General features: G+C 30.1%; 114 protein-coding genes. 109 read left to right on the top strand and 5 right to left on the bottom strand.

Translation table 11 applies throughout. The annotated features are described in order from the left end of the window. Window positions 1–12: 12 nt before the first annotated feature. From NNC19_RS04785 to spoIVA, 28 genes are all read left to right on the top strand, one after another. A complete protein-coding gene (locus tag NNC19_RS04785) occupies window positions 13–468 on the top strand; it encodes a Fur family transcriptional regulator (protein WP_310937477.1) in 456 nt (151 codons plus the stop codon). A gap of 64 nt (window positions 469–532) precedes the next feature. After that, window positions 533–2,200: a ribonuclease J gene (locus NNC19_RS04780; protein WP_310937476.1), complete on the top strand. Its 1,668-nt coding sequence runs from the start codon at window positions 533–535 to the stop codon at window positions 2,198–2,200. Between the two features lie 137 nt (window positions 2,201–2,337). Next, complete coding sequence (gene typA / locus NNC19_RS04775) at window positions 2,338–4,164, top strand: translational GTPase TypA (RefSeq protein ID WP_310937475.1); 1,827 nt, start codon at window positions 2,338–2,340, stop codon at window positions 4,162–4,164. Window positions 4,165–4,289: 125 nt separating this feature from the next. Continuing rightward, window positions 4,290–5,324, top strand: a complete 1,035-nt coding sequence (mltG, locus tag NNC19_RS04770; RefSeq protein WP_310937474.1) for an endolytic transglycosylase MltG — start codon at window positions 4,290–4,292, stop codon at window positions 5,322–5,324. A gap of 15 nt (window positions 5,325–5,339) precedes the next feature. Then, on the top strand, window positions 5,340–5,984 hold the full coding sequence (locus NNC19_RS04765; protein WP_310937473.1) for an O-methyltransferase: 645 nt from the start codon (window positions 5,340–5,342) through the stop codon (window positions 5,982–5,984). 4 nt (window positions 5,985–5,988) lie between these two features. Beyond that, the gene (locus tag NNC19_RS04760; RefSeq protein WP_310937472.1) at window positions 5,989–7,233 is read left to right on the top strand and encodes a U32 family peptidase; all 1,245 of its coding nucleotides are present in this window, start codon (window positions 5,989–5,991) and stop codon (window positions 7,231–7,233) included. Window positions 7,234–7,255: 22 nt separating this feature from the next. After that, on the top strand, window positions 7,256–7,873 hold the full coding sequence (gene udk / locus NNC19_RS04755) for a uridine kinase (RefSeq protein ID WP_310937471.1): 618 nt from the start codon (window positions 7,256–7,258) through the stop codon (window positions 7,871–7,873). 191 nt (window positions 7,874–8,064) lie between these two features. After that, window positions 8,065–9,537, top strand: coding sequence for a penicillin-binding transpeptidase domain-containing protein (locus tag NNC19_RS04750; RefSeq protein ID WP_310937521.1), 1,473 nt, complete (start codon window positions 8,065–8,067; stop codon window positions 9,535–9,537). Between the two features lie 115 nt (window positions 9,538–9,652). Next, on the top strand, window positions 9,653–10,351 hold the full coding sequence (gene sigK, locus NNC19_RS04745) for an RNA polymerase sporulation sigma factor SigK (RefSeq protein ID WP_310937470.1): 699 nt from the start codon (window positions 9,653–9,655) through the stop codon (window positions 10,349–10,351). Window positions 10,352–10,436: 85 nt separating this feature from the next. Continuing rightward, window positions 10,437–11,492, top strand: coding sequence for a type IV pilus twitching motility protein PilT (locus NNC19_RS04740; RefSeq protein ID WP_310937469.1), 1,056 nt, complete (start codon window positions 10,437–10,439; stop codon window positions 11,490–11,492). Window positions 11,493–11,652: 160 nt separating this feature from the next. Continuing rightward, window positions 11,653–12,909 (top strand): cell division FtsA domain-containing protein, encoded by a 1,257-nt coding sequence (locus NNC19_RS04735; RefSeq protein ID WP_310937468.1) that lies wholly within the window; start codon window positions 11,653–11,655, stop codon window positions 12,907–12,909. 13 nt (window positions 12,910–12,922) lie between these two features. After that, complete coding sequence (ftsZ, locus tag NNC19_RS04730) at window positions 12,923–14,038, top strand: cell division protein FtsZ (protein ID WP_310937467.1); 1,116 nt, start codon at window positions 12,923–12,925, stop codon at window positions 14,036–14,038. Window positions 14,039–14,319: 281 nt separating this feature from the next. Beyond that, window positions 14,320–15,123, top strand: a complete 804-nt coding sequence (locus NNC19_RS04725; RefSeq protein WP_310937466.1) for a sigma-E processing peptidase SpoIIGA — start codon at window positions 14,320–14,322, stop codon at window positions 15,121–15,123. 10 nt (window positions 15,124–15,133) lie between these two features. Continuing rightward, window positions 15,134–15,841, top strand: coding sequence for an RNA polymerase sporulation sigma factor SigE (sigE, locus tag NNC19_RS04720; RefSeq protein ID WP_310937465.1), 708 nt, complete (start codon window positions 15,134–15,136; stop codon window positions 15,839–15,841). A gap of 81 nt (window positions 15,842–15,922) precedes the next feature. After that, on the top strand, window positions 15,923–16,696 hold the full coding sequence (gene sigG, locus NNC19_RS04715; RefSeq protein ID WP_310937464.1) for an RNA polymerase sporulation sigma factor SigG: 774 nt from the start codon (window positions 15,923–15,925) through the stop codon (window positions 16,694–16,696). 105 nt (window positions 16,697–16,801) lie between these two features. After that, complete coding sequence (locus tag NNC19_RS04710) at window positions 16,802–17,068, top strand: YlmC/YmxH family sporulation protein (RefSeq protein ID WP_310937463.1); 267 nt, start codon at window positions 16,802–16,804, stop codon at window positions 17,066–17,068. A gap of 76 nt (window positions 17,069–17,144) precedes the next feature. Further along, complete coding sequence (gene nrdR / locus NNC19_RS04705; RefSeq protein ID WP_310937462.1) at window positions 17,145–17,600, top strand: transcriptional regulator NrdR; 456 nt, start codon at window positions 17,145–17,147, stop codon at window positions 17,598–17,600. Window positions 17,601–17,917: 317 nt separating this feature from the next. Next, window positions 17,918–18,658, top strand: a complete 741-nt coding sequence (gene pgeF, locus NNC19_RS04700) for a peptidoglycan editing factor PgeF (protein ID WP_310937461.1) — start codon at window positions 17,918–17,920, stop codon at window positions 18,656–18,658. An 11-nt stretch (window positions 18,659–18,669) separates the two neighbouring features. Beyond that, window positions 18,670–19,383 carry a response regulator transcription factor gene (locus NNC19_RS04695; RefSeq protein WP_310937460.1) on the top strand — a complete coding sequence of 238 codons (714 nt, stop codon included), beginning with the start codon at window positions 18,670–18,672 and terminating at the stop codon, window positions 19,381–19,383. Continuing rightward, window positions 19,373–21,049 (top strand): ATP-binding protein, encoded by a 1,677-nt coding sequence (locus NNC19_RS04690; RefSeq protein WP_310937459.1) that lies wholly within the window; start codon window positions 19,373–19,375, stop codon window positions 21,047–21,049. The genes NNC19_RS04695 and NNC19_RS04690 overlap by 11 nt, the downstream gene beginning before the upstream one ends. A gap of 151 nt (window positions 21,050–21,200) precedes the next feature. Further along, a complete protein-coding gene (locus NNC19_RS04685; RefSeq protein WP_310937458.1) occupies window positions 21,201–22,088 on the top strand; it encodes a phosphate ABC transporter substrate-binding protein in 888 nt (295 codons plus the stop codon). Between the two features lie 23 nt (window positions 22,089–22,111). Continuing rightward, entirely contained in the window at window positions 22,112–23,005 is an 894-nt protein-coding gene (gene pstC, locus NNC19_RS04680; RefSeq protein WP_310937457.1) for a phosphate ABC transporter permease subunit PstC, read from the top strand. Next, a complete protein-coding gene (gene pstA, locus NNC19_RS04675; protein ID WP_310937456.1) occupies window positions 23,002–23,886 on the top strand; it encodes a phosphate ABC transporter permease PstA in 885 nt (294 codons plus the stop codon). Before pstC ends, pstA begins: the two co-directional genes overlap by 4 nt. A 9-nt stretch (window positions 23,887–23,895) precedes the next feature. Then, on the top strand, window positions 23,896–24,645 hold the full coding sequence (gene pstB / locus NNC19_RS04670; RefSeq protein ID WP_310937455.1) for a phosphate ABC transporter ATP-binding protein PstB: 750 nt from the start codon (window positions 23,896–23,898) through the stop codon (window positions 24,643–24,645). A gap of 18 nt (window positions 24,646–24,663) precedes the next feature. Further along, the gene (gene phoU, locus NNC19_RS04665; RefSeq protein ID WP_310937454.1) at window positions 24,664–25,326 is read left to right on the top strand and encodes a phosphate signaling complex protein PhoU; all 663 of its coding nucleotides are present in this window, start codon (window positions 24,664–24,666) and stop codon (window positions 25,324–25,326) included. 370 nt (window positions 25,327–25,696) lie between these two features. After that, on the top strand, window positions 25,697–27,016 hold the full coding sequence (gene der / locus NNC19_RS04660; protein WP_310937453.1) for a ribosome biogenesis GTPase Der: 1,320 nt from the start codon (window positions 25,697–25,699) through the stop codon (window positions 27,014–27,016). Then, the gene (locus NNC19_RS04655) at window positions 27,016–28,008 is read left to right on the top strand and encodes an NAD(P)H-dependent glycerol-3-phosphate dehydrogenase (protein ID WP_310937452.1); all 993 of its coding nucleotides are present in this window, start codon (window positions 27,016–27,018) and stop codon (window positions 28,006–28,008) included. Before der ends, NNC19_RS04655 begins: the two co-directional genes overlap by 1 nt. 204 nt (window positions 28,009–28,212) lie before the next feature. Continuing rightward, window positions 28,213–29,691 (top strand): stage IV sporulation protein A, encoded by a 1,479-nt coding sequence (gene spoIVA / locus NNC19_RS04650; protein WP_310937451.1) that lies wholly within the window; start codon window positions 28,213–28,215, stop codon window positions 29,689–29,691. 45 nt (window positions 29,692–29,736) lie between these two features. Here the strand turns inward: spoIVA and NNC19_RS04645 are convergent, their stop codons facing one another. Beyond that, entirely contained in the window at window positions 29,737–30,762 is a 1,026-nt protein-coding gene (locus tag NNC19_RS04645; RefSeq protein WP_310937450.1) for a branched-chain amino acid aminotransferase, read from the bottom strand. Between the two features lie 235 nt (window positions 30,763–30,997). Here NNC19_RS04645 and NNC19_RS04640 point away from each other — a divergent pair, with 235 nt between their 5' ends. The 20 genes from NNC19_RS04640 to NNC19_RS04545 all read left to right on the top strand — a co-directional run bounded on the left by NNC19_RS04640 (window position 30,998) and on the right by NNC19_RS04545 (window position 50,852). Further along, on the top strand, window positions 30,998–31,402 hold the full coding sequence (locus NNC19_RS04640) for a PBECR2 nuclease fold domain-containing protein (protein WP_310937449.1): 405 nt from the start codon (window positions 30,998–31,000) through the stop codon (window positions 31,400–31,402). A gap of 240 nt (window positions 31,403–31,642) precedes the next feature. Further along, window positions 31,643–32,626 (top strand): asparaginase, encoded by a 984-nt coding sequence (locus NNC19_RS04635; RefSeq protein WP_310937448.1) that lies wholly within the window; start codon window positions 31,643–31,645, stop codon window positions 32,624–32,626. 136 nt (window positions 32,627–32,762) lie between these two features. Beyond that, complete coding sequence (locus tag NNC19_RS04630; RefSeq protein ID WP_310937447.1) at window positions 32,763–33,644, top strand: YicC/YloC family endoribonuclease; 882 nt, start codon at window positions 32,763–32,765, stop codon at window positions 33,642–33,644. A gap of 14 nt (window positions 33,645–33,658) precedes the next feature. Next, window positions 33,659–33,928 carry an extracellular matrix/biofilm regulator RemA gene (gene remA / locus NNC19_RS04625; protein WP_310937446.1) on the top strand — a complete coding sequence of 90 codons (270 nt, stop codon included), beginning with the start codon at window positions 33,659–33,661 and terminating at the stop codon, window positions 33,926–33,928. Then, window positions 33,928–34,539 carry a guanylate kinase gene (gmk, locus tag NNC19_RS04620; RefSeq protein ID WP_310937445.1) on the top strand — a complete coding sequence of 204 codons (612 nt, stop codon included), beginning with the start codon at window positions 33,928–33,930 and terminating at the stop codon, window positions 34,537–34,539. The genes remA and gmk overlap by 1 nt, the downstream gene beginning before the upstream one ends. A 2-nt stretch (window positions 34,540–34,541) precedes the next feature. Next, the gene (gene rpoZ, locus NNC19_RS04615; protein WP_310937444.1) at window positions 34,542–34,760 is read left to right on the top strand and encodes a DNA-directed RNA polymerase subunit omega; all 219 of its coding nucleotides are present in this window, start codon (window positions 34,542–34,544) and stop codon (window positions 34,758–34,760) included. Window positions 34,761–34,762: 2 nt separating this feature from the next. Then, complete coding sequence (gene coaBC, locus NNC19_RS04610) at window positions 34,763–35,953, top strand: bifunctional phosphopantothenoylcysteine decarboxylase/phosphopantothenate--cysteine ligase CoaBC (protein WP_310937443.1); 1,191 nt, start codon at window positions 34,763–34,765, stop codon at window positions 35,951–35,953. Between the two features lie 50 nt (window positions 35,954–36,003). Then, window positions 36,004–38,211, top strand: coding sequence for a primosomal protein N' (priA, locus tag NNC19_RS04605; RefSeq protein ID WP_310937442.1), 2,208 nt, complete (start codon window positions 36,004–36,006; stop codon window positions 38,209–38,211). Between the two features lie 12 nt (window positions 38,212–38,223). Further along, the gene (gene def / locus NNC19_RS04600; RefSeq protein WP_310937441.1) at window positions 38,224–38,667 is read left to right on the top strand and encodes a peptide deformylase; all 444 of its coding nucleotides are present in this window, start codon (window positions 38,224–38,226) and stop codon (window positions 38,665–38,667) included. Window positions 38,668–38,688: 21 nt separating this feature from the next. After that, on the top strand, window positions 38,689–39,615 hold the full coding sequence (gene fmt, locus NNC19_RS04595) for a methionyl-tRNA formyltransferase (RefSeq protein WP_310937440.1): 927 nt from the start codon (window positions 38,689–38,691) through the stop codon (window positions 39,613–39,615). Window positions 39,616–39,629: 14 nt separating this feature from the next. Then, complete coding sequence (locus NNC19_RS04590) at window positions 39,630–40,325, top strand: zinc metallopeptidase (RefSeq protein WP_310937439.1); 696 nt, start codon at window positions 39,630–39,632, stop codon at window positions 40,323–40,325. A gap of 13 nt (window positions 40,326–40,338) precedes the next feature. Then, a complete protein-coding gene (gene rsmB / locus NNC19_RS04585; protein WP_310937438.1) occupies window positions 40,339–41,658 on the top strand; it encodes a 16S rRNA (cytosine(967)-C(5))-methyltransferase RsmB in 1,320 nt (439 codons plus the stop codon). Window positions 41,659–41,666: 8 nt separating this feature from the next. Continuing rightward, entirely contained in the window at window positions 41,667–42,704 is a 1,038-nt protein-coding gene (gene rlmN, locus NNC19_RS04580; protein WP_310937437.1) for a 23S rRNA (adenine(2503)-C(2))-methyltransferase RlmN, read from the top strand. A 20-nt stretch (window positions 42,705–42,724) separates the two neighbouring features. Continuing rightward, a complete protein-coding gene (locus NNC19_RS04575) occupies window positions 42,725–43,444 on the top strand; it encodes a Stp1/IreP family PP2C-type Ser/Thr phosphatase (protein ID WP_310937436.1) in 720 nt (239 codons plus the stop codon). 1 nt (window position 43,445) lies between these two features. Then, window positions 43,446–45,386, top strand: coding sequence for a Stk1 family PASTA domain-containing Ser/Thr kinase (pknB, locus tag NNC19_RS04570; protein ID WP_310937435.1), 1,941 nt, complete (start codon window positions 43,446–43,448; stop codon window positions 45,384–45,386). A gap of 355 nt (window positions 45,387–45,741) precedes the next feature. Continuing rightward, window positions 45,742–46,461 carry a Stp1/IreP family PP2C-type Ser/Thr phosphatase gene (locus NNC19_RS04565; RefSeq protein WP_310937434.1) on the top strand — a complete coding sequence of 240 codons (720 nt, stop codon included), beginning with the start codon at window positions 45,742–45,744 and terminating at the stop codon, window positions 46,459–46,461. A gap of 1 nt (window position 46,462) precedes the next feature. Continuing rightward, entirely contained in the window at window positions 46,463–48,490 is a 2,028-nt protein-coding gene (gene pknB, locus NNC19_RS04560; RefSeq protein ID WP_310937433.1) for a Stk1 family PASTA domain-containing Ser/Thr kinase, read from the top strand. Between the two features lie 213 nt (window positions 48,491–48,703). Next, window positions 48,704–49,573, top strand: a complete 870-nt coding sequence (gene rsgA / locus NNC19_RS04555) for a ribosome small subunit-dependent GTPase A (protein ID WP_310937432.1) — start codon at window positions 48,704–48,706, stop codon at window positions 49,571–49,573. Beyond that, window positions 49,567–50,220: a ribulose-phosphate 3-epimerase gene (gene rpe / locus NNC19_RS04550; protein ID WP_310937431.1), complete on the top strand. Its 654-nt coding sequence runs from the start codon at window positions 49,567–49,569 to the stop codon at window positions 50,218–50,220. The genes rsgA and rpe overlap by 7 nt, the downstream gene beginning before the upstream one ends. Then, window positions 50,217–50,852 carry a thiamine diphosphokinase gene (locus tag NNC19_RS04545; RefSeq protein WP_310937430.1) on the top strand — a complete coding sequence of 212 codons (636 nt, stop codon included), beginning with the start codon at window positions 50,217–50,219 and terminating at the stop codon, window positions 50,850–50,852. Before rpe ends, NNC19_RS04545 begins: the two co-directional genes overlap by 4 nt. A gap of 244 nt (window positions 50,853–51,096) precedes the next feature. On the opposite strand, the gene rpmB is transcribed toward NNC19_RS04545, so the two are convergent. Beyond that, window positions 51,097–51,288, bottom strand: a complete 192-nt coding sequence (rpmB, locus tag NNC19_RS04540; protein ID WP_143314862.1) for a 50S ribosomal protein L28 — start codon at window positions 51,286–51,288, stop codon at window positions 51,097–51,099. A gap of 195 nt (window positions 51,289–51,483) precedes the next feature. On the opposite strand from rpmB, the gene NNC19_RS04535 reads away from it, so the two are divergent. From NNC19_RS04535 to NNC19_RS04510, 6 genes are all read left to right on the top strand, one after another. Next, the gene (locus tag NNC19_RS04535) at window positions 51,484–51,834 is read left to right on the top strand and encodes an Asp23/Gls24 family envelope stress response protein (RefSeq protein ID WP_310937429.1); all 351 of its coding nucleotides are present in this window, start codon (window positions 51,484–51,486) and stop codon (window positions 51,832–51,834) included. 9 nt (window positions 51,835–51,843) lie between these two features. Beyond that, complete coding sequence (locus NNC19_RS04530) at window positions 51,844–53,484, top strand: DAK2 domain-containing protein (RefSeq protein ID WP_310937428.1); 1,641 nt, start codon at window positions 51,844–51,846, stop codon at window positions 53,482–53,484. 61 nt (window positions 53,485–53,545) lie between these two features. After that, a complete protein-coding gene (gene recG / locus NNC19_RS04525) occupies window positions 53,546–55,579 on the top strand; it encodes an ATP-dependent DNA helicase RecG (RefSeq protein ID WP_310937427.1) in 2,034 nt (677 codons plus the stop codon). Window positions 55,580–55,670: 91 nt separating this feature from the next. Then, window positions 55,671–56,219, top strand: coding sequence for a 16S rRNA (guanine(966)-N(2))-methyltransferase RsmD (rsmD, locus tag NNC19_RS04520; protein ID WP_310937426.1), 549 nt, complete (start codon window positions 55,671–55,673; stop codon window positions 56,217–56,219). An 11-nt stretch (window positions 56,220–56,230) separates the two neighbouring features. Continuing rightward, entirely contained in the window at window positions 56,231–56,713 is a 483-nt protein-coding gene (gene coaD, locus NNC19_RS04515) for a pantetheine-phosphate adenylyltransferase (RefSeq protein WP_310937425.1), read from the top strand. Window positions 56,714–56,732: 19 nt separating this feature from the next. Then, window positions 56,733–57,278, top strand: coding sequence for an ATPase (locus tag NNC19_RS04510; RefSeq protein WP_310937424.1), 546 nt, complete (start codon window positions 56,733–56,735; stop codon window positions 57,276–57,278). On the opposite strand, the gene ylbJ is transcribed toward NNC19_RS04510, so the two are convergent. Both ylbJ and NNC19_RS04500 read right to left on the bottom strand, forming a co-directional pair. Beyond that, window positions 57,258–58,436, bottom strand: a complete 1,179-nt coding sequence (ylbJ, locus tag NNC19_RS04505; protein ID WP_310937423.1) for a sporulation integral membrane protein YlbJ — start codon at window positions 58,434–58,436, stop codon at window positions 57,258–57,260. The two genes, NNC19_RS04510 and ylbJ, sit on opposite strands and share 21 nt — an antisense overlap. A 54-nt stretch (window positions 58,437–58,490) precedes the next feature. Further along, entirely contained in the window at window positions 58,491–59,696 is a 1,206-nt protein-coding gene (locus NNC19_RS04500) for a nucleotidyltransferase (protein WP_310937422.1), read from the bottom strand. A 219-nt stretch (window positions 59,697–59,915) separates the two neighbouring features. Between NNC19_RS04500 and pta the strand changes: the two genes are divergently transcribed. From pta to NNC19_RS04405, 19 genes are all read left to right on the top strand, one after another. Then, the gene (gene pta / locus NNC19_RS04495; RefSeq protein WP_310937421.1) at window positions 59,916–60,917 is read left to right on the top strand and encodes a phosphate acetyltransferase; all 1,002 of its coding nucleotides are present in this window, start codon (window positions 59,916–59,918) and stop codon (window positions 60,915–60,917) included. Between the two features lie 32 nt (window positions 60,918–60,949). Next, window positions 60,950–62,146: an acetate kinase gene (locus NNC19_RS04490; RefSeq protein ID WP_310937420.1), complete on the top strand. Its 1,197-nt coding sequence runs from the start codon at window positions 60,950–60,952 to the stop codon at window positions 62,144–62,146. Window positions 62,147–62,244: 98 nt separating this feature from the next. Continuing rightward, entirely contained in the window at window positions 62,245–62,754 is a 510-nt protein-coding gene (locus NNC19_RS04485) for a DUF177 domain-containing protein (RefSeq protein WP_310937419.1), read from the top strand. Between the two features lie 2 nt (window positions 62,755–62,756). Further along, the gene (gene rpmF, locus NNC19_RS04480; protein ID WP_143314873.1) at window positions 62,757–62,939 is read left to right on the top strand and encodes a 50S ribosomal protein L32; all 183 of its coding nucleotides are present in this window, start codon (window positions 62,757–62,759) and stop codon (window positions 62,937–62,939) included. Between the two features lie 53 nt (window positions 62,940–62,992). Then, window positions 62,993–63,991, top strand: a complete 999-nt coding sequence (plsX, locus tag NNC19_RS04475) for a phosphate acyltransferase PlsX (protein ID WP_310937418.1) — start codon at window positions 62,993–62,995, stop codon at window positions 63,989–63,991. Window positions 63,992–64,073: 82 nt separating this feature from the next. After that, window positions 64,074–64,304: an acyl carrier protein gene (gene acpP / locus NNC19_RS04470; RefSeq protein WP_310937520.1), complete on the top strand. Its 231-nt coding sequence runs from the start codon at window positions 64,074–64,076 to the stop codon at window positions 64,302–64,304. Between the two features lie 106 nt (window positions 64,305–64,410). Next, window positions 64,411–65,109, top strand: a complete 699-nt coding sequence (gene rnc, locus NNC19_RS04465) for a ribonuclease III (protein WP_310937417.1) — start codon at window positions 64,411–64,413, stop codon at window positions 65,107–65,109. Next, window positions 65,102–66,109, top strand: a complete 1,008-nt coding sequence (locus NNC19_RS04460; protein WP_310937416.1) for a radical SAM protein — start codon at window positions 65,102–65,104, stop codon at window positions 66,107–66,109. The genes rnc and NNC19_RS04460 overlap by 8 nt, the downstream gene beginning before the upstream one ends. Window positions 66,110–66,353: 244 nt before the next feature. Further along, complete coding sequence (gene smc / locus NNC19_RS04455) at window positions 66,354–69,911, top strand: chromosome segregation protein SMC (RefSeq protein WP_310937415.1); 3,558 nt, start codon at window positions 66,354–66,356, stop codon at window positions 69,909–69,911. Between the two features lie 11 nt (window positions 69,912–69,922). Then, the gene (ftsY, locus tag NNC19_RS04450; protein WP_310937414.1) at window positions 69,923–70,834 is read left to right on the top strand and encodes a signal recognition particle-docking protein FtsY; all 912 of its coding nucleotides are present in this window, start codon (window positions 69,923–69,925) and stop codon (window positions 70,832–70,834) included. Between the two features lie 82 nt (window positions 70,835–70,916). Further along, the gene (locus NNC19_RS04445) at window positions 70,917–71,246 is read left to right on the top strand and encodes a putative DNA-binding protein (RefSeq protein ID WP_310937413.1); all 330 of its coding nucleotides are present in this window, start codon (window positions 70,917–70,919) and stop codon (window positions 71,244–71,246) included. Window positions 71,247–71,264: 18 nt separating this feature from the next. Further along, window positions 71,265–72,629: a signal recognition particle protein gene (gene ffh, locus NNC19_RS04440; protein ID WP_310937412.1), complete on the top strand. Its 1,365-nt coding sequence runs from the start codon at window positions 71,265–71,267 to the stop codon at window positions 72,627–72,629. A 34-nt stretch (window positions 72,630–72,663) separates the two neighbouring features. Next, complete coding sequence (rpsP, locus tag NNC19_RS04435) at window positions 72,664–72,909, top strand: 30S ribosomal protein S16 (protein WP_310937411.1); 246 nt, start codon at window positions 72,664–72,666, stop codon at window positions 72,907–72,909. 46 nt (window positions 72,910–72,955) lie between these two features. Continuing rightward, window positions 72,956–73,183, top strand: a complete 228-nt coding sequence (locus tag NNC19_RS04430; protein WP_310937410.1) for a KH domain-containing protein — start codon at window positions 72,956–72,958, stop codon at window positions 73,181–73,183. A 63-nt stretch (window positions 73,184–73,246) separates the two neighbouring features. Further along, complete coding sequence (gene rimM, locus NNC19_RS04425) at window positions 73,247–73,747, top strand: ribosome maturation factor RimM (RefSeq protein ID WP_310937409.1); 501 nt, start codon at window positions 73,247–73,249, stop codon at window positions 73,745–73,747. Then, a complete protein-coding gene (gene trmD / locus NNC19_RS04420; RefSeq protein ID WP_310937408.1) occupies window positions 73,737–74,453 on the top strand; it encodes a tRNA (guanosine(37)-N1)-methyltransferase TrmD in 717 nt (238 codons plus the stop codon). Before rimM ends, trmD begins: the two co-directional genes overlap by 11 nt. A 118-nt stretch (window positions 74,454–74,571) precedes the next feature. After that, window positions 74,572–74,919 carry a 50S ribosomal protein L19 gene (gene rplS, locus NNC19_RS04415; RefSeq protein ID WP_310937407.1) on the top strand — a complete coding sequence of 116 codons (348 nt, stop codon included), beginning with the start codon at window positions 74,572–74,574 and terminating at the stop codon, window positions 74,917–74,919. 66 nt (window positions 74,920–74,985) lie between these two features. Beyond that, window positions 74,986–75,828, top strand: a complete 843-nt coding sequence (ylqF, locus tag NNC19_RS04410; RefSeq protein WP_310937406.1) for a ribosome biogenesis GTPase YlqF — start codon at window positions 74,986–74,988, stop codon at window positions 75,826–75,828. 16 nt (window positions 75,829–75,844) lie between these two features. Further along, window positions 75,845–76,657: a ribonuclease HII gene (locus NNC19_RS04405; protein ID WP_310937405.1), complete on the top strand. Its 813-nt coding sequence runs from the start codon at window positions 75,845–75,847 to the stop codon at window positions 76,655–76,657. 139 nt (window positions 76,658–76,796) lie between these two features. Here NNC19_RS04405 and NNC19_RS04400 read toward each other — a convergent pair whose 3' ends face one another. Next, window positions 76,797–77,159: a YraN family protein gene (locus NNC19_RS04400; protein WP_310937404.1), complete on the bottom strand. Its 363-nt coding sequence runs from the start codon at window positions 77,157–77,159 to the stop codon at window positions 76,797–76,799. A gap of 115 nt (window positions 77,160–77,274) precedes the next feature. Between NNC19_RS04400 and NNC19_RS04395 the strand changes: the two genes are divergently transcribed. From NNC19_RS04395 to NNC19_RS04220, 36 genes are all read left to right on the top strand, one after another. After that, on the top strand, window positions 77,275–78,801 hold the full coding sequence (locus NNC19_RS04395; RefSeq protein ID WP_310937403.1) for a YifB family Mg chelatase-like AAA ATPase: 1,527 nt from the start codon (window positions 77,275–77,277) through the stop codon (window positions 78,799–78,801). A 16-nt stretch (window positions 78,802–78,817) separates the two neighbouring features. After that, on the top strand, window positions 78,818–79,870 hold the full coding sequence (gene dprA, locus NNC19_RS04390; RefSeq protein WP_310937402.1) for a DNA-processing protein DprA: 1,053 nt from the start codon (window positions 78,818–78,820) through the stop codon (window positions 79,868–79,870). Window positions 79,871–79,915: 45 nt separating this feature from the next. Continuing rightward, window positions 79,916–82,009, top strand: a complete 2,094-nt coding sequence (gene topA / locus NNC19_RS04385; protein WP_310937401.1) for a type I DNA topoisomerase — start codon at window positions 79,916–79,918, stop codon at window positions 82,007–82,009. Window positions 82,010–82,316: 307 nt separating this feature from the next. Next, entirely contained in the window at window positions 82,317–83,093 is a 777-nt protein-coding gene (gene codY, locus NNC19_RS04380; RefSeq protein ID WP_310937400.1) for a GTP-sensing pleiotropic transcriptional regulator CodY, read from the top strand. Between the two features lie 361 nt (window positions 83,094–83,454). Next, window positions 83,455–84,156 carry a 30S ribosomal protein S2 gene (gene rpsB, locus NNC19_RS04375; protein WP_310937399.1) on the top strand — a complete coding sequence of 234 codons (702 nt, stop codon included), beginning with the start codon at window positions 83,455–83,457 and terminating at the stop codon, window positions 84,154–84,156. 89 nt (window positions 84,157–84,245) lie between these two features. Beyond that, the gene (tsf, locus tag NNC19_RS04370) at window positions 84,246–85,157 is read left to right on the top strand and encodes a translation elongation factor Ts (protein WP_310937398.1); all 912 of its coding nucleotides are present in this window, start codon (window positions 84,246–84,248) and stop codon (window positions 85,155–85,157) included. A gap of 71 nt (window positions 85,158–85,228) precedes the next feature. Beyond that, window positions 85,229–85,939 (top strand): UMP kinase, encoded by a 711-nt coding sequence (gene pyrH / locus NNC19_RS04365; RefSeq protein WP_310937397.1) that lies wholly within the window; start codon window positions 85,229–85,231, stop codon window positions 85,937–85,939. A gap of 13 nt (window positions 85,940–85,952) precedes the next feature. Beyond that, entirely contained in the window at window positions 85,953–86,510 is a 558-nt protein-coding gene (gene frr, locus NNC19_RS04360) for a ribosome recycling factor (protein WP_310937396.1), read from the top strand. A gap of 64 nt (window positions 86,511–86,574) precedes the next feature. Further along, the gene (locus NNC19_RS04355) at window positions 86,575–87,345 is read left to right on the top strand and encodes an isoprenyl transferase (protein WP_310937395.1); all 771 of its coding nucleotides are present in this window, start codon (window positions 86,575–86,577) and stop codon (window positions 87,343–87,345) included. Window positions 87,346–87,360: 15 nt separating this feature from the next. Further along, the gene (locus NNC19_RS04350) at window positions 87,361–88,158 is read left to right on the top strand and encodes a phosphatidate cytidylyltransferase (RefSeq protein WP_310937519.1); all 798 of its coding nucleotides are present in this window, start codon (window positions 87,361–87,363) and stop codon (window positions 88,156–88,158) included. A gap of 128 nt (window positions 88,159–88,286) precedes the next feature. Continuing rightward, window positions 88,287–89,243, top strand: a complete 957-nt coding sequence (locus NNC19_RS04345) for an AI-2E family transporter (RefSeq protein ID WP_310937394.1) — start codon at window positions 88,287–88,289, stop codon at window positions 89,241–89,243. 22 nt (window positions 89,244–89,265) lie between these two features. Beyond that, window positions 89,266–90,426 (top strand): 1-deoxy-D-xylulose-5-phosphate reductoisomerase, encoded by a 1,161-nt coding sequence (locus tag NNC19_RS04340; RefSeq protein ID WP_310937393.1) that lies wholly within the window; start codon window positions 89,266–89,268, stop codon window positions 90,424–90,426. A gap of 11 nt (window positions 90,427–90,437) precedes the next feature. Beyond that, window positions 90,438–91,577, top strand: coding sequence for a M50 family metallopeptidase (locus NNC19_RS04335; RefSeq protein WP_310937392.1), 1,140 nt, complete (start codon window positions 90,438–90,440; stop codon window positions 91,575–91,577). Between the two features lie 11 nt (window positions 91,578–91,588). Next, window positions 91,589–92,638 (top strand): flavodoxin-dependent (E)-4-hydroxy-3-methylbut-2-enyl-diphosphate synthase, encoded by a 1,050-nt coding sequence (gene ispG, locus NNC19_RS04330; protein WP_310937391.1) that lies wholly within the window; start codon window positions 91,589–91,591, stop codon window positions 92,636–92,638. Between the two features lie 297 nt (window positions 92,639–92,935). Beyond that, window positions 92,936–93,394: a ribosome maturation factor RimP gene (gene rimP, locus NNC19_RS04325; protein WP_310937390.1), complete on the top strand. Its 459-nt coding sequence runs from the start codon at window positions 92,936–92,938 to the stop codon at window positions 93,392–93,394. Window positions 93,395–93,410: 16 nt separating this feature from the next. Further along, window positions 93,411–94,502 (top strand): transcription termination factor NusA, encoded by a 1,092-nt coding sequence (gene nusA, locus NNC19_RS04320; RefSeq protein ID WP_310937389.1) that lies wholly within the window; start codon window positions 93,411–93,413, stop codon window positions 94,500–94,502. Window positions 94,503–94,513: 11 nt separating this feature from the next. Further along, window positions 94,514–94,780 carry an RNase P modulator RnpM gene (gene rnpM / locus NNC19_RS04315; protein WP_310937388.1) on the top strand — a complete coding sequence of 89 codons (267 nt, stop codon included), beginning with the start codon at window positions 94,514–94,516 and terminating at the stop codon, window positions 94,778–94,780. Beyond that, window positions 94,773–95,087, top strand: a complete 315-nt coding sequence (locus NNC19_RS04310) for a ribosomal L7Ae/L30e/S12e/Gadd45 family protein (RefSeq protein WP_310937387.1) — start codon at window positions 94,773–94,775, stop codon at window positions 95,085–95,087. The genes rnpM and NNC19_RS04310 overlap by 8 nt, the downstream gene beginning before the upstream one ends. Before the next feature lie 15 nt (window positions 95,088–95,102). Further along, window positions 95,103–97,175, top strand: a complete 2,073-nt coding sequence (infB, locus tag NNC19_RS04305; protein WP_310937386.1) for a translation initiation factor IF-2 — start codon at window positions 95,103–95,105, stop codon at window positions 97,173–97,175. 13 nt (window positions 97,176–97,188) lie between these two features. Further along, window positions 97,189–97,539 (top strand): 30S ribosome-binding factor RbfA, encoded by a 351-nt coding sequence (rbfA, locus tag NNC19_RS04300; protein WP_310937385.1) that lies wholly within the window; start codon window positions 97,189–97,191, stop codon window positions 97,537–97,539. Window positions 97,540–97,544: 5 nt separating this feature from the next. Next, window positions 97,545–98,522 (top strand): bifunctional oligoribonuclease/PAP phosphatase NrnA, encoded by a 978-nt coding sequence (locus NNC19_RS04295; protein WP_310937384.1) that lies wholly within the window; start codon window positions 97,545–97,547, stop codon window positions 98,520–98,522. Continuing rightward, window positions 98,519–99,394, top strand: a complete 876-nt coding sequence (truB, locus tag NNC19_RS04290) for a tRNA pseudouridine(55) synthase TruB (protein ID WP_310937383.1) — start codon at window positions 98,519–98,521, stop codon at window positions 99,392–99,394. The genes NNC19_RS04295 and truB overlap by 4 nt, the downstream gene beginning before the upstream one ends. Before the next feature lie 15 nt (window positions 99,395–99,409). Beyond that, window positions 99,410–100,330, top strand: coding sequence for a bifunctional riboflavin kinase/FAD synthetase (locus NNC19_RS04285; protein ID WP_310937382.1), 921 nt, complete (start codon window positions 99,410–99,412; stop codon window positions 100,328–100,330). Between the two features lie 126 nt (window positions 100,331–100,456). Beyond that, entirely contained in the window at window positions 100,457–100,720 is a 264-nt protein-coding gene (gene rpsO, locus NNC19_RS04280) for a 30S ribosomal protein S15 (protein WP_143314913.1), read from the top strand. Window positions 100,721–100,803: 83 nt separating this feature from the next. Beyond that, window positions 100,804–102,912, top strand: a complete 2,109-nt coding sequence (locus tag NNC19_RS04275; RefSeq protein WP_310937381.1) for a polyribonucleotide nucleotidyltransferase — start codon at window positions 100,804–100,806, stop codon at window positions 102,910–102,912. 113 nt (window positions 102,913–103,025) lie between these two features. Then, the gene (locus tag NNC19_RS04270) at window positions 103,026–104,327 is read left to right on the top strand and encodes a pitrilysin family protein (RefSeq protein ID WP_310937380.1); all 1,302 of its coding nucleotides are present in this window, start codon (window positions 103,026–103,028) and stop codon (window positions 104,325–104,327) included. A 66-nt stretch (window positions 104,328–104,393) separates the two neighbouring features. Next, window positions 104,394–104,678, top strand: a complete 285-nt coding sequence (locus NNC19_RS04265) for a YlmC/YmxH family sporulation protein (protein ID WP_310937379.1) — start codon at window positions 104,394–104,396, stop codon at window positions 104,676–104,678. Between the two features lie 18 nt (window positions 104,679–104,696). Next, complete coding sequence (gene dapG / locus NNC19_RS04260; RefSeq protein ID WP_310937378.1) at window positions 104,697–105,896, top strand: aspartate kinase; 1,200 nt, start codon at window positions 104,697–104,699, stop codon at window positions 105,894–105,896. 100 nt (window positions 105,897–105,996) lie between these two features. Further along, a complete protein-coding gene (locus NNC19_RS04255; RefSeq protein WP_310937377.1) occupies window positions 105,997–106,791 on the top strand; it encodes an ATP-dependent Clp protease proteolytic subunit in 795 nt (264 codons plus the stop codon). A 108-nt stretch (window positions 106,792–106,899) separates the two neighbouring features. Beyond that, a complete protein-coding gene (locus NNC19_RS04250; protein WP_310937376.1) occupies window positions 106,900–109,290 on the top strand; it encodes a DNA translocase FtsK in 2,391 nt (796 codons plus the stop codon). Window positions 109,291–109,360: 70 nt separating this feature from the next. Then, window positions 109,361–110,698 carry a 30S ribosomal protein S12 methylthiotransferase RimO gene (gene rimO / locus NNC19_RS04245; RefSeq protein ID WP_310937375.1) on the top strand — a complete coding sequence of 446 codons (1,338 nt, stop codon included), beginning with the start codon at window positions 109,361–109,363 and terminating at the stop codon, window positions 110,696–110,698. Next, window positions 110,682–111,272, top strand: a complete 591-nt coding sequence (gene pgsA / locus NNC19_RS04240; RefSeq protein ID WP_310937374.1) for a CDP-diacylglycerol--glycerol-3-phosphate 3-phosphatidyltransferase — start codon at window positions 110,682–110,684, stop codon at window positions 111,270–111,272. The genes rimO and pgsA overlap by 17 nt, the downstream gene beginning before the upstream one ends. A gap of 176 nt (window positions 111,273–111,448) precedes the next feature. Continuing rightward, on the top strand, window positions 111,449–112,501 hold the full coding sequence (recA, locus tag NNC19_RS04235) for a recombinase RecA (protein WP_310937373.1): 1,053 nt from the start codon (window positions 111,449–111,451) through the stop codon (window positions 112,499–112,501). A gap of 363 nt (window positions 112,502–112,864) precedes the next feature. Beyond that, window positions 112,865–114,403, top strand: a complete 1,539-nt coding sequence (rny, locus tag NNC19_RS04230; protein WP_310937372.1) for a ribonuclease Y — start codon at window positions 112,865–112,867, stop codon at window positions 114,401–114,403. Window positions 114,404–114,584: 181 nt separating this feature from the next. Next, the gene (locus tag NNC19_RS04225; protein ID WP_072894170.1) at window positions 114,585–114,845 is read left to right on the top strand and encodes a stage V sporulation protein S; all 261 of its coding nucleotides are present in this window, start codon (window positions 114,585–114,587) and stop codon (window positions 114,843–114,845) included. 127 nt (window positions 114,846–114,972) lie between these two features. After that, window positions 114,973–115,233 (top strand): HPr family phosphocarrier protein, encoded by a 261-nt coding sequence (locus NNC19_RS04220; RefSeq protein WP_143314924.1) that lies wholly within the window; start codon window positions 114,973–114,975, stop codon window positions 115,231–115,233. Window positions 115,234–115,343 lie beyond the last annotated feature (110 nt).

Here is a 115,343-nt window from a genome sequence, read left to right as displayed (position 1 = left end):
GAGGTGTTGTTGATGGGGAAGATTATCAGTATAGATTATGATATGCTTAAAGAAGAGTTAAAGAAAAAAGGATATAAACTAACTCCACAAAGAAGGTCAATTGTAGATACTATAGTAGATAGTGAAGGCAAACATTTAACAGCAGAAGAGATATATGATGAAGTTAAAAAAAAGTGTCCAGAAATAGGATTAGCAACAGTATATAGAACAATATTGTTACTAGAAGAAATAGGTGTAGTTAGTAGATTGCATTTAAATGATGGTTGTAGTAGATATGAGTTAGTTCACAGTGATGAGACTCATAGACATCATCATCTCGTATGTAGTGTTTGTAATAATGTTATAGAAGTTGAAGATGATCTTTTAGAAGAACTTGAAGCTAGAATTGAAAAAAACTATAATTTTAAGATTGTAGATCATTCTGTTAAGTTCTATGGGATTTGTAGTGAATGTAAAAAGGATGAATAAAGGGAAATCTTAATTAAAGTAAGAAATCCTTTGTTTATATAAAAATTAAATAAGGAGGGGAAATATGAGAACAGAAAGAGCGAAGGTTAAGATAATACCTCTTGGAGGATTGAGTGAAATCGGTAAAAACCTTACAGCTATTGAATTTAAGGATGATATAGTAGTAATAGACTGTGGCCTTAGATTCCCAGACGAAGATATGTTTGGAATAGATGTAGTAATTCCCGACGTCTCATATCTAATAAAAAATAAGGAAAAGATTAGAGGTATTTTTTTAACTCACGGACATGAGGACCATATAGGTGCGTTGCCTTATGTATTGAAACAATTAAATGTTCCTGTATATGGTACTAAGCTTACTCTAGGAATTGTTGAAACAAAGCTTAAGGAACACGGACTATTGGGATCAACTGAACTTATTGTAGTTAAGCCTAGAGATATTATAAAATTAAATATTGTTTCTGTTGAATTTATTAAAACAAGCCATTCAATTGCTGATTCGGTTGCAATAGCTATCCATACACCTTTGGGGGTAATATTGCACACAGGAGATTTTAAAATTGATTATACACCAATAGATGGTGTCTTGACTGATTTTGCAAGATTTGCAGAGTTGGGTAAAAAAGGTGTATTGGTTATGCTTGCAGATTCAACAAATGTTGAAAGACCAGGGTATACTATGTCAGAAAGAGTTGTTGGAGAAAGCTTTATGAAGTTATTCAATAAAGCTGAAGGAAGAATAATTGTTGCAACTTTTGCATCAAATGTTCATAGAATTCAACAAATTGTTGATGCGGCAGAAAATCATGGTAGAAAAGTTGCTGTATCAGGAAGAAGTATGGAAAATATAGTTCAAGTAGCTATGGAACTTGGTTATTTAGTAATGCAAGAAGGAACATTAATTGGCATTGATCAGGTGTCAAAGTATCCTAATAATAAGGTTGTACTAATTACTACAGGTAGTCAAGGAGAGCCAATGTCAGCTCTTGCTAGAATGGCAGCTTCTGAACATAAAAAAATTAACGTGCTTGAAGGAGATACCGTTATAATTTCAGCATCACCAATACCAGGAAATGAAAAGTTTGTTTCTAGAGTAATTAATCAATTGTTTAAAAAAGGGGCAGAAGTAATTTATGAATCTTTAGCAGAAGTTCATGTATCAGGGCATGCTTGTCAAGAAGAGCTGAAATTGATGCAAACTTTAGTAAAACCAAGATTTTTTATTCCTGTTCACGGGGAGTATAGACACTTAAAACAACATGCAGAACTTGCTTGTAAAGTAGGATTGCCTAATAAAAATTTTGTGTTAGCTGAAAATGGAGATGTAATTGAAGTTACTAGAAACTATATTAAAAAGAGTGGAACAGTAACTTCTGGTCAAGTTTTTGTTGATGGATTAGGGGTAGGAGATGTTGGACATATTGTATTAAGAGATAGAAAACATCTATCTCAAGATGGTATTCTAACTGTTGTTGTAACAATAGAAAGAGATACAGGTTCTGTAATAGCTGGCCCAGATATTATTTCTAGAGGATTTGTATATGTAAGAGAATCAGAAGGACTTATGGATGAATCAAGGGAAATAGTAAAAAATGTTCTTAGAGATTGTGAAGAAAGAAATATAACAGATTGGGCAACTTTAAAGGCAAACATGAGAGATGGGTTAAGAGAATTTTTATATGAGAAGACTAAGAGAAAACCAATGATATTACCAATTATAATGGAAATATAATTATGTTGACTTTTTTTGTATAAAAGTTTAGAATGAAAATGTTGTTGAAAATTGGATGAGAAAGTCATCCAATTTTATTTTGGAAAGAATTATTTATAGGTTTACATAAAAAGAAACCAAAATTTTGGAGGTAAGTAATGGAATTAGTTAAAAGAGAAGACATAAGAAATATAGCTATCATAGCTCACGTTGACCATGGTAAGACAACATTAGTGGATGCACTTTTAAGACAAAGTAATGTATTTAGATTAAACGAAAAAGTTGAAGAGAGGGTAATGGACTCTAATGATTTAGAAAAAGAAAGAGGAATTACAATTTTATCAAAAAACACTGCAGTAATGCATGATGGAGTAAAGATAAATATTATAGATACTCCAGGACATGCAGATTTTGGTGGGGAAGTTGAACGTGTGCTTAAGATGGTTGACTCTGTTTTACTTGTAGTTGACTCTTATGAAGGACCAATGCCTCAAACTAAGTTTGTTTTAAAGAAAGCATTAGAATTAGGATTAGAGCCAATTGTTGTAATAAACAAAATAGATAAACCAGATGCAAGACCAGAAGAAGTTATTGATGAAGTATTTGAGTTATTTATAGAACTTGGAGCTAATGATGAACAATTAGATTTTCCAATAATATATGCTTCAGCAAGAAATGGATTTGCAAGATATAATGTTGAAGATACAAATGAAGACATGCAACCATTGTTTGAAACAATATTGAAAAATGTCAATTGTCCAGAAGGTTATATAGATGCTCCATTACAAATGCTTGTTTCAACATTAGATTCAAATGCGTTTGTGGGTAAAATTGCAATAGGAAAAATTCATAGAGGTAAAGTTAAGAAAAATCAAACAGTTACATTAATTAGTAATGATGGAACAACAAAAAATTATAAGGTTACAAATTTGTTTACATATAATGGACTTAAAAGAGAAGAAACAGAAGAAGCGGCTTTTGGTGATATAGTGGCTTTAAGTGGTGCAACGGAAGCGAATATTGGAGATACAATTGCAGATTCAAGTGAACCAGAAGCGCTTCCATTTGTCCATATAGATGAACCTACATTAAGCATGAACTTTATGGTAAATGATTCGCCACTTGCTGGGCAAGAAGGAGAATTTATAACTTCAAGACATTTAAGAGATAGACTTATGCAAGAACTAGAAACAAATGTAAGTTTGAGAGTTAAAGAAATAACTCCAGATTGCTATGAAGTTTCAGGTAGGGGAGAATTACACTTATCTATACTTATTGAGACAATGAGAAGAGAGGGATATGAATTCCAAGTATCAAAAGCAAATGTTATATTTAAAGAGGAAAATGGTAAGAAGTTAGAACCTATTGAATATTTAACAATAGATGTTCCAGAAGAATTCATGGGACCTGTAATGGAAAAACTTGGGCCTAGAAAAGCAGAAATGGTAAATATGACATCAGCAGTAAATGGATATTCAAGACTTGAATTTAAAGTGCCTGCAAGAGGTCTTATAGGATTTAGAAATGAGTTTATGACAGATACAAAGGGTAACGGAATCATGAATCATGTGTTTGATAGCTATGGTCCATATAAAGGTGAAATTCCTACAAGAAGTAGAGGGTCAATAGTATCTTTTGAAGCTGGAGATGCTATAGCATATGGATTATTTAATGCTCAAGAAAGAGGATCATTATTTATAGGAGCAGGTGTTGCTGTATATGAAGGTATGATTGTAGGAGTATGTGGTAGAGCAGATGATTTAGACATAAATGTATGTAAAGGTAAGAAACTTACAAACACAAGATCATCAGGTGCAGACGATGCAGTAAAACTTGTTCCGCCAATAGTTATGTCTTTAGAAAATTCGCTTGAATTCATTAATAATGATGAGTTGGTAGAAGTTACTCCTTTAAATATAAGAATGAGGAAAAAAGTTTTAAATAGTGGAGATAGAAGAAGACTTATAAGTAGAAATAAAAAATAATTTGTTGTTTTTTGTAGCATAAAGTTATATTAAAATAAATTTTAGCTTTATAAACTCTTTAAATCGTATTATAATGAAGTAAATAGCCTTGGATGGCTATTTACTTTTATATTTAGGGGGTTTTTATGAAAAAAAGTAGTATAAAGGGAAAATTGTTTAAATTCATCATTGTTGTAATTGCAATTGTATTGGGACTAACTTATTATTATAAAAGTATAATAAGTCAACCATTAAAAATGAATAGCAATACAATAGAGATAGAGGTTGATGAAGGTGAATCTTTTAATTCTGTTTTAGAGAAGTTGGATAAGGCAGGAAACTTACGTAATAAATATATTGTAAAATTAAACTTAAAGTTAACAAATGAATCTGTTAATTTGTTTTCAGGGAAATATGAAGTAAGTAAGAATATTACATTAGAGGAGTTAGTTAAGACACTTCAAACTAAAGATTTAAGCAAAGATAAGGTAGCAGTATCCATTCCAGAAGGATATTCTATAGACAATATTGCTAAAAGGTTGGAAGAGAATGGACTATTTTCTAAGGATGAATTTATAAATGCTGTTAAGGCCTATAAAGCACCTAATTTTGTAAAAGTAGATTCTCGTAAAAAGTATAATTTAGAAGGATATTTATATCCAGATACATACTTTTTCCTTAAAGGAGTAACTCCTAATGAAGTAATTAATACAATGGTAACCAATTTTCAAGAGAAAATAAAGGAAATTGCAACAGAAAGTCAGAAACAAATAAATGATGCAGATATGGAAACTTTAATAACAAAAGCATCTCTTGTAGAGAAAGAAACTGTGTTAGATGATGAAAGACCTTTAGTTGCATCTGTAATAGAAAACAGATTAAAGACAGGAATGAAATTAGAATTTTGTTCTACAGTAAATTATGTTATTGGATATGAAGGAAAAGAATTATTAAAAGAGAGTGATACAAAAGTTAATTCTCCTTATAATACATATCAAAATAAAGGATTACCAATAGGACCTATAACAAATCCGGGTAAAAAATCTATTGTTGCAGCTTTGAATCCTGCTAAAACAGATTATTTATTTTTTGTATTGCTTAAAGGGCAAGATGGAAAACAACATTTTTCAAAAACTTTAGCAGAACATCAAAGTGTATCAAAGCAGCAAGGGTATAAATAAAATTAGGAGGAATGTATGAGCGGAATCAATTATGATTATATGGAAGAATATATTAGGGGGCTTATACCAGAAAGGAAAGGTACACTAAAAGAGATAGAAGATTTTGCAAGAGAAAATGGAGTGCCTATAGTACAAAGAGAATCTGGTAAATTTCTGGAGTTTATGGTTGGTATGAAAAAACCTTTAAAGATTCTTGAGCTTGGAACAGCTATAGGGTTTTCTTCTATTCTAATGTATGAAGCTGCAGGTACGAGTCCTAATATAGTTACTATTGAAAGAGATGAAAAAATGATAGAGTTAGCCAAATTAAATTTAAAAAGGTTTGATTTAGAAGATAAGATACAAATAGAAGAAGGAGATTGCTTAGATATCTTAGAGAAATTAGATGAACCTTTCGATTTGATTTTTATGGATGCAGGAAAAGGACATTATAATCATTTTCTTCCTCATTGTTTGAGGTTGCTGAAAAAGGATGGTATTATAGTTGCAGATAATGTTCTTTTTAGGGGGATGGTTGCATCTGATGAACTTGTAAAGAGGCGTAAGATAACAATAGTTAAAAGAATGAGAACATATTTAGAAATGGTATCAAGTGATACAGAATTAATTACATCTGTAATACCAATAGGAGATGGTATTGCAATAACTAAGAGGAGGTAAAAACGTGAAAAAAAGAGTTAAGCCTGAAGTTTTAGCACCAGCAGGAAGTTTAGAAAAACTAAAGATAGCAATAGATTTTGGTGCCGATGCTGTATATTTAGGAGGAGGCAAGCTAAATTTAAGGGCTTTTTCTGATAACTTTACTAATGAGGAAATTGCTGAAGGAGTAAAGTATTGTCATGATAGAGGAAGAAAAGTATATGTAGTTGTTAATGTTTTTGCAAGAAACTATGATTTAAATGGAGTTGAAGATTACATAAAGGGGCTTGAAAAATTAGGAGTAGATGCAATTTTAGCAGGTGACCCAGCATTAATTGTTGCAGCTAAGAAAGCAGCACCTAATTTAGAAATACATTTAAGTACACAAGCTAATACTGTAAACTGGATGAGTGCAAAGTTTTGGTATGAACAAGGTGTTAAAAGGATTGTTCTGGCAAGAGAACTTACATTTAATGAAATAAAAGGATTTAAAGAAAACTTACCAGAAGATTGTGAAATAGAGGCATTTGTTCATGGGTCAATGTGCATAGCGTATTCAGGTAGATGTCTAATTTCCAATTATATGTTAGGTAGAGATGCAAATAAAGGGATATGTTCAAATGCATGTAGATACAAATATGCTTTAGTAGAAGAGACTAGACCAGGAGAATATTATCCTATTGTAGAGGATGAAGATGGAACATATATAATGAATTCAAAGGATTTATGTATGATAAAACATATTCCTGAACTTGTTGAAAGTGGAATTGATTCATTAAAAATTGAAGGAAGAATGAAAAGTGAATTTTATGTAGCATCAGTTGTTAAGGCTTATAGAGAAGCTGTAGATGCATATTTTGAAGATCCAGATGGATATGATTTTAAAGAAGAATGGATGCATACTGTAAATAGAGTTAGCCATAGACAATACCATACAGGATTTTTCTTTGGAAGAAATGGTGAACAAAATTATGATGTATCTTCATATATAAGAAATTATGATATAGTTGGAATAGTTAAATCATATGATTCAGAAACAAAGATTGCAACTATACTTCAAAAAAATAGAGTGTTTAAAGATGATTGTGTTGAAGTTTTAAGAGCTAATACACCTGATTTTGATGTAACTTTAATGGATATGTTTGATGTAGAAAAAAAAGTGGTAACAGATGTAGCTAATAGAGCACATATGTTATTTACTGCAAAAGTGGATAAACCATTAAAGGAAAATGATATGTTAATTAAGGGAAAGAAAGTATTGAACCTTTAAAGAAAGGTGAGGAGGATAATTGATGAACAAACCTATCTTGATAGGCATTACTGGAGGATCAGGCTCAGGTAAAAGTACTATTGCAAATGAAATTTTTGAAAGTTTTGGTGGAAAAAAAATTGTAATGATGCAGCAAGATGCATATTATAAAGATCAAAGTCATCTTACAATGGAAGAAAGAGTTAAAACAAACTATGATCATCCTAGGGCATTTGATAATACTCTTTTTGTAGAACATTTAGAGGCATTATCAGGTGGAGAAACTATAGAAAAACCTATATATGATTTTACAGTACATAATAGAGCTAAGGAAACTGTAACAGTTCATTCAAGAGAAATCATCATAGTAGAAGGTATTCTTATTTTAGAAGATGAGAGAATTAGAAATCTTCTTGACATTAAGGTGTATGTAGATACTGATGCAGATGTACGAATAATAAGAAGACTTCTCAGAGATATGGAGGAAAGAGGACGAACTGTTGATTCAGTAGTAAATCAATATCTTACAGTTGTAAGACCTATGCATTTCCAATTTACTGAACCTACTAAGAGGTTTGCAGATATAATTATACCAGAAGGTGGACATAATAAAGTAGCTATAGATATTCTTGTAACAAAGATGAAAGATATACTTAATTAGTTGTATAAAACACCTTCTCTCTGTCTAAAATTTAAGATAGAGGGAAGGTGTTTTTTATTTTTATTCCGAGACATGATTCAAGAATAAGATGTATATTATATACTTTTGTTGTGATATTTATATTTTTGATAAGTAGACTTTTTTATCTTCAAGTTTTTCCATCCAGTGAAGTTTTAAGTGGATATGAATCTATGCAATCAGAAAATATTAGTGATTCAAAATACAGACTTTTAGATACTAATGGGAAAGACTTGATAAAATACAATAAAAAATATGTTTTAGTTATTGATAAGAAACCATTTAGTTTAAATAATTACGAAGAGACTCTAGAAGACTTAATGGCATTGAATTTTATTATGAAAAATGAATATGAAAATTTTAATTATACAGATGTCATGAAATCTAGTGGAAAGTTATATTATACCATTTCAGAGGATGCATATAATAAAATAAACGAGTTAAAAAATGTTAAAGGAATATATACTTATGTTCATGATGAAGCTGATAAAAAGGAAGCATGGACAATAAGTAATATTTTAGATCAAATGCCAGATAAAGAAAAGGTAGTAGAGGATTCGTTGGAAGAAAAGATATACAATCTAACCATTAATAATGAAGAACCTAAAAAGAATTTTTCATTAAATGATAAATATGTATATTCAAAAGATAAACAGATATTGGTGGATGATAATACAAACATTAAGTTAACTGTTGATGAAGATATAGTTGAAAAAATAAAAGAAGTTCTTCAAAAAGATGAATTTAAAAATCTAGGTAATGTAGGAGTAAGTTTAATGGAATCAGATACAGGGAAAATAAGAGCTCTTGTTCAAAAAGATGAAACACAAGCAAATATAAATTTAGCTATAGAAGGAGCTGGTTATGAGCCAGGATCTGTATTTAAATTGATAACTTTAGGAACTGCTTTAGAGGAAGGGAAAGTTTCATTAAGTGATGTATATACTTGTAATGGTCATATATGTAAAACTGCTCATGGAAATCTTACATTGCAAGATGCATTGGTAAAATCATGTAATGATTGTATTGCGAAAGTAGGAAATGAATTAGGATATGATAAAATTATGGAATATTCAAAGAAAATGGGGCTTTTTTCAAGAGTTTTAAATATAGAAGGAGATGGGAGGAATGAAGCAGAGGGAGAAATTCCTAAGGAAGAAGCAGGTCTTAATAATATATCTATTGGACAATGTTTGACTGTATCTCCTCTTCAAATATTAGGTGCAACTAATACTATTGTTAATAATGGAGTATATGTTAAACCATACATTATCGAAAGTACTGTAGACAATGAAGATAATGTAATAGAAGAGTTTGAAACAGAAAAACACAAGGTATATAGTGAAACAACAAGTAAATTGATGCAAAAGGCTATGGTGGAAGTTGTCAACCGTGGGACTGGTGTTAATGCAAAGGTAGATGGTAGTACAATAGGGGGTAAAACAGGCTCTGCTACAAGCGGGGATAAAAATACACATGGTTGGTTTTCAGGATTTTTTAAAATAAAAAATAAAACCTATACTATGACAATCTTTGCTCCCAATATAGCTGGAAAAGGTGTTACAGGAGAAGAGGTAGGAGGGGGTAATACAGCAGCTCCTATATTTAAAGAAATAGTTAAATCATTAAATTCGCAAGCAAAGTAACTTAAGGTAGTATTCTGTCAACAAAGTAAATATAATTTATAAAATTTGATATAATAGGTCAATAAATACTTCTATCATGAATATTATAGTAATAAGCATGAATAGGAGGAGTAAGATGTTTTTAATAAATAACGTCTTAGATATCATATCTAACTCCCTATTATTAACTGGTTATATCAATGGAAATAATACATTCCCATTACCTTTGGATGAAAAAGAAGAAGAAATATACTTAAAAAAATTAAAAGATGGAGATAAAAGAGCAAAAAGTGTGCTTATAGAAAGAAATCTACGATTAGTTGCTCACATAGTAAAAAAATATTCATTTCCAAATAAGGATGTTGATGAACTTATCTCTATTGGAACAGTTGGACTTATTAAAGCCATTGATTCTTTTGATATTGGGAAAGGGACTAGACTTGCTACCTATGCTTCAAGATGCATAGAAAATGAAATTTTAATGCTTTTTAGAAATAACAAAAAACAAAAAAGTGAAGTATACTTACAGGATCCAATAGGCGTGGATAAAGAAGGAAATGAAATTTGTTTAATTGATGTTCTGAGTAGTGAGAAGGATTCAGTGATTGATAAGGTAGAAAGTAATTTGCAAATTAAAGCTCTATATAACAAAATGTTTCAAATTTTAAGTAAAAGAGAATGCGACATTATAATGATGAGATATGGTTTGGAAGATGGTAGATGTAGAACTCAAAGAGAAATTGCAAGCTTGCTTAATATTTCAAGATCATATGTGTCAAGAATTGAGAAAAAGGCATTAAAAAAATTGGAAAGAGCTTTATATACTAAGTTCTAATGAGAAACTAAATTCTTCTAAGAAATTTAGAGGAATTTAGTTTTTTATATAAAAGTATAAATGTATAAGATAAGGTGGATTAAATATGTATTATATGAAAAATCTATTATTAAAGACAATAGAACTTAAGGCATCAGATTTGCATTTAATTGTTGGATCACCTCCAATAGTTAGAATTAATGGCAATCTTGAGAAAATTGGTGAAGAAAATTTGATTTCAAAAGATGTTGAGAAATTTGCAAAGGAAGTCTTGTCTTATAATTTTGAAAAATATATTAAAGCTGGAGAATATGATTCTTCTTTTGTTTTGGATGGAATTGGAAGATTTAGAGTGAATGTCTTTAAAGAAAAAAATAATGATGCTATAGCAATAAGGGTAATTAATTTTACAATACCAACATTAGAAGAACTAAAATATCCTAAAATTATTAAAGAATTAACAAGAAAAAGAAGAGGCCTAGTTCTTGTAACGGGACCAACAGGTTGTGGTAAATCAACTACGCTTGCTTCTATGATTAATGAAATAAACAATACTAGGAACACGCATATAATAACATTAGAAGATCCCATTGAATATTTACATAAACATAAAAAATCTATTATTAATCAAAGAGAGATAGGAAAGGATAGTAAGAGTTATAAAAATGCACTAAAAGCAATTCTTAGAGAAGATCCTGATGTGATTTTAATAGGTGAGATGAGGGATTTTGAGACTATAAGTATTGCAATTACTGCAGCAGAAACAGGACATTTAGTATTTTCAACATTACATACAATAGGAGCAGCAAAAACTATTGATAGGATAATTGATAGTTTTCCTTCAAACCAACAGCAGCAAATTAGAACTCAGTTAGCAACAGTGCTTCAAGGAATAATTTCACAACAACTACTACCTGAATTGGATGGTAGAGGAAGAATAGCAGCTTCAGAAATAATGACTATTACTCCTGGAATACAAAAATTAATTAGAGAAGGTAAAACTTATCAGATTCAATCTATTATACAAACAGGAAGTAGGTATGGAATGAAAACTATGGATATGTCTATAGCAGAGTTGTATAAAAGTAATATTATTTCTAATGAAATAGCTTTAGAGTTTGCAGTAGAAAAAGAAACATTGGAAAGAATAGTGATGTTATAGTATGATTTTTATTATAAATTCTTATAAAAGTATTGCATTAATATCTAAAAGAATTTAAATTTATTAATGAAAATAATAAAAATTAAAAATTCTTAAAGGATTTTGTATCTTTATGTTGAATATGATATATAGCTTAACTAACAGGGAGGAAACAAATGATATGCATAATAAAATGATAGCAGCAGTTGACTTTGGTAGTTCAAAGCTTTCAGCATCCTTAGGAAAGTTTGAAGAAGAAGAAGTAAATATTCTGGGAACTTCATTTTTGCCATCAAAAGGAATTGAAAAGGGCTTTATAACGGATGAAGTTAAATGTGGAAAAGCACTTAAAAATTTATTAAATAAACTAGAAGATAAAACAAAAGTATTGATTAAAGAAGTATATGCTGGTGTATCTACAAGAGGTTTAAGAATTGTAGAGGTAAATCCAAGTATAAAACTTAAAGAAAGTAAAGTCTTTATTAAACATACTAGATGGGCTATAGAAAAGAGTAAGAGACTAGTAAATATATTAGATGGGGAAGAAGTAGTTGATACAATAATTAATTATTATAGTTTAGATGATAAAATAAGTGATGATGTTGTTGGTTGTATTGGAAATAATTTAAAGGTGAATATTACTGTTGTTTTAGGACCAAGTGTAGAATTAAATAAATTTAAAAAAATTATATTAGATAATGGGTATATATTTAAAGGCTTTAAGGTCAATATATTATGTGGTAGAAAAATTTTTTTAGATGAAAAAAATTATATGGAATCAAAAGTACTAATAGATATTGGTGGAGGTACTTCAGATTTTGCGTTGTTTAATAATGGAACCTTAAAATATATGGGTAACATTCCATTGGGAGGGAACAATGTAACAAAAGATTTATCCATATGTGGTGAATTTTCAATGGGAGAAGCAGAAAATGTAAAATTAATATATGCTAATAATTATGAGACAATGTACAATGATGAAAGTATAGATGAATTTGTTAATATAGGTGCATCAAAAATATCTAAAACCCTGTTTTATGAAGTGACTAAAGCAAGACTTGAAGAATTATTTAACATGGTTAATAGTGGACTAAAAAACTCTTCCTATTATCAGGGGATTTGTAGTATAATAATATACGGAGATGGTATAAGCTACTATCAAAATATTTCAAATCTAGTTAAAAATGAGTTTGAAAAAAAAGCCAAGGTAATTACGAAGGATGATTTAGGGATGAAGAATTCCTTTAATATTACATCCTTAGCAATTGTTAAAGATGTATTTGATATTATGAAATTACTAAGTAAAAGTTCAACAGAAGTTGAGGGGAAAAACGATAAAAAATATTTACTAAATGATATGGATGACAAGAAATCTTTTGAGAAAACTAAGGGTGGAGTTTTCTTTAAGTTAAAGAGTTTTCTTGGAGATATATTCTAAAGGAGGAATTACTTTGTTAGATTTTGAAGTTGATATGCAAGAATTGACTAATATAAAAGTTATTGGTTGTGGCGGTGGAGGAAGTAACGCTGTCAATAGAATGATTGTTGAAGGAGTTAAAAACGTTGAGTTCATAGCTATTAATACAGATAAGCAAGCATTAATGTTATCGCATGCAAATCAAAAAATACAAATTGGTGAGAAGTTAACTAAAGGACTAGGTGCTGGAGCAAATCCAGAAATAGGACAAAAGGCTGCAGAGGAAAGTAGAGAAGAGATTACAGCTGCTATAAAAGGAGCTAATATGGTATTTATAACAGCTGGAATGGGTGGAGGTACTGGAACAGGTGCTGCACCAGTTGTAGCTGATATAGCTAAATCTTTAGATATTTTAACTGTAGGGGTTGTTACTAAACCTTTCCCATTTGAAGGAAAGAGAAGAATGAGATTTGCTGAAATGGGAATAGCTAACTTAAAGGAAAAGGTTGATACATTAGTAATTATCCCTAATGAAAGATTATTATCTATGGCTGATAAAAAGACAACTTTACTTGATTCCTTTAAATTAGCAGATGATGTGTTAAGACAAGGTGTACAAGCAATTTCAGACTTAATCACTATTCCAGGTGTTGTTAATGCTGACTTTGCAGATATAAAAGCGGTAATGCTTGATAAAGGTCTTGCACATATGGGTGTTGGATATGGTAAAGGAGATAGTAGAGCATCTGATGCAGTGAAACAAGCAATTGCTTCACCATTATTAGAAACTTCTATAAATGGGGCAACTGGGGTTATTTTAAACTTTACAGGTGGTGGAGACTTAGGAGCACTTGAAGTTTATGAAGCTGCAGATGTTGTAAGAGAATCAGCAGATCCAGATGCGAATATAATTTTTGGAGCTGTAATAGATGAAACGTTAAATGATGAAATTAGAATAACTGTAATTGCAACAGGATTTGAAGCTGAACCAAATGAAATATTTGTGGAAAAGAAAGTTGAAGAAAAGGTAAATGCAGAAGCAAAAGTTGAAGCTGCTACTACTGTGGTAGAAGAGGAAGCAAAACCTTCTTACAATAGACAAGAAGAAGACTTGGATATCCCTGTATTTTTGAGAAGAACAAAAAAATAATGTTAAGTAATAAAGAGCTCAGTCTAAATATGACTGGGCTTTTTTTTCGACCAAAGGATACAATAAGTTAAAGTTTAAGCTAATTTTAAAAATATATATTAGATTATAAAACTAATCAATAAAAATATAAAATTGTATGTTTTGAAAATCTACTTCTAAATTAGAGTTTATTGTTTTTATATGTAAAAAATGTACTTTAAAAAAAGTTTCTCTAGGAATTAAAATTGACAAAATTTTGAAGTGTAATGCTTTATAATCAATTTAAAGAAGGGGGACAAGAGATGGAGATTTATTTAGATGTTATTCTAATAGAAAACTTTATTGTGGATTTATTTTTATTATCTATTACTTTTAATGTAATAAAAGTACAAGTGAAAAATATTAAGTTAATATTAGCAGCTGTATTAGGTGCTTTATACACAATTGTTATGATTTTTAGATCGCTAAATATGTTTTCAGTATTTCCAATACAATTTTGTGTGGCATACTTAATGAACTTGATAATATTAGGGAGAAAAAGGTGGTTAATAGCCATTAAATCCAGTGGAATTTTTATACTATCATCAGTTACATTAAGTGGAATATGTTTTTATTTAGCAGAGATAAAAAATTCTTATAGTTTGTATAATGGATTAATTATTAATAATTTTTCTTTGAAATCATTGATATTAGCATTAATGATTATTTATATTACTTATTTTAGAGCTATTTGTTATATCAAGGAAAGGTCATTAATAAGTAGTTTTACATTTGATATTGAAATTTTTATAGATGATATAAAATATGTGATAAAAGGATTTTTAGATACTGGTAATGAATTAAGGGAACCAATTACTAATCTTCCATGCATAATAGTTGAAGAAAAATTATTTAGTGATTATACAATTAATGAGGACAAGGCCTATTATATAAATTATAGTGCTATAGGGTATGAAGGTAAATTGAAAGGATTTAAAGTTGACAAAGTTAGGATAAGAGGTGAAGGTGAGGAATTTAGAGAAGTAAAAGCAATAATTTGTCCTTGTAAGGAAGTATTAAGTAGAGAAAGAGATTTTAATGCTTTATTATCTAGAGGCATAATATAGAGGAGGAAATATGATTAGACTAGATATATTTTTTAACAGATTGGTACAAAAGCTTAAATTATTTAGAAAAAAAATTCACTATATAGGCAGAAATGAAGCTTTACCTCCACCATTAACTAAGGAGGAAGAGGAAGAACTTGTGGCACAGATTTTGGAAGGTAATGAAAATGTGAGGAGTACACTAATTGAAAGAAATTTAAGATTAGTGGTATATATTGCAAAAAAGTTTGAGAATACAGGAGTCAATATTGAGGATCTAATATCGGTAGGAACTATTGGACTTATAAAGGCAGTAAACACATTTAATCCTGAGAAAAAGATTAAGCTTGCTACTTATGCATCGAGATGTATAGAAAATGAAATATTAATGTACCTTAGAAGAAATAGTAAAATAAAAGCTGAAATTTCATTTTATGAACCTTTAAATATAGATTGGGATGGTAATGAATTACTATTATCAGATATTCTAGGAACTGAAAACGATACTGTTTATAATTTAATTGAAGATGAGGTTGATAAGCAATTATTATTTATGGCCTTTAAAAACTTGAATGAAAGAGAAAAAGAAATTGTTAAGTTAAGATTTGGATTGTTTGGAACACGAGAAAAGACACAAAAAGAGGTTGCTGATATGTTAGGTATATCTCAATCATATATTTCTAGGTTAGAGAAAAAAATTATTAATAGATTAAAAAAAGAAATTAGTAGAATGCTATAGTTTGTCTTTAGTATAAAAGAATCATCTATCGGAGATAATTATAAATGCAGTTAGTTATTACTTCCGAAGGGGCTGATGATATTGATCATTAACAAAGTAGAAATATGTGGAGTAAATACATCAAAACTCCCAGTTTTAAAAGAAAAGGAGAAAAGAGCACTACTTACACAAATGCATAATGGGGATAGTATGGCTAGGGAGACTTTTATAAAAGGAAATTTAAGGTTAGTGTTAAGCGTCATACAGAGATTTAATAATAGAGGTGAAAATGTAGATGATTTATTTCAAGTTGGGTGTATAGGCTTAATGAAAGCAATAGACAATTTTGATTTAAGCCAAAATGTTAAATTTTCTACATATGCAGTACCTATGATTATTGGAGAAATAAGGAGATATCTAAGAGATAATAATTCAATTAGAGTTAGTAGATCATTAAGAGATATTGCTTATAAAGCTTTATTAGTAAGAGATAAATTAATTAAGGATAACAATAAGGAACCCTCCATATCACAAATTTCAAAAGAGTTAAATTTACCAAGAGAAGATGTAGTTTTTGCACTTGATGCAATTCAGGATCCTGTATCTTTATATGAACCTATATATCATGATGGTGGAGATGCTATTTATGTTATGGATCAGGTAAGTGATAGTAAAAATACTGATGAAAGTTGGCTTGAGAATATATCAATAAAAGAAGCTATGAAAAAATTAACTGATAGGGAGAAATTAATATTAAATTTAAGATTTTTTAATGGGAAAACTCAAATGGAAGTAGCAAATGAGATAGGAATATCTCAAGCACAAGTATCCAGATTAGAAAAGACGGCATTAAAGCATATGAGAAAAAATGTTTGAAAGACGTTAGGGATAACCTAACGTCTTTGTTATGGCGGGTGATAATATTTAATAATTTGAATATATTATAATTAAGAATAAAAAGGATTATTTAGGAGGATAATTATGGAAGAAAGTTTAAACTCTATAAATGCAATGAAGATGATGGAAGTTGTTGATGTGAATATTGGAGCTAAAATCGGATTTATAAAAGATATAAAAATAGATTGTGATGAACACAAAGTATTATCTATAATTTTGCCTGGTGAAACTAAAGGATGGTTTTCAAAAACAGAAGATATAGAAATACCTTGGAATAGAATTGTTAAGATTGGAGTGGATGTAATCTTAGTGGATATAGGTGGGACAAGCAATCAGATTATTTCTGAATAATACTAGATAAAGTAAAGAAAAATATGTATAATAGCTTTATAAATTAAATAACTATTAAGGAAAGGCGAGAATAAGCATGAGGTGTCCCTTTTGTTCATATGAAGAAAGTAAAGTTGTTGATTCTAGATCAACTGATGATAATAATACAATAAGAAGAAGAAGAGAATGTTTAAGTTGTGGAAAAAGGTATACAACTTATGAAAAGATTGAAGATATTCCTATTCTTGTTGTAAAGAAAGATTTAACTAGAGAAAATTTTAATAAAGAAAAGATAATTAATGGTCTTATTATTGCATGTCAAAAGAGACCTGTTTCAAGAAAGCAAATTGAAGATATTGCAGAGTATATTGAAAAAAATATTTCAAATGGAATGTTTACAGAAGTTCAAAGCAAATATATTGGTGAGATGATAATGGATAAGTTAAAGGAAGTTGATGAAGTTTCTTATGTTAGGTTTGCGTCAGTTTATAGACAGTTTAAAGATATAAATACTTTTTTAGAAGAAATTAAAAATTTAATGACTACAAACTAATTTTATAGTTATAATATGGCTGCTGAATTCAATCAGTAGCTTTTTTATTTAAATAAAATTTAATAAGGGACATGAAAATAAATAATGAGTCCAAATTTGCCATGAATATTTTTCATAAGGCAAGGAAATTAATTGGTCTCATAGCGGACTGTTAGGGCAATCTGCTGACACAGGATGATGGAAAATAGTCTAGAGGATTGAGTTGTTATTTTTTTTGGATTGTTCCTAAGTTAAGCTTAGGTTAATTATTTCTATAAAAATAGAATGAAGGAGTTAATAATGTTAAAATAAGGTTATAAAGCATTTGAGGAGGAGTCATGAAGAATATTAAAATAGATGAATTAAATATGTATAAGGATTATTTAGTTATAGAAAATAAGAAAATAAAGGTTGTTTTTTCAACAGCAGAAGAGGGAAAAAACTTTAATAGACATACAAAGGAAGGGGTAAACAATCTTAATAAGTTAAATGAAGAATTTAATGTGGAGAATGTTGTTTATCTCAGACAGGTTCATTCTAATACTGTTTTGTCTTTTAATGGAGAAAATAATAAAGAGTTAATAGAAGCAGAAGGAGATGCACTTATTACTGATGTTAAAAATAGTATTATTGGAGTTTTTACAGCTGATTGCGTTCCAGTAATTCTGGTTGATGAGGAATTAGGTGCAGTAGCAGCAATACATTCTGGATGGAAGGGAACTTTTAATTCAATAACCAAAAATACCATTAGGAAGATGGAAGAAGAGTTTGGGGTAATTCCTAAAAATATTAAAGCTTATATTGGTCCTCATATTAGGAAATGTTGTTATGAAGTTTCAGAAGAGCTTAAAGAGAAATTCATTAGAGAAAAAAATATTAAAGAAAGTATTTTGTTTGATGGAAGAAATTTAAGTTTAGAAGAATGTATACTAAAAGATTTAAGAGAATGTGGAGTAAAAGAAGAAAATATTAATTGTTTAGGGCTTTGTACGCATTGTTCAAAGAAATTTAAACTGTTTTCATATAGAGCTTCTAATGGTGATTATGGAAGACTATTTTCATTTGTATTAATTAAGTAGGAGGATAAAACATGGCTGAAGAAAAAATACTAATAGTTGATGATGAGGAACATATTTTAGAACTTTTGAAATTTAATTTGGAAAATGTAGGTTATAAAGTTTTTACAAGTAATAATGGAATTGATGCATTAAAGTCAGTGAAAGATAATAAACCTGACATTGTATTGCTGGATTTAATGCTACCTGGAATAGATGGACTAGATGTATGTAAAGAAATGAAAAGTAATAAAGAAACTGCTAATATAGCTATAATAATGTTAACAGCTAAAGGTGAGGAACTGGATAAAATATTAGGATTAGAACTAGGTGCTGATGATTATATAACAAAGCCATTTTCCGTAAGAGAACTCTTGGCGAGAGTTAAAGCATTACTTAGAAGAATGTCTAATGTAAAAGATTATAATGAAGAAATCTTTGAAGATGGTAGATTAAAAGTCAATTTTGAGAGACATGAAGTTCTTATAGATAATAGTAAAGTTGACCTGACATTGAAAGAATTTGAATTATTAGAAATTTTGATTAAGAATAGAGGAAAGATACTTCAAAGAGAAACTTTATTGGATAAGGTTTGGGGATATGAGTATATTGGAGAAACAAGAACTGTTGATGTTCATATAAGATATATTCGCAAGAAAATTGAAGAAGATGATAAAAATCCTAGATATATAGAGACAATAAGAGGGGTGGGGTATAGGTTTAACCCTTTAGATAGTGATGAGAGGTAAGATATTAACTAGTGTTATAATAACGGTAATATTTGCTTTGTTTAGCGCTACTTCATTATTTATAATAATCGCTAATAATAATGAAATTGAAAAAACTACAGAATCATTGAGAAACTTAAATAATTATGTAAAGGAATTGAATATAAAAGAACCTCAAATTATAGAATCTTATAAAATAAATGAAGTGGGTGTTAGATGCACATTAATCAATAATGATGGTAAAGTTATTTATGATACTTATGGAAAATTGGAAGAGAATCATTTAGGGAGAGTAGAAGTTCAGGAAGCATTAAAAAATGGTAGTGGCTATTCAGTAAGAGCTAGTGATACAACTCATGTAAAAACTGTATATTATGCCTCTTTACTTGATGATGGGACAATATTAAGAACATCTATACCTTTTGAAACTGTTGTATTTTTTAACCATGATACTTATCTTTATTGGATTGCTATTATAGTGTGTATATTTGCTTTTTCTGTTTTTTTATCTACAAAACTTGTGAAGACTATAGTAGGTCCTTTGAAGGACTTGGAAAATGTCACAAGAAAAATTGCAAATGGAGATTTGCATATGAGGGTAAATCAAGATAATGGAGGAGAAATTGGATCTTTAGCAAGAACATTTAATAATATGGCTGATCAATTACAAAATCAAATTAATCAAGTTGTAGATAAGCAAAATAGATTAGAATCTATTCTAAGTTGTATGGAAAGTGGAGTTATTGCAGTAAATAGAAAAGATGAAGTTATTACAATTAATCCATATGCAAGAAGAATTTTTGGAATAAGGGGAGAAATCGCAGGAGAAAAAATTTCAGATTATATAAAGGATTATGATATAAATAATTTCTTAAATGGAAATGAAGGAGCAGAGAGAGAAATTAAATTATTACATCCAGTTGAAAGAATTCTTAGAATAAAAAAAGCAACTATAATATATGATTTGGAAAAGATAGGAAAAGTTATAACAGTTCAAGATGTAACAGATATTAAGAGATTGGAGAATATGAGAAGTCAATTTGTTGCAAATGTATCTCATGAATTAAAAACTCCATTAACATCAATAAAAGGTTTTGCAGAAACTTTAAGATATGTGGAGGATGATGAAACAAGGAAAAAGTTTTTAGGAATAATAGATAAAGAAGCAGACAGGCTTAGCAGGCTTATTAATGACATTTTGGTACTTTCAAAAATAGAAAGTGAATGTATTGGAGAAGAAAGTGAATTTTCACCAAACGCAGAGATAGATGATGTCCTACATATGGTTAAAAGTTTAGCAGAATCTAAGAATATTTCTTTAGTACTTGAGCAAACTAATACAGAAATGTTATATGGTGAAAAAGATAGATTTCTTCAGTTAGTATTAAATTTAGTGGAAAATGGAATAAAGTATTCTAATACAGGATCAACAGTAAAAATATGTAGTTATAGCAATGGTGGAGAATATATATTAAAAGTACAAGATAATGGAATAGGTATACCTAAAGATGATATTCCTAGAATATTTGAAAGATTTTATAGGGTAGATAAAGCTAGGAAAAGTGGAGGTACGGGGCTTGGACTTGCAATAGTAAAACATATTGTGAAAGCATTTAATGGAGATATAACTATTGATAGTACTCTGAATGTAGGCAGTAAGTTTACTGTGAAAATCAAACATATATAAATACGAAGATAAACTATTCTTTTTTTAATGTTAAAATTTCTTAACATTAATCTAATATAACTTAACATTAATCAAATCTTAGGTTAACTTTTAGCACCTATAATTTATATTGTAAGATATAAAAATAGATTTCGGAGGGGAAGTTAAAGTTATGAAAAAGAAAAGTTTAAAAGTTATAGTTGGAACTTTATTAGTTACTATGCTTGGGGGAGCTTTAGTTGGATGTGGTTCTAATAATTCAGACTCTGGAAATAATAGTGAAGAAACAACAATTTCTATAAGTGGGTCTTCGGCATTATTGCCACTTATGGAAAAATCGATAGAAGGATTTAAGGAAAAAAATTCTGGTTATGAAATTAATGCTCAAGCAGGTGGTTCTGGAATAGGACTAACTCAAGTTTCAGAAGGATCAGTAAACATAGGTAATTCAGATATTTTTGCTGAAGAAAAATTAGATAAAGATAAAGCAGCAGAATTAACTGATCATAAAGTTGTAGCACAAGGATTTGCTGTAGCTGTTCATAAAGATTTAGGAGTTAAGAATTTAACTAAGGATCAAATTAAAAAGATTTTTTCAGGAGAAATAAAGAACTGGAATGAAGTTGGAGGCCCAAACAAAGAAATTTTTGTTATTCATAGACCAGCATCTTCAGGAACAAGAGCTACTTTTGAAAAGACTATTCTTGATGGAAATAAAGCATTCGAAAATGATTCAATTGGAGCAACTCAGGATCAAAATGGATCGGTTTTAACTGCTATGAAACAAAATGATGGGGCAATAAGTTATTTGGGCCTTGCATATATGAATACTAGTGAAGTTAAAGAAAATTTGATAGGAGTTTCAATTGATGGAGTTGAATGTAATAAGGAAAATATCACAACTGGTAAATATCCTTTCTGGTCATGGGGGCACATGTATACAAAAGGTGAAGCAACTGGAGTGTCTAAAAAACTCATAGATTATATAATGAGTGATGATAATAAATCAGCTGTAGAGGAATTAGGGTTTATATCAGGAAATGAGATGAAAGTTAAATAATTAAACATTAAGGAATGGGATGAATGGAAAAAAGAAGTTTTAAAGAACGTTTATTAAACGAATATTTAGGAAAAACATTTGCAAGCATATGTGGGCTATTAATAATAGTTATAACAATTTCAATTATTGTGTTTATTGCCCAAAAAGGATTGCAATTGTTTATAAAGGGAAACTTCAGTATAACACAATTCTTGTTCTCAGATAAGTGGAAACCAGGTGGAAGCCCTGCATCCTATGGAGCGTTGGCTTTCATTTTGGGGTCTACTTTGGTATCAATAGGTGCAGTAATGATTAGTGCACCTGTTGCTATTTCGTTGGGGATATTTGTTAATGTTATATCTAAGAAGTTAGGAAATAAGGTAATAAAACCATCACTTGAAATATTAGTTGGAATTCCTTCTGTTGTTTATGGTTGGGTTGGTGTATCAGTACTTGTACCTTTTATAAAAGAACATGGTGGTGGAATAGGTTATTCTCTATTGGCAGGGATTTTAGTACTAGCTCTAATGATTTTACCAACTATAGCAACATTATCAATTGACGCAATAAAAAGTGTTCCAGGAGAACATATTGAAGCATCATATGGTTTAGGAGCAACAAGATGGCAAACAATAAAGAATGTTATTATTCCTGGTTCAAAAAGTGGGATTTTAACAGGTGTTGTTTTGGGAATTGCAAGAGCATTTGGAGAAGCCTTAGCAGTTCAGATGGTAATTGGAAATACTGTTAAACTTACAGCAGACCTTATGTCTCCATCAGCAACCTTGACAAGTATTATAACTATGGATATGGCTAATACTGCATCTGGAACAGCATGGAATGATGCTTTATGGTCATTAGCTTTAATATTGCTTATAATTTCCTTCTTATTTATATTAATTGTTAGAAGGATAGAAAAAAGGAGTGAATTAAGATGAGTCCTAAGAAAGCTGATAAACTTGCAACAATAATAATCTACATAATGAGCTTTTTTGTGGTTGTTGTCTTAGGTGCTTTTATATTATATATTTTGTCAAAAGGAATAGGAATGCTAAAACCTAGTTTTCTATTTGGTACACCTAAAACAACATCAGCTGGAGGTGGTATAGGACCTCAATTATTTAACTCTTTTTATATGCTACTAGTTTCTTTGATATTTACTGTTCCAGTAGGTATTGGGGCTGGAATTTATCTAGCTGAATATGCAAAGGAAGGACCTATAGTAAGATTTGTTAGATTATCATTGGAAACTATGTCGTCTCTTCCATCAATTGTGATAGGTATGTTTGGTATGTTAGTTTTTGTTAATATGGCAGGGTGGGGATATTCTGTTATAGCAGGAGCGTTATCTGTAAGTATTTTAAATATACCATCTATGACTAGAATTTCTGAGAATGCACTTAAGGTTGCTAGTTCTAGAGTTAAAGAAGCATCATTAGGATTAGGTGCGAGTAAATGGCAAACAATAGCAAGGCTTACGTTGCCTACTGCTATGGGAGAAATTTTAACTGGTATTATTCTTGCATCAGGGAGAATATTTGGTGAAGCAGCAGCGTTTTTATATACAGCTGGATTAAGCTCAGGAAGTTTAAATTTTAATAATATAAGTTTGGTTGGTAAAACATCAGCTTTTTCATTGTTTAAACCAGCAGAAACTTTAGCTGTTCATATATGGAAACTTAATTCAGAGGGTGTAGTACCAGATTCTGTTTCAATTGCCAATGGTACAGCAGCAGTATTGCTTCTAGCGGTGTTATTATTTAATTTGATAGCAAGATTATTAGGAAATTGGTTATTAAGAGCATATAGTGGAAAGTAGGAGAAGAAGATGGCTATTATTGAGACAAAAGATTTAGATCTTTATTATGGAACAAATCAAGCATTAAAAAAGATAAATTTAGATATAAATAAAAATGAGGTTACTGCACTTATTGGTCCATCTGGATGTGGTAAGTCTACATTTTTAAGAACTTTAAATAGAATGAATGATTTAATTGAAATTGTAAAAGTTGATGGTAAGGTTTTATTTGAAGGTAAAAATATTTATGATGATTATGATGAAATTGCTTTAAGAAAAAGAGTAGGTATGGTATTTCAAAAACCTAATCCTTTTCCTATGTCAATTTATGATAATATAACTTATGGTCCTAAAATACATGGGATAAAAGATAAAAAAGTACTAGATGAGATTGTAGAAAAAAGCCTTAAAGGAGCAGCTTTGTGGGATGAAACAAAGGATAGATTAAAGAAAAGTGCTCTTGGACTTTCAGGAGGACAGCAACAAAGACTTTGTATTGCAAGAACATTAGCAACATCACCAGAAATAATATTAATGGATGAACCAACATCAGCATTAGATCCAATTTCAACTAGTAAAGTAGAAGAACTAATGGATGAATTGAAAAAAAAGTACACGGTTATAATAGTAACACATAATATGCAACAAGCAGGTAGAATTGCTGATAAGACTGCTTTCTTTCTAAATGGTGAAGTTGTTGAATTTGATGCTACAGAAAATATTTTTTACAAACCAAGAGATAAAAGAACAGAAGATTATATAACGGGAAGATTTGGATAAGTTAGGAGGCTAGGAAAAATGACTAGAATTTCTCAAAAATCTAGAATAAATGAGATTAATCGTAAGTTACTTTTGATGTCAAATTTAGTTGAAAAACAAATTTATGGAAGTATGGTTGCACTTAAAAATCATGATATAAAAGCAGCTGAAGAAATTGTGAGTTCTGATGATAAAGTGGATGATTTACAACAACAAATTGAAGAAGAATGCATAAAATTCATTGCTACAGAACAACCTTTAGCAAAAGATTTAAGAAATGTTTTTACAGCTACAAAGATAGTGACGGATTTAGAAAGAATGGCAGACCATGCTGTTGATATTTGCAAGATAACAAAAGAGATTAATCTATCTAGTGGAAGTTTCCCAGAACAAACTTTAGCATTATGGGATATGGAAGAACAAGTAAGAAAAATGATTGATTTATCTATAAATGCATATATTGAGAGAGATGTTGATAAAGCATATGAAATATGCAAGATGGATGATAATGTCGATGCGATTTATAGGAGAATATTTGCTGATATTTTAAGCATAATAAAAGTTGATGACAGTAAAAAAGAAAAAACTGCTCAGTTATTATTTGTTGCTAAATATTTAGAAAGAATAGGAGATAGAGTTACAAATATCTGTGAAGGAACTATTTTTTCGAGTAAAGGAACTTATGTTGATTTAAATGAATAGTAGCCATTAATAAATTAAAAATTTACTATATTAGGAGGCTGTCTTATTTAATGATAAATTACAATCATTTTAAGATAGCCTTTTATTTTTTATATTCATGTTGTTATTTGAACTTTAATTACTTTGGGTATTATTAGCAAATTGAATTCAAGGTATAAATAATATATTAAGAATTATAAATGAAAACATATATAGACTTATTAATAAGAATTGACTTAAATTTATTATTAATGTAATATAGCATAAGATAGAAAACTTTACATAAAGAAAAGATTATTTGAAGATTTATTCTTTTTTAGGCAAGAATTTAAAATGAGAACTAAAGAAGATTTACATATCGAATTATCTGTAGTAAGAGGAGGAAGTGCTAATGGGAAAACCAATAGTAGCTATGGTTGGAAGGCCTAATGTAGGTAAATCAACATTGTTTAATAGATTAGCAGGAAAAAGAATATCAATAGTAGAAGATACACCTGGAGTTACAAGAGATAGGGTTTATGCTGAAGCAGAATGGTTAAGTTATAATTTTACAATGATTGATACTGGTGGAATAGAACCAGATAGTGAAGATGTAATAGTTAAGCAAATGAGAAGACAGGCAAATATAGCAATAGAAACTGCTGATGTAATAGTATTTATTGTTGATGGAAAAGAAGGAATTACTCCAGCAGATGAAGAAGTTGCTAACATGCTTAGAAAGAGTAAAAAACCTATTGTATTAGTGGTAAACAAAGTTGATTCACTTAAAGAAGAAGATAATGCATGGGAGTTTTATAATTTAGGAATTGGAGATCCAATTACAATTTCAGCATCTCAAGGACTTGGTCTTGGAGATATGTTAGATAGAGTTGTAGAGAACTTTAGTAATACTGGATCAGAAGATGAAGAAGATGAATATATTAGAATAGCTATGATTGGAAAACCAAATGTAGGTAAGTCTTCTTTAATTAATAGACTTTTAGGAGAAGAAAGAGTAATAGTATCTAATGTACCTGGAACAACAAGGGATGCAATAGATAGTTATCTTGAAAATGAACTAGGTAAATTTATACTAGTTGATACAGCAGGAGTTAGAAGGAAAAGCAAAGTTAAGGCTGAGATAGAGAGATATAGTGTTATTAGAACACTTACAGCAATTGAGAGAGCAGATGTTTGTATTTTAATGATAGATGCAACAGAAGGTATTACTGAACAAGATGAGAAGATAATTGGTTATGCTCATGAAATGAAAAAAGCCATAATGGTAATTGTTAATAAGTGGGACCTTATAGAAAAAGATGATAAAACGATGGATAACTTTAAAAAAGATCTTCAACAAAACTTGAAATTTTTATCATATGCAGAATACTTATTTATATCAGCTCTAACTGGACAAAGAACTCATAAGGTTTTAGAATTAGCTAAAAAGTGTTATGATAATTATAATAAAAGAGTTTCAACTGGAATATTAAATGATGTAATAAGTAAAGCGGTTCTAATGAAAGAACCTCCAATTGTGGCTCTAAAAAGACTTAAAATATTCTATGCAACTCAAGTTGCTACTAAACCTCCAAAGTTTGTATTCTTTGTTAATGATAATAATGCTAGACATTTCTCATATGAGAGATACTTAGAAAATCAATTAAGAAATAGTTTTGACTTTAAGGGAACTGGTATTCAAATAGAATATAGGGAGAGGAAGGAAAAATAATGAGCAAAATAGCCTTTGTTGGTGGCGGAAGCTTTGGTACTGCATTAGCTATACTTTTGGCAAAGAAGGGGCATGAAGTATCAATATACGATAGAGATGAAACTGTTATAAATGACATTAATAATAACAGAAGGAATGATAAATATATTAAGGATTTAATTATTCCAGAAAGCGTAAAAGCTTACAGCAATTTAGAAGAGGCAGTAAAGTTTGCGGATTATTTAGTATTAGCAATACCATCTCATGTAATAAAGGGAATGGCAAAGGAGATAAAGAAAGTAATAGATGAAGATATTCCTATAATTTCAATAGCAAAAGGGATAGATCCTGAAACTGATGAAAGACTATCTGTTGTAATAGAATATGAACTTAAAAATCCGGTTGTGATTTTATCTGGACCAAGTCATGCTGAAGAAGTGGCAGCTGAAATTCCAACAACTATAGTAGTAACATCTAGAAAAATGGAGTATGCAGAAGATGTTCAAGATTTATTTATGACAAATGATTTTAGAGTATATACCAATGAAGATATAATTGGAGTTGAGATTGGTGGAGCTGTTAAAAATATAATAGCTCTAGCGTCTGGAGTCATAGATGGATTAGGATTTGGAGATAATACAAAAGCTGCATTAATGACAAGGGGAATGGCTGAAATTACAAGGATAGGGATAGCTCTTGGAGGCAAAGCTGAAACCTTTTATGGATTGACTGGTATGGGAGATTTAATAGTTACATGTACATCTATGCATTCAAGAAATAGAAGAGCTGGCATTTTGATTGGACAAGGCAAAAAAATGGAAGAATCACTTGAAGAAGTTGGAATGATAGTAGAAGGTGTTAAAGCTTGTAAGGCTTTTTATGATTTGAAGGAAAAAGTAGGTGTATCTATGCCTATAACAGATGCATTATATAAGGTGTTATTTATGGGAAAAGAACCTAAGGTTTGTGTAAGTGAGCTTATGGTAAGAGATAAGAAGAGTGAAAATTATTAATATAAAGTAATAATTATATATTATAAAGAACGTAGAGAATTAATATTCCTATGTTCTATTTTTTTATCATTTTATAAAAGTAAAAGCATACTATAACAATGTAGACATAGTTTATAAACTATTATTATTGATTATAAAAATAAGAATATATTTTTACATGAAGGAATATATATATATTGTAAAAATATTTTAGGAGGTAATAACTTGGACAGCTTCAATATATATAAAGATATAGCTGAAAGAACCCAGGGGGACATATATGTAGGTGTAGTTGGCCCTGTAAGAACAGGAAAATCAACTTTTATTAAAAAATTTATGGACCTAATGGTTATACCAAAGATTGAAAATACTTATAAAAAAGAAAGAGCTAAAGACGAGCTGCCTCAAAGTGGATCGGGGAAGAGTATTCATACTACTGAGCCTAAATTTGTACCAAATGAAGCTGTTGAGATAAGTCTTGATGAAGAAATAAAATTCAAAGTCCGTATGGTAGACTGTGTTGGATATATCGTAAAAGGCGCATTAGGATATCTTGATGGTGAAGAAGCGAAAATGGTTCATACTCCTTGGTATGATTATGAAATTCCCTTTGAAGATGCTGCAGAACTTGGAACTAGGAAAGTTATAGAAGATCATTCCACTATAGGGCTTGTAGTAACAACAGATGGGAGCATTACAGGAATTGAAAGAAATGAATATCTAGATGCTGAAGAAAGGGTAATAGGAGAATTAAAAGCAATTAAGAAACCATTTATTGTAGTTTTAAATACGAATAAACCTAAAGCTCCAGAGACAAAGGCATTAAAAGCAGAACTGGAAGACAAATATAATGTTACCGTACAAATTCTAGATGTTTATAACATGACTGAAGAAGATATTGAAGAAATATTTAAACATGTACTTAAAGAATTTCCAGTTAAAGAAATCAAAATAGATATACCAGAGTGGCTTGAAAAACTTGAACCAAATCATTGGCTTAAGAAAGATTTCTTTGATATAATTAAGGATATGAGTAAGGACATATCGAAGGTTAAAGATATAAAGGCATCCTTAAATAACATGAAGAGCGATGAGTACTTAGGAACTTCTCAATTAATGGAAATGAATCTCGGAGATGGAACTGGTAGAGTGCTATTAAAACCAGAAGATGGTGTTTTCTACAAAGTTTTAAGTGAGATTTGTGACTTAGATGTAGTATCAGAGAGTGACTTATTATCCTTAATTAAAGAATTAAATCATGCTAAGAAAGAATATGATAAGGTCAAAGATGCATTAGAAGATGTCAAAAATACTGGATATGGATTAGTTGCACCACAATTGGCTGAGATGAAATTTGAAGAACCTGAAATTGTAAAGCAAGGTAATAAATTTGGAGTGAAACTCAAGGCGAGTGCTCCTTCATTACATCTTATTAAGGCTGATATAAAGACAGAAATTAGTCCAATAATGGGATCAGAAAAGGAATCAGAAGAGCTTGTTAAAGCTCTACTAGATCAATTTGAAACAGACCCAACAAGTCTTTGGCAGAGCAATATGTTTGGTAAATCTCTAGAAGTTTTAGTTAAAGAAGGACTTCAAAATAAATTATATAAAATGCCTGAAGATGTACAGGTGAAAATACAAAAAACTTTACAAAAGATAATAAATGAGGGAAGTGGCGGATTGATCTGTATAATACTTTAAATCTAAAAAGAGAACTCCTAATTAAAAATGGAGTTCTCTTTAAATTTATTTAACTTTATAAATCCATCCTTCAGGACCTTCGATATCACCAAATTGGATACCAACAAGAGTATCATACAACTTTCTAGTTATTGGACCAACTTCCGTTTCGCTATGAAATACATGAAGTTTACCTTTGTATTCTATTCCGCCAATTGGAGTTATTACTGCTGCAGTACCACAAGCACCAGCTTCTTTAAATTGGTCAATTTCATCTATATGAACATCATCTTCAATAACTTCTAAATGAAGAACTTCTTCAGCTAACTGAAGTAATGAGTATTTTGTTATACTTGGTAGTATGGAAGATGATTTTGGTGTTATAAATTTATTATCATGAGTGATTCCAAAGAAATTTGCAGCTCCAACTTCTTCAATTTTAGTATGGGTAGCAGGATCTAGGTATATACAATCTGCAAAACCTCGTTCAACAGCAATTTTGTGTGGCTCTAATGATGCAGCATAATTACCACCAACTTTTTGTTGTCCTGTTCCAAATGGAGCAGCTCTATCATAATCAGAAATCATAAAGTTAACAGGTGCTAAACCAGCTTTAAAATAAGCCCCAACAGGCATACAGAATATGCTGAAAATATATTCTGGTGCTGGCTTAACTCCAATATTATGTCCAACTCCAATTATGAAAGGTCTAATATATAAAGTTCCGCCAGTACCATAAGGTGGAACAAATTTTTCGTTTGCTTTTACTACTTGCATACAGGCATCTATAAATTTCTCTTCAGGAATTTCAGGCATTAGAAGCTTTTTACATGAGTCATTCATTCTTGATGCATTTCTATTTGGTCTAAATAATTGAATGCTTCCATCTTTGGATCTATATGCTTTTAATCCTTCAAAGGATTGTTGTCCATAATGCAAAGCAGTAGAAGCTTCACTAATAGATAGCATGTTATCTTCTGTTAATTTACCATCATCCCATTCTCCATTTTTCCACGTAGATATGTAACGATAGTCAGTTTTGATGTATTCAAAACCAAGCTCACTCCAGTTGATATTTGCGTTTTTGTCCATGGTTATCTCCCCAATCTTTATAAATATTATTAACTTCTATTGTATCACTTTATTATAAATGGTAAAGAGAAAAAATAGTTAAAAAGACCAAATATTTTATGTTCATGTTAATATTTAGAAAGGATTGAATATAATATAGTAATAGATATATTAATATATTATAATAAAGACAGAAGATGTCATAAACCTTTAGTGACATTTCTAAAATAAAATATAAGGCATGGTGAGGGTGATTATGAGAAGTTGTTATAAAGCTTATAAAAAAGTTGGACGAATAAATACTTCTTTGGCAGAAAGGCTAGGCTTCGCATTTGATGGAAGTGTTTATGCCTCACCGGGGGTGATAAATCACATTAAGAAGCGCCATGGCAAGCAGTTAACAAAAAAGGTTAAAGAAAATTTACTACAAATAATGGAGGGGATTATTGAAAATCCTGATTATATTGGGGTAGATGAAAGAAGGGGGCTGGTTGGAGCACTGGAATTAATAAAGAAAATTGATAATACTCTTCTTTTGGGGTTGGAGGTAGATTTAGAAGAAAAATATATTTATGTTTCTACCTTGTACCCAATAACTAAAGGGAAAATTAATAATAGAATATATAGTGGAAGAATGGTTAAATTTAGTGACATTAAGTAAATTTTAATGAATAAAAACTTGCAACATTTTGATTGCATAATTATAATATATAGTAAGTGTTTTTGAGGTGAGAAAAGGCTCCTCATGCGCTACTTTAAGTAGTAATCAGAGATGCAGGATACGCCGACCTGCCAAAAACTTACTTTGAAACATAACTTTTGGGAAACCAAAAGTTATTTTTTTAGAAACGATTGAAAGATAAAATAAATTAAAATATGCAAATGAAATTTGGAGGAAAATATGAAAAAAGTTGCAATTATATTTAATGGTGGAACTATATCAATGAAAGTAGATGAAAGGATACAAGCAGCTGTACCTTCTTTAAGTGGAGAAGAAATAATGGCAATGGTCACAGGAATTGAGGAATATGCAAAAATAGAAAGTTATACATTTTCAGGATTGCCTTCTCCTCATGTTACTCCAGAGTTAATGCTTGAATTATCAAAAAAGGTTAGAGATTTAATTCTTAGAGAAGATATAGATGGAGTTGTAATAACACATGGAACTGATACCCTTGAAGAAACGGCATATTTATTAGATTTAACATTAACTACACCAAAACCAATTGTTATTACAGGAGCAATGAGAAGTAGTTCGGAATTAGGTTATGATGGGCCAGCAAATTTAGCTGCATCAATTTGTACGGCAGCATCAAATGAAGCAAAAGGTAGAGGGGTATTGGTTTGTTTTAATGGAGAGTTAAATAGTGCAAGAGAAGTAACAAAAGCAAATTCAATGGCATTAAATGCATTTAGAACTCCCAATTTTGGACCTATAGGCATAGTAGATAATAATAATGTTATATTTTATAGAAAATGTCCAAAAGGAAAACATATATTAATTGACAAAATAGAATCGGATATAGCTATTATTAAATGTGTATCAGGAATGAATGAAGATTTTATAAATTTTGCTATAGACAAAGGTTATAAAGGAATAGTTATAGAAGCGATGGGAAGAGGAAATATACCACCTACAATGGTTGAAGGGGTTAAAAAGGCCATAAATAATAATATTCCAGTAGTAATAGTTTCTAGATGTTTTGAAGGAAGAGTTTTTGAATCATATGGATATGAAGGTGGAGGAAAGCATCTTAGAGATTTAGGTGTTATATTTGGAGATAATATGCCTGGTCAGAAAGTTAGAATAAAATTAATGGTGGCATTAAGTCATTCGTCTGATATGAAATTCATTAAAGAATTTGTTGAAGATGGATTGTACTAAAAAATAGCTTGATATATAATTTTTGATTATTATGTGAATTTAAAAATAAATGTTAATATTCTGTTAACAAACTATTGACTGAAAAAAAATAGTAGATTATCATAGTTAATAGTTTAAGGGAAATTGGAGGCAAGACATGATAAAAAGTATGACTAGCTTCGGAAGAGCACAAGGTGAAGAAGGTAAGGAATATTTATTTTCTATTGAAATGAAAAGTGTAAACAATAGATATTTAGATATAAATATTAGGTTGCCTAAATTTATGATTGCTTTAGAAGAAGAGATAAGAAAGATAATTAACAAAAAGCTAAATAGGGGAAAAGTTGATGTATTCATAAATTGTAAAAGCTATGGTAAAGGAAATGTTGTTCCTAAGTTGAATGTTGATTTAGCAAAAGAGTATTATAACTGTCTTAAAAAGTTATCAGATACATTGGAAATTGAGAATGATATTACTCTTTCCAAAATAGCAGAATTTCCTGAAGTTATTATACTTGAAGCAGAAGAAGAAAATATTGAAGAAATTCTAGAAGAAGTTGCTCCATTACTCACTATAGCCCTTGATAAAATGGTTGAAATGAGAATAATTGAAGGTGAGAAGTTAAAAGAAGATATTCTCTTAAAGTTATCCAGTATTGAGGAGAATGTTAAAAGAATTGAAAGTTTAGCAGAAGAAGTTCCTAAACAATATAAAAGGAAACTTGAAGAAAGACTTATAGAACTTACAAATGGGATGTCCATAGATGAGGAAAGAATAGCTATGGAAATAGCAATCTTTTCTGATAAGGCGGCTGTTGATGAAGAAATTACAAGACTTTACAGTCATATAAGTCAAATGAGAAAAACATTAAATTTAGATGAACCAGTTGGAAGAAAGTTGGACTTTATAGTTCAAGAGATGAATAGAGAAACAAATACAATTGGATCAAAGTGTAATGATATGGATATGACAAATTTAGTCATTAACATAAAAAATCTAATAGAAAAGATAAGAGAACAAGTACAAAATATTGAGTAATTAGGAGGATTAAAATGAGTATTAAACTAATAAATATAGGTTTTGGAAATATTATTTCAGCTAATAGGTTAATTGCAATTGTAAGCCCAGAATCAGCTCCAATAAAAAGAATAATTCAAGAGGCAAGAGATAGAGGAATGCTTATTGATGCAACTTATGGAAGAAGAACAAGAGCAGTAATAGTTACTGATTCAGATCATGTTATTCTTTCAGCAGTACAACCAGAAACAGTTGCGCATAGATTGTCAACAAAGGATGATGTAGTAGAAGAGGTTGAAGATTAATGAATAAAAAAGGAGTACTAATAGTTATTTCTGGTCCGTCAGGGGCAGGAAAAGGAACTATATGTAAAGCACTACTTGAAAAGCATGAAAATTTATATCTTTCAGTGTCTGCAACTACTAGAGAACCTAGAAATGGTGAAATTCATGGTGTTAATTATTATTTTTTAACTAAGGATGAGTTTAGAAAGAAAATTGAAAGTAATGACTTTTTAGAGTGGGCTGAAGTATATGGAAATTATTATGGCACACCAAAATCTAATGTTGAAGAGATGCTTAATGAAGGAAAAAATGTGATTTTAGAGATAGATATTCAAGGAGCACTTAGAGTAAAAGAAAATTGTGAAGATGGTGTGTTTATTTTTATTCTTCCACCTTCAATGGAAGAGTTAAAGCAAAGAATAATTAACAGAGGTAGTGAGACGCCAGAATCACTAATGAGAAGATTTGCATCAGCTTATCAAGAAATAAATTATATTTCAAAATATAATTATGGTGTAATAAATGATAAAGTAGAAGATGCAGTGAAAAAGATAGAAAATATTTTAGCTGCAGAAGAATGTAGAGTAGATAGAATTAAGGACAATATATTGTTAGATTGTAAGGAGGTATAATTATGAATAATTCAATGATTAATCCATCAGTAATAGATTTGTTAAAAAAGGTTGAGGATAGGTACTCGCTAGTTATTGTGACTTCTAAAAGAGCGAGACAGTTAATAGATGGTGCTAAAAAACTTTCAGAAGTGGATTCAAAGAAACCACTAACAATAGCTATAAATGAAGTGAATGAAGGTAGTGTTACTTATGAAGCTGCAGAGGGTTTTAATAAGTAATTATGGATAAAAAAAAGTGTGTTGTTTTAGGTGTTACTGGTGGAATTGCAGTTTATAAAGCCCTTGATGTTATAAGTTCTTTAAGAAAAAAAGAAGTTGATGTTAAGGTAATAATGACAAAGTCTGCTACTGAATTTGTATCACCATTAACCTTTCAGTCAATAAGTCAAAATCTTGTTACTACAGACATGTTTCAGGAGCCGAAAGCTTGGGAAATACAACATATTAGTTTAGCGCAAAGAGCAGATGTTTTTTTAATTGCACCTGCAACAGCTAATATAATTGGAAAAGTTGCAAATGGTATTGCTGATGATATGTTATCAACAACAATTATGGCTACAAATGCAAAAGTTATTTTTGCTCCAGCTATGAATACTAACATGTATAATAATATAATAGTTCAAGAAAATATAGAAAAGCTAAAGAGGTTAGGATATGAATTCATAGAGCCTGATAGTGGACGACTTGCTTGTGGAGATGTAGGTAAAGGTAAATTACCAGCACCTGAAGAGATTGTTGAAAAAGTAATAAGTGAACTTTATGACAAGAAGGATTTGGTTAATAAAAAAGTAGTTGTTAGTGCAGGCCCAACTCAAACAGATATAGATCCTGTTAGGCTTTTGACAAATAGGTCTACTGGAAAAATGGGTTATGAAATAGCTAAAGAAGCAAGAGATAGAGGAGCTAATGTAGTTTTAGTTTCAGGACCTACTAGTGAAAAGAAACCTTATGGAATAGAAGTTATAGATGTTAGAACAAATGAAGAGATGTTAAATGCTATTTTAAAGCATTATGATGATGCAGATATAGTGGTAAAAGCAGCTGCAGTGGCAGATTATAAATCTAAAGAAGTAAGTAGCCAAAAAATAAAAAAAGGCGAAGGAAATTTAAATTTAGAATTTGTTAGAGACAATGATATATTAATGCTGCTTGGACAAAAGAAAGAAAATCAAGTTTTAGTGGGATTTGCAGCAGAAAGTCAAAATGTTGTAGAGAATGCAAAAGGTAAATTAGAGAAAAAAAATCTCGATTACATAGTTGCTAATGATATAACTTCAAAAGATACTGGCTTCGGTTCTTCAGATAACAGAGTGAGTATATTATCTAAAAAAGGTTATGTAGTTACTTTAGATAAAATGAGTAAGAAAGAAGTTGCGAGAAATTTATTTGATATAATTGAGGAAAAGCGCTAATTTGCGCTTTTTCTTAATTATAAGTATATTTTAAGGAGAGTGAAGGTGTAATGATAGACTTATATGCTGAGATAATAATAAATAGTGAAGCAATAGAACTTGATAGAGCCTTCACCTATAAAGTTAAGGAAGAGCAAAATGAAATAATACAAGTAGGTCATAGGGTTAAGGTACCTTTTGGGAGAAGTAATAAATCAGTAGAGGGATTTGTTATGGCTTTGAAATGTGATGGTATAGAAGATATTAAATATATAAAAAAAATAAGTAGCATTCCAGATGATGAACCAATCCTTTCTAGAGATGATCTAAAAGTTATAGATTTCTTAAGAGAAAGATACTTATGTAAATATATTGATGCTATTAGAACTATAATTCCTGTAGGACTCATGAGTGGCAATAGAAATAAAAAGAAACAAGTGATTTGTTTTAAAAATGAGTTGAAAGGCAAATTTTTAGAAAAAGAGAATTATACAAAATTGATGACTTTTATTAAAAGTCATGATGGAGAGTTTACTAAAAGTGAGATTACCAAAGGTGGCACTTTTTCAATATATAGTTTAAATAAACTAATAGAAGATAATTTTTTAGAAGTTAAAGAAGAGGTTGTTTATAGATATAATAATAAATTATATGAAGAGTATAAGTCACATAAATTGAATTTAGAGCAATTAAATGCATTTGAGAGAATAATGTATTCTCATAATAAAGGATTTTTATTAAAAGGGGTTACAGGTTCAGGGAAAACAGAGGTATATATGAATCTTGTTTCTGAAATTCTTAAAAGTGGGAAGTCAGCGATTATGTTAGTGCCTGAAATATCCTTAACTCCACAAATGATAGAAAGATTTAAAGGAAGATTTGGTAGAAATGTAGCATTATTTCATAGTAAACTAACACCAGGAGAAAGATTTGATGAATGGTTTAGAATTAAAAAAGGAGAAGCCAAATTAGTAGTTGGAGCAAGAAGTGCAATTTTCTTACCACTAAATAATTTGGGCCTTATTATTGTAGATGAAGAACATGAAAACACCTATAAATCTGATCATAATCCTAAATATAGTACTAAAGAAGTGGCAAGATTTTTAAGTGAAATAAAAGATTGCAAATATATTTTAGGATCTGCAACTCCTTCGATTGAAAGTTACTATGAAGCATTAGAAGGAAAGTTAGAGTTAGTAGAGATAAAAAATAGAGTTAGTAATAAACCTTTACCAACAATGGAAATTGTAGATATGAGAGAGGAACTAAAAAAGAAAAATTTATCTATATTAAGTAGTAGGCTTGTTTTAGAAATTGAGGAAACAATAAAAAGAAGAGAGCAGGTTATTCTATTTTTAAATAGGAGAGGTTTTTCAACCTTTGTTTCTTGTAGAAGTTGTGGGTATGTATTTAAGTGTCCTGAGTGTGATGTTTCTATGACTTATCATAAAAATGGTTATTTAGTATGTCATATGTGTGGTAGGGCGCAAAGGGAAGTTAAAATTTGTCCAAAGTGTGGAAGTAAGTATGTAAAATTTTTTGGCGCTGGAACTGAAAGAGTGCAAGATGAAGTTAAAAAGATATTTCCTAAGGCTAGGGTTTTAAGAATGGATGTAGATACAACAAGAACTAAGGATTCTCATGAAAATATCTATAATTCTTTTAAAAATGGAGAAGGAGATATTTTAATAGGGACACAAATGATTTCGAAGGGGTTAGATTTTAAAGAGGTTACTTTGGTTGGAATATTAGCTGCTGACATATCTCTTAATATTCCAGATTACAGGTCAGGTGAAAGAACTTATCAAATAATTACTCAAGTGGCTGGTAGAGCTGGGAGAGGAGATAAAAGTGGAAAAGTAATAATTCAAACATATACTCCTGAAAATGCTAATTTAAATTATGCTTTAAATAATGATTATAATCAATTGTTTAAGGAAGAAATACAAATTAGAAAAATTATGAATTACCCACCTTTTAGCACTATTTTGCTAATAAATGGGCAAAGTAAAGTAGAAGATAAGTTAATAAAATTTATGAATAGCTTTAGAAATGAATTGAATAAAATATTAGTAGATGAGAATGAAGCAGAGATTCTTGGACCAACACCTTGTATAATTACAAGAATAAAAGAATATTATAGGTGGCAAATAATAATCAAAGGTGAAATTTCAATAAACTTAAGAAAAAAAATTAAGGAAGCACTTTATGAATTAACAAAGAGTGTTTATAATGATATAAGAGTTAGTATGGATTTCAATCCAAATAATATGGCCTAGGAGGATGATTTTATGGCAATAAGAAATATAAGAGTTAATGGTGATGAGATTTTAAGAAAAAAATCAAAAAAAGTAGATAAAATAGATAATAGACTTTTAGAATTAATAAAAGATATGACTGAAACTATGTATAAAGCTGATGGAGTTGGGATTGCGGCTCCTCAAGTGGGTGTCTTAAAGAGAGTTTTCGTTGTAGATGTTTATGATGGAAATGGACCAATAGTTTTCATAAATCCTGAGATTTTAGAAACCAAAGGAACTCAAGATGGAGAAGAAGGATGTTTAAGTGTGCCAGGAGTAAATGAAAATGTCATAAGGCCAAACTATGTTAAAGTTAAGGCACAAAATGAAAAAGGTGAAGAATTTATTCTTGAAGGTGAAGAACTATTAGCAAGAGCAGTTTGTCATGAAAATGAACACTTAGATGGAATATTATTTATAGACCATTTGAAATAAATTTGGGAGGAACAAATATAGATGAATATAGTTTTTATGGGAACACCAGATTTTGCAGTTCCTTCATTGAAAGTAATTATAGAAAATTATGATGTGAAAGCTGTTTTTACTCAACCAGATAGACCAAAAGGAAGAGGTAAGAAACTTGCCTTTTCCGATGTGAAAGAAGTAGCTGTTGAAAATAATATACCTGTATATCAACCAGTTAAGTTAAAAGATAATAGGGATATGATAGAAGAACTTAAAGCAATGAAACCAGACTTCATAATCGTTGTAGCATTTGGACAAATATTACCTAAAGAAGTTCTTGATATTCCTAATTTTGGTTGTATTAATTTACATGGATCACTTCTACCTATGTATAGAGGTGCAGCCCCAATTAACTGGGCAATTGTTAGAGGTGAAAAAGTATCAGGAAATACCACTATGCTAATGGATATAGGATTAGATACAGGAGATATGCTTTTAAAAGATGAAATTGATATACCAGAAGAAATGACAGCAGGAGAACTTTATGATATCTTAAAAGAGAGAGGTGCAACTTTACTGAAAGATACCATTGATAAAATGGGAAAAGGTGAGATAGAGAGGGAAAAACAAACAGGTGAAACGTTTTATGCAAAACCTTTAGATAAAAAAATGGCAATAATAAATTGGAGTGAAACAGCAAAAAATGTTCATAATCTTATTAGAGGATTAAATCCTTGGCCTATAGCTTATACAAGTTACAATGGTCAGCAAATGAAGATATATGAATCAAAAGTACTTAATGAAAACCATAATAAAGAAGAAGGCACCATTCTTGATGTTAGTAAAGAAGGAATGAAAGTAGCTTGCAAAGGAGGAGTTTTATTAGTTAAAAAAGTTCAATTTCCAAATGGAAAGCCCCTTACAATTGAGCAATATATTAATGGTCATAAAATAGAGGCGAATACGATTTTAGGATAGTAGGAGGGATATTTATGCATGGATTTTTTCCATTTTATTTTGATCCAACATATCTTTTATTGGTACCAGCTTTAATTATAAGCTTTTGGGCACAAACTAAAGTTAGTTCTGCTTATGATAAATATAGCAGGATTAGAACTATGAATGGTTATACAGGTGAACAGATAGCAAGGATGATGTTAAATGAAGCTGGATTGTATGATATACCTATTGAAGTAGTTAATACTAGGCTTGGAGATCATTATGATCCTACAAGTAGAATTTTGAGATTATCTCAAGAGGTTTATGTTGGAACTACTATAGCTTCAGCTGGAATAGCAGCACATGAAGTTGGGCATGCAATTCAACACAAAGAAAGTTATGGACCACTAACCTTTAGGAATACAATTTATCCAGTAGTTAATTTAGGTTCAACATTTTCATGGGTATTGTTAGTAGCAGGATTAATACTTGCTATAAAACCTTTGGTGTATTTTGGAATAATATTATTTTCAGCAGTAGTTTTATTCCAGCTTGTAACTTTACCCGTTGAATTTAATGCATCTAATAGAGCATTAAATATATTAAATAGTAGAGGAATTCTATATGGAGATGAAGTTAAAGGTGCTGAAAAAGTATTAAATGCAGCAGCGATGACTTATGTAGCAGCAACAATAATGTCTGTATCACAGCTTATAAGATTAGTACTAATAAGCAGAAGTAATGAATAAATGAGGTATAATTATGAGTAGTAGAAAAATTGCAGTTAAAGTTTTAAATAGAGTTATAAATGGAGGAGCTTATTCTAATATAATTCTTTCAAATGAATTAAACAACTCAGAGCTATCAGATAAGGATAAGGCATTAACTACAGAAATAGTATATGGAACTTTAAGAAGACTTAAGTCTATAGATATGATAATCAGTTCGTTCGTTAGAGATACATCTGTGATGGATAAAACTATTTTAAGCATACTAAGAGTTGCGCTTTATCAAATGCATTATCTTGATAAAGTACCATCATATGCAGCTTGTAATGAAGCTGTAGAACTTGCAAAAGAAATTTCGGAAAAAGATTCTAAATTAGTTAATGGAATCTTAAGAAATTATGTTAAAAAAGATGGTAAACTAGAGATAAACTTCAGAAATAAAATAGATGAAATAGCTTATGAATTATCATTTGAACCATGGATGATTAAAATGTTATTTAATCAGTATGGTGAAAGTGAAGCTTTAAGAATTATGCATGGACTAAATAGTACTCCAATGGTTACTGTTAGAGTTAATAATCTAAAGGCAGATTATGAAGATGTTTTTGAAAAATTTGAGGAAAGTGGATATACAGTTTTTGAAGGAACAGTTTGTCCAGAAGCTATATCAATAAAAGGTGGAAAAGCGATAGAAAAGAATGAAGCTTTTTTAGAAGGAAATATTACAGTACAAGATGAAAGTGCAATGCTTGTTGCTCCACTTTTAGATATTAACGAAGGACAAAAGATTCTTGATCTTTGTGCAGCGCCAGGTGGAAAAACAACACATATTTCTGAGATATTAGAAAATACGGGAGAGGTTTTAGCCTTTGATATTCATTCTCAAAAACTTGAATTAATTAAAGAAAACTATGAAAGACTAGGACTTACTAATATAAGTGTTAATGAAATGGATGCATCTAAACTTGATGTGAAACTTATTGGAATAGCAGATAGAGTTCTTATAGATGTTCCATGTTCAGGTATTGGAATTATAAGAAAAAAACCAGAAATTAAATGGAGTAAAAAAAGAAGTGAACTTAAGGAAATTGTTGATATTCAAAGAACAATTATGAGCAATGCTTGGGAATATTTAAAGAAAGATGGAGTTATGGTTTACTCAACTTGTACTTTAAATAAAGAAGAAAATGAAGAAAATGTAAAGTGGTTTCTAAATAAATATAAAGATGCAAAAGTAGAAAAAGTTTTTGTGGGAAAAGGAAATAATTTAAAGTATGATTCAATAGGTACATTAACAGTATTACCAAATGAATATATGGATGGATTCTTTATAGCTAGGTTTAGAAAGAACTAGGTGAAAATATGAATAATATTTTAGATTTTACATTAGAAGAATTGCAGAATTGGATGAAAGATAATAGTGAAAGTACATTTAGAGCAAAACAAGTAGTTTCTTGGGTATATAAAGATGTATGGGATTTTGCATCTATGAAGAATATTCCTAAAGCTTTGCAAGAAAAATTAAGTGAAAAATTCTATATTGGAATTCCTAAGATAGAAGAAGAATTTACATCTAAAATAGATGGAACAAAGAAGTTATTGCTTGAGTTAAGGGATGGAAATCTTATTGAAAGTGTAATAATGAAATATAAACACGGAAATTCTATTTGTATTTCTACTCAAGTTGGATGTAGAATGGGATGTAAATTTTGTGCATCTACTATTGATGGAAGGGTTAGAAACTTAACATCAGGGGAAATTCTTTCACAAATTTTAGTTGCACAAAACTTAATTGGTGAAAGGATTTCTAATGTAGTATTGATGGGAAGTGGAGAACCTTTAGATAATTATGATAATGTTCTGAAGTTTCTTGAAGTAGTAAATGCAGATTATGGCTTAAATATTGGTCAAAGACATATTACTCTATCAACTTGTGGAATAGTTCCCAATATATATGATTTAGCAAATAGAGATTTAAGTATTACTCTTGCAATTTCACTTCATGCATTTAGTGATGAGAAAAGAAGAGCGATTATGCCTATTGCAAATAAATATTCAATTAAAGAAATTTTAGATGCATGTGTTTATTACATAGAAAAAACAAGTAGAAGAATAACATTTGAGTATTCATTAGTTAAGGATGTAAATGACGGGGTAGAAGATGCAAGGTCTTTAGGAAATTTATTAAAAGGGCTATTATGTCATGTTAATCTGATACCAGTAAATGAAGTTAAAGAAAATTCATTTAAAAGGTCATCAGAAGAAACTATTAATATTTTTGAAAATACATTAAAAAAACTAGGGATTGAGGTTACAGTAAGAAGGGAAATGGGAAGTGACATTAATGCAGCTTGTGGACAACTTAGAAGGAGTCACATTAAATCAAAGACTAATAATTGATGCCCAAGAGGGGGGAGTTTATGATAAGTTTTCTAAGTGATATAGGAATGGTAAGAAGTCTTAATGAAGATTTTGCGTACTACCATGAAGAAAATGAGTATAAAATTTATGTAGTCGCAGATGGAATGGGAGGTCATAATGCTGGAGAAGTTGCGAGTAAAATGGCAGCTGAAGGCGTGGTCAATTACATTATAAATAATTTTAATGAAGAAAAAGCGGAAGAACTTTTAAAGAAAGCTATTGAAAGAGTAAATCATGAAATTTTTATTCATTCTAAGCAAATGGATTCTTTAAATGGAATGGGAACCACCATTACTGCATCACTTGTAATAAAGGATAAAGTTATAGTAGCCAATGTTGGAGATAGTTCTTGTTATGGAATTAAAAAAAATAATATTATAAAAATAACTAAAGATCATTCTTTAGTTCAAGAATTAGTTGATCTTGGCACTATTAGCGAATTAGAAGCAGTAAATCATCCAAAAAAAAATATTATAACTAGAGCAGTGGGAACAAGTGAAATGGTACAGGTAGATACTTTTGTCATAGATAAAGATGTATATGATACATATTTATTATGTTCAGATGGGTTAACGAATGAGGTAACTAAAGAGGAAATACTATCTATTATTAATGAAAATAAAGACCTAATTATCATTTGTGACAAACTTGTTAATCTTGCTAAGTTCAAGGGAGGCAGGGATAATATAACAGTTTTGTTGTTTGAAGGAGAGAGGTAGCATGATAGGAGAAATATTAGGGAATAGGTATGAAATACTAGAGCAAATTGGTGAAGGCGGAATGGCAATAGTATACAAAGCTTTAGATAATAAGCTTAGTAGAAATGTAGCTGTTAAAGTGCTTAAGAATGAATTATCAGATAATGAAGATATAGTTAATAAGTTTAAAAGAGAAGCTACTGCTATAGCAACTCTATCAGATGTTAATATAGTTAATGTTTTAGATGTAGGAAATCAAGATGGAGCTAACTATATAGTTATGGAGTATGTTAAAGGTAAAACATTAAAAGAAGTAATAGTTGATTTTGGTAAATTGAACTATGAAACTACCATAAGAATAGGAACACAAATTGCAAAAGCTCTAGATTGTGCACACAAAAACAACATTATACATAGGGATGTAAAACCGCAAAATGTATTAGTAACAGAAGATGGTTTGATTAAAGTTACAGACTTTGGTATAGCAAAGTTTGCAAGTTCAGCAACATTAACAAACACAACAACAATAATGGGATCAGCACAATATCTTTCACCAGAACAAGCAAGAGGAAGTAGATTAGATACAAGAACAGATATATATTCATTAGGAATAGTTTTATATGAAATGGTTACAGGAAGATTGCCATTTGAAGCTGATTCACCTGTAACTATAGCCTTAAAACATATACAGGAGGATGTAGTTCCTCCAAAAGAGTTAAATCCAGCACTTTTAGATAGTTTAAATAAGTTAATACTTAAAGCTATGGAAAAGGATGCTGATAAAAGATATCAGACAGCAAAAGAACTAATAAGTGATCTTGATAGAATTAAAGAGAATCCAAATGTAGTTATAGATAAATCACAAAATGGTAATGATGGACAAACAATGGTTATGAAGGCTGACAAAACAGTAATTATGAAAGCTTTGGATTCTGATAATGATAATTTAAATAGCAAAGATGAAGAGTATTATGATGAAGACGAAGATTATTATGATGAAGATGAAGAACAAAAGGAAGATAAAAGCAAAAAAGATGCTGAAAATACAAAGAAAGTAAAAAAAGTTGTTGAAGCTCCAAAAAAAGAAAAGATTGTTGAAACTCCAAAAAAAGCAGAAAATAAGGTTACAAAAACTAATTCTATGAATAAAAATAGAATAATAATTGGATTTATAGCTATTGCTGCAATATTTTTAGTATTTGTAATTGGAGCAAAATTCTTATCTAAAAAGGGAACAACAGATGGAACTAATGCAACTAATGTCCAAGCAACTAACGTAAAAGTGCCTGATGTTGAAGAACAGTCGCTTGAAAAAGCTAAACAGATACTTGAAAAAAATAACTTGAAAAATTATGAAGTTAAAAATAAACCACACAACTCAGTAGCAAGTGGTTATGTTATAAATACTAACCCTACTGCAGATACAGAGATTGCTTCAAATGCTAAAATAATAATTTATGTAAGTAATGGGCCGGCGAATAAAAATGTCACTATACCAGATGAAAGTAATAAAACATTAGATGAGGCAACGGAAGATTTGAGCAGTTTAGGGCTAACTATTACTTCATCTTCTCAAACTACAAATGATCAAAGTAAGGATGGTAAGGTAGCAAGTACATCTCCATCAGCTGGTAAGGTAGTTAAATCTGATGTAAAAGTAACTATTAATTATTATAAATATAAGGCTGGAGATAATGCTTCATCAGATAATGCAAAACCAAGTCCGGATTCAGTGTTGAAAGTTGGGATGACAGAAGCAGAAGCTTTAGCTGCTATAGAAAATGGGTATTTGATAAGTTATAGAATAAATGGATCTAGTGATGGAACTTTAACAAAGTGGGAAGAAGAGCCATATAAGAATGGAACTAGAGTTATTCTTACATTTGGTGGTAATAAAAAAGATAATACAGATACATCAAAAAGTACTGACTCTACAAATACAACAGATTCAGGAAATCAATAAAAAGTAATAATATACAAAAGGAGATGTTTTAAGATAAGATTTTTATTATTTTAGAACACTCCTTTTGTGTTTGATAAGAAATGTAAATATATTATAAATCAAAAACATTTTAAGAATTAATTAAAAATCATTATTTAATTTGCAATTAAACTCAAAATCTGGTTATTATATATAAGAGAAATATTTTTTTGAGAGAACATGTTAAGGGTAAAATAATTAAGGTTTTTCAAAATACATTAAAAATTAGGGATTGAGGTTTTTTAAAAAAGAAAAAGAAAGTTGCATCATGTGGACAACTTAAAGAATTCACACTAAATTAAAGACTAATAATTAATACCAAAAGAGGGGGGAGTTTATGATTAGTTTTCTAACTGATAAAGGAATGGTAAGAAGTCTTAATGAAGATTTTGTGTACTACCATGAAGAAAATGAATATAAAATTTATGTAGTCGCAGATGGAATGGGAGGTCATAATGCTGGAGAAGTTGCAAGTAAAATGGCAGCTGAAGGCGTGGTCAAATATATTGTAGAAGATTTTAATGAAGAAAATGCAGAAGAACTTTTAAAGAAGTCTATTGAAAGAGTTAATCAGGACATTTTTATTTATTCTAAACAAATGAATTATTTAAATGGAATGGGAACTACTATTACTGCATGTCTTGAAATAAAGGATAAAGTTATAGTTGCAAATGTAGGAGATAGTTCTTGCTATGGAGTTAAAGGAAATGACATAGTAAAAATAACAAAGGATCATTCTTTAGTACAGGAATTGGTTGATCTTGGGACAATTACTGAGTTGGAAGCGGTGAATCATCCCCAAAAAAATATCATTACTAGGGCAGTTGGTACAAATGAACTAGTAGAGGTAGATATTTTTGTCATAGATAAAGATACATATGACATATATTTATTATGTTCAGATGGGTTAACAAATGAAGTGACAAAAGAAGAAATGATAACCATTGTTAATGAAAATAAAGAACTAATTAGCATTTGTGAAAAACTTGTTAATCTTGCTAAATACAAGGGAGGCAGAGATAATATAACAGTTTTGTTGTTTGGAGGAGAGAGGTAGCATGATAGGAGAAATATTAGGGAACAGGTATGAGATACTAGAGCAAATCGGTGAAGGTGGGATGTCTATAGTATATAAAGCCTTAGATAGTAAGTTAAATAGAAATGTAGCTGTAAAAGTATTAAAGAAAGAATTATCAGACAATGAAGATATAGTTGATAAGTTTAAAAGAGAAGCTACTGCTATAGCAACTTTGTCCCATAGTAATATCGTTAATGTTTTAGATGTAGGAACACAAGATGAGATTAATTATATAGTTATGGAATATGTTAAGGGGAAAACTTTAAAGGAAGTAATAGTTGAATTTGGTAAGTTGAATTATGAAACTACTATAAGAATAGGAACAAAAATAGCAAAAGCTTTGGAGTGTGCCCATAAAAATAACATTATTCATAGAGATGTAAAACCACAAAATGTATTAGTTACAGAAGAAGGTTTTATAAAAGTAACAGACTTTGGAATAGCGAAATCTGTAAGTTCAGCCACGTTAACAAATACAACAACAATAATGGGATCTGCACAGTATCTTTCACCAGAACAAGCTAGGGGAAGTATTGTAGATGTAAGAACAGACATATATTCATTAGGAATAGTTTTATATGAAATGGTTACAGGTAAATTACCATTTGAAGCAGATTCACCTGTGACAATTGCTTTGAAACATATACAAGAAGAGGTTGTACCTCCAAAACAATTAAATTCAAGGGTTCCAGATAGTTTAAATAAGTTGATACTTAAAACTATGGAAAAAGACGCAAGTAAAAGATATCAAACAGCAAAAGAATTAATAAGTGATCTTGAAAAAATTAAAGAAGATCCAAATGCTATAATAGATCAAAAAGTAGATGCTAATGATGGTCGTACAATGGTTATGCCAGCTGTAAATCCAGAACTTGAAGATCTTCCTGAAAGTAAAGATGTTGATGAAGATGAAGATTACTATGATGAGGATGAAGAGTATTATGATGAAGATGAAGAGTATGAGGATGAAGACCATGAATCACCAAAAAAAGAAAAGAATAAAAAAAATAAGAAAAAATTAATAATGGCCATTATAGCAGTTATAGCGTTGCTGTTAGTAGTTACTGGTGCTGGAGCGTTAATGTATGGTAATAATAGTGCAGGTGAAAAACAGGCAGAGGAAGTTAAAGTTCCTAACATTAAAGGAATGTCTTTAGATCAAGCAAAGGCAGAATTAGATAAAGTTGGGCTAACATTAGAAGAAGCTGGAACAGAGGAAAGCACAGAACCAGAGAATACTGTACTAGAAGTATCTCCAGATGTAGGTAGCAGTGTTAAAAAGGGTGATAAGGTTAGAGTAATGCTAAGTGCTGGAGTGACAAAAATTAAAGTCCCAGATATTACAGAAGAATCTATTGATGATGCTAAGAAAATACTTGAAAAGAGCAAATTAACAAATTATGAAGTTAAAAATCAATCAGATGATTCAATACCAAGTGGGAATGTTATAAAAACTGATCCAACAGCTAATTCTGAAGTTGCTGCAGATACGAAGATAACTATATATGTAAGTACTGGGCCATCAGTAAAATATGTTACTGTACCGGATGTAAGAAATAAATCATTAGATGATGCAACACAATCATTAAGTAATTTGGGCCTAAGTGTTAATACTGTGTCACAGACAACTGAGGATCAAAGTAAAGATGGTAAGGTAAGCAGTATGTCTCCTTCATCTGGACAGTCTGTTAAACCTGGAACACAAGTTACTATTACTTATTGGAAGTATAAAGCTCCAGAAAAAAAGAAAATAGATACAACTAAAATAGGATTAAAAGCAGGTATGTCTATGGATGAAGCTATGGAACTTGTAGAAGGAGCAGGGTTAAAGCCAAATGCAGCAGGTGGAACAGGAACTTTAATTGATTGGAGTAAAGGTTCCTATGATGAAGGTAGTACAATAACTTTGACATTTAAACAAAATACAACAACACCTGACCCAGGAAAGACAACTGATCCAAAAAAGCCAACCGATCCAGGAAAGAACACTGATCCAGAGAAACAATAAAAGTATAAAAATAAAGGAGTTATTTCAAAATGACTATGTAAAATCATTTAGGAATACTCCTTTTTTATTTGCTATTTATGACAAAAAAATAAGTTGAAAGTTCAATCTTGAGAAGAAAAATATTTTTAAGAATAAATTAAAAATTACTATTTGATTTGCAATTATGATTAAAATCTGGTTATTATATATAAAGAAATGTTTTTTGGAGGTACTATGGAAGGTAAAATAATTAAAGGTATAGGTGGATTTTATTACATAAAAACAACTAAAGGTATAATAGAGTGCAAAGCTAGAGGTAAATTTCGTCATAAAGATATGAAGCCTATGGTTGGAGATAATGTAACTATAAAGGTGGAAAATGGAAAGGGTGTCATTGAAGATATTCATAAAAGATGCTCAGAACTCATAAGACCAACCGTAGCTAATGTAACTTTAGCCTTTGTGGTTTTTGCTATTAAAAATCCTGATTTAAATTATGATTTGTTAAATAGGTTTTTAGTATTATGTGAAAGTAATAATATTGAAACTATAGTGTGTTTAAATAAAATTGATTTAGTTTCAGAAGAAGAAAGAGAAATAGTAAAAAATAAAATAAATGATATAGGATATGAAGTGTTATTTATAAATGCCAAAAAAGGCATAGGAGTAGATTCATTAAAAGAAAGAATGAAAGATAATGTTACAGTTCTTTGTGGCCCTTCTGGAGCTGGAAAATCAACATTAATAAATACATTAACTGAAAGAAATCATATGGAAACAGGAAAAGTTAGTGAAAAGATAGGTAGGGGAAAACATACTACAAGACATAGTGAACTTATTGAAGTTGATAATGGATTTATTGTGGATACACCAGGGTTTTCAACTTTAGATGTTTCTTTTATGGATAAAGAAAACCTAAGATATTGCTTTCCTGAATTTGAAGAATTAAATGATTCATGCAAATTTAGAGGTTGCCTTCATTATAAAGAACCAGGCTGTGCTATAAAAGAGGCAGTCGAAGAAGGAAAAATTAATAAACATAGATATGAATTTTATGTAAAAACATTAGAAGAAATAATAGAAGGGGGAAAATATAAATGGTAATGATATCACCATCGATATTATCAGCTGATTTTTCAAAACTTGGAGAAGATGTAGAAACATTAGGAAAGGTAGGGGCAGATTGGATTCATATAGATGTTATGGATGGGCAATTTGTGCCAAATATAACTTTAGGTGCTCCTATAGTGAAAGCTTTAAGAAATAAAACAGATAAGGTATTTGATGTCCATTTAATGATAAATGAACCAAGTAGATTTATAGAGGATTTTGTTGATGCTGGCGCAGATATAATAACAGTTCATTATGAAGCGGATAAACATATTGATAGAACAATACAACTTATTAAATCAAAAGGAATTAAAGTAGGGATAGCTTTAAATCCAGGGACACCAGTACATTTGATAAAAGATTTAATAAGTAGCATTGATATGGTGCTTATTATGTCAGTTAATCCTGGATTTGGAGGCCAAAAGTTTATACCTTATTCTTTAGATAAGATAAGAGAAGTAAATGAACTTAAGCATAAATATAATAAAGATTTATTGATTCAAATTGATGGTGGAGTAAGTGAGGGTAATATTAAAGAAATAGTTGAGGCAGGTGTCACAGTTGCTGTTGCAGGTTCTGCTGTGTTTAAAAATAATGAAGTAGAAAAGAACATAGAAGGGTTAAGGAATAGGTTGAAATGAGGGCTATAGTTGTTAGCGGGGGATATAAACCTTCAAAAGAACTTTTGCTTAGTTACATAAAAAAAGATGATTTTATAATTGGTGTGGATAAAGGTTGCAACTGTTTGTATGAATATGAAATAGAGCCTGATATGATTTTGGGAGATTTTGATTCTGCAAAGAAAGAAGTGATTGAAAGTTTTAAGGCAAAAGGAACTAAAATCTTAACTTTTAATCCTGAGAAAGATTATACAGATACAGATTTAGGTTATGAAAAGGCAAAAGAAGTAGGAGCTACTGAAATATTATTTTTTGGAGCTACTGGTAGTAGAGTAGATCATAGTCTTGGAAATGTTGGAATTCTTCTGAAATCCCTTAGAGAAGAAGTTAAAACAGAAATTATAGATGATCATAATAGAATTTTATTAATAGATAAAGAGACAACTTTTAAAGGAAAATATGGAGAACTTATAAGTTTTCATTCTCTTTCAGATATAGTAATTAATGTGAATATAAAAGGTGCTAAGTATGAGTTAAGCAATTATGATATGACTTTACTTGAACCAAGGGCTATTTGCAATGAGTTTATAGATAGTGATATTGTTATATCCTTTAATTCAGGAATTATTATGGTAATTTTTCCAGTAGATTAAAAATTAATGACATAAAAAATAACTTGATTTTATATATTATAGTAAAGATATTTTTTATTAATTGATTTTGGGGGTATTTATGAAGATATTTGCTGTTAAGTTGCCTAAATTTTTATCAAGATTTATTAGATTTTTTATAAGAAAATAATTAGACTACATAAAGTAAAAATCTTGAGATTTTTTTAATCTCAAGATTTTTTTTGAAATAAAAAAATGCATTATTAATGCATTTTTCTATTTGAACTTATATTGCTCTTTGTACCTTACCAGATCTTAAGCATCTTGTGCAAACGTGAACTGTTTTTGGAGTTCCGTTAACTAAAGCTTTTACTCTCTTTATGTTAGGAGCCCAAGTTCTCTTTGATTGACGATGTGAATGGCTGAATTGTACTCCAGATACAACGCCTTTATTACATATCTCGCATCTTCTTGACACTTGAAAACACCTCCTTATTTAATGAAGATAATTCTCTTCAATAGGACAATAAAGATTTTATCACAATAAGTATAAAAAAATCAAGTGAAATATAAAATAAATTAAAGGATGATACTATTATTATATAGATAAATCTTGAATAATATAAATTTGTAGGCTAAAATAAGAGATATGGAAAGAAGAGGAGGAGTTGTAATGGTTGGATTTTCAAAGGAAAATGGATATATACATTACTCTGATGAAGTTTTAGCGAAGATAGTTGGATTATCTACTATGGAATGTTATGGAGTAGTAGGCATGGTGTCTAAAAATGCTGGAGAAGGTTTTTGGGAACTTATGAGAGTAGAAAATTTAAGTAAGGGAGTTAAGATTACACTTACTGAAGGAGATAGATTAAATATTGAATTATTTGTAATGGTGGAGTACGGAACTAAAATTTCTGTTATAGCAAATAATATAATACAAAAGGTTCGTTATAGTGTTGAAAACTTTACAGGGCTAAAAGTTTCATCAGTAACAGTAAATGTTCAAGCGGTAAGAGTCTAGGAGGTAATGATGGAATATATATCAATTAATGGCCGTGATTTTTATAACATGGTTGTAAACGCTAGTAATAGATTGTCTGAGGAAAGTGATTTTGTTAATGCGTTAAATGTTTTTCCTGTTCCAGATGGTGATACAGGAACAAATATGTCTATGACATTTAAGGCGGCAGTAAAGGAAATAGAAAATTTAAACTCTACGTCTATTGGGGAAGTATCTAAAGTGCTTGCAAAGGGTGCTTTGATGGGGGCAAGAGGAAATTCTGGGGTAATTTTATCACAAATATTTAGAGGTATATCTAAAGGGCTAGAAGGTCTTAATGAAGCTGATGCAGGGCAGATGGCAGCTGCATTAAAACAAGGAGCTGATTCAGCTTATAAGGCTGTTATGAGACCAACTGAAGGAACTATTCTTTCAGTAATTAGAGCAACAGCTGAAGCTGGGCTTCAAAGCAATAATGGTGATATAGCAGAACTTATGGATGAGGTAACAAAAGCTGCAAAGGTTATGCTTGATAAGACACCAGAGTTACTTCCTGCTTTAAAAAAAGCAAAGGTAGTTGATTCAGGTGGAATGGGACTTTACATTATATTACAAGGTATGACAGCTGCTCTTAAGGAAGGAATACAAGCTGAAGTTAAAGATATAAATATATCTTCAGGAGTAAAGATTGGAGCTCAATCTACAGCTGATACAGATATTAAATTTGGGTATTGTACTGAATTTATTATATTAGGTGAGGCTAGTGAATCAAAGAAATTCCAAAGTGAAATAGAACATTTGGGAGATTCTATGATAGTTGTTGGATATGAAGATGTAATTAAGGTTCATATACACACTAATGATCCAGGAAATGTTCTATCAAAGGCTGTGAAGTATGGAGAACTTTCTAAGATAAAAATTGATAATATGAGAGAAGAACATAGAGAACTTTTACTAAATGAACAAGAAATTGAAGAAGGTAGTATGGCAAGTGATGAAGTAGCTGCAGAATCTAAGAAATATGGATTTATTACTGTAGCTATGGGAAGTGGAATAACTAATATCTTCAAGGATCTTGGGGCTGATTATGTAATTGAAGGTGGTCAAACAATGAATCCTTCAACTCAAGACATGCTTGAATGTATAGATAAGCTTAATGCAGAACACATTTTTATATTACCTAATAATAAAAATATTATCATGGCTGCAACTCAAGCTGCTGAAATAACAGATAAGGATGTTAGAGTTATACCAACTACTTCGATTCCACAAGGTATTACTTGTATAACTATGTTTAATGGTGATGCTGAAGCTCAAGATAATGAAGCTGATCTTAAAAAGATTATGGAAACAGTAAGCACTGGATCTATAACTTATGCAGTAAGGGATACAGAGATGGATGGACTAGAAATCAAAGAAGGAAATATTCTTGGTTTAGTTGAAGGTAAGATTAAGGAAGTTGGATCAGACAAATTTGAAGTTTCAGAAAAAGTTATTGAGGATATGGTAAATGGAGACAGTGAATTAATTACTTTATTCTATGGAAAAGATGTTACTGAAGATGAAGCGAATAGTTTTGCTTCAAAATTAGAAGAGAAATTTGAAGATTTAGACATTCAATGTTACAAAGGAGATCAACCATTATACTATTTCTTGATGGCAGTAGAATAAGTTTAATATATTGACATAAAAAGCACCTTTGGTGCTTTTTATGCTTTGGAGGAGAAAAAGTATGGATATATATAGTCCGGTTTCAACAATTAAAGGAGTTGGACCTAAAGTTTTAGAAAAATTAAATAAAGCAGCAATATTTAATGTTCTTGATTTGCTTTTATACTTTCCAAGGGATTATGAATTTTTAAGCGGAAATCCTGAATTTGAAGAGATAGATTCAGAGGAAAAACAGATACTAACATGTAAAGTTATAGCTATAAAAAGAGATGTAAGAACTAAAACAGGAAAGTTTTTATCAACTATTGAATTTGAATATAAAGGGCATAAAGTTGAGTGTAAATGGTTTAACCAACCTTATGTTAAAAATAATTTTAGAGTTGGGACTTCATATAATCTTATGGGAAAGTTTAAAAGGGTAGGAAGAATTCTTGAAATAGTAAATCCTATTATAGGAAACCGAGATGCTTTAAGTAGTGAGATAAAACCTATATATACTCTGAAAGGCGAACTTACAGATAAGTTAATTACAAAGCTTGTAATGAGTGTTTTGGATATTGTAGATATATGTGAAAATTTACCGCAATATATACTGGATAAATACAAGTTGATATCACTAGATAAGGCTATCAGGGAGATTCACTTTCCTAAAAGTAGAGAGATTTTAAATAGTGCCATTACTAGACTTAAATTTCAAGAATTATTTACTTATTCTTTGAAATTGCTTTTATTAAAAAGTAAAATTAAGAAAAGTAATAATGGAATGAGTTTTCCTTGGAATGATAAAATTAGAAAGTTAAAAGAAGCACTTCCATATGAGTTGACAGGAGCACAAACAAGGGTGGTTCGTGAAATACTTAGAGATCAAAAAAGTTCATATCCTATGAATAGGCTTGTTCAGGGGGATGTTGGGAGTGGGAAAACTATAGTAGCCTTAATTGCAATATATAATACATATACTAATGGATATAAATCGGCTTTTATGGTACCAACAGAGATTTTGGCAAATCAGCATTATGAAGAGGCTAATAAATTGTTATCTCAATTTGGTGTTGAAATAGAATTATTAACTGGTAGTACTTCTAATAAAGAAAAGATAAGGATTAAAGAAAGAATTAAGGAAGATAAACCATTAGTAGTTATAGGGACACATGCTTTGATACAAGAAGATGTTGACTTTAATAAATTAGGACTTGTTGTTACTGATGAGCAACATAGATTTGGTGTTGAACAAAGAAGTAAACTTATAAATAAGGGGAAAAGAGCAGATGTTGTTGTAATGACAGCTACTCCAATTCCGAGAACTTTAGCGTTATATCTTTATTCTGATTTAGATGTTTCAGTAATTGATGAACTTCCTCCAGGAAGAAAGCAGATTGATACAAGATTCTTTCAAGACAGTTCAAGAAATAGCGCCTATGAATTAGCTAAAGATGAAGTGGAAAAAGGAAGGCAAGTGTATATTGTATGTCCATTGATTGAGGAAGATGAGAAAGAACAACTAAATTCAGTTGAAAGTATTTATAAAAAATTAAAAGAAGGAATATTTAGCGATGTTGAAGTTGAGATTCTTCATGGAAAGATGAAACCTTCGGAAAAAGATGAGATAATAGGAAGATTTAAAGACAATAAAACAAAAGTTTTAATATCAACGACTGTAATTGAAGTGGGAGTAAATGTTCCTAATGCCTCTGTTATGATAGTTGAAAATGCTGAAAGGTTTGGTCTTGCCCAATTACATCAGTTAAGAGGAAGGGTTGGAAGAGGTCAATATGAATCATACTGTATTTTAATAGCCAATGCTAAGAGTAATATTACTAAAAAGAGAATGACCATTATGACAGAATCAACAGATGGTTTCTTTATTTCAGAACAAGATCTTAAGCTTAGGGGATCAGGAGAGATGTTTGGAATGAAGCAAAGTGGGGCAGAAGGACTTCTTTTAGCTGATATATATGAGGATATTGATATTTTAAAATGTGCAAGGGGAGAGGCAAAGCTTATACTTGAAAATGAAGACCCAAATAACATGAGAATGGTAAAAGAAATTTCTTTAGGACTTGAGAAGAGTAGTAAATACATTTGTTTTAACTAAATAGAAGCTATAGTTGTATATTTTTTATAAATTGTATATACTTAGGTAATATGATAAAATGTTTATGATGTTACATCAAGGAGGACTAAAAGTGAGAATTATAGCAGGAAAAGCAAAAGGTCGTAAGTTGATTTCACCAGCAACAATGGAAACTAGACCTACTTTAGATAGAGTTAAAGAAGCGATGTTTAGTTCAGTTCAGGGTTATTTACAGGATGCTGTAGTTGTAGATGTTTTTGCTGGAACAGGAAGTTTAGGTTTAGAGGCTGCAAGTAGAGGAGCCAAAGAAGTTTATTTGATAGATAAAAGTTCAGTAACATTTCCATTATTAAAACAAAATGTAGAAAGTTTGAAATTTAATGATTTCTGTACTCCTCTTAATATGGATTCTTATGAAGCTTTAAAGATGTTAAGTAGAAATGGAAAGAAGTTTGACATAATATTTATAGATCCACCTTATTGCAAAGAAATGATTCCAGAGGCTATGAAAATAGTAAAGGAAAATGATATGCTTAATAAGGATGGGATAATTGTTACAAAAATAGATAGTATTGAAGAGATATATGAAGGATATGAAGACTTAAGGCTTGTAAAAAACAAAAAGTATGGAAATACTACAGTTTGTTTTTATCAATATTAGGGAGGATTAAAATGAAAATTGCAGTATATCCAGGAAGCTTTGATCCTGTGACATTAGGACACTTAGATATTATAACAAGAGGAGCAAAGGCATTTGATAAAGTAATTGTTGGTGTTTTGGTTAATGTTGAGAAAAAAGGACTATTCAATATAGAAGAAAGAGTTGAACTTATAAAAAGAGTTACTAAAGATCTACCTAATGTAGAAGTTGTAAGTTTTGAAGGTTTATTAATCGATTTGATGGAAAAATATAATTCAAGAGTAATATTAAAAGGACTAAGGGCTTTTTCAGATTTTGAATATGAATTTCAAATGGCTTTGATGAATAATAAATTAAATCCTGAAGTGGAAACTTTGTTTATGATGACATCGGCTCAGTATTCTTATGTGAGTTCATCAGCAGTGAAGCAAGTTGCAAAGTTTGGAGCATCACTTGAAGGATTAGTTCCTAAAGGAATTATTCCAGATCTAATGAGGAAGATAAATGTAAAATGATAATGGGTGAGGTGGTAGTATGGGGAAATCTATAGATGTAAATATAGTTGAATTACTTGAATACCTTCAGGATTTAATTGATAATTCTCCTAAGGTTCCAATAAGTGGAAAAACTATGATAGATAGAAAAGAATTTATGGATGTTATTGATCAAATAATAAATTATTTACCAGATGAATTTAAAAAAGCTCAATGGGTAATGAATGAAAAAGACAGGATAATAGGTGAAGCCAAAAAAGAATATGAAGTTGTAAAGAAAGAAACAATGGAAATGATGAGACAAAATATTGAAAATCATGATGTTGTTAGAGAAGCTAAAGTAAGAGCTCAGGAAATAGTTTCAGCTGCAAAAAGAGAAGCTAAAGCTATGAGGCTTGGAGCAAGAGATTATTGTGATGAAATTCTAACTGATTTAGATAAAGAAATTATAGAGAAAAAGGCAGAGCTAATTAAGTCTCTTCAAGAAAGTTTTGAAGGCGTTGCAGGAAAAATTGATGAAAACTTAAATAGTACTAGCTCTACCATTAAAGAAAATATAAAAGAGTTAAGAGATATGAAAAAATAATTTCTTAACTATTTTAAAAATAATAGAGATTAAAAATATAAGTATTACAGGAACTAAATAAATAAAAGTAGTAAATGAGGTTCTAATATATGGCGATATTGAAGATACATTAACACTTCCCAAAAGCAAAAAAGAAGTGAAAAAAGTTATAGCAAAACTAATAATACCCTGCAATAGTTTTAGTAAAGAATACTTTAGTATGGATATGTTATCTTTGCTGATAAATGAACTGGCTTGGGCTATTATACATAATCCTGAAAATGAGCAAAGAAAACTTATTATACTTAATTTTATAGGAAGAATTAGAGTGGATGTGGCAACTATGCTACATCCATTTGTTATTTCAATACTACCTAAAAATATAGAATATAAAGAATTTATAGGAATATGTATTAGTGATTCTATATAATTAAAAAATAGACCTAAACTAGTACTATTTTTTATAATTCCTATGATGATTGAGAATATCACTATAAATCCACCGATTGAGATAGTTGTATTTATAGATTGGTCTAAGGCGTTTTTTAATATTTCACCAAAATTTTTATTATTACTAGAATTTGCTATAGATAGTGTATCTTTTGAGTAGTATTTTTTCCTTTTTGTTAAAATTCCTATTATAATTGGCGAAATGTAGTTTGCTATAAGAAGTATATATGAAAGTTTTATATTACCGAGCATTACTGTTGCAACTGGACCTATAATAAATAAAGGACTGCAGTTTGTAGCAATATTAATTAATCGTGTATATTCTTTTTTATCTATATATCCTAGATTATAAATATCAGATGAATATTTTGCGCCTAGGGGATATCCACATAAGATGCTTGCAGTGATAGGAAAAGAACAATTTTTAGAAAGACCTAAAGGCTTACAAAACAATGGACCTAAAAATCTTGAGTATAAAGCTATTCCATCATAAGCAATTAATAAATTGCAGATTAAAGTGAACGGAAGAACAGTTGGTAAGATAGATGTAAACCATAGTTTGCATCCATCTATTGCAGATTTCATAGATTCTTCTAAATTTATGAAAAAAATAATAATTAACAAACTTATAAAAAAGGATATTGTATAATTCCTTTTTAAGTCTAGTAGTTTAAATAATATAGGTATTAATATAATAATTAAAAGCCATAAGAAAATAATACTAATCATGAAATCACTCCCATCCATAGTATTTATATTTCTTATGACGTAATTATATTATAGTTACTTTAAAAATATTGGACTTTTATAATAATCATCATATGGAGAAATAGAATTATTTAGTATTGAATAGGCCTTTGTACCTAATAAATCTGTTTCTAATTTTGTGTCTATTATTTCTTTGGATATTTTTGTTATTATATTAATTTCATTTTTTTTCTTAATTTCCTTTAAAATTTTACTTCCTACAGAATTAAAAGCTAATGGTCTAATATAATTAGTATCATCTTCAATTAAATCAGTACAATCATAATTTTCTAAACCAATAAAGAAAGAAATTAATATTCTGCTAATCCTTGTATATGTATATCTTTTACTTTTTATCCTTAAAATTAAATCATTTAAATTTTTTGCATTTAAAATTTCTTTTAAAATTTTATTATCAATACCTTCTTTTACCCCCAAAACTTTGTTAATCTTTTCACCTTCGGTGAGGATTTTATACCTTAAAAATGGGAAAATATCATTCTCGCTAACAAGTTTACAATTATTATTAACAATGTTCTCTAAAGCTTTATAACTAGCTTTTGGTAGTGATGTTTTTAGCTTTGACAAATCATTTGTTGTGTTCAAAAAAGCTCTTATGGATGTTGCAGATGGATAATCTGTTTTGATTTCAGTATCATTATAGTTAGAACCAGCTCTTTTTAAGGTCTTTGGAATAATTGAACTATTAATTTTTTTTAATGCTTTAATATATTCAATAGCTAATATATTATTTGAGTTGGATATTATTTCATCACAGGGAATACCAGATAAAAACTCCCTAAGAGCCATACTTCGAGCTGTATGAAATGGTAATCCTCTGTTTAATTCTTGTTTTAAGACTGATTTAAATTTATCTGGTTCATTTAATAAGGTAGAAGCAATTTGATTTAGTTGCTCTATTTTTCCATGTTCGCTTCCGAAATATATATGTTTAACAACCCCAGTTTTATTAAGTATTTTAACAGCTCCCTCTGCAAAGGATTCAGCTGATGAAATAGAATAAACTAAAGGTAACTCAATTACAAGGTCAGTACCATTTTCTACAGCCATTTTAGCTCTAGTCCATTTATCAGTTATAGCTGGAATTCCTCTTTGCATAAAATTGCCACTCATTATGCAAATGACTCCATCACAATTGGTATCTTTTTTAGCCATTTCAAGATGATGCTGATGTCCAAGATGGAATGGATTATATTCAGTTATTATTCCTGTAATTTCCATAAATAAACTCCTTCTTTAGAATAGTTTATAGTAATTATAACATATAAAAAATATTTAGAATTGCTTGTTAATAAATAAACGTTATCTGACAATTAAGATAATTAAAAATCTAAAGACTTTAGTAAAATAGGGGATTTTGAAGAATTTTATGTTGAAATTATTCTTCTCTTAGGAGTATAGTAGTAGTATCAGATAAAGAGTTTTGAAAGGAGAATTACTATGGAACTTATGAATAAGATTTTCCAGGTAGCAAAATCTAATAAAAAAAGAATAGTACTTCCAGAAGGAAATGAAGAAAGAACAATTGCAGCTGCAGAACAAATTCAAGCGGAGGGTTTTGCATATCCTGTATTAGTAGGTAATGATGAAGAAATATTAAATAAAGCTAAAGGTTTAGGGGTAGACTTAAACGGAATAGAAATCGTTAACCCAGAAAAATCAGAAAGATTACAAGCTTATATTGAAAGCTTTTATGAATTAAGAAAAAATAAAGGAATGACTATTGAAAAAGCAGAAAAAATAGTTAGAGATCCATTATATTTTGGAACAATGATGGTAAAACTTGATGATGCTGATGGAATGGTATCAGGTGCTGTTCACACAACTGGAGATCTTTTAAGACCAGGACTTCAAATAATTAAGACAGCACCAGGTGTTTCGGTTGTATCAAGTTTCTTTATAATGATGGTACCAGGATCAAACTATGGTGAAGAGGGGATGTTATTATTCTCCGATTGTGCAGTTAATCCAAATCCAAATGAAGACCAATTAGCAGCTATAGCTATTGCAACAGCAGAAACAGCTAAAAATTTATGTAATGTTGATCCAAAAGTTGCAATGTTATCATTCTCAACTATGGGAAGTGCTGATGGTGATTTAGTTAATAAAGTTAGAAATGCAACAGAAAAGGCTAAAGAATTAAGACCAGATTTATTAATAGATGGGGAATTACAATTAGATGCAGCTATAGTTAAAAAAGTAGCGGATCAAAAAGCTCCAAATAGTAAGGTTGCTGGTAAAGCGAACGTTTTAGTATTTCCAGATTTACAAGCAGGAAATATTGGATATAAATTAGTGCAAAGATTTGCAAACGCAGAGGCAATTGGACCAATTTGTCAAGGATTTGCAAAACCTATAAATGACTTATCAAGAGGCTGTAGTTCAGAAGATATAGTTAAAGTTGTAGCTATTACAGCAGTTCAAGCACAAAGTACAAAGTAAATGATAAAAAACTTAAAAAGGGGGAGTTACAAATGAAAGTTTTAGTAATAAATTGCGGGAGTTCTTCATTAAAATATCAGCTTATTGATATGAGCAATGAAGGATTACTTGCTCAAGGATTAGTTGAAAGAATAGGAATTGAAGGATCAATTCTTACTCAAAAAGTTAGTGGGAAAGATAAATATATTGTTAAAACACCTATGGGAGACCATAAAGATGCTATTCAACACGTGTTAAATGCTTTGGTCTGTGAAGAACATAATGTTATGAAATCTATGGATGAAATATCTGCTGTTGGACATAGAGTTGTTCATGGTGGAGAAAAGTATTCAGAATCTGTGTTAGTTACAGATGAAGTTATGGCTTATTTGGAAGAGTGTGTTAAGCTAGCACCTTTGCATAATAGACCTAATATAATTGGTATAGAAGCTTGTAAAGCATTAATGCCTAATGTACCTATGACTGTAGTTTTTGATACTGCTTTCCATGGAACAATGCCAGAAAAAGCATTTCTTTATGCTTTGCCATATGAATTATATGAAAAGCATGCAATAAGAAAATATGGATTCCATGGTACAAGCCATAAGTATGTATCTAGAAAAGTAGCAGAAGTTATGGGTGAAAATATTGAAGATTTAAAAATAATTACATGTCATATAGGTGCTGGAGCTAGTATAGCTGCTGTAAAAGGTGGAAAGTCTATAGATACAACAATGGGATTTACTCCACTTGATGGCGTAATCATGGGAACTAGATCAGGAAGTATAGATCCTGCAATAGTAATATATTTAGTTAATGAACTTGGTTATTCTATAGATGAAGTTAATGAAATTTTAAATAAGAAATCAGGACTTCTTGGAATTACAGAAAAGAGTTCAGATATGAGAGATATAAAGGACGCTGCATATAAAAAAGGAGATAAGAGAGCTCAGCTTGCTATAGATATGTATACTTATAGTATAAAAACTAAAATAGGTGCATATTCAGCTGCTATGGGTGGAGTAGATGTAATAGTATTTACTGCAGGAGTAGGAGAAAATTCTTTTGAAACAAGAAGAGATATTTTAGAGGGATTTGAATATTTAGGAATTAAGTTAGATGCTGAAAGAAACAATGTAATGGGAGAAACAGCACTTATTACAACAGATGATTCTAAAGTAAAAGTTTATGTAATTCCAACTAATGAAGAATTGATGATAGCTAAAGAAACAGTAGATTTGTTAAAATAAGTCCTTGACTTTTTTCGCGCTGCTTTATATAATGAATTGTGTTTATTCAGTAAATATTTTAGCTAAGGAGTGAAAATGCTCTTAGAAGAGCAGTTTTTATGAAGATACAATTTTCAGACTTAATATCTAAAAGAGAAAGAAAAAAAAGTATTTCCTATAAGTTTAGCCTTGAGCCTTTTTATTTTGAAGGAGACAAGATTAAACCTGTTTCAGATGTAGAGGTTACTGGTGAAGCAACTTCTGATAATGAAATAGTAGTTATAAAAGCTCATATGAAAAGTGAATTGGAACTTATTTGTTCTAGATGCTTAGAGGCCTTTATCTATCCAGTAGATATTGATATAGAAGAAAGGTTTACAATTGATGCGAATCTTTTTGATGAAGAGGATGTGACATTTGTAGATGATGATGTCTTAGACATCAGAGAAATAGTTGAGTCTTCAATTATTTCAACCTTGCCTATAAAAAGACTTTGCAGGGAAGATTGCAAAGGACTTTGTCAAAGTTGTGGTGTTAACTTAAATAGAGAAACATGCAACTGCAATAACGATGATTATGATCCTAGGCTTGAAGGCTTAAGAGCGTTGTTTGATAATAAGGAGGTGTAAGCATGGGAAATCCAGCAAGAAAGACATATAAAGCTAAAAGAGATTCAAGAAGAGCTCAAACATTCAAAGCTAGTATACCTGGTATAATTGAATGTCCTCAATGTCACGAAATGAAACTTGCTCATAGAGTATGTAAAAATTGTGGTTACTATAAAGGTAAAGAAGTAGTAGTTACTGAAGAATAAAGAAAGTCTTATGACTTTCTTTTCTTTTATATATAAAAAAAGGAGAGAATACTATGAAAATAGCTATAGATGGTATGGGTGGAGATCATGCACCACAGGCTGTAGTAGATGGAGTGGTGCAAGCGATAAAGGATTATAGTAATATAGAAATGTATATTACTGGTCCAAAAGATAAAATTGAAGCAGAGCTTTCAAAATATAATTATCCAAAAGAAAGAATAAAAGTAGTTGACGCTACAGAAGTAATTTCACCTAATGAACATCCTGTAATGGCACTTAGAAAGAAGAAAGACTCTAGCATTGTTAAAGCTTTAAACTTAGTTAAGTCAGGAGAATGTGAAGCGGTCATTTCAGCAGGTAGCACTGGTGCATTTTTAGCTGGATGTACATTTGTTATTGGAAGAATTAAAGGGGTAGAAAGACCAGCTTTAGCTCCAATAATGCCAGGAAGAAATGGACATTTTATGGTTGTGGATGTTGGGGCTAATGTTGATTGTAAACCAAGTTATCTTGTTCAGTTTGCACATATGGGAAAAATTTATTATGAAACTATGTTTGATAATAAAAACGTTTCAGTTGGGCTTGTTAACATAGGAGCTGAAGAAGAAAAAGGAAATGATCTAACAAAAAATACTTATAAACTTTTAAAAGAAGAAAATTTAAATTTTGTGGGTAATGTAGAGCCTAGGGAAATTCCTAAGGGAGATGTGAATGTTTTAGTAGCAGATGGTTTTGTGGGTAATACGGTTTTAAAGATGTATGAAGGTTGTGCTTCGACTTTACTAGGAATGATAAAGGATGAAATTTATGCTTCACCATTGATTTCGAAAATAGGAGCAGCACTTTTGAAGCCTGTGTTTAAAAAGCTTATGGTTAAGTTTGACTATAAAGAAGTTGGAGGAGCTCCATTTTTAGGTGTTGATGGTATATGTATTAAGGCACATGGAAGTTCAGATGGTAAGGCTTTTAAAAACGCTATAAAACAAACAAAGATATTTAGTGAAAGAAAGATACTAGATAAAATTAAATTAGAATTTGATAAGGAAAAATAATCTCTTATTTTTGAAAAGTCATATTGACGAATATATTGATATATACTATTATCTAAATGAAAGGACTTTGGAGGTGAAGGTAATGTTTGAAAAAATACAAGAGATTATAGCTGATAAATTAAGCGTGGATGCTGAAGATATCACTTTAGATTCATCATTTATAGATGACTTAAATGCAGATTCATTAGATATTGTTGAACTTATAATGGCTTTAGAAGATGAATTAGAATTAGAAATTCCAGATGAAGATGTAGAAGGTTTTAAAACAGTTGGAGACGTAGTAAACTACGTTAAAGCACATCACGAGGAATAATTTAATCCCGCAAATTTCGCGGGATTTTAATTTTGTTTAGTTTATTCTTGAATTTATTAGAAAAACTCTAAAAATTGAAGAATAAACTTTTAGAGGAGCGTAGTAGATGAAAAATTTTAATTTGACTATGGTGGAAGAGGCGGTTGGAGTTAAGTTTAAAGATGATAGCTTAATTAAGACTGCATTAACACATAGTTCTTATGCAAAACAATTTAAAGATGGCTATTATAATGAGAGACTTGAATTTTTAGGGGATTCTGTTTTGCAATTATGTATTACAGAATACTTATTTACTAATTATAAAAGCAAGGCAGAAGGAGAACTTACTAAATTAAGAAGTTTAATAGTATGTGAAAATTCACTTTACAATGTAGCTAAAAAAATAAATTTGGGTAAATTTATTAGAATGAGCAAAGGAGAAGAAATGACGGGAGGAAGAGAGAGAACGTCAATCCAAGCTGATGCGGTTGAGGCTGTTATAGCAGCTATATATCTAGATAAAGGAATTGAAGAAGCTAAAACGTTCATTCTAAAAGAGTTTAAAGATATAATAAACAAGGCTATTAAAAATAAAATAATATTAGACTTTAAAACAAAACTTCAAGAACATTTACAGATAAATGGTGAAGTTAATATTAATTATGATCTTATAAAATATGAAGGGCCACCTCATAATAGAAGATTTTTTGTAAGTGTTTTAGTGGATAATAAAGAGATGGGAAAAGGTTCAGGCCTTAGTAAAAAGGAAGCCGAACAAAGTGCAGCAAAAGAAGCTCTTATAAAATTGGAGGTAATTGATGAGTAAAAATTATTATATTATACCAATCTTTGTTCCTCATGAAGGGTGTCCTCATGATTGTGTTTTTTGCAATCAAGATAGAATAACAGGTTCTAATGAAAAAGTAACGGCAGAGACAGTAAAAAAAACGGTTGAGGAATATTTAAAGACTATAAGCCGAGAAAATTCTACAATTGAAATTTCGTTTTTTGGTGGTACTTTTACAGGGATAAAAGAAGAGAAACAAAGGGAATTGTTAAAAGTTGCGAAGGAATATAAGGATAAAGGGCTTATAGATAAAATAAGAATGTCAACAAGGCCAGATTATATAAGCGATTATATATTATCATATCTAAGGGAGTATAGTGTAGATATTATAGAATTGGGAGTTCAATCATTAGATGAATCTGTGCTTATAGCTTCAGGAAGAGGGCATACAACAATAGATGTGCAAAATGCTTCTAAATTAATTAAAGAATATGGGATGATTCTTGGTCATCAGATTATGCCTGGACTTCCAAAAGACAGTTTTGAAATTGATTTAGATACGGCAAAGAAATCTATAAACATGAAACCAGACATATGTAGAATATATCCTTCTTTGGTGATAAAAGATACTCCGATGGAGATTATGTACAAAAGAGGAGATTACATACCATACTCTTTAGAAGAGGCTGTAGAGATATGCAAAAAAATATATAAATTGTATATAGGTGCGGGAATTAATGTGATTAGAATAGGACTTCAACCAACTGATGAGATAGCTGAAGGCAAAGATGTTGTAGCTGGACCTTTTCATCCTGCTTTTAGAGAATTGGTAGAAGGAAGTATATTGGCAGATGAAGTTCGTAATAAATTAAAAGACCATTATAAAGGAATTATAAAAATTAATGGAAAAGATTTAAGCAAGCTTTATACAAACAAAAAGTTTTATTTTAAAAAATTAGAGGCTGAAGGCTATAAATTAAAAGTTTTTATCAGAGATGATATAGATAGAGGAAATATTATAGTTGAAAAAGAAGAGTAAATATAATATTCTAATGGACTACTTCGAATTGTATATTTTATGCAGAAGTAGTCTTTTTGAATAGCTAATATAGAGGATATTGAAATTATTGAGTTTTTACTATAAACTTAAGTTTGAAAAGGAGTTGTTAGGATGAAAAAGCAAACAAGACAAAAGGTAATGTACATAATAACTATAATTATGGTAATTATTTTTATTGCTGGATTAATTCCAGCTATATTTAGATAATAAGGAGTGGAATAGATTGTTTTTAAAGTCTCTTGAAATAAGAGGGTTCAAGTCCTTTGCAGATAAAACAGAACTAAAATTTAAAAAAGGTGTAACAGCAGTCGTAGGACCTAATGGAAGTGGGAAAAGTAATATATCCGATTCTGTTAGATGGGTTTTGGGAGAACAAAGTGTAAAGACTCTAAGAGGGGGAAAGATGGAAGATGTTATCTTTGCAGGTACTCAATTTAGAAAACCTGTGGGGTTAGCACAAGTATCATTAACCTTAGATAATCAAGATGGAGCTCTTTCGACTGAATACAATGAAGTAACCGTTTCTAGAAGAATATTTAGGTCTGGAGAAGCTGAATATTTGATAAATGGTACAAAGTGTAGGTTAAAAGATGTTACTCAATTGTTCATGGATACAGGGATAGGTAAAGAAGGGTATTCTTTAATTGGACAAGGTAAAATTGAAGCTATATTAAGTGGAAAGCCTGAAGAAAGAAGGGCTCTTCTTGAAGAGGCAGCTGGGATAGTTAAATATAAGTCTAGAAAAGAAGAAGCTGAAAAGAAATTATCAAATACAGATGAGAATTTAGTTAGAATAAGAGATATTATATCTACTTATGAAGAGAGGATAGAACCATTAAGAATTGAGAGAGAGAAAGCTCTGAAATATAAAGAAATTTCAGATGAACTTAGAGAAAAAGAAGTATCTATATTGGTTCATAATATTAGACAAATAGAAGAGGTTTTAAATGATTATACTGAAGAGGTTCTTAATGGTGAAGAAAGTTTAAAGAAAAAGAAAAATGAATTGGCAGAAGAAAAAGAAAAATTAAGAGCTTTAGAAGAAGCTATTGAAAATTTAGAAAAGAAAGCTTCAAGAGAAAAATCAGAGTATTATGAAAGAAAAGATGAGATATCTCAAATCTCAAATGATATAGAAATATATAAGGAAAGAATTAAAAATTTAAAAGGTATAATTGAAAAAAATTGTGTAGCCATAGAGGACATAAAAAATAAAATTATAAAACTTGAAGAAGACAAAGGAAATGCTAATATAGAATTATCTTTAAAGCAAGAAGAACAAAAGGCTAAAATGGAAGAAATTAAAGAAAATGAAGAAAACAATAAAGGATCAATAGACAAAATTTCTGAAATTGAAAGTGAAATTAAAAAATTAAAGGATAGTGAATTTGAACTTTTAAGAGCGCATTCTGAAATTAGCAATTCTATAACACTTATAAATAATGATTTGAAAATAAAACAAGAAAAAATAGAACTGGCTAAAACATCATTAATATCAACAGAAGGAAATATTAAAATTAATGTGGCTACGCTAGAGAGTCTTAAAGAAAATCTTGAGAAAAATAGAAATGATGTTAAAGATATTGAAGAATTAATAATAGAAAAGAAAAAAGAAATAGCTAGTTTAAGTGGTAAAATTACAAGAAAAGATGGAGAAATTAGAGCTTTAAACAAAACCATTAATGAGATAGAAGCAAATAAAAATATCCTAACTAATTTAGAAAAACATTATGAAGGGTACAATAGATCAGTAAAAACATTAATGGAGAAAATTAGTGAAGGATTTATGCCAGAAGCAAATGGAACAAAAGTAGTTGGGGAAGTATTTAAGGTTGAAAAAGAATATGAAACAGCTGTAGAAATTGCTTTAGGTGCAGGAATTTCAAATGTTATAACAGATAATGATAAAATAGCTAAAGAACTTATTAATTATCTAAAGAAAAATAACTTAGGGAGAGCTACCTTCTTGCCTTTGAATAATATTAAAGGTAATAAGTTACAATTAGATAATTCTATAAAATCTATGAATGGATTTATAGGGATAGCAGCTGAAATAATAGAGTTTAAAGAAAAGTATGAAAAGGCTATTAACAATCTTTTGGGGAGAACTATAGTTTGCACAGATATGGATGCTGCTTTAGCTATTTCAAAACGAGGAAATAATAGTTATAGAATAGTTACGTTACATGGAGAAATAATAGCTCCAGGTGGAGCATTAACTGGTGGTAGTATAAATACTAGAAATGCAAACATACTAGGAAGAAAAAGAGAGATTGAAATTTTAGGACAAAACCTAGAGACTAAAAAGCTTGAGTTAACAAAAGAACTTAATGAAATTGAAGCTCTTAAGACAAGTCTTAAAAATTTAGATGAAGAGATTTTGAATAGTAGAGATGAGGTTCATTTTAAAAATGTTGAAATAGCGAAAGTTGAAAGTGAAGTAAAGGTTCTTAAAAATGAGATAGATAAACTTACTCATAGTATTCAATTATCTAATGGGGAAGTTAATAGAAATGAAGAAGAAATAAAAAGATTAAATATTTCTTTGGATGAAAAAGAAAAAGAATTAACTTATTTAGATGAGCAAAAAAATTCTAACAAGGATAAAATTCTTGAGCTTGATATGACTTTAATTAATTCAAGGGATAAAATTAATGAAGCTCGTGAAGTATTAACAGATTTAAAGGTGAACAAAGCCTCGTTAGATGAAATGATATTGAGCAAGAAAAATGAAGTTCTAAGGATTGATTTTGAAATAAATGAAAATAATTTAAAGATTTCAACCATGGATGAAGAAAATAAAGAAAATAAAGAAAATGTTAATGAACTAGATGGAAAAATACTTGCAAAAACAGAGGATATAAATTTAATTGAAAAAAGAATTGTGGAATTAGAAGGATTATTTAAAGAAGATGAATTGCAGAAAGAGAAGTTTAAGGAAGACTTTAGAAAAAAAGATAGTTTAATTAATGAATCCTTAGTTATAATAAATAAGGAAGAAGGAGAACTTAATAAAAAAGAATTCCAAAAAGAAAAGAGTGGAATGGAAAAAGATAATCTTTATATAAAGTTGAATGAAGAACTAAACCTTACTCTAGCAGAAGCTCAGGAAATAGCTATAGATGTACCTGATGTTAATAAATTTAAAGAGGATATTGGAAATTTAAAAAGAAAAGTAACTGCTTTAGGTATAGTTAATCTAGCAGCTATTGAAGAATATGAAGAAATAAAAGAAAAGTATGAATTTATGTCATCTCAAGAAAAAGACTTAGAGCTGGCAAAAGGAGAACTTTTAGAGGTTATTGATGAGATGACTTCGAAAATGAAAATTATGTTTAAAGATAATTTCAAAATACTTAATAGAAATTTTGATGAAACTTTCAAAGAGTTATTTAAAGGTGGAAGCGCTGAACTTATATTATCAGAAGGTGATGAACTTACTGCAAATATAGATATTAATGTTGAACCACCTGGGAAAAAACTGCAAAATATAAATCTTATGTCTGGAGGAGAAAAGGTATTATCAGCTATTGCTTTATTATTTGCAATTTTAAAAATGAAACCAACACCTTTCTGTATTCTAGATGAAATAGAAGCAGCTTTAGATGATGCAAATGTATATAGATATGCAGAATTTTTAAAGGAATTTTCCAATTTAACTCAGTTCATAGTTATTACTCATAGAAAAGGAACAATGGAAGCTTGTGATGTAATGTATGGTGTTACTATGGAGGAAAAAGGAGTTTCAAAGGTGGTCTCAGTTGACTTAAGTGAAAATTAGGAGGGAAATTTATGTTTGGGAACTTATTTGATAAACTAAAATCTGGATTAGCAAAAACGAGAGATGGATTAACAGATAAAATTAATGAAGCTCTTAAACTTGCTGTTACAATAGATGATGATTTATATGAAGAATTAGAAGAAATACTTATAACATCTGATATAGGTATGGATACTACTATGGAGATTATAGAAAGACTAAAAGCTAAGATAAGAAAAGAAAAAATAAATGACACAGAATTAGTTGTTCCTGCATTAAAAACTGTTATTAAGGAAATGATGCTTGAAGGTGATGATAGAGAAGAAGATAGAATTCAAAAGAAAGTACTTTTAGTAATTGGAGTTAATGGTGTTGGCAAAACTACTTCGATAGGAAAGTTAGCTGCAAAAAACAAGGCTGAAGGTAAAAAGGTATTACTAGCAGCAGCAGATACTTTTAGAGCAGCAGCTATAGATCAATTAGATATTTGGAGTAAGAGAGCTGGGGTTGATATAGTTAAACATGAAGAGGGGTCAGATCCAGCTGCAGTTGTTTTTGATGGGATTCAAGCAGCAAAGGCTAGAAATGTAGATTTGCTTATTTGTGATACAGCAGGTAGGCTTCACAATAAGAAAAATCTTATGAATGAGTTAGCTAAGATAAACAGAATAATTGATAGGGAATACGGTGAAGAAAATAAAGAGACACTATTAGTTTTAGATGGAACAACAGGACAAAATGCAGTAATACAAGCTAAGCAGTTTATGGAAGCTTGTCCTATAGACGGCATAATTCTAACTAAACTTGATGGAACAGCTAAGGGTGGAGTAGTTATATCAATAAAACAAACTTTAAATATACCTGTAAGATATATAGGTGTAGGTGAAAGTGTAGATGACCTTCAAGAATTTGATGCAGAAAGCTTTGCGGAAGCATTATTTTAAATAATTTAAGGTGTTAAGTAAAAATACTTGACACCCTTTTGAAAATTTGTTATTATCTCTTTTGTGGGTAAGGTGATTAAGGATGGAAGATAGGGTCGAAATTTCATTACTTATGGACTTTTACAGTCCACTATTAACTGAAAAACAACGTAACATTATGGAGTTATATTATAACGAGGATTTATCCTTAGCTGAAATAGCTGAACTGAATAACACAAGCCGTCAAGCTATACATGATTTAATTAAAAGATGTTACAAGTTGCTTTTATCTTATGAGAATAAACTTAACTTACTTCAAAAGAGTATGAATCGTGAAAATAAAATTATAGATTTCTTAGATAATTTGAGAGATAATCATTCTATAGATGATAAAGAATATGATATCTTAAAAAGTGAATTAGAGGATTTATAGTAAATTAGGAGGTTTAGTATGGCTTTTGAAGGATTAGCAGAAAAGCTTCAAGGAACTCTTAAGAAATTAAGAGGTAAAGGGAAGCTAAATGAAAAAGATATTAAAGAGGCTATGAGAGAAGTTAAGCTAGCATTATTAGAAGCTGATGTTAACTATAAAGTGGTTAAGAGTTTTGTTTCAAATGTTAGTAGTAAATGTGTTGGAGAAGAAGTTTTACAAAGCTTAACTCCTGGGCAACAGGTAGTTAAGATAGTTAATGATGAACTTACCAATCTTATGGGTGGAAGTGAAAGTAAAATTAACTATGCCAGTACAGGACCTACAGTGATTATGCTGGTAGGACTTCAAGGTGCAGGTAAGACTACAATGTGTGGTAAACTTGCATTGGAACTTAGAAAAAACAACAAAAAACCTTTGCTTGTAGCTTGTGATATATATAGACCAGCAGCTATTAAACAATTACAAGTTGTTGGTAAGCAAATAGAGGTTCCTGTATTTGCTATGGGAGATAAAATATCACCAGTGGATATAGCAAAATCTGCTATTAAACAAGGTAGAGAAGATGGCAATAATGTTATTATTATTGATACTGCCGGTAGACTTCATATTGATGAAGAACTTATGCAAGAGCTTAAAGATGTGAAGGAAGCTATAAGTCCAAATGAAATTTTATTAGTTGTAGATTCAATGACTGGTCAAGATGCTGTTAATGTTGCAGAAAGTTTTAATAATGAACTTGATGTTTCAGGTGTTATCTTAACTAAGCTTGATGGAGATACAAGAGGTGGTGCAGCTTTATCTATAAGGAGCATTACTGAAAAACCAATAAAATTTGCTGGTGTTGGTGAAAAGATGAATGATTTTGAGGTGTTTCATCCAGATAGGATGGCTTCAAGAATTTTGGGTATGGGAGATGTATTGTCTTTAATAGAAAAGGCTCAAGAAGCTATAGATGAAAAAGAAGCTGGAGACTTAGCTAAAAAGATGATGGGCTCAGAACTTAATTTTGAAGATTATCTTACAATGATGTCTCAAATGAAAAAGCTAGGACCTTTGAATAAGCTTCTAGAGATGATGCCTAGTATGCCGGGTTTAGACACTAGTGCATTAGGTGAAGCAAATTTAGAAAAAGGCCAAAAGCAAATGGATAAGATGGAAGCTATCATTTATTCTATGACACTAAAAGAGAGAAGAAATCCATCACTTGTAATAGGGTCTTCTTCAAGAAAGAAGAGAATTGCATTAGGAGCAGGGACTACAATACAAGAAGTTAATAAAGTTATTAAAAGTTATGAAATGACAAAGAAGAGTATGAAGCAAATGAAGTCATTCACTAAAAAGTCTAAAAAAGGACTGTTTGGCAAAATGCCTTTCATGAGTTAAATATATAGATACCTTTGAAGGAGGTGAAATAAACATGGCAGTAAAGATAAGACTTAGAAGAATGGGTGCTAAGAAAGCTCCTTTCTATAGAATAGTAGTTGCAGATTCAAGAAGTCCAAGAGATGGAAGATTTGTAGAAGAAATTGGATATTATAATCCAATCGTTAAACCAGTAGAATTTAAGGTTAACGAAGAAAAAGCTACTGAATGGTTAAAGAAAGGTGCTCAACCTACAGATGTAGTTAAGAGACTTTTTGACCAAGCAGGCCTTAACAAGTAATTTTTGGAGGTGAATACTGTAAACTGATTTTGTTTACAGACACTATATGAAAGAATTAGTTGAGCTAATAGCTAAATCCATTGTTGATAAACCAGAAGATGTTTATGTTAATGAAGTGGTTCAAGAGGATTCTATCCTTTTGGAGCTTAAAGTTAATCAAGAAGATGTGGGTAAAGTTATAGGAAAACAAGGTAGAATAGCTAAGGCTATTAGAACAGTAGTAAAGGCTGCTGCAATAAAGGAAGCAAAAAAAGTAGTAGTAGAGATAATCTAAAATAAAGAGTTAGGTGTAGCCTAACTCTTTTTGTACATTTACCTGAAAGATGAGGTGAAATATATGAGTGATGAATTTTTTAATGTAGGGCAGATAGTCAATACACATGGAATAAAAGGTGAAGTTAAGGTAATGTGCCTTACTGATAATCCGGAAAATTTTAAAAGATATGAAAAGATATTAATAGATGAAAAATGGTTTAATATATTAAGTGTAAAATTTCAAAAAGGTAGAGTTATTCTAAAACTTGAAGGAATAGAAGATATAAATACTGCTGAAACTTATAAGACTAAATATTTAAGTATCCCAAGAGAAGAAGAACCAGAACTTGAGGAAGATACATTTTATGTGGTTGATATAATTGGTTGTACAGTATTTGATACTGAAGGCAAGGATTTGGGTAAGGTTTTTGATGTAATAGAAACTAAGAATAATGATGTATATTGGATTAAACAACCAAAGCAACTATTGATACCAGTTCTTAGGAATATAGTATTAGATGTAAATGTTGAAGATAAAAAAATACTAATTAGACCTGTAGGAGAATGGCAAGATGAAGATTAGTATTTTAACCCTTTTTCCTGAAATGTTTTCTATATTTGATAATTCAATTATAGGTAGGGCAAAGGAAAAAGGATTAGTTGAAATAGATTGTATAAATATAAGAGATTACACTTTAAGTAAACATAAAAAAGTTGATGATTATCCTTATGGTGGCGGTGCTGGAATGGTTATGGCACCCCAACCTTTAGTTAGTTCAATTAAAGCATGTAAAGAAAATAACAAAGGGAAAGTTATATTTTTAGGGCCTAGAGGGAAAACTTTTAATCAAGATATGGCAAAAAAACTTTCACAGGAAAAAGAATTGATATTTATATGTGGTCATTATGAAGGGATAGATGAAAGAGTATATAAACATATAGATATGGAAATTTCTTTAGGAGATTTCATTTTAACAGGTGGAGAAATGGCTGCAATACCTGTTGTGGACTCGATTTTAAGGCTGCTTCCAGGAGTTTTAGGTAAAGAAGAAAGTTTTATGGATGAATCTTATTCTGATGGTCTTTTAGAATATCCACAATATACAAGACCGGAGGTATATGAAGGAGATAAAGTTCCAGAAGTTTTGATTTCAGGTCATCATGAAAATATAAGAAAGTGGAGAAGAAAACAATCTCTTTTAATCACAAGAGAAAGAAGAATAGATTTATACAAAAAGGTAAAACTTAGTAAGGAAGACATAAAGATATTGAATACTGACAAGATATAAAAAAATCTTGCTTTAAAAAAATTGCTGTGATAGAATATAATTTGTGCTAGTACGGGCGCTCCTCTGTAGAACTCGGCTTCTGCATGAACGTCAAATTAACTAAAAGGAGGAATGCACAATGAACGAAATATTAAGACAAATTGAACAAGAACAAATTAGAACTGATTTACCAAGCTTCAACATAGGTGATACTATTAAAGTTTATGTAAAAATTAAAGAAGGTAACAGAGAAAGAGTTCAAGCTTTCGAAGGAACTGTAATTAAGAAGCAAAATGGTGGTTTAAGAGAAACTTTTACTGTAAGAAGAGTTGCTTATGGTACAGGTGTTGAAAGAACTTTCCCAATTAATACTCCAATCATCGAAAAGATTGAAGTTACTAGAAGAGGTAAAGTAAGAAGAGCTAAATTATACTACTTAAGAGACAGAGTAGGTAAGGCTGCTAAGGTTAAAGAATTATTAAGATAATTTTTGTTTAGGGAAGGGGGACTGTATGGTCCTCTTTTTTCATATATAAATTTAGGAGGAAAATACATGGCTATAAATTGGTTTCCGGGTCATATGAAAAAGACTCAAAGAGAGATTAAGGAAAATTTAAAACTAGTAGATGCTGTTATCGAAATAAGGGATGCAAGAATTCCTAGAAGTTCAGCAAATCCAGATATAGATAAATTAGTAGGTGAAAAACCTAGAATAATATTGTTAAATAAATGTGATTTAACAGAAAAGAAAGTTACAAATGAATGGATTAAAGAATTATCTAGCGATAAAATAAGAGTTTTAGAAGTTAATTGCTTAAAAGGAATAGGAGTAAATGCTATAAAACCTGCACTTTTAGAACTTTTGAAAGAAAAACATGATAGGCTTAAAGCTAAAGGGCTAGTTAATATTATGACAAGAGTTATGGTTGTTGGTATTCCCAATTGTGGTAAATCTACGTTTATTAATAAGATGGCTAAAAATACTACGGCTAAAACAGGTGATAGACCAGGAGTAACAAAAAATAAGCAATGGATAAAAACTTCAATTGGCATAGAATTATTAGATACACCAGGAGTGTTATGGCCAAGGTTTGAAGATGAAGAAACTGCTTTAAATTTAGCTTTTACTGGGGCTATAAAAGATGAAGTTATGGATATAGAGGAACTTGCTTATAAATTAGTAGAAAGACTTCAAACATACTATCCGGAGCAATTAGTTGAGAGATATAAAATAGATGAAATCTTTGAAAATCCTTTAGAAACATTAGATGCAATAGCTATAAAAAGAGGATGTATAATGAAGGGGAAGGAAATAGATTACAATAGAATTGCTGTTATTCTATTAGATGAATTTAGAGGTGGTAAAATAGGAAATATTACACTAGAGAGACCTTAAGGAAAAGGAGTTTTTTATGGAACTTTTTAATAAAGAAATAACTTCATTAAGTTATAAAGAAATAAAAGCACATTTGGAAGGGATTAATATACTTGAAGCAATAAAAAAAGATGACTTTATTATATTGATTCAGACTTTAAAAAATGATAGTAGAAAAAATGTTTCATCTTTGGGAAGTAAACTTGAAAAAGATAAGGGAAAATTAGAAAAAGAGATTTTACGAGTTCGTAATATGTATGAGTTTGATAAATCTTTTGGAGAATACAGATATATAGCTGGAGTAGATGAAGTTGGAAGAGGTCCTTTAGCAGGACCGATAGTTGCTTGTGCGGTAATTTTAGATGAGAATGTGATAGATGATGAGCTTGTTTTAGGGTTAAATGACTCTAAGAAGCTTTCAGAGGCTAAAAGAGAGACACTTGCGATAATTATAAAGGAAAAGGCTGTAGCTTATAAGATAGCTTTATCGTCTAATATAGAGATAGATGATAAAGGAATAGCTTACTCAAATAATAAAGTTTTTTTAGATTCATGTAACAATTTGGAAGTGACACCTGATTTAGTTTTATCAGATGGATATCTTGTGAAGAATATTAAGTTGATAAATAAATCTGTAATAAAAGGAGATACGAAAAGTGCTTGTATTGCTGCAGCATCAATAGTAGCAAAGGTTTATAGAGATAATTTGATGAAGGAATATGCAAAAAAATATCCTGGTTATAATTTTGAAGATAACGCAGGCTATGGAACAATAAAACATATTGAAGGATTAAAAGAATTTGGACCTTGTGAAATACATAGAAAAAGTTTTTTAACAAAGATATTATAAAGTTTAAAAGGTGTTTTAAAATACTTGCAGAGTTATTTTAAAATACTTTTTTTAGATATTCTTGTATGGTAATATTCTTCAGAATATATATTCTCATATGGTGATATTCTGAAGAATATGCTGGTTAAGATGATAGAAATTAAAATGCATTTTCGATATAATTTAATTTAAAGTTTTCATCAAAATAATTTAGATATATTTCTATAACATCAAATCTCACATTGAAATCATAAAGCTTCTTTATATGTATATATTTAGAAGCTATCAATTTTATTGTTCTTATCTTTGGTGAATTAATTGATTCTATAGCAAATCCAAAATTTTTATTGTACCTTGTTTTAACTTCAGTGAAAACAAGAATATCATCAATTTGGGAAATGATATCAATTTCTCCTCTAGAAACTCTAAAATTTCTTTCTAATATTTTATGATTCTTCTTTTTAAGAAAATTTAAAGCAAGATCTTCTCCATGATTTCCTATATTTTTATTATTTTTAATCATTATATATGCCTCCTATAATAATATATTGGAATAATATCCATAAAATAATAAAAATAATCTAAAGATAGGTTTTAACTATTTTGTCCATGGTAATACTCTAGAGGGGTGATAAAATATGGCAATAAAAATTTATAGTGCAACATGCTCAGAATTAAGAGGGATAGTTATTGATGTTGAAGTTGATATTACAAGAGGTATTCCAAGTTTTACAATAGTAGGATTACCAGATACGTCTGTAAAAGAAGCAAGAGAAAGAGTTAGATCTGCAATAATAAATAGTGGATTTGAATTTCCGCTAGGCAGAATAACTATTAATTTAGCTCCAGCAGATGTTAGGAAGATAGGATCTTTATTAGATCTTCCCATAGCCCTTGGAATACTTATGGAAACAAGGCAGATGAGAGAAATAAATTTTGAAGATTTTATTTTTGTTGGTGAACTTTCTTTAATGGGAGAAGTAAAAAGAGTTAAAGGAACTCTTCCAATAATATTAGAAGGAATTGAAAAAAAGTTTAAAAAATTTATATTTCCTTATGAAAATGTTAATGAATGTGTATATAGTAATGAGGCTTTATACTATCCTTTTAATAATTTAAAAGAAGTTGTATCGTTTATAAACTATGAAGATGTACTACCTTTTGAGGTTGATGACTCAAAATTTTCAATGAGTGAAAATTACTTTGACTTTTCTAATATAATAGGGCAAGAAAATTCAAAAAGAGGTATGGAAATAGCAGCAGCAGGAAATCACAATATAATACTTTATGGTAGTACTGGTGTTGGAAAGACGATGTTAGCTAAAGCTCTTCCATCTATACTTCCAGATTTAACAAAAGAGGAGGAACTAGAAGTAGCGAAAATATATAGTATAACAGGGTTGTTTGAAAAACAGAGCAGGGTTTCAAGACCATTTAGAACACCACATCATACAGCTACAACATGTTCAATAATAGGAGGAGGAAGAGCTTTGAAAGCTGGAGAAGTAACGCTTGCACATAAAGGAGTTTTATTTCTTGATGAGTTATTAGAATTTAAAAGAGAGGTTTTGGAGGGGTTGAGAGAGCCTATTGAAGAAGGAGCGGTACATATTAATAGACTTAACAAAAATGTTGTCTTGCCTTCTGAGTTTATGTTTGTTGGAGCTTTCAATTTATGTCCTTGTGGAAATGGAAACTTAGATTATTCTATAGAAAATAAATGTACTTGCACAGAGTTTGAGAAAAATAGATATGTTAATCGACTGTCTAAAGCATTGAGAGATAGAATAGATATTTTTTCTTATGTGCCAATGATTAAATATGAAGAAATGAAAAATAATAGTGAAAAATATGATTCTGAAGGTATGAAAAGTAGAGTTATAGAAGCTCGTGGAAGACAAATAGAAAGACTTAAGGGGAGTGGGTATTGCTATAATTCTCAAATAAAAGGCAGGGATATATATGAACTTTGTAGGTTAACAAAAGAAGCTAAGGAAATACTGGAAAAATATTTTAAAACCAGCAAACCATCTTTAAGAGCTTATGGAAAAGTTGTAAAAATAGCAAGAACTATTGCTGATATTGATGGAGGGGTTGATATAACAGAAGCTAACGTAATTGAAGCAATAGGATTTAGGAAAGATTATAATGGTGAAATCGTGTGAAAGGGGTAGACAGTTTATGAAATATAAGATATGGTTATTAATGTTAAATGTAAATGAAGATATTAAATTAGGATTAATAGAAAAATATAAAGAAGCTAAAGAAATTTATAATAATTTTTGGAATATATTATATGAGAATAATATTAATTTTAACAAAATGAATATCTATAATAAAGAAGATGAGTTAAAAAAAGCAGAAAAAATTTATAATTGGATTATAGAAAATGAAGTAGGATTTATAACAATAGAAGACAAGGGATATCCAGAGCGATTAAAGACTGTAAAAGCTGCACCATATGGGTTATTCTATAAAGGAAATATTCAATTGTTGAATAGTAAAATTGTGGCAATAGTGGGATCTAGAAATTGTACTTCATATGGTATTGAAGTAACAAAGCTATTGACAAAAGAATTAAATAGCTATAATATCACAATCATAAGTGGTGGAGCTAAAGGTGTTGATTCAGTAGCGCATAATACTATTTTAAAAGATAATGGAAAAACTATAGCTGTATTGGGTTCAGGGATTGATGTTATTTATCCATCACAGAATAAATTTCTTTTTAAAGAAATAGAGAAGACTGGACTAATTGTATCAGAATTTATTCCAGGAACTAAGCCATTAAGTTACAATTTTCCAAGAAGAAATAGAATAATAAGTGGATTAAGTGAATTAGTAATAGTAGTAGAAGCATCAGAGAGAAGTGGTTCGCTTATTACAGCTAGTTATGCTATAGAACAAGGAAGAAATGTAATGGCTGTACCTGGTTCTGTATTTTATAAAGGAAGTACTGGTTGTAATAAACTTATACGAGATGGAGCACAAGTATTTTGTTCTATAGAAGATTTACATATGTTATTAGATCTTAATAGTAAAAAAAGTAATAGAATAATATCTCCGTTAAAAGAAAAAATATTATCAATAATATCAGCAGAACCGGTACATATTGATGATATAGTGAATAGGTCAGTTATTGACAGAGAAGTATTATTTAATGTATTATTTGATATGCAAATTAAAAATGAAATAATTAGCCTACCTGGCAATTATTATGCTAAGATTATATGAGTTATAAGGGGGTGAAGGCTCCATAATAAAAAATGGAGTTTTTATATGGGTCAAAATTTAGTTATAGTAGAATCACCTGCAAAGGCAAAAACAATAGCGAAATATTTAGGTAAAAATTTTACGGTTGAGGCATCGATGGGGCATGTTAGAGATTTACCTAAAAGTAAGTTAGGTGTTGATATAGAAGATAACTTTAATCCTAAATATATTACGATTAGAGGAAAGGGAGAGCTTATTGACAAGCTTAGAAAATCTGCTAAAAAAGCGGATAAAGTATATCTTGCAACTGACCCTGACCGTGAAGGTGAAGCTATTTCGTGGCATTTAGCAAATATATTAAAAATTTCAGAGGATTCTGAATGTAGAATTGTATTTAATGAAATTACAAAAACAGCAGTAAAATCATCTTTAAAAGAAGCAAGAAAGATAGATTTTGATTTAGTAGATGCACAACAAGCAAGAAGAATATTAGATAGATTAGTGGGATATGAAATTAGTCCTATACTATGGAGAAATGTAAAATGGGGATTAAGTGCTGGAAGAGTTCAATCTGTAGCACTAAAATTGATTTGTGATAGGGAAAATGAGATAAAAGAATTTGTTCCTAAGGAATATTGGTCAGTAGATTGTATTATGAAAAAGGAAAAAAAGAAATTTCCTATAAAACTTTCATCAAAGAAAAATGAAAAAATTGAAATAGATAATGAAAAGTTAGCAAACCAAATAATTAAAGAGTTAAAAAAAGGTGAGTTTCAAGTTAAAACAATAAAAAAAGGCAAGAAAAACAAAAATCCACTACCTCCTTTTACAACAAGTACGCTTCAGCAAGATGCTAATAGAAAACTTAATTTTATGACAAAGAGAACAATGTCAATAGCACAAGGGCTTTATGAAGGTGTAGAAGTAAAAGGATATGGAACTGTAGGTTTGATAACTTATATGAGAACAGATTCTGTTAGGATATCAGATGAAGCTCAAGGAAAAGCTTTAGAATTTATTGAAAATACTTATGGAAAAGAATATTTGCCTGAAAAACCAAGGGCTTATAAAGGAAAGAAGAATATACAAGATGCTCATGAAGCTATAAGGCCTACATATGTTGATATAACACCAGAAGTAGCAAAAGGAAATTTAACGCCTGAACAATATAAATTATATTCTTTAATATGGCAGAGGTTTATGGCAAGTCAAATGGCTACATGTGTTTTAAATACAAATTCAATAGATATAATGAATGGGGATTATAAATTCAAAGCAAGTGGTTCAACAGTTGATTTTGATGGCTTCATGAAATTATATGATTATACAATAAAAGAAGAAGAGGATGCAGTAGTGTTACCAAAACTTCAAGAAGGGGAAATTCTAGAACCAGAATCAATTGAAGGTGCACAACACTTTACACAACCACCAGCTAGATATACAGAAGCGTCTTTTGTTAAGCTTATGGAGGAAAATGGAATTGGAAGACCAAGTACTTATGTGCCAACTATTTCAACATTACTTGGCAGAGACTATGTTAATAGAGAAAAGAAAAATTTAGTTCCAACAGAATTAGGTTTTATAGTTAATAATATAATGTGTGACTATTTTACTCAAATTGTAGATGTTGATTTTACTGCTGATATGGAGAAAAATTTAGATAATGTTGAAGAAGGTAGTGTTGAATGGAGAAAAGTAGTTGCTGATTTCTTTGCTCCATTAAAGATTGCTATAGATAAAGCAGAAAAGGAAGTATCAAAAGTTGTAATTGAAGATAAAGTAAGCGATGTTCCTTGTGATAAATGTGGAAGAATGATGGTTATTAAAAGAGGTAGGTATGGTAATTTCTTGGCATGTCCTGGATATCCAGAATGTAAAAATGCTAAACCTTTAGTAGAAGAGTTGGATGTTCCATGTCCTGAATGTGGGAAAAAAATAGTTGTTAAAAAGAGCAAAAAAGGTAAGAAGTTTTTTGGTTGCTCAGGATATCCGGAATGTAAGTTTGTTAGTTGGAATGAGCCTGTAGCAGAAAAATGTCCTGAATGTAATTCGTATATGGTGAAAAAATATTCTAAGAAAAGTGGCAATTATATACAATGTTCTAACTCGGAATGTGATTATAAGAAAGAACTACCAAAAGAAGAAAAAGAGGAAAAATAAAAAGAAATTGAAATTTGTGGAAGCTTTGAAGTTATTTTAGAATATATGTTGCAATTCAAAAGAATTTGAATTGCAACATATATTAATAAGTTCTTTATATTTAGAGTTAAGTGATCAAATTAGATTACTGATTTTTAGTATAATTAAGAAAAAATCAGTAAAATATAAGTAGTGAAAATATAGTTGTAATAAAATATATGGTGTGGTAAACTTAGAAGAGTTAATGAATAATTTGAATATTTAATCAATTTGAATTATTGCTAACATACGGATGATCTATGTGGTTAGATTACAAGGAGGATTATTAATGCCATCATTACTTAGTAAAACGAGAATGTTAAATAAGATTTTACAAAAATCAGGAACGGAACCGGTTGTTTTTGAAGATATATGCAAGGTTTTAAGTGAAGTTTTAGATTGTAATGTATATATTGCTAGTAGAAGGGGGAAAATATTGGGATATACTTTTTCTAAAAATTTCGAATGTGAAATTATGAAGAAAAAAGTAGTTGATGAAAGAAGATTTCCCGTAGATTACAACGAGAAGCTTCTAGAAAACTCAGAAACCCTATCAAACGTTCCAAATGGAGGTTTGTGTGTTCTAGAAGGTGAAGAACGATGTATTATGGAAGACAAGCTTTCCACTATTGTTCCAATAATGGGAAATAGAGAGAGATTAGGGACTTTGATTTTAGCAAGATTTAAAAATCCATTTACAGAAGAAGATCAAGTTATTGTTGAGTATAGTGCAACTATAGTGGGAATGGAAATGATTAGAGCTAAGCAAGATGAAATTGAGGAAGAGGCTAGAAAAAAAGCAGTTGTACAATTAGCAATAGGTACACTATCTTATTCAGAATTAGAAGCTGTAGAACATATTTTTGATGAGCTTGAAGGATCAGAAGGATTGCTTGTAGCTTCAAAGATTGCTGATAAAGTAGGAATAACAAGAAGTGTTATAGTAAATGCTTTAAGGAAGTTTGAAAGTGCTGGAGTAATTGAATCAAGGTCTCTTGGAATGAAGGGAACACATATTAAAATTCTTAATGAGAAATTATTAGAAGAATTAAAAAAGATTAAATAAAAACTTAAAAGTATACATATAATTTACTTGCAATAGTATTTTCTTATTGCAAGTTTTTTTATAGTTGCAATATAGCCATAATTTTACTAAAATTCCAAAAAAATAATATTCAGTTTGGATTTATACTGTAAAATGTAGATTAAAATATTATGTAGTAAACAAAAAAACATACCAATTAATGTATTTATAAATATAAAGTTAGAAAAATGTATAAAATATTGTTGATACAGAAAAAGCCTTATGGTATACTAACTAAGGTAAAAATAATACACACACTATCCAATGCATTTAATTGGTGCTTAAATTTTTAGGTGATTAAATGAGAATGAAGATAGTGGAGGGAAAACCAGGAGGTAACAAAATGTCAGTAATATCAATGAAACAATTATTAGAAGCAGGTGTACACTTTGGACACCAAACAAGAAGATGGAACCCTAAGATGGCTCCTTATATCTTTACAGAAAGAAATGGAATCTATATAATAGATCTTCAAAAGACTGTAAAGAAAGCTGAAGAAGCATACAACTTTATTAAAGAAGTTTCAATAGAAGGAAAGGATATCTTATTTGTAGGTACTAAGAAACAAGCTCAAGAAGCTATCGAAGAAGAAGCGATAAGATCAAGTATGCATTTCGTTAACAACAGATGGTTAGGTGGAATGTTAACTAACTTTGAAACAATAAAGACTAGAATTAGAAGAATGGAAGAAATCGAAAAGATGGAAGAGGATGGAACTTTTGAGGTTCTACCTAAGAAAGAAGTTATAAAACTTAGAGGTGAATTAGAAAAACTTCAAAAGAATCTTGGAGGAATTAGAAACTTAGATGCTACTAATGTTGGAGCAATGTTCGTAGTAGATCCAAGAAAAGAAAAGAACGCTATTTCAGAAGCTAAGATTTTAGGTATTCCTGTAGTTGCTATAGTTGATACAAACTGTGACCCAGAAGAAGTTGATTATGTAATTCCAGGTAATGATGATGCTATAAGAGCTGTTAAATTAATAACTGCTAAAATGGCTGATGGAATCATTGAAGGAAGACAAGGGGAACAATTAGCTGAATAGTATTCTAAATAAAAGGTAGGTGAGGTATACTTCATTTACCTTTTACCCTAATGATAAGGGTTACTTTTAAAATCGAGGAGGAATTAAATATGATAACTGCAAAAACAGTTAAGGAACTAAGAGAAAGAACTGGCGCAGGAATGATGGACTGCAAAAAGGCTTTAACAGAAACTAATGGAGATATAGAAAAGGCAGTAGAATTCTTAAGAGAAAAAGGATTAGCAGCTGCAGCTAAGAAAGCAGGAAGAGTTGCTGCTGAAGGTCTTGTTAAGACATATATTACAGAAGATAATAAGACAGCAGGTATTGTTGAAGTTAACTGTGAAACAGACTTCGTTGCTGCTAATGATCAATTTGTAAGCTTTGCTGAAAATTTAGCTAAGATGGCTGCATCAACAAGTACTACAACTGTTGAAGCATTTTTAGAAGAAAAGTATGAAGGTGAAAAGACAGTTAAAGAAGCTCTTACTGAATTAATAGCTACACTTGGCGAAAATATGACAGTTAGAAGATTTAAGAAGTTCCAAGTAGAAAAAGGAGCTGTTCAAACATATACTCACGGTGGTGGAAGAATTGGTGTTATAGTTGAATTAGGATGTGAAACTGAATCACCAGTTTTAGCAGAAGTTTCAAAAGAATTATGTATGCAAGTAGCTGCTACAAATCCATTATTCTTAATTAAAGATGATGTTGATCAAGAAGCTCTTGACAAAGAAAAAGAAATCTATAGAGTTCAAGCGTTAAATGAAGGAAAGCCTGAAAAAATCGTTGATAAAATGGTTATGGGTAGAATTCAAAAGTACTATAAGGAAGTTTGTCTTTTGGAACAATTATGGGTTAAAGATGGCGATAAGACAATTTCTAAGTTTGTTGAAGAAAAGGCTAAAGAAGTTGGTTCTCCAATAACAGTTAATAGCTTTGTAAGATTTGAAAGAGGCGAAGGAATCGAAAAGGTTGAAGAAGACTTTGCTGCTGAAGTTGCTAAGCAAATGGGTAAATAAAACCAAAGAGAACACTACTAAGTGTTCTCTTTTTTTAAGAATATAATTCATAACGTAATGGAGGTACAAAAATGGCTGAATGTAAGTACAAGAGAGTAATGTTAAAATTATCTGGAGAGGCACTAGCAGGTGAAAATGGATTTGGATTAGATTTTAATGTTGCAAAGAAGATAGCATTAGAAATAAAAGAAATAGTTGATATGGGTGTTGAAGTTGGAGCTGTTGTTGGTGGCGGTAACATTTGGAGAGGCAGAAGTGGCGAAGGAATGGATAGAACTACTGCAGATTATATGGGTATGTTAGCTACGTGTATTAATGCTTTAACATTACAAGACTCATTAGAGCAAGTTGGAGTAATGACAAGAGTACAAACTGCTATCGAAATGAAGGAAATTGCTGAACCTTTTATAAGAAGAAGAGCTATGAGACATCTTGAAAAAGGAAGAGTTGTAATATTTGCAGCTGGAACAGGAAATCCTTATTTCTCAACTGATACTACAGCCGCATTAAGAGCTGCTGAAATAGAAGCTGACGTTATACTTTTGGCAAAAAAAGTAGATGGAGTTTATGATAAAGATCCGCATAAGTATGATGGTGCGAAAAAGTATGATAAACTATCTTATATAGATGTTTTAGATCAAGGACTACAAGTCATGGATTCAACAGCTACTTCATTATGCATGGACAATAATATTCCAATATTAGTGTTTGGACTTGATGATCCAAAAAATATTAAGAAAGCTATTTTAGGCGAAAAGCTTGGAACTTTAGTAACTAAATAGTAGGAGGGTTTTTATGATAAAAGATATAATTAAAAATTCTGAAGAAAAAATGAAAAAAACTATTTCTGTTTTAAAATCAGATTTATCTACAATGAAAGCTGGAAGGGCTAATCCAACTATGCTTGATAGAATTCAGGTGGATTATTATGGTAGTCCATGTCCATTAACACAAGTTGCCAATGTATCAGCACCAGAACCAAGAGTGCTTATGATTACTCCATGGGAAAAGACTTTGCTTAAAGATATTGAAAAAGCTATATTAAAATCAGATTTAGGTCTTAATCCCTCAAATGATGGATCTGTAATTAGATTGGTCATACCAGAATTAACAGAAGAAACAAGAAAGAATCTTGTGAAAAATGTTAAGAAAACTGGAGAAGATGCTAAAGTTGCTATAAGATCAGTAAGAAGAGATGCTAATGAAAAGATTAAATCTTTAAAGAAAGATAGTGAAATTTCTGAAGATGAAGTAAAAAAAGGTGAAGATAATGTTCAAAAAGTCACTGATTCATATATAAAAGAAGTTGAAACTATAATTACTTCAAAAGAAAAAGAAATAATGTCAATATAGAGCTATTAAGAAAAGCCTGTTCTTTAGCAGGTTTTTCTTAAATTTACTTTTGGAGGTGCTTATCTTGTTAAATTTTTTTAAAAGTGATAAAAAAATAGATTCGCTTGATAATAATAATATAGAATTAGATATGGATAGGATTCCTAAACATGTAGCAATTATAATGGATGGAAACGGAAGATGGGCTAAAGCAAAAAAACTTCCAAGGGCAATGGGACATAAAGCTGGAGTTGAAACCATTAGAAGAGTGATAAAAGAGGGAGATAGATTAGGAATAAAGTATATGACTTTTTATGCTTTCTCAACTGAAAATTGGAAGAGACCTAAGGATGAAGTTAATGCTTTAATGAAGTTGCTGGTTCAATATTTAAGGCAAGAAATTGATGAATTGCATTCAAATGGAGTTGTAATTAATGTACTTGGTGATATATCTAGGCTTCCTAAAGAATGTATAGATGAAATTGAAAAATCTAAAGAAAAAACAAAAAATAACACTGGAATAGTCATGAATTTTGCTTTGAATTATGGTGGAAGAGATGAAATAATAAAAGCTACTAAAGAAGTTGCGGAGGCTGTTATAAAAGGTGAAATAACAGTTGATGATATAGATGGGAAAACTATAGAAAAATATCTATATACTTCCGATATGCCGGATCCAGATATTATAATAAGACCTTCAGGAGAACAAAGGTTAAGTAATTTCTTATTATGGCAATGTGCTTATTCTGAGTTTTGGTATTCAACCATAAATTGGCCTGATTTTACTGAAAATGACTTAAGAAGAGCAATTTATGATTTCCAAAATAGAGACAGACGGTTTGGTGGAATTAAATAGATTGAGGTGAATAATTTGAAATCTGATAATAGATATTTAGGTGCTGTGATGATTGCCCCTTTTATTCTTTTTATTTTTATTGGAGGACGCTCTTTAGAAATATTTACTTTTATATTATCTGCTTTAGGGTTGTTTGAATTCTATAAAGCATTAAAAGTACAAGAATTTAAGCCTATTGTACCAGCTGGATATGGACTTTTAGCGTTATATTATTTATCTAATCACAATTTTGAGAGCTTAATGCATTATATAATACTAGGTACATTCTTGCTATTAATTGTACCTGTGCTAAATGTAAAGTATACATTTATTGATGTGGCTATTACTTTATTGGGTTTTTTATATGTTGGTATATTTACTAGTTTTATTTATTTGGTTAACATAAAAGATGGCGGAGTGTTTTATGTGTGGATAATATTTATTGGATCTTGGATGGCTGATACTGCAGCTTATTATTCAGGAAGACGTTTTGGAAAAACTAAATTATGTCCTAAGGTTAGTCCTAAAAAAACAGTTGAAGGATTAATTGGAGGAATAATTGGAGCTACAATATCTTGTGGAGCGTTTGGGATTTTCACAAACTTATACATAACTCAAGTGCCTGTATATAATTTCTTTATTATTGGTGCACTTTGTGGAGGTTTTGGTACATTTGGTGATTTAGTAGCCTCTTCAATAAAAAGATATGTTGGTATAAAGGATTATAGTAATCTAATTCCAGGGCATGGTGGAATCTTAGATAGATTTGATTCTATTTTGTTCTCAGGAGCTGTTGTTTTTTATTACTTAACCTTTATTTTAGGAATTAAATAATATGTAAATACACTATATAAAAGAGAATTGTATTTTCTTTTATATAGTGTTTTTTTATTTACATAAATATAATTTAAAATTATTATTTGATGCATATATTTTAAAGTAATAGTAAAGTGGAGGAAGTTATGGAACTTAGAAAAGACTATGGAACACTTATCAATTTAATAATTTTATTTTTAGTAATAGTGTTAATAACATTAACTATTAAATATTATTTTAGACCTTTTATTTCTATGATAGTACTCTTTGTACTTTCGAGGCCTATATATGATTTTTTTAATAGGATAGGAATTCCAAATAAAATTTCAGCAGCTATTAGTATACTTATTATTAATATAGTGGTTATTCTTGTGATTTTTTATCTAGGAAGTTCAATTTATAATTCATTAATGAAGGTGTATAATGAAAATCTTAATAAAATTGAAGATGCTATAAGTTATTTTAGTCAAATATTAAAAGGTGATAATGAAATAGGAAGAAAGGTAATATCTTTATTAGATAAAGATTTTATTAAGACAAGCGCCATGAATACTGGAGAAATTGTGTTATCCTATTTTATTGGTAATATATGTGCTTTTTTTATTTTGATTGATAATAGAAAAATAGTAAATTTATTATATAAAATATTACCAGGTAACATTATAAAGAAATTTAATAATCAAAAAAATAATTTGAAGCAAGTATTTATGATTGAAGTTGTATTGGTGTTTATTTCAACAGTACTAATAATATCTGGATTTATTATTCTTAAAGTTCAAAGACCTATATTTTTAGGAATCATATGTGGAATATTAGATGTATTGCCCTATGTTGGAACTATAATTGTATTTATTCCTATAATAATATACAATATTATAGTAAAAGATTATTTAATAGCCTTTGGATTAATATTATTATACTTATTAGTTCAAGTTTCAAGAGAAATTTTAGAGGCTAAATTTTTAAGTGATAAGTTAGAACTGCATCCATTATTGGTATTGCTTTCGGTTTATATAGGAGTCAAATTGTTTGGGATATTAGGGATAGTAGTTGGTCCAATGTATGGGATATTAGCTAAAGAAATAATTTATAGTAAAGATTAAGTTACTATTAGGAGGAAAGGTTATGAAGGGAATTTCAATTTTAGGTGCAACTGGTTCTATAGGAACTCAAACCCTTGATGTTTTAAGAAACTCAAAAGATGATTTTAAACTTGTAGGTGTTACAGCTAATTCATCAACAGAAAAAATTAAAGAAATAATAAGAGAGTTTAAACCTAATTGTATAGGAATGATGAATGAAAAAAGTGCAAAAGAAATTAAAGAATTTTGTTTGAAAAATAAATTTAATGTGGAAGTCTATGGTGGGATGGAAGGTCTTATAAAAGTTTCCACTTTAGATGAAGTTGACATAGTAGTGACATCAGTTGTTGGTATGATAGGTTTAAAACCTACGATAGCAGCTATAGAGGCTAAGAAAGATATAGCTTTAGCTAATAAAGAAACGTTAGTAGTAGCAGGTGAAGTTGTTATGAAAAAGGCTAAAGAAGAAGGAGTTAAAATACTTCCAGTTGATTCAGAGCATGGAGCGATTTTTCAAGCTTTGCAAGGAAATAAATTAGAGGATTTGAAAAAGATTATATTAACAGCTTCAGGTGGTCCGTTTAGAGGGAAGACAAGAGAATATCTTGAAAATACAACTCTTGAAGAAGCGTTAAATCATCCTAATTGGAATATGGGAAGTAAAATAACGATAGATTCAGCAACTCTTATGAATAAAGGGCTTGAAGTGATAGAAGCTCATTGGTTATTTGATTGTGAATATGATAAAATTCAAGTTTTAGTTCATCCTCAAAGTATTATTCATTCTATGGTGGAATATAAGGATGCAAGTATTATTGCTCAAATCGGAGCACCAGATATGAGACTTCCAATACAATATGCTATTAATTATCCAAAAAGAAAAGAAAAAATAGCAGATGGAATAGATTTTTATGAAATTTCAAATCTAACTTTTGAAAAACCAGATATGGAGACATTTAAATGTTTAAAATTAGCTTTTGATGCAGGAAAAAGAGGAGGCTTGATGCCAACTGTCTTAAATGGAGCTAATGAAGTAGCAGTCGCTCTGTTTTTAGATAGAAAAATAAAATTCTTAGATATTGCTGATATAATTGAGGATACGATGAAGGCATTTGAAGATAAAATGGAGAAAGAACTTACAATTGATAATATAATAGAAATTGATTGTGAAGTAAGAAAATATGTGTTAGAAAAGAATAGATAGGAGGAAGAAGTTTGAATTATGTATTTGCAATTCTAGGAATAGGAGCAATAATTTTAATTCATGAACTTGGTCATTTTATTATGGCTAAAGTTAATGGGGTAAAAGTACTAACCTTTTCTATAGGATTTGGACCTAAGATTTTAACTCATAAAGGGAAGGAAACAGAATATACAATATCACTATTACCTGTAGGTGGGTATGTAGAGATGTATGGAATGATAGAAGATGAAGAGGAAACAGAAGATATAGAAAGAAAGTATATATCTAAAAGTCCTTTGCAAAGATTAAGTATAACTATAGCAGGATCTTTTATGAATATAGTTTTAGCTATAGCTTTATTTGGTAGTATATATACTACATTTGGATATTCAGAAACAAGTTTAAATAAAATAGTAGATAGTAGTCCTGCAATGGAAGCAGGAATTCAGCCAGGAGATAAAATTACAAGTGTTAATGGACATAAAGTTTATACAACTCAAGATATTACATTAGAGATGTCATATGTAGAATCTCCAATTATACGTGATATTAAATCAGAAATTGATGATCAAGCTAAAGATAAAGGTGAAGATGAAAAAGAAAATATTAGAAAAAGTATTTTAGAGAAATATAGCAATTCAGAAGGTAATCCAATGACCATACAATATGAGAGAAATGGGCAAATGATGGAAACTACCCTAAAGCCTAAGTTTAGTAAAGAAGATGGAAGCTTTTTATTAGGGATAGGGTTTGATCATGTAGAGAATCCAAGTTTAATGCAAATAATTAAACATTCTACTAATGAAACTACTAGTTTAATAACACAAAATTATAGGTCTATATCAAGACTTGTAACAGGAAAAGGAAGTTTTAAGACAGATGTTGGCGGAATAGTTAGTATGACTCAGATAGTGTCAGATGCAGCTAAAGCAGGAATATGGAATGTTATAAATGTAGTAGCAATCATGTCAATTGGAGTTGGTATATTTAATTTGTTACCACTTCCAGTGCTTGATGGGGGAAATTGTATATTATTATTGATTGAATTAATAACTAGAAGAAAAGTTCCAGATAAGATTGTAAATGCATTAAATACAATAGGTGTAATTTTCTTGGTAGGATTAATGTTAATAGTAACAATAAAAGATATATTATTTCCAATTAATGGGTAGAGGTGAATAGGATGGAGAGAAAAAATACTAAAATGGTGAAGGTTGGAGATGTTGATTTAGGAGGAAAATCTGAAATAATAATTCAATCTATGACAAATACAGATACAAGAAATGTAGAAGAAACATTAAAGCAAATAAGAGCTTTATACAATGCAGGGTGTCAAATTATAAGATGTGCAGTTTTAGATATGGAAGCAGCTGAAGCTTTAAAACAAATTACAAAAGAATCACCTATACCAGTAGTTGCGGATATTCATTTTGATTATAGATTAGCTTTAAAGTCTATAGAAAATGGTGTTTCAGCATTAAGAATAAATCCAGGAAATATTGGAGATAAAGAGAGAGTAAAATTAGTTGCAGAAAAAGCAAAAGAAAAGAAAATTCCTATTAGAGTAGGTGTTAATTCAGGCTCTTTAGAAAAAGATATTTTAGAAAGAGATGGTAAACCTACAGCTAAAGGATTGGTTGAAAGTGCATTAAGACATGTAAAAATATTAGAAGAATTAGATTTTTATGATATAGTAATCTCTATTAAATCTTCAGATGTAAAAATGATGATAGAAGCTTACAGGTTAATGAGTGAAAAATGTGATTATCCACTTCATTTAGGGGTAACTGAATCAGGTACTAAAGAGAAAGGGACAATAAAATCAAGTGTTGGGATAGGTACTTTGCTTGCAGAAGGAATAGGGGACACTATAAGGGTGTCATTAACTAGTGATCCTGTTGAAGAAATAAAAGTTGCAAAGGAAATTCTTAGAGCATTAGGGCTTAGAAAGGGTGGACTAGAATTTGTATCCTGTCCTACTTGTGGAAGAACTCAAATTGATCTTATTGGTATTGCAAATGCTGTTGAAAAAAAACTCGAAAATATTAATAAAGATATTAAAGTTGCAGTAATGGGTTGTGTTGTAAATGGTCCAGGAGAAGCTAGGGAAGCTGACATTGGTATAGCTGGTGGAAAAGGAGAAGGTTTAATATTTAAAAAAGGTCAAATAATAAAAAAAGTTAAAGAAGATGAATTAATTTCTGAATTAATGAAAGAAATTGATTTGTTATAAAATGTTGATTAAAGGGAGTGGTGTCATAAAATTCGTTTTTTGTAACTCTCTCTTTTCTTGCTTAAAAAACATTATTTTTTACTAATACTTGTATTATTATTGTATATGTGATATCCTTATACATAGAAGATTATCTCAAATATCTAGAATTTTCGAGTGGGAAGTTAAGACCCACTTTTTCTATTTGAAACGCAACTACTTAATAGTTGCGTTTTTGATTAGTTTAAATATATTAGTTATTGAATTTGGGAATAATAATCTAGAATAAAATTGAATATTGAAAAGGAGGTTATGTAAATGAAAAACGATGCCTTGATAGAAAAAATTCAAGCTTTAGTAAAACCTATTGCTGATGAATTGAATTATGAGTTGTATTATATTGAATATGTGAAAGAAAATGGAGATTTTTACTTAAGGATATATATAGATAAACCAGAAGGCATTTCTCTTACAGATTGTGAGGCTTTGTCAAGAAGGGTTAGTGATATGCTAGATGTGGAGGATCCTGTACCAGATGCATATTATTTAGAAGTTTCATCACCTGGATTAAATAGGGGATTATATACTGATAATCATTTTAAAAGATATATTGGAAAAGAAGTGTTAATTAAATTTACAGGTTCAATAGATGGTAAGAAAAGCATTAAGGGTGTTTTAGAAGATATTAATGAAGAATCTATAGTTGTAAAAGGTGAAGAGGAATTAACAATACCTAAAAATAAAATAAAAAATGCAAACTTAGATGGGGAAATATAACAAGGAGGATATAAAAATGAACGAAGAGTTTATAGGTGCTCTAAAAGAAATTGTTAAAGAAAAGGGGATTAGTGAAGACTTAATATTCACAACAATAGAAGATGCTATGGTTGCAGCTTATAAGAAAAATTATGCAAATCCAAATACATCTGCTCAAAATGTTAGAGTTAGTATCGATAGAGAATCTGGAGAAATTAATGTTTATTCACAAAAAGTTGTTTGTGATGAGGTATATGATGATGTAACAGAAATTTCTCTTGAAGATGCTAAAGAAATTAGCCCAAGATATGAAGTTGATGATATAGTTGAATTAGAGGTAACCCCAAGAAATTTTGGAAGAGTAGCTGCACAACTTGCAAAGCAAGTTGTAACACAAAGGATGAAAGAAGCAGAAAGAAATATCGTATATAATGAATATAAAGAGATGGAATATGATATAATTACTGGAACAATCCTTAGAAAAGATAAAGGGAATGTATTTGTTAATCTTGGCAAACTTGAAGGGGTTATTGGACCAAATGAACAAATGCCAAATGAACAGTATAACTTTAATGAAAAATTAAAGTTATATATTGTTGAAGTTAAGAATGGATCAAAAGGTGCATTAATACATGTGTCAAGAACACATCCAGGACTTGTAAAGAGATTGTTTGAACTTGAAGTTCCAGAGATATACAATGGAGTTGTTGAAATTAAGAGTATTTCTAGAGAAGCAGGCTCAAGAAGTAAGCTAGCTGTATACTCTAATGATGAAGCTGTTGATCCAATGGGAGCATGTGTTGGACCTAAAGGTGTAAGAGTTCAAAAAATAGTTTCTGAATTAAAAAATGAAAAAATTGATATAATTAAATGGAGCAAATCACCTGAAGAGTTTATTGCAAATTCATTAAGTCCGGCAAAAGTTTTAAGTGTAGCTGTAAATGAAGATGATAAAACTGCAAAAGTAGTTGTAGATGATAATCAATTATCATTAGCTATTGGTAAGGAAGGACAAAATGTAAGACTTGCAGCAAAGTTAACAAGTTGGAAAATAGATATTAAAAGCAAGAGTCAATTAGAAGTATTAGAAGAATCAAAGCAAGATACTATTTCAGATGTAGAAGAATAGGGAGGATTTTTATGAAAGTAAAAAAAATTCCTTTAAGAATGTGCACAGGCTGCATGGAAATGAAACCTAAAAAAGAACTTATAAGAGTTGTTAAGAGTCCAGAAGGTGAAGTAAGTGTAGATTTAACAGGTAAGAAGTCAGGTAGAGGAGCATATGTTTGTAAAAGTGCTGAATGTCTTGAGAAAGCTGTTAAAACTAAGAGACTTAGTAGAAACTTAGATGTTTCTATAGATGAAATAATATATAATAGGCTAAAGGAAGAAATACAAAATGAATAAGTTTTTTAATTTTCTAGGATTAGCTAAAAGATCAAGGAATATCTTAGAAGGATATAGTAAGTGTAATGAAGAGAGAAATAGAAGAAAATTATATCTGTTTATAATCTCTAATGACGCATCAGATTCTTCGAAAAGAAAGTTTAAAAATCATTGTCAAATAAATAATATACCATATATTGAAAATTTCTCAAAAGAGGAGTTAGGAGAGGCTATAGGAAGACCAGAAATTAAGATTATAGCTTTAACTGATGAGAATATGGCAAAAAAGCTATTAGCTCTTTATGAGGAGGAAAAATATATGAATTAATACGGGGGTGACTTTATGTCAAAAATTAGAGTGTATGAATTAGCAAAAGAGTTGAATATAAGTTCAAAGGAATTGATTGAGTTATTAATGCAGGAATTTAGTGTAGAAGTTAAAAATCATATGAGTGTAATAGAAGACGAAGATGCAGCATTAATAAAAGAATTATTAACTGGCAAAAGTGGAAAAGAAATGTCAGTGGAAGAAAACGGAGAAAAGAAGAGTTTGGTAGATGAATATGAAGATGCTTTAGCAGAAGAACTAAATAAAGGTAATAAAAAGAAGAAGAAAACTAAAAAACAAATTGCAGAGGAAAAGGCTAGAGCTGAACAAGAGTTTGCAGAGAATACTATTTTAGAGATAGGTGAAACTATAACAGTAAAAGAACTTGCTGATATGCTTAAAAAACCTTATGCAGATGTTATTAAGACATTGATGTTTATAGGAGTTATGGCTGCTATGAACCAAGAAATTGATTATGAAACAGCTGAAAAAGTTTGTGAAAAGTATGAAATAATGTGTGAAAAGAAGGAAGAAACATCAGAACTTGAGTCTCTAAATTTAGGAACTGATAAAGAAGAAAACCTTGTAAAGAGACCACCAATAATAACTGTTATGGGTCATGTTGATCATGGTAAGACGTCATTGCTTGATGCAATAAGAAAAGCAAAGGTTACTGATACTGAAGCTGGTGGTATAACACAACATATTGGTGCTTATACAGTTAATGTAAAGGGAGAAAAGATTACATTTTTAGATACACCAGGACATGAAGCGTTTACAGCTATGAGAGCTAGAGGAGCACAAATTACAGATGTTGTTATATTAGTTGTTGCAGCTGATGATGGAATAATGCCTCAAACAAAGGAAGCTATAAGTCATTGTAAAGCAGCTGGAGTTCCTATGGTTGTAGCAATAAATAAGATTGATAGACCAAACGCTAACATTGATAAGGTTAAACAAGAATTAACTGAATATGGATTGGTTTCAGAAGACTGGGGTGGAGATACAATTTGTGTACCAGTTTCAGCTAAGGCTGGTGAAAACATAGATCAATTATTAGAGATGGTTCTTTTAACAGCAGAAATGTTGGAATTAAAAGCTAACCCTGATAGGAAAGCAAAAGGAACAGTTATTGAAGCAAAACTTGATAAGGGAAGAGGTTCAGTAGCATCATTACTTGTTCAAAGTGGTACTTTAAGAGTTGGTGATTCAATTTTAGTAGGTACAACATATGGTAGAATAAGAGCTATGTTTGATGATGAGGGTAAGAAGATTAAATCAGCAGGGCCTTCAATTCCTGTAGAAGTTCTTGGGTTATCAGAAGTTCCAGCGGCTGGAGATAGGTTTAATGAAGTTAGTGATGAAAAAACTGCAAGAGCAGCTGCAGAAAGTAGAAAAGATAAAATTAAAAGTGATAATTTCCATAGAGTTTCATTAGAAGATTTATATAATCAAATTAAAGAAGGTACAGTTAAGGAACTTGCAATTATTGTTAAGGCAGATGTTCAAGGGTCTTCAGAAGCAATAAGACAATCACTTGAAAAGTTATCTACTGATGATGTTAAAGTTAGAGTTATTCATAGTGGAGTAGGAGCTATAACAGAAACTGATACGACTCTTGCAACAGCATCAAATGCTATTGTTATAGGATTTAATGTTAGACCTGATAGCAATGCTACAATAGCAGCTGACAGAGATGGAGTAGATATAAAAACATATAGAATAATCTATGATGCAATTGATGATGTTAAATCTGCTATGATAGGAATGCTTGAGCCAGAATATAAAGAAGTTATATTAGGTAAGGCAGAAGTAAGAGAAACTTACAAGATATCAAATGTTGGAACAATTGCTGGATGCTATATTCTTGATGGTAAAGTAAAAAGGAACTCAGAAGCTAGAGTTATAAGAGATGGAATAGTAATTCTAGAAGGAAAATTAGCATCATTAAAAAGATTTAAGGACGATGTTAAGGAAGCTGCTGCAGGATATGAATGTGGATTAAGCATTGAGAAGTTCAATGACTTAAAAGAAGGAGACATAATTGAATCTTTCGAAATTGAAGCAATTAAGAGAAAAGAGCTTTAGAGAGGTGATGTAAATGCCTAACTACAGAGGTGGAAGAATAAACGAAGAAGTTAAAAGAGAAATAAGTAATTTAATTCGTAATGAAATAAAAGATGTTAGATTAACTGCTATGATTTCGGTAACTGCAGTTAAAGTGACAAAGGATTTAAGATATGCAAAAGTATATGTAAGTATTTTTGCAAAGGATTCAGAAGAAAAAAGTAGCAACCTAGAAGCACTTAAAAGTGCAGCAGGTTTTGTTAGACATGAGATAGCACAAAGAATAAATTTAAGACATAGCCCACAAATTTTATTTGAACTTGATGACTCTATAGACTATGGAATGAAGATAGAGAGTTTATTAGAGAAGACTAAAGGGAGATAATTAGGATGACTCTTAGAGAATTATCAAAAATTATATTAGAGTCGAATAAGATTGGTTTAACATTTCATACATCTCCAGATGGAGATGCCATTGGGAGTACTTTAGGACTTTTAAATGGGCTTAAAGAGATAGGAAAAGAGGTTTATATAATATCAAGAGAAGTTATTCCAGATAACCTCTCTTTCCTTCCTTTAGGAAATGAAATTGATGGAGAAACTAATGAACCAATTGAAGGGACAGATTTAGTTATAGTTTTAGATTGTGGAAATGTGGAAAGAATTTGTGCAGACTTAGATAGATATGAAGGTGCTATTATGAACATAGACCATCATATTTCAAATGATAGTTATGGTAAATATAATTTTATAGATTCAAATGCAGCAGCTACTGCTGAAATAGTATATTTACTTCTTAAGGAATTTAAATTTGAATTTAGTGGTAAAAGTGGAGTACTAGAGAGAATTGGTTCATGTCTATATACCTCATTAGTTACTGATACTGGAGCTTTTAGACATTCAAATGTAACCAAAAGAACTTTTGATATAGCTGGAGATTTAATAAATTCAGGAGTTAGAAATGATAAAATTCATAATGAACTTTTTGGAAATAAACCATTTAATAAAGTTAAATTAATAGGAGAAGCTTTAAGTGATTTAAAGCTTTTAGTAGATGATAAAGTGTCATTTATATCTTTATCTAAAGAAACACTTGAATCTTTTGGAATGAGTAATATAGATACATCAGATATAATAAATATGGCTTTAAATATTGAAGGTGTTGAAGTTGCAGTGGTTACAAAAGAAGTGGAAGATGGAGTTAAAGCAAGTTTAAGATCTAAAAATGATGTGGATGTTAGAAGAATAGCTGAAGTATTTGGAGGCGGTGGACATGTAAAGGCTTCAGGTCTTAAGGTAAGTGGAGTGTCCATTGAAGAAGCGAATAGTCAAATAATTAAAGAAATAGAAAAAGAGATAATTTCATGAATGGTGTAATTAATGTATTTAAGAATAAAGGAATGTCATCTTTTGATGTTGTAAGAATGGTGAGAAAAATATCAAAAGAAAAGAAAGTTGGACATACAGGAACATTGGATCCAGAAGCTACAGGGGTTCTTCCAGTTTGTCTTGGAAAAGCAACTAAAATAATTGATTATATAATGAAGGCTGAAAAAAGTTATTTTGTTACTTTTAAATTAGGAATGAAGACAACTACCTATGATTTAGAAGGAGAAATAATAGAAGAAAAGGATGCATCTAAAATAGACAGTAAGGATATTTTAGATGCAATTAATAGTTTTAAAGGTGAATATCTTCAGGTTCCGCCTATGTATTCTGCACTAAAAAAAGATGGAGTAAGACTTTATGATCTTGCAAGACAAGGAATAGAAGTTGAAAGAGAAGGAAGAATGATATATATATATGATATAAAAGATATAAATATTTCAAAACCTTATATATCAATGGAAGTTACTTGTTCTAAAGGAACATATATAAGAAGTCTTTGCTATGATATTGGAGAAAAACTTGGTGTAGGAGCGACTATGACAGAACTTAGAAGGACAAAAACTTCTATTTTTAGTGAAGAAGAAAGTATTAATATAAATGATTTAAGTGCAGAAAATATTCAAAATTCTATCATAACTATGGAAGAGGCTTTAAGAATGTATCCACAAATTAATATAAATAGTGGATATACTAAATTATTTATAAATGGAGTGAAGGTTGCAGATAAAAGAAGTCTTAACTTGAAACCTAGGATTGGAGAGCTTTATAGAGTTTATGATGAGACCGGAATATTTATTGGACTTGGAAAACAGGATAACTTTGGTTTTAAGATAGAAAAGCTTTTGATCTAGTTAGGGGTTAAATAAATGTTATCAAAAAATAATGATAGTTTGAGAAAAAAAGATAATATAAATTACATAGCTTTAGGAAGTTTTGATGGACTTCATAAAGGACATCTTACTTTAATTGAAAAGTTAGTAGATTTAGTTAAAGACAGTAAGGGTAAAAGTATAGTATATACTTTTAAAAATCATCCTAGAACTCTAATAAATTCAAAGTCAGTTCCAAAACTATTATTAGATAATTTCAGTAAGGAAGAAATTCTTAAAGAGAAAAAGGTTGATTTAGTTTATTTTGAAGAGTTCACTGAAGAATTTATGAAAAAAACGCCAGAAGATTTTGTGAAGTATTTGATAGAGAAATTCAAGATAAAAGGAATTGTAGTAGGTTTCAATTTCAGATTTGGATACAAAAATATGGGTGATGTTAAGCTTTTAAATGAATTGTCTCTTAAATATAACTTTGAAGTTTGGGTAATGAAACCTTGCAAATTTGATGAAGAAGTTATAAGTAGTACTAGAATTAGAGAAGAAATCTCAAATGGAAATTTAGAAAAAGTTAGTGAAATGTTGACTAGAGAGTATTTTTTAAAAGGAACAGTTGTCTATGGAAGACAAATTGGAAGAACTATAGGTTTTCCGACTGCAAATTTAGAGTATTCAAAATCAATATTACTTCCTAAAGATGGTGTATATTATACAAATGTACTATTAAAAAATATAAAATATAAAGGAATTACTTCAATAGGGAATAATCCTACAGTTAATGGGAACACTATTACTGTTGAGACTTTTATTCTTAACTTTAATGGAAATATTTATGGAGATGAAATAAAAGTTCGTTTTATAAAAAGAATTAGAGATAATATAAAGTTTAATTCTATAAATGAGCTAAAGGATCAGCTCAATAAAGATAAAATCTTCGCAGAAAAGCAAAAAAACATGTAAATATACAAAAAAGATTTACAATTATATTATGTTTTGTTATAATGTCCAGTAGGAACCTAGTTCTATGTTAGGAGGTGCCATCTTCTTACTTGGAACTATGGGGATAATTTTTGGAGGTGCATACGCATGGATAAGGCAAGAAAATTAGAAATAGTAAAAGAATTTGGAAGAAGCGAAGGAGATACTGGTTCACCAGAAGTTCAAATAGCTTTACTTTCTGAAAGAATCAGTCAATTAACTGGACACTTAAAGGTTCATAAGAAAGACCATCACTCAAGAAGAGGTCTATTAATGATGGTTGGACAAAGAAGAGGTCTTCTAAATTACTTACAAGAACAAGATATCGAAAGATATAGAGCTATTATCAAAAAATTAGGTTTAAGAAGATAATCTTTAGAGCGGGCTAAATCCGCTCTATTATTTTAAAATTATTAGAAAAATATGTAAATTTAAGGTTGAAGGGAGGTCCTATAATGAGCAATGTGTTAAGCACAACTATTGCTGGAAGAGAATTGAAAGTAGAATTTGGTAAAGTAGGTATGTTATCAAATGCTGCAATTTTCATGAGTTATGGGGATACAGTAATATTAACTAATGTAAATGCATCAGAGGAGCCAAGAGAAGGAATTGATTTCTTCCCATTAAGTGTTGAATATGAAGAAAGATTATATGCAGTAGGAAAGATACCAGGTGGTTTTATAAAAAGAGAAGGAAGGCCTTCTAATAGAGCTATATTAAATGGTAGAGCTGTAGATAGAACTATAAGACCATTGTTTCCTAAAGGATATAGAAATGATGTTCAAGTTGTTACTACAGTAGTATCAGTAGAAAAGGATAATTTGCCAGAAATATTAGCTATTAATGCGGCTTCTATGGGATTATGTTTATCTACTATACCATTTACTATGCCTGTAGCAGCAGTTCAAGTTGGTATTGTAGATGGAAGGTTGGTAATTAATCCAAATGCAGAGGAAAGAGAAAAATCAACTCTTCATTTAACTGTATGTGCAACAAAAGAAAAAGTTATGATGATAGAAGCTGGTGGAAACGAGATAGATGAAGATACTATGATCAAAGCTATTGAATTTGGTTTTGATGCTTGTCAAGATATAGTTACTTTCCAAGAAGAAGCTATGGAAAAAATAGGAAAAGCAAAAATAGTACCAGAGTTATATACTGTAGATGAAGAAGTTGAAAAAGATGTAAGAGCTTTTGCTTCAGATATGATAAAAGAAGCTATGTATATCACAGAAAAAGATGAAAGAAATGCAGCAGTTGATGCAGCTACTGAAAAAGTTAAAGCAGAATTTTCTGAGAAGCATGAAGGTAAAGAGGCGGATATAAAGGAAGTTCTTTATACAATGCAAAAAGAAGTAGTAAGATATATGCTTCTTAATGATAAGAGAAGACCTGATGGAAGAACTTTTGATGAAATAAGACCAATAAGCTGTGAAGTTGGAATACTTCCAAGAACACATGGTACAGGATTATTCAATAGAGGATTAACTCAAGTTATGACTGTAGCAACGCTAGGTTCAATTAGTGAAGTGCAAATTTTAGATGGAATAGATGAAACTGAAACAAGTAAAAGATATATGCATCATTATAATTTTCCAGGATACAGTGTAGGTGAAGTTAAACCACTAAGAGGACCAGGAAGGCGTGAAATTGGACACGGTGCATTAGCAGAAAGAGCTCTTGAACCATTAATACCATCAGAAGAAGAATTCCCATATACAATAAGATTAGTTTCAGAAGTGTTAAGCTCAAATGGATCAACTTCTCAAGCATCAGTATGTGGTTCTACATTAGCTTTATTGGATGCAGGTGTACCTATAAAGAGACCAGCAGCAGGTATAGCTATGGGGTTAATTACTTCTAAAGATTTATCACAAGAAGAAGTATTAACAGATATTCAAGGAATAGAAGATTTCTTTGGAGATATGGACTTTAAGGTGGCTGGTACTACAGAAGGGATAACATCAATTCAAGTTGATACAAAGCTTAAAGGATTAAGTTTTTATGTAGTAGAAACAGCTATAAGAAAAGCAAGAAAAGCAAGATTATTTATTTTAGATAAAATGAATGAATGTATTTCAGGACCAAGAGAAGAAGTATCAAGATTTGCTCCTAAGACTTCTACATTACAAATTGATCCAGAAAAGATTAGAGATGTGATTGGAGCAGGTGGAAAAGTAATTAATAAGATAATTGCTGATACTGGAGTTAAAATAGATATTAAGGAAGATGGAACTGTTTTTGTATCTTCACCAGATCATGATGGAGTTAATGCTGCACTAAAGATTATTGAAGGATTAACAAAAGAAGTTAAGGCAGGAGAAGTTTATTTAGGAAAAGTAACTAAAATAACTACTTTTGGAGCTTTTGTTGAAGTTCTTCCAAACAAAGAAGGATTAGTTCATATTTCAAAACTTGCAGCTGAAAGAGTAAACAAAGTTGAAGATGTTGTTTCAGTTGGAGATGAAATTTTAGTTAAAGTAACTGAAATAGACAGTCAAGGAAGAATAAATCTTTCTAGAAAAGATGCTTTAAAAGAGCAAGAAGAACAGAAAGAACAATAAAAGGGCAAAATGATTGCCTTTTTTTTCTGTAGATAATAGTAGGAATAGGAAGCCACGAATATCTTTATAATAATATAGAGAAGATTCGTGACTTTTGTTATAGGAGGATTTTTATGTATAATTTATATACCTTAAAAAATGGACTAAGAATAGTTACCGAGAAAAATGATTCTGTTAGATCAATTAGTGTTGGAATAATGGTTCAAAATGGGTCAAGAAATGAGACTAAAGAGTTAAATGGGATATCTCATTTTATTGAGCATATGTTCTTTAAAGGAACAAATAAAAGAAGTCCTAAAGAAATTGCAGCATCAGTAGAAAATTTAGGCGGACAAATAAATGCATTTACAAGTAAAGAAACTACTTGTTATTATGTAAAAAATTTAAATACTCACTTGGAACTTTCATTAGAAATCTTATCTGATATAATTTTAAATTCAAAATTTGCTCCTGAAGATATAGAAAGAGAAAAAGGAGTAGTTATTGAAGAAATAAATATGAGTGAGGATAATCCGGAAGATGCTTTGGATGATTTGCATTCAAAAATAGCTTTTGGAGATCACTCATTATCCTATCCTATTTTAGGAACTATAGAAAAAGTAAAAAGTTTTAATAAGGACATAATTAAGGAGTTTATAAAAAGAAAATATACTCCTTATAATTCAGTATTATCTATTTGCGGTAATTTTAATGATGATGAGTTAAAATTACTTGTTGAGAAGTATTTCGGAATATGGGAAAATGAAAATTTATATGTGCCAACTTATGAAGGTGCATCTATTTATAAAGGAACAGCATCGATTGATAAAGATATTGAGCAACTACATATAGGTTTAGGGCTTAAAGGATTGCCATATGGAGATGAAAGAGGATATGCGTTAGTATTGCTTAGTAATATATTTGGTGGTGGAGCATCCTCTACATTGTTTCAAAAAGTTAGAGAAGAGCTAGGACTATGCTATAATATTTATTGTTATCCTCAAGCGTTTCAGGGTGTAGGAATGCTAAATATTTATACAGGTCTCAGTAAAAACTACGCAGAAAAAGCTTTAGATGTTATAATTAAGGAGCTTTATAAATTTTCTAAAATGTCTATTACTAAAGAAGTGTTAGAGATGAATAAAGAAAAGATTAAAGGAAATTATATATTAGGACTTGAAAGTACTAGTTCTAGAATGTTTAGCAATGCAAAATCTGTGTTATTTAAAAATAAAATCAGTACTCAAGATGAAGTTATAAAGAGAATAGATAAGGTTAGTATAGATGATATTGATTTTGTATTAAAAGAATGTTTTGGGAACGGAATAATTAATTCATCATATGTTGGTAGTAACGTAGACTATAGTTTATTAGATAATGTTATAGAATCTTCAGTGAAAGCCTATAAAGATTATACAGAAGATATTCAAGTTTAAAATTAATAGAATATATACACCTTTTAAAGCATAATAATTATGTAGAGAATTTAGGAGGTGTATACTATGAGTCATGAAAGTGGTATAAAACTATTAAGTGAGATTGGACGATATGAACTTATAAATGTTAATGATGGGGAAAAATATGATTATCTTCAAAATAATGATTTAGTAATTGATGATGAAGGAAATATAAAATTTCTTATAATAAATGTAAGTGGTGGGAAATTAGGCTTTTTGGGGGGATCTAAGGAGTTTTTAGAAATTCCTTGGGAATGCGTGAAAAAAATCGGCGCACGTACTATAATATTAGATGCAGAGGAAAATGATATAAAAAAAGCAACCATTTAGTTACCAAGGGGGAAAAACATGAAGATAATAGTTCAAAAGTTTGGTGGAACTTCAGTATCGACAGATGAGAAAAGAAAAAAAGTTGTTGAAAAAGTTAAAAAAGCTATTAGTAATGGGTATAATCCAGTTATAGTAGTATCTGCAATGGGAAGAAAAGGCGAACCATATGCAACAGATACATTACTTTCAATAATGGATAGTGGATTTAAGGGAGAAAATAAATTAGCAGCAGATTTACTTATGTGTTGTGGTGAATTAATAAGTGCTGTAGTAATGGCAAATAAGTTGTATTTAGAAGGAATCGATGCAGTGCCTCTATCTGGTGGGCAAGCTGGCATAATTACAGATAGTAAATTTAATGATGCATCATTAAAGGATTTTGATGATAAAAGAATTTTAGATATATTAGCGGAGGGTAAGGTGCCAGTTATTACTGGATTTCAAGGAGTCACTGAAGATGGTTACTTTACTACTTTAGGAAGAGGTGGGAGTGATACTTCAGCTGCTATTGTTGGTGTTGGCTTAGATGCGGAAAAAATTGAGATATATACAGATGTAGATGGTATAATGACAGCTGATCCAAGAATAGTACAAGAAGCTTCATTAATTAATGTATTAAGTTATGATGAAGTATTTCAATTAGCAGATCAAGGAGCAAAAGTTATTCATCCAAATGCAGTAGAAATTGCTAAAATAGGGAATATTCCTTTAGTTATAAAAAATACTATGAATGATTGTGAAGGTACAGTTATTAATAATGTTGGAGATAAGAAGAATCGTAGACTTGTAACAAGTATAACAAGTCATAATGATAGGGTACAAGTTCGTATAAAATTAGATGATAATAAAGGAAATGAAAGTTATCAGGATATACTTGAGGTAATTGCAGAAAATAAGATTTCATTAGATCTTATAAATATTTTTCCAACTGAACAGATATTTACAATTCCAGCATCAGCTAAAGAAAGGGTATTGGAATTATTTAAAAGTTTAAATATTAATGCAATTTTTAAAGAAGATTTAAGTACTATAGCTATTGTTGGTGCAGGGATGAGAGGAATTCCTGGTGTTATGGCCAAAATATATAAAGCTCTAAATTATAATAGGATAGAAGTATTACAAACAGCTGATTCACATATGACTATATGGTGTTTGATTAATAGAGAAAACTTAAGTGAAGCTATAAATGCACTGCACACAGCATTTAAATTATGTTAAGAATACTCATAAACTGTGCTTTATAGATTGTTAATTTAAATAATTTAGTATAAATTTTATCCTCCTGTACAAAATAAAAAAGTACAGGAGGAGTGCTTTTATGGAAAATTTTAGAGGTATAGGAAAATCAGAAGAAAAAAAAGATAATAATGAAGCTACAGAAAACTCAGAAAGAATGAAGTCTGTGAAAGAATTTGGAAGTACAAGTATGGCTTCACCTAATGAGAGAATACAAATATTATCAATAATAGGGCAAGTTGAGGGGCATATGGTATCACCACCGCAAACTAAAACTACAAAATACGAGCATGTCATACCACAACTTATTGCAATGGAACAAAATGAAAATGTAAAGGGTGTTTTAATTATTTTAAATACAGTAGGAGGAGATGTGGAAGCAGGTCTGGCTATAGCTGAAATGATAAATTCTATCTCAAAACCTACAGTATCAATAGTTACAGGTGGAGGTCATTCTATAGGAGTTCCACTAGCAACATCTGCTGACTATTCTTTTATTACGCCTTCTGCTACCATGATAATTCACCCAGTCAGAATGAATGGATTTGTGATTGGTGTTGATCAAACATTCCAATATTTTAAAAAGATGCAAGAAAGAATTAACGAATTTATAGTTAGGACTTCTAATATAAGTCATGATGATTTAAATAACTATATGATGAAAACAGATGCATTACTTAATGATGTTGGTACTATGCTGATTGGAAAAGAAGCAGTAGAGTGTGGACTTATTGATGAAGTTGGAGGTGCAAGTCAAGCTTTAGCTAAGCTTAATTCATTAATAGAAGAAAAGGATCCAATTTATGAAGAAAAGAAAACAGTACAGAAAAAGAAAGCTGCCCCAAGAAAAAAAGTCAAAAAAGAAGAAAATAAATAAAGCTATTAGGGCACTTAGATAGTGCCCTAATAATTAATCTTATTTTTTATTTAAACAAAAGGAAAATGGACATGCTATGTAGAATAAGCAAAGTGAGGTGATTATAAAGTGAGTAGACAGACCAATAGAAGAAGTAGTAAGAAACCTAGAAAAGATAGCAAAGAAAGCAGTGTAATGGAGATAAAGGGTATTATATTTATTGCTATAGGACTATTAGCCTCAATAGCTATGTATACAAATGGAGCAGGATTTTTATCAAATTTTGCACAAAGAGTATGTTATCTATTAATTGGAGTAGGATCGTATGTATTGCCTATTTATTTTATGTACTTAGGCTATATCTATATAAAAGAACATGGTAATATTACACTTGGAAAAAGATTTTATGGAGTTACACTATTTATAATAGTAGTGATTTTAATGTGTAGTACTATATATATACAAGCTGTAAAAAATCCAAATAATTTTGCTGAAAATTTTATTGCATTATTTAATTTAGTAGCAGAAAGAAAAAAAGAATTAAATGGAGGAATTTTTGGGTATGTTATAACATTTCCTGTATTTAAGCTTATAGGAGCTGTAGGCTCATATATTATATATGCAGCGCTTGTGGTTATTGGTTCAATATTGACTTTTGATTTTTCTTTATTAAAAGTTGGGCAGGTTGCTAAAAATAAAAGTAGAGAATACAAATTTCAAAAGAGACCAAAAAGGCAGGAAAGTAAAAAAGAAAGTTCCAATGATGATTATATTAAAATTAAAACTAAATCAAATGATGAAGAAGAAAAGACTAAAACCGACTTCTTAAAGGATGTTAATCATAAAATAAAGATATTGGATTTTATGAAAAATTCACCAATTGATGAGGAATTGGAAACAGCATTTGAAAAAGAGAGTGATATTTCTTTAAATAGTTTTACAGAAAAAAGTCCAATTACAGAAAAAAGCAATAAAAAAGATAAACTTGATAATCAAATAAAAGATGTTATTAGTAAAGAAATAGATGAAACTATTAGTGGAACTAATGACAAGAAAGAGACTAAAGAATATGTATTTCCAGATATTGATTTACTTAATCCTAATGGGAAAACTAAGTTAAATAGCTCTGATAAAAAGGAATTGATAGAAAGTGCTAATAAATTAGAAGAAACACTAGGAAACTTTGGAGTTGAAGCAAAGGTCCTCCAAGTAACCAAAGGACCTTCTGTAACAAGGTTTGAATTACAACCTAGCCCTGGAGTTAAAGTTAGTAAAATAGTAAATTTAGCTGATGACATTGCATTAGGACTTGCAGCATCAGGGGTTAGAATTGAAGCACCAATACCTGGTAAAGCAGCTGTGGGGATAGAGGTTCCAAATAAAAAGCAAACTCCAGTATTTATAAGAGAGGTATTAGACACAGATGAATTTAAAAATTCAGATAAGAAATTAGCATTTGCTTTAGGAAAAGATATAGGGGGAGCGTGTGTTATTGGAGATTTAAGTAAAATGCCTCACACATTAATTGCAGGGGCAACAGGCTCAGGTAAAAGTGTATGTATTAATACACTAATAATAAGTTTGTTATATAAATATTCTCCTGATGAAGTTAAGCTTTTATTGGTTGATCCAAAGGTTGTTGAGTTAAATGTTTATAATGGAATTCCACATCTTTTGATTCCTGTAGTTACAGAACCTAAAAAAGCTGCTGCAGCTTTAAATTGGGCTGTTAATGAAATGACAAAGAGATATAATTTGTTTGCAGAAAAAGGTGTAAGAAATATAGATTCATATAATGCTCTATATGAAAAGGGTGGAATAGAAGAAAAACTTTCTTATATAGTAATAATAGTAGACGAGCTTGCAGATTTAATGATGGTTTGTGCAAATGATGTAGAGGACTATATAGGACGTTTAGCACAGATGGCAAGAGCTGCGGGAATGCATCTCGTTATAGCAACCCAAAGACCATCTGTAGATGTAATCACTGGTGTTATTAAGTCTAATATACCATCAAGAATATCATTTTCTGTTTCATCCCAAGTAGACTCAAGAACTATTTTAGATAGTTCAGGAGCAGAAAAATTGCTTGGTAAAGGAGATATGTTATATGCTCCTGTAGGAGAAAATAAACCTCAAAGAGTTCAAGGTTGCTTTATTTCTGAAGAAGAGGTTGAAAAAGTAATTGAATTTATAAAACAAGATGAAAAAGAAATAATTTATGAAGAATCAATATTAGATCATATAAATAATGAGGCAGAAGGAACAAGTACAAGTGAAGGTGGAGAAGATGTAGATGAATTACTATCTGAAGCAATAAAATTAGTTGTAAGTTATGAACAAGCATCAACATCATTCTTACAAAGAAGGCTTAGAATAGGATTTAATAGAGCATCTAGAATAATGGACCAGCTTGAAGAGAGGGAAGTTATTTCTCCAAAGGATGGAAGTAGACCTAGACAGGTATTAATAAGTAAGGGAGATTTAATGAATTCTTCAGAAAATGAAAAGGAAAATTAACTTGTAATCATTAATAAAGAGTAATAAAATTAATTTTATAAACATAATGGATACGCAGGAGGAAAATAACTTGAAAAAATATAAAGTGGGTATGGTAAGCCTAGGTTGCGATAAAAATAGAGTTGATTCAGAAATTATTCTAGGCACAATGAGCAAAGAATATGAAATTACTAATAATGCCAAAGAGGCTGACATTATTATTGTTAATACATGTGGTTTTATAGAAAAGGCAAAACAAGAATCTATTGACACTATATTAGAGATGGCTAAATATAAAGAAAAATATAATTGTAAGCTTTTAATAGCTACAGGATGTTTAACTCAAAGATATGGAAAAGAGTTAAGTGAATTAATGCCTGAAATTGATATAATGCTTGGGGTTAATGACTATACAAAGATAGACGAATTTATTAGAGAGTATATAACTAATGAGAAAAAATCTCTTGAAGTAAATTATTCTGATGAAAACATTAATGAGGGTGAGAGATTATTAACCACAGATAAATATACAGCGTATATCAGAATAGCAGAAGGTTGTAATAATTTCTGTACTTATTGTATAATTCCTAAGATAAGAGGAAAATTTAGAAGTAGAGAGATGGAAAATATTATAAAAGAAGCTAGAGAGCTTAGCAAAAAAGGAGTAAAAGAAATTATATTAGTAGCACAAGATACAACTCTTTATGGAAGTGATATATATGGAGAAAAGAAACTTCATATATTATTAAAAGAACTTTCAAGCATTGAGGGAATCAAGTGGATTAGGGTATTATATTGTTATCCAGAAGAAATATATTCAGAACTTATAGATGAAATAGCAATTAATAATAAGGTGATGAAATATTTAGATTTACCAATTCAACATATTAGTAATAATATACTTAAACTTATGGGAAGAAAAACTTCTAAAGAAGATATTATTAATAAAATTATGCAATTGAGAGAGAAAGTTAAGAATATTACATTAAGAACTTCTTTAATTGTAGGGTTCCCAGGTGAAAGTAATGAAGATTTTAATGAATTAATGGAATTTTTAAAAGAATATAAATTAGATAAAGTTGGTGTGTTTAGATATTCAAGAGAAGAAGGCACTCCTGCAGCAAATATGCAAGATCAAGTAGAAGAAGAAATTAAGGGTATACGTGAAGAAAAACTTATGGAAATACAGAAGGAAGTTTCTAAATCAATAAATGAATTGAAAATTAATAATGTTTATGATATTCTTGTGGAAGGATATAATGGAGAGTATTATTATGGAAGAAATTACGAGATGGTTCCAGAAATAGATGGAAATGTATTCTTTAAAAGTACTCAAAAGATAGAAAAAGGCACAATTGTATCAGTTAAGGTGATTAGCTGTACAGAATATGATTTAGTAGGAGTTGTAGATTATGAATCTTGCGAATAAATTAACCCTAGGTAGAATTTTTTTAGTTCCTGTTTTTTTACTTTTTATAGCAGCTAAAGCTATTCCTTATGGTACATTTATTGCTACATTTATATTTATATTAGCATCATTAACAGATAAGCTAGATGGTTATATAGCTAGAAGTAGAAATCAAATAACTACTTTCGGCAAGTTCATGGACCCCCTAGCAGACAAGCTGCTTGTAACATCAGCATTAATTTCATTAGTTGAACTTCAAGTAGTCCCAGCTTGGGCAGCTTTTGTGATAATTGCTCGTGAATTTGCTATATCTGGACTTAGAACAATAGCAGCATCAGAAGGAAAAATAATTGCAGCTAGTTGGTGGGGAAAGATAAAGACAGTGATTCAAATTGTAGCGATTATAGTTTTACTTTTACAGGTAAATATAGCTGAATCAGCATATTTAGGAAGTCTAGTAACCAATATAGAATTTTTTAAAGTATTCTTTAAGTATATGCCTCAAATACTATTAGATGTAGCTGTAATAATTACAATAGTATCTGGAGTAGATTATTTCAGAAAAAATAAAAATACTATTTCAACTGAAAAATAATAAGAGTTGCATAAGCAACTCTTATTTTATTGAAGTAATTGATGATGATTAAGCCTGTTTGATTGAGGGTACAATAAAAATATATGGAAATAATAGTGTTTTTATTGACTAAGCAAAAATCATATATTATAATAAATACAGAACATAAGTTCGGAAGTAGAGAGGTGTAAAGTAAAATGAGTAATATAAATGTGGATAAATTAAAAGCTATTGAAAGTGCTATGGGTCAGATTGAAAAGCAATTTGGCAAAGGATCTGTTATGAAACTTGGAGAAGATAGCCATTTAGCTATAGATGTTATTTCTACAGGATGTCTTGATTTAGATATAGCACTTGGAGTTGGTGGAGTCCCTAAGGGAAGAATAATTGAAATATATGGGCCTGAAAGTTCAGGTAAAACTACAGTTGCTCTTCATATTGCTGCAGAAGCACAAAAAAAAGGTGGGGCTGTTGCTTTTATAGATGCAGAACATGCATTAGATCCAAGTTATGCAAGAAAAATAGGAGTTGACACTGAAAACCTAATAGTATCACAACCAGATACAGGGGAACAAGGGCTTGAAATTGCAGAAGCTTTAGTTAGATCTGGAGCTATAGATGTACTTGTTGTAGATTCAGTTGCTGCTTTAGTACCTAGAGCTGAAATAGAAGGAGAGATGGGGGATTCTCATATTGGACTTCAAGCTAGATTAATGTCTCAAGCATTAAGAAAACTAACTGGTACAATTAAGAAGACAAATTGTGTTGCTATATTTATAAATCAGCTAAGAGAAAAGGTAGGGGTAATGTTTGGAAGTCCAGAGACAACTACTGGAGGTAGAGCTTTGAAATTCTATGCATCGATAAGACTTGATGTTAGAAGAATAGATTCAATTAAAACAAGTGATGCAATTATAGGTAATAGAACAAGAGTAAAGGTCACTAAAAATAAGGTTGCACCACCATTTAAACAAGCAGAATTTGACATTATGTATAATGAAGGTATTTCAAGAACAGGAAATATAGTTGATGTTGGAGTTAAGGAAGAGATTGTTCAAAAGAGTGGTGCTTGGTTCTCTTATGGGGATATAAGACTTGGGCAAGGTAGAGAAAATGCTAAGATATACTTAGCAGATAATCCAGAAGTTGCTTTAGATATAGAAAACCAAATAAGAGAAAAGTATAATTTACCAGCAAATGCAAAATTAAAAGCAGTACCTGCACAAGAAAATAAGAGTAAAAAAGAATAAAAATAGAAATACACCTTGTTAGTTAAGTATTATTTAGAAATTTGGCTAATAAGGTGTATATTTTATTTATTTGGTAATAGAATAAGTAGTGTTATATGATTTATTTTAAACTTGAGTAAAAATTTACATAAGAATTTTAAGTGGAATCATAAGAAAATTATAGAAAAACTAAAGATGTAGGGGATTTTATGAGAATTTATATTTAAGTATACTATTATTCATGAAACTTGACATAATTCTAATTTTCAGATAAAATAATAACAAATACTGGTTTATCACATTCTTACTATTAGTGAGAAAGATATGACACCAAAACTACGCTTACTTATTAAAAATAGATAGTAAAAGCTAGGAGGTGTTTACGTGCCAACGTATTTAATAATAATAGATATATTTGTGCTGTTTATATTAGGCTTTATATCATATAAAAGCATTCAAACAGCATCAAGAAAGAAGATTGAATCGCTAGAAAATGAGGCAAACGAAGTTTTAGTTGTGGCTAAAAGGGAAGCAGAAGCAGCTAAGAAAGAATCGATATTAGAAGCAAAGGAAGAAGTTCATAAGTTAAGGACTGATTTAGATAGAGATTCTCGTGAAAGAAGAAATGAACTTCAAAGACTTGAAAGAAGATTGATTCAAAGGGAAGAGTTACTTGATAAAAAAAGTGATACTCTTCAAAAGAAAGATGATGCACTTAATGAGAGAGTTATTGAAATCGATAATATGGAAATTGAGATTAGAGAGCTTGGTGAAAAAAGAAGAGCAGAACTCGAAAGAATATCTGGTCTTTCTAGTGAAGAAGCTAAGCAAATCCTATTAGATGAAATCAAGAAGGAGATTACTCATGAAGCTGCCTTAATGATTAAGGAAATCGAAGGTAGAGCTAAAGAAGAGGCAGATAAGAAGGCTAGAGAAATTGTAACAACAGCTATTCAAAGATGTGCTGCTGACCATGTATCCGAAACTACTGTTCAAGTAGTTGCTTTACCAAATGATGAAATGAAGGGAAGAATCATAGGTAGAGAAGGAAGAAACATTAGAACCCTTGAAACATTAACAGGAGTAGATTTAATTATTGATGATACTCCAGAAGCAGTTATTTTATCAAGCTTCGATCCAATAAGAAGAGAAGTAGCTAGAATGGCACTAGAAAAGTTAATAGTGGATGGAAGGATTCATCCGGCTAGAATTGAAGAGATGGTTGAGAAATCTCAAAAAGATGTTGAAAATGATATTAAAGAAGAAGGAGAGCAAGCAGCTCTTGAAACTTCAGTACATGGGCTACATCCTGAGATAATAAGACTTCTTGGAAAATTGAAATATAGAACTAGTTATGGTCAAAATGTTTTAAAACATTCCATAGAGGTTTCGTATTTAGCTGGTTTAATGGCTTCAGAATTAGGTTTAGATGTTACTCTAGCTAGAAGAGCTGGTTTATTACATGATATAGGGAAGGCCGTAGATCAGGAGCAAGAAGGTCCTCATGCCTTAATTGGTGGGGATTTAGCGAAGAGATACCATGAGTCTTCTGTTGTAGTAAATGCCATCGCAGCCCATCATGGAGATGTGGAGATGGAATCTTTAGAAGCTATTTTGGTTCAGGCAGCAGATGCTATTTCAGCTGCAAGACCAGGTGCCAGAAGAGAAACCTTAGAAGCATATATCAAACGTCTGGAAAAGTTAGAAGAAATTGCAAATTCTTATGAAGGTGTAGAGAAGTCATATGCAATTCAAGCTGGTAGAGAAATTAGAATTATTGTTAAACCAGATCATGTTGACGATTCTGGAGCAATAGAACTAGCACGTAATATTGTAAAGAGCGTCGAAGAACAATTAGAATATCCAGGTCAAATTAAAATCAATGTTATTAGGGAAACTAGAGCAGTTGATTTTGCAAAATAAAGTTTAAAAATACATTTTGATTTTCAAAATGTATTTTTTTTATAAAATTAATAAAAAAAAGAAGGAATTTAATAACACAGGTAGAATATAATAAGTATGCATGATTTGGGTGAGCTCTAAAATGTAAACGGTGAACTCTAAAATGTAAACGGTTAGTAAAATGCTAGGAGGAATAATAAAAATGGAAGTATTAAAAGTTTCAACAAAATCAAATCCAAATTCAGTAGCAGGTGCTTTAGCTGCTATAATAAAAGAAAAGAATATAGTAGAAATACAAGCAGTAGGTGCAGGAGCTATTAATCAAGCAGTAAAAGCTATTGCGATAGCACGTGGATTTGTAGCACCAAGTGGGAAAGATATTGTCTGTGTGCCAGCTTTCACTGATATAGAAATTGATGGGGAAGAAAGAACGGCAATAAAATTAATTATACAACCTAGATAAATGCTGTAATATGGACATATTTGGAACTCTAACGAAAGCTAAATAGGGTATTGAAATTATTTTCAAAGTCATATATAATAATAAAAGTTAAGTGAATACTTATAGTTTATTTAAAGAGGTGAATACAATGGTTTCAAAAGAGGTTTTAGTAAAGAATGGTACTGGATTACATGCTAGACCAGCTACATTATTAGTAAAAAAGGCTTCATCATTTAAGTCTGATGTAAGCATTGAGTTCAATGGTAAAAAAGCAAATGTTAAGAGCTTAATTGGTGTTTTATCATTAGCTGTTACTAAGGATTCTTTAATAAAGGTTATAGCTAGCGGTGATGACGAAGCATTAGCTTGTGAAGAAATTGCTAAGTTAGTAGAAAACTTAGAAGATTAATTAATAAAGAGAAGAGGGTTCCATTTGGAACCTTTTTTTAATGTAAAGGAAAGTATAAAAAAATCTTAAACTGAAAGCTAGATTTTATCTAGCTTTCAGTCGCGTTATAT

The organism is Clostridium sp. SHJSY1, from assembly GCF_031626875.1.
Classification (GTDB): Bacteria; Bacillota; Clostridia; order Clostridiales; family Clostridiaceae; genus Clostridium.
The sequence above is the reverse complement of the archived record's forward strand: the minus strand, read 5'-3'. Positions and strand labels throughout refer to the sequence as shown.

What these genes read in the sequence shown, in the direction of transcription:
- NNC19_RS04490 (WP_310937420.1), top strand. Translation starts at nt 60,950, where the DNA reads ATGAAAGTTTTAGTAATAAATTGCGGGAGTTCTTCATTAAAATATCAG.
- NNC19_RS04270 (WP_310937380.1), top strand. Translation starts at nt 103,026, where the DNA reads ATGTATAATTTATATACCTTAAAAAATGGACTAAGAATAGTTACCGAG.
- NNC19_RS04645 (WP_310937450.1), bottom strand. Translation starts at nt 30,762, where the DNA reads ATGGACAAAAACGCAAATATCAACTGGAGTGAGCTTGGTTTTGAATAC.
- trmD (WP_310937408.1), top strand. Translation starts at nt 73,737, where the DNA reads ATGAAGATTAGTATTTTAACCCTTTTTCCTGAAATGTTTTCTATATTT.
- pstB (WP_310937455.1), top strand. Translation starts at nt 23,896, where the DNA reads ATGGCTATTATTGAGACAAAAGATTTAGATCTTTATTATGGAACAAAT.
- NNC19_RS04395 (WP_310937403.1), top strand. Translation starts at nt 77,275, where the DNA reads ATGGCAATAAAAATTTATAGTGCAACATGCTCAGAATTAAGAGGGATA.
- pstC (WP_310937457.1), top strand. Translation starts at nt 22,112, where the DNA reads ATGGAAAAAAGAAGTTTTAAAGAACGTTTATTAAACGAATATTTAGGA.
- sigE (WP_310937465.1), top strand. Translation starts at nt 15,134, where the DNA reads ATGATTAGACTAGATATATTTTTTAACAGATTGGTACAAAAGCTTAAA.
- NNC19_RS04295 (WP_310937384.1), top strand. Translation starts at nt 97,545, where the DNA reads ATGACTCTTAGAGAATTATCAAAAATTATATTAGAGTCGAATAAGATT.
- acpP (WP_310937520.1), top strand. Translation starts at nt 64,074, where the DNA reads ATGTTTGAAAAAATACAAGAGATTATAGCTGATAAATTAAGCGTGGAT.
- NNC19_RS04725 (WP_310937466.1), top strand. Translation starts at nt 14,320, where the DNA reads ATGGAGATTTATTTAGATGTTATTCTAATAGAAAACTTTATTGTGGAT.
- NNC19_RS04345 (WP_310937394.1), top strand. Translation starts at nt 88,287, where the DNA reads ATGGAACTTAGAAAAGACTATGGAACACTTATCAATTTAATAATTTTA.
- NNC19_RS04735 (WP_310937468.1), top strand. Translation starts at nt 11,653, where the DNA reads ATGCATAATAAAATGATAGCAGCAGTTGACTTTGGTAGTTCAAAGCTT.
- recG (WP_310937427.1), top strand. Translation starts at nt 53,546, where the DNA reads ATGGATATATATAGTCCGGTTTCAACAATTAAAGGAGTTGGACCTAAA.
- rnc (WP_310937417.1), top strand. Translation starts at nt 64,411, where the DNA reads ATGAAAAATTTTAATTTGACTATGGTGGAAGAGGCGGTTGGAGTTAAG.
- fmt (WP_310937440.1), top strand. Translation starts at nt 38,689, where the DNA reads ATGAATATAGTTTTTATGGGAACACCAGATTTTGCAGTTCCTTCATTG.
- udk (WP_310937471.1), top strand. Translation starts at nt 7,256, where the DNA reads ATGAACAAACCTATCTTGATAGGCATTACTGGAGGATCAGGCTCAGGT.
- pstA (WP_310937456.1), top strand. Translation starts at nt 23,002, where the DNA reads ATGAGTCCTAAGAAAGCTGATAAACTTGCAACAATAATAATCTACATA.
- NNC19_RS04635 (WP_310937448.1), top strand. Translation starts at nt 31,643, where the DNA reads ATGAAAAAAGTTGCAATTATATTTAATGGTGGAACTATATCAATGAAA.
- rsmB (WP_310937438.1), top strand. Translation starts at nt 40,339, where the DNA reads ATGAGTAGTAGAAAAATTGCAGTTAAAGTTTTAAATAGAGTTATAAAT.
- remA (WP_310937446.1), top strand. Translation starts at nt 33,659, where the DNA reads ATGAGTATTAAACTAATAAATATAGGTTTTGGAAATATTATTTCAGCT.
- codY (WP_310937400.1), top strand. Translation starts at nt 82,317, where the DNA reads ATGCCATCATTACTTAGTAAAACGAGAATGTTAAATAAGATTTTACAA.
- NNC19_RS04765 (WP_310937473.1), top strand. Translation starts at nt 5,340, where the DNA reads ATGAGCGGAATCAATTATGATTATATGGAAGAATATATTAGGGGGCTT.
- nrdR (WP_310937462.1), top strand. Translation starts at nt 17,145, where the DNA reads ATGAGGTGTCCCTTTTGTTCATATGAAGAAAGTAAAGTTGTTGATTCT.
- frr (WP_310937396.1), top strand. Translation starts at nt 85,953, where the DNA reads ATGATAAAAGATATAATTAAAAATTCTGAAGAAAAAATGAAAAAAACT.
- NNC19_RS04685 (WP_310937458.1), top strand. Translation starts at nt 21,201, where the DNA reads ATGAAAAAGAAAAGTTTAAAAGTTATAGTTGGAACTTTATTAGTTACT.
- rpsP (WP_310937411.1), top strand. Translation starts at nt 72,664, where the DNA reads ATGGCAGTAAAGATAAGACTTAGAAGAATGGGTGCTAAGAAAGCTCCT.
- rpe (WP_310937431.1), top strand. Translation starts at nt 49,567, where the DNA reads ATGGTAATGATATCACCATCGATATTATCAGCTGATTTTTCAAAACTT.
- NNC19_RS04530 (WP_310937428.1), top strand. Translation starts at nt 51,844, where the DNA reads ATGGAATATATATCAATTAATGGCCGTGATTTTTATAACATGGTTGTA.
- infB (WP_310937386.1), top strand. Translation starts at nt 95,103, where the DNA reads ATGTCAAAAATTAGAGTGTATGAATTAGCAAAAGAGTTGAATATAAGT.
- NNC19_RS04785 (WP_310937477.1), top strand. Translation starts at nt 13, where the DNA reads ATGGGGAAGATTATCAGTATAGATTATGATATGCTTAAAGAAGAGTTA.
- pta (WP_310937421.1), top strand. Translation starts at nt 59,916, where the DNA reads ATGGAACTTATGAATAAGATTTTCCAGGTAGCAAAATCTAATAAAAAA.
- NNC19_RS04460 (WP_310937416.1), top strand. Translation starts at nt 65,102, where the DNA reads ATGAGTAAAAATTATTATATTATACCAATCTTTGTTCCTCATGAAGGG.
- NNC19_RS04310 (WP_310937387.1), top strand. Translation starts at nt 94,773, where the DNA reads ATGAATAAGTTTTTTAATTTTCTAGGATTAGCTAAAAGATCAAGGAAT.
- phoU (WP_310937454.1), top strand. Translation starts at nt 24,664, where the DNA reads ATGACTAGAATTTCTCAAAAATCTAGAATAAATGAGATTAATCGTAAG.
- pyrH (WP_310937397.1), top strand. Translation starts at nt 85,229, where the DNA reads ATGGCTGAATGTAAGTACAAGAGAGTAATGTTAAAATTATCTGGAGAG.
- NNC19_RS04485 (WP_310937419.1), top strand. Translation starts at nt 62,245, where the DNA reads ATGAAGATACAATTTTCAGACTTAATATCTAAAAGAGAAAGAAAAAAA.
- coaD (WP_310937425.1), top strand. Translation starts at nt 56,231, where the DNA reads ATGAAAATTGCAGTATATCCAGGAAGCTTTGATCCTGTGACATTAGGA.
- ispG (WP_310937391.1), top strand. Translation starts at nt 91,589, where the DNA reads ATGGAGAGAAAAAATACTAAAATGGTGAAGGTTGGAGATGTTGATTTA.
- pknB (WP_310937435.1), top strand. Translation starts at nt 43,446, where the DNA reads ATGATAGGAGAAATATTAGGGAATAGGTATGAAATACTAGAGCAAATT.
- NNC19_RS04400 (WP_310937404.1), bottom strand. Translation starts at nt 77,159, where the DNA reads ATGATTAAAAATAATAAAAATATAGGAAATCATGGAGAAGATCTTGCT.
- NNC19_RS04405 (WP_310937405.1), top strand. Translation starts at nt 75,845, where the DNA reads ATGGAACTTTTTAATAAAGAAATAACTTCATTAAGTTATAAAGAAATA.
- der (WP_310937453.1), top strand. Translation starts at nt 25,697, where the DNA reads ATGGGAAAACCAATAGTAGCTATGGTTGGAAGGCCTAATGTAGGTAAA.
- NNC19_RS04780 (WP_310937476.1), top strand. Translation starts at nt 533, where the DNA reads ATGAGAACAGAAAGAGCGAAGGTTAAGATAATACCTCTTGGAGGATTG.
- coaBC (WP_310937443.1), top strand. Translation starts at nt 34,763, where the DNA reads ATGGATAAAAAAAAGTGTGTTGTTTTAGGTGTTACTGGTGGAATTGCA.
- NNC19_RS04445 (WP_310937413.1), top strand. Translation starts at nt 70,917, where the DNA reads ATGGAAGATAGGGTCGAAATTTCATTACTTATGGACTTTTACAGTCCA.
- rlmN (WP_310937437.1), top strand. Translation starts at nt 41,667, where the DNA reads ATGAATAATATTTTAGATTTTACATTAGAAGAATTGCAGAATTGGATG.
- ylqF (WP_310937406.1), top strand. Translation starts at nt 74,986, where the DNA reads ATGGCTATAAATTGGTTTCCGGGTCATATGAAAAAGACTCAAAGAGAG.
- rimM (WP_310937409.1), top strand. Translation starts at nt 73,247, where the DNA reads ATGAGTGATGAATTTTTTAATGTAGGGCAGATAGTCAATACACATGGA.
- pknB (WP_310937433.1), top strand. Translation starts at nt 46,463, where the DNA reads ATGATAGGAGAAATATTAGGGAACAGGTATGAGATACTAGAGCAAATC.
- NNC19_RS04255 (WP_310937377.1), top strand. Translation starts at nt 105,997, where the DNA reads ATGGAAAATTTTAGAGGTATAGGAAAATCAGAAGAAAAAAAAGATAAT.
- rpoZ (WP_310937444.1), top strand. Translation starts at nt 34,542, where the DNA reads ATGAATAATTCAATGATTAATCCATCAGTAATAGATTTGTTAAAAAAG.
- sigK (WP_310937470.1), top strand. Translation starts at nt 9,653, where the DNA reads ATGTTTTTAATAAATAACGTCTTAGATATCATATCTAACTCCCTATTA.
- NNC19_RS04740 (WP_310937469.1), top strand. Translation starts at nt 10,437, where the DNA reads ATGTATTATATGAAAAATCTATTATTAAAGACAATAGAACTTAAGGCA.
- dapG (WP_310937378.1), top strand. Translation starts at nt 104,697, where the DNA reads ATGAAGATAATAGTTCAAAAGTTTGGTGGAACTTCAGTATCGACAGAT.
- truB (WP_310937383.1), top strand. Translation starts at nt 98,519, where the DNA reads ATGAATGGTGTAATTAATGTATTTAAGAATAAAGGAATGTCATCTTTT.
- rbfA (WP_310937385.1), top strand. Translation starts at nt 97,189, where the DNA reads ATGCCTAACTACAGAGGTGGAAGAATAAACGAAGAAGTTAAAAGAGAA.
- NNC19_RS04575 (WP_310937436.1), top strand. Translation starts at nt 42,725, where the DNA reads ATGATAAGTTTTCTAAGTGATATAGGAATGGTAAGAAGTCTTAATGAA.
- NNC19_RS04565 (WP_310937434.1), top strand. Translation starts at nt 45,742, where the DNA reads ATGATTAGTTTTCTAACTGATAAAGGAATGGTAAGAAGTCTTAATGAA.
- mltG (WP_310937474.1), top strand. Translation starts at nt 4,290, where the DNA reads ATGAAAAAAAGTAGTATAAAGGGAAAATTGTTTAAATTCATCATTGTT.
- gmk (WP_310937445.1), top strand. Translation starts at nt 33,928, where the DNA reads ATGAATAAAAAAGGAGTACTAATAGTTATTTCTGGTCCGTCAGGGGCA.
- NNC19_RS04750 (WP_310937521.1), top strand. Translation starts at nt 8,065, where the DNA reads ATGCAATCAGAAAATATTAGTGATTCAAAATACAGACTTTTAGATACT.
- NNC19_RS04690 (WP_310937459.1), top strand. Translation starts at nt 19,373, where the DNA reads ATGAGAGGTAAGATATTAACTAGTGTTATAATAACGGTAATATTTGCT.
- NNC19_RS04630 (WP_310937447.1), top strand. Translation starts at nt 32,763, where the DNA reads ATGATAAAAAGTATGACTAGCTTCGGAAGAGCACAAGGTGAAGAAGGT.
- rsgA (WP_310937432.1), top strand. Translation starts at nt 48,704, where the DNA reads ATGGAAGGTAAAATAATTAAAGGTATAGGTGGATTTTATTACATAAAA.
- rpsO (WP_143314913.1), top strand. Translation starts at nt 100,457, where the DNA reads ATGGATAAGGCAAGAAAATTAGAAATAGTAAAAGAATTTGGAAGAAGC.
- rnpM (WP_310937388.1), top strand. Translation starts at nt 94,514, where the DNA reads ATGAAAGTAAAAAAAATTCCTTTAAGAATGTGCACAGGCTGCATGGAA.
- typA (WP_310937475.1), top strand. Translation starts at nt 2,338, where the DNA reads ATGGAATTAGTTAAAAGAGAAGACATAAGAAATATAGCTATCATAGCT.
- NNC19_RS04285 (WP_310937382.1), top strand. Translation starts at nt 99,410, where the DNA reads ATGTTATCAAAAAATAATGATAGTTTGAGAAAAAAAGATAATATAAAT.
- NNC19_RS04710 (WP_310937463.1), top strand. Translation starts at nt 16,802, where the DNA reads ATGGAAGAAAGTTTAAACTCTATAAATGCAATGAAGATGATGGAAGTT.
- NNC19_RS04265 (WP_310937379.1), top strand. Translation starts at nt 104,394, where the DNA reads ATGAGTCATGAAAGTGGTATAAAACTATTAAGTGAGATTGGACGATAT.
- def (WP_310937441.1), top strand. Translation starts at nt 38,224, where the DNA reads ATGGCAATAAGAAATATAAGAGTTAATGGTGATGAGATTTTAAGAAAA.
- NNC19_RS04590 (WP_310937439.1), top strand. Translation starts at nt 39,630, where the DNA reads ATGCATGGATTTTTTCCATTTTATTTTGATCCAACATATCTTTTATTG.
- nusA (WP_310937389.1), top strand. Translation starts at nt 93,411, where the DNA reads ATGAACGAAGAGTTTATAGGTGCTCTAAAAGAAATTGTTAAAGAAAAG.
- NNC19_RS04220 (WP_143314924.1), top strand. Translation starts at nt 114,973, where the DNA reads ATGGTTTCAAAAGAGGTTTTAGTAAAGAATGGTACTGGATTACATGCT.
- NNC19_RS04225 (WP_072894170.1), top strand. Translation starts at nt 114,585, where the DNA reads ATGGAAGTATTAAAAGTTTCAACAAAATCAAATCCAAATTCAGTAGCA.
- ftsY (WP_310937414.1), top strand. Translation starts at nt 69,923, where the DNA reads ATGTTTGGGAACTTATTTGATAAACTAAAATCTGGATTAGCAAAAACG.
- ffh (WP_310937412.1), top strand. Translation starts at nt 71,265, where the DNA reads ATGGCTTTTGAAGGATTAGCAGAAAAGCTTCAAGGAACTCTTAAGAAA.
- rplS (WP_310937407.1), top strand. Translation starts at nt 74,572, where the DNA reads ATGAACGAAATATTAAGACAAATTGAACAAGAACAAATTAGAACTGAT.
- plsX (WP_310937418.1), top strand. Translation starts at nt 62,993, where the DNA reads ATGAAAATAGCTATAGATGGTATGGGTGGAGATCATGCACCACAGGCT.
- rimP (WP_310937390.1), top strand. Translation starts at nt 92,936, where the DNA reads ATGAAAAACGATGCCTTGATAGAAAAAATTCAAGCTTTAGTAAAACCT.
- NNC19_RS04655 (WP_310937452.1), top strand. Translation starts at nt 27,016, where the DNA reads ATGAGCAAAATAGCCTTTGTTGGTGGCGGAAGCTTTGGTACTGCATTA.
- NNC19_RS04275 (WP_310937381.1), top strand. Translation starts at nt 100,804, where the DNA reads ATGAGCAATGTGTTAAGCACAACTATTGCTGGAAGAGAATTGAAAGTA.
- NNC19_RS04510 (WP_310937424.1), top strand. Translation starts at nt 56,733, where the DNA reads ATGGGGAAATCTATAGATGTAAATATAGTTGAATTACTTGAATACCTT.
- priA (WP_310937442.1), top strand. Translation starts at nt 36,004, where the DNA reads ATGATAGACTTATATGCTGAGATAATAATAAATAGTGAAGCAATAGAA.
- recA (WP_310937373.1), top strand. Translation starts at nt 111,449, where the DNA reads ATGAGTAATATAAATGTGGATAAATTAAAAGCTATTGAAAGTGCTATG.
- pgeF (WP_310937461.1), top strand. Translation starts at nt 17,918, where the DNA reads ATGAAGAATATTAAAATAGATGAATTAAATATGTATAAGGATTATTTA.
- NNC19_RS04430 (WP_310937410.1), top strand. Translation starts at nt 72,956, where the DNA reads ATGAAAGAATTAGTTGAGCTAATAGCTAAATCCATTGTTGATAAACCA.
- topA (WP_310937401.1), top strand. Translation starts at nt 79,916, where the DNA reads ATGGGTCAAAATTTAGTTATAGTAGAATCACCTGCAAAGGCAAAAACA.
- rpsB (WP_310937399.1), top strand. Translation starts at nt 83,455, where the DNA reads ATGTCAGTAATATCAATGAAACAATTATTAGAAGCAGGTGTACACTTT.
- dprA (WP_310937402.1), top strand. Translation starts at nt 78,818, where the DNA reads ATGAAATATAAGATATGGTTATTAATGTTAAATGTAAATGAAGATATT.
- ylbJ (WP_310937423.1), bottom strand. Translation starts at nt 58,436, where the DNA reads ATGATTAGTATTATTTTCTTATGGCTTTTAATTATTATATTAATACCT.
- tsf (WP_310937398.1), top strand. Translation starts at nt 84,246, where the DNA reads ATGATAACTGCAAAAACAGTTAAGGAACTAAGAGAAAGAACTGGCGCA.
- NNC19_RS04340 (WP_310937393.1), top strand. Translation starts at nt 89,266, where the DNA reads ATGAAGGGAATTTCAATTTTAGGTGCAACTGGTTCTATAGGAACTCAA.
- NNC19_RS04500 (WP_310937422.1), bottom strand. Translation starts at nt 59,696, where the DNA reads ATGGAAATTACAGGAATAATAACTGAATATAATCCATTCCATCTTGGA.
- NNC19_RS04640 (WP_310937449.1), top strand. Translation starts at nt 30,998, where the DNA reads ATGAGAAGTTGTTATAAAGCTTATAAAAAAGTTGGACGAATAAATACT.
- NNC19_RS04545 (WP_310937430.1), top strand. Translation starts at nt 50,217, where the DNA reads ATGAGGGCTATAGTTGTTAGCGGGGGATATAAACCTTCAAAAGAACTT.
- rpmF (WP_143314873.1), top strand. Translation starts at nt 62,757, where the DNA reads ATGGGAAATCCAGCAAGAAAGACATATAAAGCTAAAAGAGATTCAAGA.
- NNC19_RS04535 (WP_310937429.1), top strand. Translation starts at nt 51,484, where the DNA reads ATGGTTGGATTTTCAAAGGAAAATGGATATATACATTACTCTGATGAA.
- NNC19_RS04695 (WP_310937460.1), top strand. Translation starts at nt 18,670, where the DNA reads ATGGCTGAAGAAAAAATACTAATAGTTGATGATGAGGAACATATTTTA.
- pgsA (WP_310937374.1), top strand. Translation starts at nt 110,682, where the DNA reads ATGAATCTTGCGAATAAATTAACCCTAGGTAGAATTTTTTTAGTTCCT.